A 115,343-nucleotide genomic window follows, 5' to 3' on the forward strand; every position below is an offset into this window, starting at 1 on the left:
ACGGGATGGTCCGCGTTGTTGAGATGGCCGAAGCGGATCACCCGCTCCTGCTGGGCCCAGGTCGGGGCGACAAGACCGATGCACAGGCCGGCGGCGGCAAGCGTTCGAAGAAGTTTCACGGGGGTCTCCAGAGGAATGCAGAAAAGTCTGACCGGCCCGATTCTGATTTTTTCGGAAAATCTTTCCATAATGGAAATCCCTTCCCGTGATCTGATAGAGTGATGACGTCGCAACGTCACGCAACCGGAGACATGAAATGAGCGAAATGCTGGGACGCAGCTTCAAGGTCTTGGAATACCTGGCGGAGCATCCGCACGGCGTTGCACTGTCCACCGTGGCCAGCCAATTGCAGATCCCCCTGAGCGCATCGCACCGATTGCTGACAGAGCTGATTCGCTGCGGCTACGTACGCCAGGACCTGGCCGACGGCCACTATGTGCTGACCATCAAGCTCGTCTCCGTCGGCTTGTCGTTCCTGAGCAATTCGGGGATCGTGGACGTGGCGCAGCCATTGCTCGACCAGCTTGCAGCAACCTCCGGCGAACTGGTGCGCCTGGCGGTGGTCGATGGCGAAGACCTGACCTTCGTGGCCAAGGCGCAAGGGGCAACGCACGGACTTCGCTACGACCCGGACATGGGGCTGTCGGTCACCTTGTCTTGCAGCGCAGCCGGACACGCATGGCTCTCGACCATGAGCGAGGACGATGCCGTGGCGCTGGTGGCCAAGAAGGGCCTGGGCAAGCCCGAAGACTACGGCCCGAAGGCGCCCACCACGCTCAAGGCGGTGATGACCTATGTGAAGGCGGCCCGCCAGCGTGGCTTCAGCATGATCAACGAGGTCTTCGCACCGGGAATGACCGCCATGGCCGCGCCGGTCTTCGCTTCCGGCGGTTCAGTGATCGGTGTCATCACCATCGCGGGCCCCGCTGTCAGGCTGACGCAGCAACGCATGGAGGCACTGGGCCCCGCGCTGCTCGGCACGGTCGAGGAAGTCGCACGCGCCAGCGGTGCTTCGGCACTGTTCAAGAAAAGAGCATGAACGACATAACGAGGAGACAAACGCCATGAAGAAGATTTCGATTCACAGGCTGCTGGCAGCCGCTGTTGCGGCCACGGCTGTTCTTGCCGCATCAGGTGTGGCCGCACAGGTCAAGGAGCGCACGCTCAAGTTCGCGTTCCAGAACCAGGCCGGCCATCCGCAGGCGCTGGGCGCGCAGAAGTTCGCCGATCTCGTGGCCGCCAAGTCCGGCGGCAAGATCGCAGTGAAGCTGTTTGCCGGCGGCGTGCTGGGCGGCGACCTGCAAACCGTGTCGGCGCTGCAAGGCGGAACCATCGAACTCACGGTGCTGAACGCGGGCATCCTCTCGGCGCAGGTGAAGGAATTCGCGGCCTACGACTTGCCGTTCCTCTTCAACAGCGCCAAGGAAGCCGATGCGGTCACCGACGGTCCCTTCGGCCAGAAGCTCATGGCCAAGCTGGAAGACAAGGGCCTGTACGGCCTGGGCTACTGGGACCTGGGTTTTCGCAATCTCACCAACAGCAAGCGGCCGATCACGAAGGCGGACGACATTGCGGGCCTGAAGATCCGCGTGATCCAGTCGCCGATCTACATCGACCTGTTCAGCGCACTGGGCGCGAACGCCACGCCGCTGCCGTTTCCCGAGCTCTATCCTGCGCTCGACCAGAAGGCCGTCGATGGCCAGGAGAACCCGAACACGACCATCCTGTCGTCGAAGTTTTCCGAGGTGCAGAAGTACATCACCCAGACCCGGCACATCTACAACCCGCAGGCGCTGCTGATCAGCAAGAAGACCTGGGACGGCATGAGCGCGGAAGAGAAAAAGATCATTGCGCAGGCGTCGGCCGAATCGACGCAGTTCCAGCGTGCAGCCTCTCGAGGCGCCGCCGATGGCGCGCTCGATGCCTTGAAGAAGGCGGGCATGGTCGTTTCCGAAATTCCGCCGGAAGAGACTGCGAAACTGCGCGCCAAGGTCCAGCCGGTGATCGACAAATACTCCGCATCCGTGGGCGAAGCCACCGTCAGGGAGTTGATGGCTGAAGTCGAGAAGGCCCGAAAGTAGCGAGCTCGTCGGCAGGATGGCACCGCATCGGCCTTCGCAGGCCGTGCGGGCATCGCATCAGGAGGTCATTTCGCCTCGATGGCGACTCTCTTGCGTGCCTGGAGAACGAACGAGACGACCTGCCACACGACGAAAACCGCGATCAGGCTCAGCAGCGTGCCGCTGATGGGGCGGCTCACGAAGGAGCCGAAGCTGCCGCGGCTCAGCAGCATCGCGCGGCGGAAGTTCTCCTCCAGCATCGGTCCGAGGATGAAGCCGAGCATGAGCGGCGCGGCGTCGAGCTCGAGCCGCATGAACATGTAGCCCATGAGACCGAAGGCGGCAGTGATGAACACGTCTTCCAGGTTGTTGTTGACGCTGTAGGTGCCGATGCAGCAGAAGAACAGGATCGACGGAAACAGCACGGCGTACGGGATCTTGAACACCGACAGCCAGTAGCGCACCAGCGGCACGTTCAGCACGAGCAGGAAGACATTGCCGATCCACATGCTGGCGACCAGGCCCCAGAACAGGTCGGGATGGCTGCCGATCATGTTCGGTCCCGGCTGGATGCCCTTGATGATGAAGGCGGCCAGCATCAGCGCCATCACGGCGTTCTCCGGAATGCCGATGCTCATCAGCGGAATGAAGCTCGTGCGCGCTGCCGCTTCGTCGGCGGCAGCCTGTCCGGCCACGCCTTCGATGCAGCCGGAGCCGATCTCGTGCTTGTACTTGCTGACCTTCTTGTCGATCGCGTAGGCCGCGAACTGCGCGATGGTGGGGCCGCCGCCGGGCAGGATGCCCAGGAAGGAGCCGATCACGCTGCCCCGCAGGGCGCTGGGGATGATCCGCATGAACTCTGCCCGGGTCGGGATGAGATTGATCTTGCCGTTGAAAGGCGAACGCTCTTCACGTGAATCGAGGTTCTTCGTGATCTCGGCGATGCCGAAGCAGCCCAGCGCAATACTCACGATCCCGACGCCGTCCACCAGGAATGGCAGGTCCAGGGTGAAGCGCTGCATGCCGCTGTTGACGTCGGTGCCGATCGTTCCCAGCAGCACGCCGATCATGCACATGGCCAGGCCGTTGAGCAGGCTGCCCGTGGTGACGAAGCTCACGCACACGAAGCCCACCAGCATCATCGCGACGTAGTCGGCGGGGCCGAACAGGAAGGCGACCTCGCCGAGCACCGGTGCCAGGAAAGTCAGCACCAGGATGGCCACCGTGCCGCCGATGAAACTGGAGAAACCGGCCGTGAACAGCGCCAGCCCCGTCTGCCCCTTGAGCGTCATCGCGTACCCGTCGATACAGGCCACGATGCTGCTGGCATGCGGGATCTTCATCGTGATGGCGCTCACGCTGTCGCCGTACTGCGCGCCGTAGTAGATGCCGGCCAGCATGATGAGCGCGCCGGTCGTGGGAATCGAGTAGGTCAGCGGCAGCAGCAGGCTGATGGTTGCCAGAGGGCCCAGGCCGGGTAGCAGGCCGACCAGCGTACCCACGGTGCAGCCGATGGCGCAGAACATCAGGTTCTGCCACGTCAGGGCGTGCGAAAAGCCGAATGCGAGATTGTTCAGTACTTCCATGATCGTTGCCTCAGAAGAGTGGCAGGTTCAGGCCGAGGAGCTTCTGCAGCGCCAGTGCCATCACGATCAGGCCGGCCGAGACCTTGACGTTGCGCACCCACGAGTACGAGCTGCCGGCGAACGCCGAGCAGAACACCATGAAGACGATGCCCGCGATCATGTTCAGGAAGGTGGAGATCAGCGCGAACCCGCAGAGGCTTCCGAGGATGAGCGAGATGTTCTTGAAGTTGAAGTCGAGCTTCACCGGCGCGACGAAGAACGACCGGATCACGGTCGACACGCCGATCACCAGCAGCATCGCGCTGACCATGGCCGGGAACAATCCCGGCCCTGCGCGACTCAGGTCTCCAATGGGGTAGCGAAGCGCCGTGAGGCCGAAGGCCAGCGCGATTGCCATGAGGAAGAGTCCTCTGACAAGGTTCCTGTTTTTCATAGTTCCCGATTTACTGGGTTGTCCAAAGTCACCGGCGCGGATGAATCCGCCCCGGCCCCGTCTCCATCCGGGCGAAACCCGGACGGACGGATGCTCTCGGGCGTACCTGAGCGTTGTCTGACGCTGCCGTAAGGGGAACTACGTATCTTTCAGGGAGCAGAAAACCAGGGCAAGTTTGCGGCCGGCCGTGCCGGTGCGTGGCGGCCGGGCCTGTGCCTGTGTGCCTGCAGGTTGTCCAGGTCCACCTGCATGCCCATGCTCTCCTGCTGTTCATGCAACCACCGCACCAGACGCTCGGCGCGCCTGACACCGATGCCTCGCACCGGATACCACCACGTCGTTCCGGTGTCGTTGATCCTTTGCACCAATTGCCCGAGCGTGCCGAAGCCGGCCTGTTCAAGTCGTTCGGACAACAGCGGGTCGAACCATGCGGCCACGCTGTCGTGTGCCTGAGGTACGTTGCCGAGCGATTGAAGCGTGTCCATGCGATGTCCCTGCGCGATGTGTGACAGCCCCCGGGCGCGAGTGCGGTGGTGACTTGCACGCCCAGGGGATTGCATGCTTCTTTGCATGGGCCGTGCCAAATGCCGGGACGTTGATCCACAAGGACATTCCTGGCGGGCTGGTCGACGGGTGTCGTCCATTCAGACAAACTGCGTGATCAATATCCGGACACATGCATGACAGGCGAACAGGGTTTACCAGGGTACCCGGGCATAGTGGCGCTCGACCTGGAGGGCCGTCGTGTCAAATACCTGGACATCGTGCAATTCGCCAACATCAAGGAATGAGCTTGTCAGCGTCCACCTTCGAACTTCTCCCGCCCGACATTTCCGCCTGGCGCGCCGGCAACACCGGCACCGAAGGCGTCTGGCATTTCGACTCCGGCCAGGCTGGGTACCGCGTGATGATCAGCGCGCTGGTGCACGGCAACGAGGTGTGCGGCGCCTGGGCGCTCAAGGGTCTGCTGGACGCGGCCGTGCGCCCGCTGCGCGGCAGCCTGACGCTGGCCTTCTGCAACCTGGAGGCCTTCGACAGTTTCGATACGGCCGATACCGACGCCTCGCGCTTCGTGGACGAGGACCTCAACCGCCAGTGGTCCATTGACCGCCTGGAGGCGGGCGGCACGCGCGAACGCCGCCGCGCCGCGGCTTTGCAGCCGCACGTTGCGCAGGCCGACTGGTTGCTGGACCTTCATTCGATGCACGAGCCGTCCGCGCCGCTCACGCTCACCGGCATGCAGCCGAGAAACCTCGCGCTGGCGCGGCAGCTGCGCAGCCCCGAGCACATCGTGATCGACGCGGGCCACAAGGACGGCGTGCGCATGCGCGATTTCGGCCGCTTCGGCGCGCCCGACGCCGACCCGCAAAGCGATGCACTGGCGCTGCTGGTCGAGTGCGGGTTCCATGGAGACTCGGCCAGCCGCACCGTGGCGCAGGACCAATGCGCCCGCTTCCTGCGCGCCGCAGGCACGCTCGACGATGCAGCCATTGCACGGGCCCTGCCCGGCTGGCTGCAGGCCGATGCGCCGCGCCAGTGGGCCCTGGACGTCACCGGCCCGGTGGTCGCGCGGGGCGAGGACTTCCGCTTCGCCCGCCCCTTCACCGGGCTGGAGGTGATAGCGCAGGCGGGCACCGTGATTGGCTGGAGCGAAGGCGAGCCCGTGACCACGCCTTATGACGACTGCGTGCTCGTCATGCCGTCGACCCGCCAGGCCAGGCCCGGCGTGACGGTGGTCCGGTACGCGCGCCGCCGGCCGCTCTGAGGCCAGTTGAGATCGGGCGCAATGCCCCGATCTCTTCAGCCAGGACCTGCCGCATTTGCGCTTGCCAGGCGCCTGCCGTAGCCTTTTGTCCCGTGCCCCTGCATTCATTCCATCCCGCCGTCTCCCGGTGGTTCCTGCGAACCTTTGCCGGGCCCACGTCCGCCCAGGCCGAGGCGTGGCCGGCGATCCGGGCCGGGCGCGACACGCTGGTGGCTGCGCCCACCGGCTCCGGCAAGACGCTGACCGCATTTCTCGCAGCGCTGGACGATCTCGTGCGCCGGGGCCTCGAACCCGGCGGCCTGCCCGACGAGACAGCGGTCGTCTACGTGTCGCCGCTGAAGGCGCTGTCGAACGACATCCGCCTGAACCTGGAAGCGCCGCTCGCGGGCATCCGCGCCGAACTGGCGGCGCTCGGACTGGCCGATGTCGACATCCGCACCGCCGTGCGCACCGGCGACACGCCGCAGCGCGAGCGCCAGCAGAGCCTGCGCCGGCCGCCTCACGTGCTGGTGACCACGCCGGAATCGCTCTACGTGCTGCTGGGTTCGGCTTCCGGACGGCAGATGCTCAGCACCGTGCGCAGCGTGATCGTCGACGAGATCCATGCCGTCGCCGCGAGCAAGCGTGGCAGCCACCTGGCGCTGTCGCTGGAGCGGCTGCAGGCGCTGTGCGCGGCGCATTCGGGCACACGACCGGTGCGCATCGGCCTGTCGGCCACGCAAAAGCCGATCGACGAGGTGGCGCGCTTCCTGGTGGGTGCGGGCGCGCTGCGCGCGGATGGCACGGCCGACTGCGCGGTCGTCGACATCGGCTATGCCAAGCAGCGAGATCTGGCGCTCGAGCTGCCGCCCACGCCGCTGGAGGCCGTCATGTCCGGCGACCAGTGGACGCAGGTGTATGCCCGCGTGGCCGAGCTGGTCTGGCTGCACAAGACCACGCTGGTGTTCGTCAACACGCGCCGCATGGCCGAGCGCGCGGCGCGGCACCTGGGCGACATTCTCGGCAAGGAAGCGGTGGCCGCGCATCACGGCAGCCTGTCGAAGGAAACGCGGCTCGACGCCGAGCAACGCCTCAAGCGCGGCGCGCTGAAGGTGCTGGTGGCCACGGCCTCGCTGGAACTGGGCCTGGACATCGGCGACGTCGACCTGGTCTGCCAGATCGGCTCGCCGCGCGCCATTGCCACCTTCCTGCAGCGCGCGGGGCGTTCGGGCCATGCGGTGGGCGGGGTGCCGAAGGCGCGGCTCTTCCCGCAGTCGCGCGACGAACTGGTCGAATGCGCCGCGCTGCTCGACTGCATACGCCGCGGCGAGCTCGACGCCTTGCGCATACTGCCTGCGCCGCTGGACGTGCTGGCCCAGCAGATCGTGGCAGAGACGGCCTGCCGCGAATGGGACGAGGACGAACTCTTCGCGCTGGTGCGCCGCGCCTGGCCGTACGCGCGGCTCACGCAGGAAAGCTACATGGACGTGGTGCGCATGGTGTCCGAAGGCTTCACCACGCACCAGGGCCAGCGTGCCGGCCATGTGCACCGCGACGCGGTGAACCACCTGCTTCGCGAACGAAAGGGCGCCCGCATGACGGCGCTCACTTCCGGCGGCACGATCCCAGAGACCGGCGACTACACGGTGGTACTGGAGCCGCAGGCCGACAAGATCGGCACGGTCAACGAGGACTTCGCGATCGAGAGCCTGGCGGGCGACGTGTTCCAGCTCGGCAACACCAGCTACCGCATCCTGAAGATCGAGCCGGGGCGCGTGCGGGTGGAAGACGCGCATGGAGTTGCGCCCAACATTCCGTTCTGGCTCGGCGAGGCGCCGGGGCGCAGCGACGAACTCTCGTCCGGCGTGTCGCGCCTGCGCGGGGAAGTGGCGCAGGCACTGGAAGCCGGTGGTCGCGACGATGCCATGCGACTGCTGACGAAAACGCTCGATCTCGACGAAGAGGCCGCACGCCAGATCGTCGAACACCTGGCGCATGCACACGCGGTGCTCGGCGCGCTGCCTACGCAAAGCACGCTGGTCATGGAGCGCTTCTTCGACGCCTCGGGCGGCATGCAGCTGGTGATTCATTCGCCTTTCGGCAGCCGGCTCAACCGTGCGTGGGGGCTGGCGTTGCGCAAGCGCTTTTGCCGCACCTTCAACTTCGAGCTGCAGGCAGCGGCCACGGAGGACGCCATCGTGCTGTCGCTGTCCGCCAGCCACAGCTTTCCGCTCGACGAGGTCGCGCGCTATCTGCATTCGGCCTCGGCGCTGCACGTGCTGATACAGGCATTGCTCGATGCGCCGCTGTTCAACGTGCGCTGGCGCTGGAACGCGACCACGGCGCTGGCGCTGCCGCGCTTCAGCGGCGGGCGCAAGGTGGCGCCGCAGTTGCAGCGCATGCGCTCCGAAGACCTCCTGGCGGCCGTGTTCCCGGACCAGGTTGCATGCGCGGAGAACATCGTCGGCGAGCGCGAAGTGCCCGCGCATCCGCTGGTCGCGCAGACGCTCGACGACTGCCTGCACGACGCGATGGATGCCGACGGCTGGCTTGCGTTGCTGCGCCGAATGGAATCGGGCGAGGTGAAGGTGATCGCGCGCGACCTGCCGGCGCCCTCGCCGCTCGCGATGGAAGCGCTGAATGCGCGCCCGTACGCCTTCCTCGACGACGCGCCGCTGGAAGAGCGCCGCACGCAGGCCGTGCAGAACCGCCGCTACAGCGACCCCGAAAGCGCCGACGATGTCGGCCAGCTCGACGCCGATGCCATCGCCAGCGTGCGCGAGGAAGCATGGCCGCAACCGCGCAACGCCGACGAGATGCACGAAGCGCTGGGCATGCTCGGCGCGCTGGGCGACGACGAAGTGGCCCGGCAGGCGGACTGGAAGCCCTGGCTCGCGACGCTCGCCAAGGCAGGCCGCGCCACGCGCCTGCTGTGCGAAGGCAAGGGGCGTGCCGCGCGCGGCCTGTGGGTGACGGCCGAACGGCTGCGGCTGCTGCAGTCCGTGACGCCCGACGCACCGCTGCAACCCGCCATCACCCCACCCGCCGATGCCGAACAACCGCCGGACCGCGATGCCGCCCTGCGCGAGCTGCTGCGTTCGCGCCTCGGCGGCCTGGGTCCGGTGACCGTGGAGCAGCTGGCCGAACCGTTGTTCCTGCAGCCTGCCGATGTCGAAGGCGCGCTGCTTGCGCTGCAAGCCGAGGGAAGCGTGTTGCAGGGCCGCTTCACGCCCGGCACGGCGGCCCTCGAATGGTGCGAGCGGCATCTGCTGGCGCGCATCCACCGCTACACGCTCAAGCGCCTGCGCCGCGAAATCGAGCCGGTGGAGCCGCGCGACTTCGTGCGCTTTCTCTTCGAGTGGCAGCACATCGGTGCGGCCGCGCGGGTGCGCGGTCCGGAGGCGCTCTCGGGCATCCTGTCGCAGCTCGAAGGCTACGAGGCACCTGCGCCGCTGTGGGAGGCCGAGTTGCTGCCGGCGCGCGTGGCCGACTACGCCGGCGCATGGCTCGACGACCTGTGCACCGCCGGGCGTGTGCTGTGGACGCGGCTGCGTCCCAACGCCACGGAGAGCCGCAAGGGCGCGGGCAGTCTGTCGCTGCGCGCCACGCCGGTTGTGCTGCTGCCGCGTCGCAGTGCCGCGCTGTGGACCGCGCTGGCACCCGCCCCGGTCGACGACGAACACCTGGGCTCGCGTGCCGCGCGCGTGGCCGCCCACCTCGCGCAGCACGGTGCCTGCTTCTTCGACGAGATCGCTGCCGGCACGCGGCTGCTGCCGGTCGAGATCGAGGAGGCGCTGGCCGAACTGGTCGCCAAGGGCCGCGTGCGTTGCGACAGCTACGCCGGCCTGCGCGCCTTGCTGGTGCCGGCGTCGAAGCGCGCCTCGGCCGACACGCGGCGCCGCCGCCGCGCGCCGCTCTTCGGCATCGAGGATGCGGGCCGATGGACGCTGGTGCGGCCGCCCGCCGCCGAAGCCTTGGCAACCGCTTCCGCAGAGGCTATCGAGCAGGTCGTGCGCGTGCTGCTGCGCCGCTACGGCGTGATCTGCTGGCGCCTGCTGGAGCGCGAGGCCGCATGGCTTCCGCCGTGGCGCGACCTGGTGCGCGTGTGCCGTCGACTGGAAGCGCGCGGCGAGATTCGCGGTGGGCGCTTCATCGCCGGCGTATCGGGAGAGCAGTTCGCGTTGCCTGAAGCCATCGCGTCGATGCGTCTGCTGCGCCGGCAGCCGGGTGACGGCGCGCTGATCGCACTCGCGGCCAGCGACCCGGCCAACCTGCTGGGCACGCTGGTGCCGGGGCCGAAGGTGCCCCGCGTGGCGGGATCGCGCGTGGTGTACCGCGACGGCGTGCCGATCGCGACCAGCGTGGCCGGAGAGGCCACGATGCTGGTCGCGCTCGATGCGGCACAGACGCAGTCCGCCCTGCGTGCGCTGGCGCTGGATGCGCCGCTGCGTTTCTCGGAACTGGCTACGCTGCAGCTTGAGTGAGTCTTGGGCTGTCTGCGCCGGGCGTGCTTGGGACGAGAATTAGTAACCTGCTTCGCGCTGGTGCCGCACAGACAAGATGGTCACTGTGTCGAGTTCGTCGTCGTATCTATACAGTGCGACATAGCCGCCGCTTCCGAAGTTGATTACCCACTCGCGGTAGGGGAGCGCCATCTCTTCAACCGGCCGACCTACCCCAGGCTGCAAAGTCAGTACCTTGACTCCCGCACGTATGGCCTTGATGGCACGCCGAGCGGCATCCGGATTCCTGGGTGCCAGGAAGCGGTACAACCGCTGCACATCGCTCAGCGCGCTGGGCGCCCAGATCAGTATCCCCATTCACGGGAGCTCAGGAGTGGGCGGACGGAGGATCGACCTCTTCGCCAGCCTCCAGTTTGGCCAGCCAAGCATCGGCCTCATCGCCTGTCACGTGCAAACCCGTGGCTTCGTACTCTTCCCAGGCTTTGATTGCATCTTCACGCATGCTTTGGCGCTTTTCCTCGCGGTCCACGTACTGAGCAATAGCCTCGCGCATGAGCCAATGCGGCGCACGATTGCGCACCTCGGCCAGACGCTTGAGGCGCACCTTCAATTGAGGGTCGAGCTTGACCGGTGTCGGGCTACCGGATGGAGAGGTAGAGCGAGCAGAAGCGCCAGTAGTCATAGGTAATACTCTAGCTGCTTTTAGTGGTGTCGGGCAGTCGGACGGTCTTGATTCCGCAGGCCGATACCAGGCGGCAGCTCCAGCGAGCCGGCGGATGCAAGGCACTATATTCCCCAGGTGCCCACCACCACTGCTCCCACCCTGTTCGACTACGCCCGCTTCGTCGAGGATCTGAAACACCGCATCGATGGAGCGCGGCTGTCGGCCGCGCGGGCGGTCAACCGTGAACTGGTGGCGCTGTACTGGGACATCGGGCAGGCCATCCACGAACAGCAGGCGCGCCGCGGATGGGGCGATGCGGTGGTCGACCGGCTGGCGCGCGACCTCAAGACTTTCTTTCCCGGGACGGCCGGTTTTTCGGCGGCGAGCCTCTGGCGCATGCGCCAGTTCCACGAGATCTACACCGCGCCGGAATTTCTCGCACAGCTTGTGCGAGAAAACGAGCGCGATGCCAAGCGCCCCCGGGCGTCGAAGGCGCTCGCGGTCACCGGCGATCGACAACTCGCACAGGCTGTGCGAGACATGGTGGAGGCCGTGCCCTGGGGCCATCATGTCAACCTGCTGTCCAAGATCGACGACCCCGGCCAGCGGCTTTTCTATCTGAAGGCCACCGCGCGCTTCGGCTGGAGCCGCAACGTGCTGCTCAACCAGATCAAGGCGCAGGCCTACGAACGGTCGCTGGCCGAGGGCAAGGCGCACAACTTCGCACTGGCGCTGCCCGAGCACCTCGCCGAGCAGGCCGAGGAAGCCCTCAAGAGCAGCTACAACCTGGAGTTCCTCGGCATCCGGCGAGAGATCAGGGAACGCGAGCTGGAAGACCACCTGATCGACAGGCTGCGCGACTTCATCCTCGAGCTGGGCTACGGCTTCTGCTTCGTCGGGCGCCAGTACCGGCTCACGCTCGGGCGCAAGGAGTACTTCATCGACCTGCTCTTCTACCATCGCTTTCTCAAGGCGCTGGTGGCCATCGAACTGAAGATCGGGGCCTTCGAGCCGGAGTTCGCCGGCAAGATGGACTTTTATCTCAACCTCCTCAACGAGAAGGAGCGCGCGCCGGACGATGCACCGTCCATCGGGATCATCCTGTGCGCCGAGAAGGACAACCTCGAGGTGGAGTTCGCGCTCAAGAGCAAGTCGAACCCGATCGGCGTGGCTGAATATCACCTCCAGGGCCGGCTGCCGGCGGAGATGAAGGGCAAGCTGCCCTCCCCGCGCCAGTTGCAGGAGGTGGTGCGGGCCAGCTATCCCGGGCTGGCCTCGCGGGATCGGAGTTCCAGATAGTTCGGCCGACGCAGGCACGCGGGCGCAGCAGGCGGGTGTACGCCCCGAGCATTTCCGGCACGTGAGCGGCCGCGGAGGCTGATCAGCGCACTTGGTCGGCCACTGGCCGCACCGCGTGGGTGGATTCGGCGTCCTCGTTGAGGCCGATCCATGCGTTGCCGAAGTTCACAGCGTAGAAGTGCTGCTCGGCTTCGCTGCCGGAGCCCGACCAGAACTTGATGGGTGGCGTGTCGGGAAAGCGCGCCGTGTCGATGGTGGGGATGGTGGTCTCGCCCGCGCACCATCGGGGCAAGGTCACGGGGGGCTGCTCGGGGCTCAGTGCAAGCGTGAAGCTCTCTTCCACCAGTCCATGGTCGCATCGCCGCAGGGCTGCCAATTCCGTGATGGTCGGCAGCCGCCACTGGTTGATGCCTTCGTAGCCTTGGGCATTGAGCGCCTGAACGCGCGCCTGGGCATCCATCAGGCCCAGTGCCTCGGCGTTGCCCACACAGCGTTCATCCTTCCAGGTCTGGCCCACGGCGCATCGCAGCCATCGCAACCCCGTGGTGGCATCGGTCACGACAGCCGCTGTCGTCGGGCCGGGTGAAGATGAAACGGGTTCATCGTTGCAGCCGACGAGCAGCAACAGCGCCGTCAAGGCAATCACGGCTCCCCTCAGCGACCAGGGCTTCGCATTGCGCATTCAAATTCCTCCCTCCGTGAAAGTAGTCATCCATTTGTCATGGATACGAAACGTTAAAAACATAACATAAGTACACATATATCCAGCAGGCGCCGTTTCCATGCCCGAAACCTCCGAGTACTTGAGCGATTTCCGGCCGCGTTTTCGCCAGCCCAGTGCGGCGGATCTCTGCACAGAAGTGCCATGCATGACGACCGAGGAAACGAACGAGAAGGTGATGGAGGTTTTCAATCGGCACCGCGACCTCGTCAGCCTGCCGGTGGTGGAGGGAAACCAGCCTATCGGCCTGATCAACCGGAACATCTTCCTCTCGCAGATGAGCAAGCCGTTTCGCGTGGAACTGTACGGCCGCAAGAGCTGCATCGCCTTCATGGACAAGGACCCGCTGATCGTCGATGCGGCGCTGGACCTGGAAGCGCTGACCCTCAAGACCGTGGCGCACGGCGAGAAGGCCCTGTCCGACGGCTTCATCATCACGCGCGAAGGCGAATTCGCCGGCGTCGGCAATGGCCTGCAGCTGATGCGTCTGGTGGCGGACCTGCAGGTGTCGCGCAACCGCCAGATCATGCACAGCATCGAATACGCCAGCGTGATCCAGCGCTCCACCTTGCGCAGCTCGCTCGATGCATTGGCCCGCGCCTGCCCGGAGGCGCACCTGGTGTGGGAGCCGCGCGACGTGGTCGGCGGCGATTTCTACCAGTTCAGCACCGCGCCGGACGGCTGGTTCGCCACCGTGGCCGACTGCACGGGGCACGGCGTTCCCGGCGCCTTCATGACGCTGATCGCCTCCACCAACCTGAGCCGGGCCATCGAACAGCACGGCCCGCGTGACCCCGCGCGGCTGCTGGGCAACGTGAATCGCAGTATCAAACATATGCTGGGCCAGATGGATGGGCAGGACGCAACGCCCGGCTCGGACGACGGCATGGACGCCGCATGCTTCTGGTTCGAGCCCGCAAATGGCCGCCTGGTGTTTGCCGGCGCGCGGCTGTCCCTGTTCCTGCTGCGCCCCGACGCCGATGCCCTGGAGCTGGTCGAGGGACAGCGCAAGGGCGTGGGCTACATGGACACCGAGTTCGACTTCAGCTGGGTCAACCAGGAACTGCTCCTGCCCGCGGGCAGCCTCGTCTTCGTCAGCACGGACGGGCTGATCGACCAGGTCGGCGGCCCCCGTGCCATCGCCCTGGGCAAGCGGCGTGTGCGCGAACTGCTGCTCGAGCAACGCGGGCGCACCGCTGCGCAAGTCAACCAGGCCGTGCTGGACGCCCTGCAGGCCTGGCAGGGCGAGCACCATCGCCGCGACGACCTGACATTTTTCTGCTTCCGCACCTGACACGGGAATCACCCATGCCCTTCCCTCAGATCGCCGACAAGTACGGTTCCTTCTTCAACGTGGCACGCCAACACCAGGTCATCTTCTATTACGTCGGCTACTTTTCCCAGCACATCGTGGCCGCCATGTCCGACGCCGTGAAGCTGCAGCTCGAGGTGGCCGGCGTGGCCGGCCCGACCCGGCGAAGGCTGTTCTCCTCGTTCGTGGAGATGGCGCAGAACATCATTCACTACTCGGCCGATACGCTGACCGCCGCGAGCACGGACAGCGGCGAGCTGCGCCACGGCTCGGTCTGCATCCGCCGCGAGAGCGATGGCGGCTTCCTCCTGCTTTGCGCCAATCCCGTGGAGCCCGAGATCGCCGATGCGCTGCGCGCGAAACTGGAGACGCTGCGCAGCATGACGCTGGAAGAGATCAAGCAGGCCTACCGCCAGACGCTGCGCGAAGAAACGCCCGAAGGCAGCAAAGGCGCTGGCATGGGACTTCTCACGGTCGCTCGCGACGCCCGCGAGCCGCTGGAGTTCGATTTCGACGCTGCGGACAGCGACGGTGGTGCCCCGGTGTTCTACCTGAAGGCGGCGATCTGACACGCCCAAGCCCGGCAACGAATCGAGATTACAGATGGAAAACCTCTACATCGCACCGACGCCCAGTTCCCCCCAGGTGGACTTCAAGTTCGACGCTCGGACACTCAGCCTGCGGGGCGAGTCCTACCCCGAGAACGCAGCCGCCTTCTACGGCGAGGTGATCTCGCGGCTCAAGGACTACCTGGCCCAGCAGAACGGCACCCGGATCGAGGTCAATATCGCATTGGCCTACTTCAACAGTTCCAGCACCAAGATGCTGTTCAACCTGATCGCGGCGCTCAACGACGCCGTGGAGGCCGGCAACCGCGTGACCCTGAACTGGTACCACGACGAGGACGACGACACCATCCTCGAATTCGGCCAGGAGCTCAGCGAAGACTTCCCCGCGATCGATTTCGCGAGCCATCCCGTGAAGTCGAGCTGAATGGACACCGCCGCACCGCCGGATCTGTTCGACGCCGAGAGCCGGGCGCTGCAAGCCGCGCGCGCCGCCTATGACGTTTGCGCCACGACGCAGCCCGCACCCTGCCACCAGGCGCTGGGCGACCTGCTCACCGCCTACGAGCGGCTCCTGCGCGAAACGCGCCGGCTGGTGCGACGCAGCGATCGGGCCGAACTCGAGATGAACCAGCTGAACCTGCGCCTGCAGGAACTGGCCGCCGAACTCGAATACCGCGCCACGCACGACCCCCTGACCGGCGTGCTCAACCGGGCCGCCGTCATCGAGATCGTGAACAGCCATTTCGCGGACGGCGACATCGCGTTGATCGTGCTGGACATCGACCACTTCAAGCGCATCAACGACAGCTTCGGGCACCCTACGGGGGACCGGGTCATCCAGGCCGTGGTGACCTGTCTCAAGGCAGAGGTGCCGGCGACTGCGCACATCGGCCGTGTCGGCGGCGAGGAGTTCACCGTGGTGCTGCCGGGGCAGCGCGGCGATACCTGCGGGCAGGTCGCGCAGACGCTGCGAAGCGCCATCGAGGCGTACGCATTCGATTTGCCCGACGGCAGCAGTGTCACCGCCAGCTTCGGCGTGTGCTGGCTTCCGCGCGGCAGCAACTTCGACATCGCCTATGGCCTGGCCGACGAAGCCTTGTACGTCGCCAAGCGCGGCGGACGCAACCAGGTCGCGCTCGCATCCGGTCATGTGCACGTGCAGCCCGCATGAGGCGCGAGGCTGAGCCGGGAGGGCCGGCCCGCGCGAAGGGCCCGTTGCCCGACTGGCGTGTTCTGGTGGTGGACCAGGACGCCGACGTGCATGCGGCAGCGCGCGACGCGCTGCAAGGGCTCACGCTGTTCGAGCGGCCATTGGTGTTCGTGCATGCGTACTCGGGCGAGGAGGCACGCGCGCTCGTGCTGCGCGAGCACGACCTGGCCGTGGTCATCCTGGACGTGGTGACGGAAAGCACGAAAGCCGGGCTGGACCTGGTCGACTTCATCCGCCACACGGCCGGCCTGCGCAACACACGCATCGTGCTGCGCACAGGCGGCCCCGACCATGTGCCGGCGCTGGACACGCTGCTGCGCTACGACATCAACGACTACCGGACCAAGGCCGAACTCACCCAGGACCGCCTGCTGGCCATGGTCGTCACGGCCGTGCGTTCCTACAAGCAGCTGTGCGCCATCGAGGCCAACAGCCGAAGCCTCGAACTCATCGTGCGCTCCAGCGCCTCTCTGCTGGAAGAGACCGACCTGCGCGCCTTCGCCCGCAGCATCATCACGCAGCTCACCGCGCTGCTGGATGCGGCCGGCGACGGCCTGGTCTGCGCACCCGGCGTGCAGCAGGGCAGTCCTTACCGCGTGGTGGCGGCGGCCGGCCGGTTCTCCGGCCTCGTCGACCTGCCGCTGGACGCAGTGCCGGAGCTGCCCGAGTTGTCCGGCCTGCACCTGCTGCGCCGGGCGCTGGCGCTCGGCTGCAATGTCTACGGCGAGGAAGGCGGGCTGGCCCTGCACATCGGTCGCAAGGACGAGCAGGACATGGCCGTCTTCATCGACACCACCGGACTGCGCGGCACCGTCGACCGGCAACTGCTGGACGTCTTCTGCGTCAACCTCAGCACGCTGCTGCACAGCCGGGGCCTGCTGGAGCGGCTGCATGAATATGCCTACTACGATCCGCTGGTGCGCCTGCCCAACCGCACCCACTTCGTCGAGGAGGTCGACGCTTGTGCACGGCAAGGCAGGCGGGACCACATCCTGGCGCTGGTCGACATCGACGATTTCAGCGCCACCAACGATGTCATGGGCCACCGCTTCGGCGACCGCCTGCTGGAGACCGTGGCCCGGCGGCTGGCCGACGCATTGCCGGCCGAGGTCATGCTGGCCCGCCTGGGCGCCGACACGTTCGGCGTGCTCGGCCCCGTGGGCCAGGTGTCGCCGCCGCAATTGCTGGAATGCGTGCGCCAGCCGCTGGCGGTCGACGGCGTGCCGCACAAGGTCTCGCTGACCTGCGGCTACGTATTGCTTCCGGAAGATGCGCAGGCCGGTGTCGACCTGGTCAAGGACGCCACGATTGCCCTGAAGCGCGCCAAGCGCGACCACCGCGGCCAGCACCTGCAGTACTCCGGCCACATGGGCGCCGAGGCCCGCGCCCGCGCCTTGCTGCTGTCGAACCTGCGCGCCGCCATCGACAACGTGCAGCTGTTCCTGGTCTATCAGCCGCAAATCGACCTGAACACCTGTGCGCTGGTCGGGCTGGAAGCCCTGCTGCGCTGGCGCGCCGAGGACGGCAATCTGGTGCCGCCGGACAGGTTCATTCCAGTGGCCGAGCATTCGGGGCTGATCGTCGCGTTGGGGCAATGGGTGTTGTCCACGGCCTGCATGACCATGCGCGAGCTGCTGGACGCGGGACGCGCGCCGCTGCGCATGGCCGTCAACGTCTCGACCGTGCAGTTGCAGGACCCCGGCTTCTTCGAGAGCGTGTGCGCGGCGCTGTCGCACAGCCGGCTCCAGGGCCATCACCTGGAGCTGGAGATCACCGAATCCGTGGCCGCGCTGCCCACACAACTGCTCGAATCCACGCTGACCGCCCTGCGCGCCAAAGGCATCTCCATTGCCATCGACGACTTCGGCACCGGCTATTCGTCGCTGAGCTACCTGGAGCGGCTGCCGCTGGATCGCATCAAGATCGACGGCACTTTCGTGCGCCAGCTCAGCGAGACCCAGGGTGCGCGCATCGCCGAGATGGTCGTGCAACTGGGCCGCAAGCTCGGCCTGCACGTGCTGGCCGAAGGCATCGAGGACGCCGCGGCCTGGCAGGCTCTGTTGGCCATGGACTGCAACGAAGGCCAGGGCTATTACATCGCTGCGCCCATGGACAAGGATGCCTTGCTCCGCTGGCTACAGGAACGGGCAGAGAACACTCCTTGCCGAGCAGGTTGTTGATGTCGGCGAGGAGCGTTCTTGCTCAAAGGTCTTCGCTCCCCAGGAGCATCTGGTTGATGCCCTTGCCGACCTCCACAACGGGGAAAACGTTTTCCGTCGGATCGATGCGGAAGTCCAGAAGCACGGTACGGTCGCGCAAGGCCCGGGCTTCTTGCAGCGCAGCTTCGATATCGGCGGGGCGTTCGACCAGCATGCCGATGTGGCCGTAGGCTTGCGCAAGTTTCACGAAGTCGGGCAAGGCGTCGAGATAGCTGTGGCTGTATCGACCCTCGTGGCTGATCTGCTGCTGTTGCCGGACCATCCCGAGATAGCGGTTGTTCAGAAGAACGATCTTGATCGGCGTGTCGTACTGCAGGCAGGTCGACAGTTCCTTGGTGCTCATCTGCACGGAGCCGTCGCCAACGATGCAATAGACCTCGCTGTCGGGTCTGCCCATCTTCACGCCCATCGCGTAGGGGATGCCCACGCCCATGGTGCCAAGCCCACCTGAATTGATCCAGCGCCGCGGTTCCTCGAAGCGGAAGTACTGCGCGGCCCACATCTGGTGCTGTCCGACATCCGACGCGATGTAGACATCTTCATTGCGGGTGATGTTGCACAGCGTCTCGATGACACGCTGCGGCTTGATGACGCATGTATTGTCGCGATCGTAGTCAAGGCAGCGCCGGGCGCGCCAGATCGCGATCGCCGACCACCACTGCGCCATGTCCTGCGGCGCGGGCCGCGCCTCGGAAGCATCGAGCAAGGACAGCATTTCCAAGAGCACGGTCTTGACGTCCCCGACGATGGGAATGTCCACCTTCACGCGCTTGGCAATGCTCGAGGGGTCGATATCGATGTGGATGATCTTGCGCTTGCCTTGCGCGAAATGCTCCACATTGCCGATGACCCGGTCATCGAAGCGAGCCCCGATGGCCAGCAGCACGTCGCAGTCCTGCATGGCGTTGTTGGCCTCCCAGGTGCCGTGCATCCCCAGCATCCCGAGGAACTTGGGATCCGACGCCGGGTATGCGCCCAAGCCCATGAGCGTGCTGGTGACCGGGAAACCCAGCCGATCGACCAGCGTGCGCAGTTCATCGCAAGCGCCGCTCAGGAGCACGCCCCCGCCGGTGTAGATGTAGGGACGCCTGGCGGTCAGAAGCAGCTGCAGCGCCTTTCGGATCTGTCCGCCGTGTCCTTGCAACGTGGGTTTGTACGACCGCATTTCCAGCGTTTGCGGGTAGCCCGCATGGATGATCCTGCTGGCCGACACGTCCTTCGGAAAATCCACCACCACGGGGCCCGGACGTCCGCTGCATGCGATGTGGAACGCCTTCTTCAGGGTCTGCACGATGTCGCGCGGATCCTTGATCAGGAAGTTGTGCTTCACGATCGGACGCGTGATGCCGACCGTGTCGCACTCCTGGAACGCGTCCTGCCCGATGTCGCGGGTCGGCACCTGGCCGCTGATGACGACCATCGGGATCGAGTCCATGTAGGCCGTCGCAATGCCGGTCACGGCATTGGTCAGGCCCGGTCCGGATGTGACGAGCGCCACGCCGACATGGCCTGTGGCACGCGCATAGCCGTCGGCCGCATGCACGGCCGATTGCTCGTGCCGGACCAGTACATGCTGGATCTGCCGCTGTTTGTGCAGGGCGTCGTACACATGAAGTACGGCGCCGCCTGGGTAGCCCCACAGGCAGGTGACACCCTCTGCCTGAAGGCATCGGATGAGGATTTCAGAGCCTGTGAGCTCTTCGCTGGATGCTTCGGGTGAAACCGGCGCGGCGGAGGTTTCGCGCGGCAATGCCGCGGCTGCCGGGATGTGCCCGGCGGGGGAGTTTTTCATGGTCTACCTTTGTGAATTTCTCTGACGAAATACCTCGGGTGCCCCTTCTCCCGACCCTTGTGAGGTGGTGTTGGGACCTTGGACCCAGCGGCCATGGACGCAATGCTTGCTGCGCCGGACCGGGATCTGTTTGCCGTTGAAGTGCAGCGGGGATTATCTCCGCATCGTGGCCGCAGCGATGGAGCTCGCGCCAGGCCTGCGTCGGAAGACTCCGGGAATACTGACTTGAAGCCGCGACCGTGGATGGCTCCTCTCAGTGCCGCCCGTTGCGCTGGATGCGATGGCGCAGCTGGCTTGAAAGCGTGTCCGCGATGATCACCATGAGGGTGATGACGATGATGCAGGTGGCCGTCTCGGGGTAACGGAAGAGCTTGAGGCTGCTCACCAGTTCGAACCCGAGTCCGCCGGCGCCCACCATGCCCAGCACCGTCGCCGAGCGCAGGTTCACCTCGAAGCGATAGAGCACGACCGCGATCCAGGCGGTGACGACCTGCGGGAGCACGCCGAAGACGATGACCTGCAACGGCCGCGCACCGGTCGCCCGCAGGGCTTCGAGCGGCCCCTGGTCGATCTCCTCGATGGCATCGGCGAAGAACTTGCCCAGCATGCCCGCACCGTGAAGCGCCAGCGCCAGCACGCCGGGGAACGGCCCGAGGCCGACGGCAGAGACGAACACCAGCGCCAGGATCAGTTCGTTGATGCTGCGCACCACGTTCAATGCCTGTCGGGTGCTCTGGTACACCCATCGGTTGCTCTGGAGGTTTCTCGCGGCCAGGAACGAAAGAGGAATGGCGGGCAGCACGGCCAGCAAGGTTCCCCAGACGGCGATCTGCACGGTTTCGAGCGCGGGCGCGAGCAACCGGCTCAGGATGTGCGTGTCGGGCGGCAGCGTCCGGCCCAGGAAATCGATGATCTGCGGCAGGCCCGCCGCGAGTTCCGACCAGCTGAGCTGGGCGCCGCTGGCGCTCCATTGCAGCGCCCAACCGACGACGCAAAGACCGACGAGCAGGTTGAACCAGCTTCGACGCCCCTCGGGGCGCGGCCCGGTCCAGGCGTATTGGGTAGACGGGTTCTTCATGTTCCTGCTCCGGTGCTTGCCATCAGCGGCATCGACAGCGCGAGGGGGCTGGCCGCATCCTTCCTGTCGGGCGCGGGTTGCGGCATGTAGATGCGATCGATGTCGTCCTGCCCCATGGCCTGGGGGGTGCCGTCGAACACGACGCGGCCTTGCGCGAGCCCGACGATGCGGTCGGCGAACTCGCGCGCGTAGTCGACCTGGTGCAGGTTGCACAGCACGGTGATGCCCAGGTCGCGCGAGGCGTCGTGCAGGTACTGCAGCACCTTGCGCGAGGTCTGCGGGTCGAGGCTTGCGACGGGCTCGTCCGCAAGGATCAGCCGGGGGCGCTGCGCGAGCGCGCGGGCAATGCCCACGCGCTGCATCTGCCCGCCCGACAACGAGTCGGTCCGCTCGTGCGCCTTGTGCGCCATGCCCACACGGCCCAGGCATTCGTGCGCCAGATCGATGTCCGCGCGGCTGAAGAAGTGCATGACCGAAGCAAGGGTCGACACGGCGCCCAGGCGGCCGGTCAGCACGTTCTTCAATGCGCTCAGCCGAGGCACCACGTTGTGGTGCTGGAAGATCATCGCGACGCGCTGGCGCAGCGCGCGCGTGTCCGCGCACTGCACCGCATCCATGCCGTCGACTTTCAGTTCGCCGCCGTCTGCCACGGCCAGCCGGTTCACGCATCGCAGCAGGGTCGACTTGCCGGCACCCGATTCGCCGAGAACCACCACGAATTCGCCCGCGGCGGCGTCCAGATCCACACCGCGCAGCACGGCGTTGTCGCCATACCGCTTGGTGAGTTGCCGGATGCGGATCACTTCATGCTCCGCAGGTCGAGCTTGAGCACCTTGGCGGTGTCGCGAACCACGTTGTAGGCCGCGTCGTTGGTCGGCTGGAAGCCGTTGAGCACGCCCTGGTCGCCCCACGGCAGGTCCTTGACGTTGGCCAGGGCCTTGGCGATCTTCGCCTTCAGCGCCGGGTCGAGATCCTTGCGCCACACCATCGGCGATTCGGGAATCGGATTCGACGACCAGACGATCTCGAGCTCGTCCTGCTTCACCTGGCCCTTGGCGATGGCGCTGGCGAGGATGCGGTCCGCCACGGATGCGGCATCGACCTTCTTGTTGGCCACGGCCAGGATGCTCGCGTCGTGCGAGCCCGAGAAGATGACGCGGCTGAAGAAGGTCTCGGGGTCGTAGCCGGCCTGCAGCAGGCCCGACTTGGGGAACAGGTGGCCGGACGCGGAGGTCGGATCGACGAAGGCGAAGGTGCGGCCCTTCAGGTCGGCGGTCTTGGCGATGCCGCTGTCCTTGCGCGTGATGATCACGCTCTTGTAGGAGCTCTGGCCGGTCTTCTTGGTGACTGCAACCGCGAAGGCTTCCACGTTCGCGACCTGGTTGGCCAGCACATACGAGAACGGGCCGAGGTAGGCCACGTCGAGCTTCTTCGACCGCAGCGCTTCGATGACGCCGTTGTAGTCGGTCGCCACGAAGGGCTTGACCGGCATGCCCAACTGCTGCTGGAGGCTGTCGAGAACCTGCCGGCTGCTCTCGATCATGGCCTGCGAGTCTTCGGCGGGGATCAGGCCGATGGTGAGCGGCTGCACGGCCAGGGCGGGCATGGCGGCGCCCGCGGAAAGGACCAGGGCAATCAGGCTGCGGCGCAGGCGAAAGAGGGTTTTCATGATGGGTGGGCTCGTGTAAGGGAATGGGAGGTTGCTCGGGAATACCTCAAGGCTAAGAACGCCGTATGACAACCGAATATCAAACCAATCACATATTTGTCATGGTTCTATTGACACAATCTATGGATGTCAGCAGCCAAACTCCGCGCCTTTCTCGCCGTGGCCCAGCATGGAAGCTTCAGCGCGGCAGCGCGCGCCGTGGGCCTGAGCCAACCGACGCTGACCACCCAGGTACAGGCCCTGGAGCGCCAGCACAACGTGGTGCTCTTTCATCGGCAGGGCCACCGCATCGAGCTGACGGATGTCGGCGAGCGCCTTCTTCCCATTGCGCGCCAGATCGCGTCGCTGGAACTGGATTCCTACAACCTGCTGCACGACAGCGGCGACCTGCAGTCCGGCGAACTCAAGCTCGGAGCGGTCGGCCCCTTCCATGTGATCGAGATGGTCGATGCCTACCGCAAGCGCTATCCGCGCCTCGATGTTTCGATCCGCATGGGCAATTCGGCCTCCGTGTTCAAGGACCTCGAGGAATACGCCGTCGACATCGGCGTGCTTGCCCGGTTTCACGAGGCTCCGGGCTTCAGTGCGACGCCTTATGCGCGGCATGCGCTGATCCTGTTCGTTCATCACGAGCACCCGTTCGCCAACCGCGGCCAGATCCGGCTGGAAGAGCTGCATGGGCAACCGCTGCTGCAGCGCGAGAGCGGCTCGAGCACCCGGCGCGTGCTCGACGAGGTGCTTCAGCGCGCGGGCATCCGCCCGAAGCTCGCCATGGAAATCGGAAGCCGCGAGGCGATCCGGGAGGCGGCCGCGCGCGGCATCGGCATCGGTGCAGTCTCCGAAGCGGAGTTCATCCCCGACGCTCGCCTGCGCACCGTCCGCATCGAGGGCGATCCTGCCGTGACGCAAACCTATCTCTACTGCCTCCAGATCCGGCGCGAAAGCCGTGTGCTGGCGTCCTTCTTCGACGTGGCCCTCAAGCTTCGCAAGGGCGTGTTCGATACGGCGCCCTGACCCGGCAAGGCAGCATCAGCCGCGCAGCGGGCGGGCCTCGATGGCCTCGAAGAACGACGAGATGAGACGGCTGTCCCGTCGCTCGCGCAGGCAGCACACGTGGATGTGCGTGGAGACGACGTCGCCCTCTATGCGCACGGGCCTCAGGCGCGGATCGGGCACGTATTCGGACTGCGAAACCGTGCCGACGCCCAGGCCCCTGGCGACCGCTTCGCGTAGCGCTTCGCGGCTTCCGATCTCCATCGCGATCTGAACGGTCACGCGCTGCCTGGCGAGCGCCTCTTCGAGCGCCTTGCGGGTGGTCGAGCCCGGCTCGCGCATCAGCATCGGCTGCCCCGAAAGCTCTTTCAGCGCGATGGATTCGCGCTTCGCGAACGGATGGTCGACATGCACGAACACGATCACCGGGTAGCGCGCATAAAGCTGTATGTGGTAGCGCTCGTCAGGAAGCCAGCTCGCCACCACCGCCACGTCGCTCACGTATTTGTCGAGGGCGCTCAGCACGACCTCGGAATTCCCGAGCGTGACGGAGAGCTTGATGCGGGGATAAAGCGCGTGATAGGCCTCGATCATCTCGGTGACATGAAAGGGGCCCACCGCTCCCACTTTCAACGACCCGCGGTGCAGCTTGCCACTTTCGTCCATCAGCGAGCTCATGTCGCCTTCGAGCGCGATCATCCGCCTGGCCAGGGGCAGCATCTCCAGCCCCAGCGCGGACAACTCCACGCGCCGGCCGCGGCGATAGAACAGTTCGGCGCCGTATTCGCGCTCCAGCATCTGGATCTGCGAATTGAGCGTGCTGTGGCTCATGCCCAGCGTGCGCGCGGCGGCGGTGAAGCCGCCGTCGTGCGCGACCGCGATGAATGCGCGTATCTGGTTGAGCGTCACTGCAAGGTCTCCCGGGGCTTCTGGTCGCCTGAAGTCAAAGCACGCGATGATGCCCACCGATCATGATGTCCATGTGTAAGCCCCCTGCCCGCGCCGCGCGCTATACGGCGGCGACGCCCATGGCCGGATCGCTCACGCCGTCCTTGCCGGTCTCCAGGCGTCCCGCGAAACGCCGCTCGAAGCTGTCGCCCATGGTCAGCGTGAAGTCGTACCAGCTGTTGGTGCCCGCGAGCTTCCACGATGGCTCCATCTGCATGCCGGGTGCCACGGTGTAGGTCCACGGCCCGTCGGTGCGGTAGGCGTTGGAGCTCACTGTCACGGTCGCCGGCGCGTTGCCCATGTTCATGATCGTCAGGCGGATCTCGTTGCCGTCGTGGTCGTAGCACACACGCACCTCCGGATTCGGTCCGCTCGACAGGGTGCTCAGGTCGCCCTTGAAATGCCGGTGGTAGCCGTTCGGCCCGAGCACCCAGAGGCTGTACTTGCCTGCGTTGTCCGCGACCGCCGCCCATGCATCGGAGATCATCTTTCCCGCTTCCACCGTGTAGCGCCGGGGATAGCGCGAGAGGTTCAGCTCGTCGTACACATGGAACACCGCACCCTGCGTGCCTGTGTTGCTGAACGTGAGCCATGCCTGCCCGTTGGCCAAGTCGACATTGGCGCTCGTATGCAGGTGGTAGGGCAATGCGCGCGAGGGCCGCGCGGCGCGTGCCTGCGAAGGCAGCGGCACCGAGCCCGCGGCGGGAACGGGCACGCCGGGCGATGCCACCTGCTGCGTGTACGTGGCGTCCGCCTGCTCCTTGGTCGGCGCCGTCACCAGCGCGGGCTTGGCCGCGTTCGGATTGCGGAAGTCGAAGCACGACATCAGGTCGCCGAACACGGTGCGGCGCCACGGGCTGATGTTGGTCTCGCGCACGCCGAATCGCTGCTCCAGGAAGCGCAGCGTCGAGGTGTGGTCGAACACCTGGGAGTTGACCCAGCCGCCCACGCTCCACGGCGAGATCACGAGCATCGGCAGCCGCACGCCGGCGCCGAAGGGCTTGCCGTCGGGCGTGCGCTGGCTCGAATCGCCGGGCGGCGCCGGCATCGTGTAGTACTCCTTGCCGATGTCCACCGTCGACTTGCCCTGGTAGGTGCCGTCCGCATTGCGCCAGGGCGGCGCCGGCGGCGGCATGTGGTCGAAGAAGCAGTCGTTCTCGTCGAAGTTGATGATGAGCACGGTCTTGCTCCAGACATCCGGATTCGCGGTGAGCATGTCCAGCAGCGTCTGGATGTACCAGGCGCCCTGCTGCGGGACCGACATGCTCGGATGCTCGCTGTAGGCACCCGGCGCGACGATCCAGCTGACCTGCGGCAGCGTGCCCGCGGCGATGTCGTCGGCCACCGCCTGCAGGTAGCCGCCGTCCGGCATGGTGTTGCCGAAGCCCTTGTACAGCGGCGACTGCGCCTCGATCGCTGGCGAGTACGCCACGTTCGGCGAACCTTGCGCGCGCAGCTGCTCGTCGACGGCGCGGTAGGAGGCGAATGCGACCAGCTGGTTGTTGTTGCTGTTGTTGCCTGGCCTGTTGTAGACCTTCCAGCTCACGCCGGCTGCCTGCAGGCGCTCCGGGTACGTCGTCCACGTCAGGCCGTCTGTCGAGGGCCCCAGGCCGCCCCAGTTGGCGTTGGTGACGCAGGCCTGGCCCGCGACGTTCGCGCCGTTGGTTCCGCTCCACAGGAACATGCGGTTGGTAAAGGTGCCCGTGTGGATCGAGGTGTGGTACGCATCGCAGATCGTGAATGCGTTGGCGAGCGCCCAATGGAACGGCAGGTCGGACTGCTGGAGATAGCCCATCGAGATCTTGGTGCTCTTGGCCTTCGGCCACGCCGCCATGCGCCCGCCGTCCCATGCGGATTGCTGGTCGCCCCAGTCGTGCGCGCCGCCGACGCGCAGCGCGTTGCCCTTGGTGGCGTCTAGATAGAACGGCTGCACCGCGTCGGCCGTGCCCTGCTGGATCCACACCGGCTTGCCCGAGGCCATCGGGATGGTGAAGCGGTCGCTGAAACCGCGAACGCCGGGCATGGTGCCGTAGTAGTGGTCGAAGGAGCGGTTCTCCTGCATCAGGATGATGACGTGCTCCACGTCGTTGATGGTGCCCGTCACATTGTTGGCCGGAATGGCCAGCGCGCGCTGGATGGCGGGCGGGAACGGACCGAGCGCGGCGCTGGCGGCGGCGGCGCGCAGGAAGGTGCGGCGATTGAATGGCGTCATGGTTCTTGTGATCGGCGGTGTGGGGCTGTCCGGCTGCGTTCGTGTGGTCACGGTGCGCAGTCGAGCTTCGAGTTCGGGCGCGGCGCGTCGGCGCCTGCTTGCGCGCAGTCGCCGGGCGTGGGCGCCGCGACGATCGGCTCCTGCTTGGTCGCGGCGCCATCGCCGGCCGCGGCAGGTGCGCCGGGCAACATCGCGGCCAGGGCCGGGCTGCCACCGCCGCCACCGCCACCACCGCCACATCCGGCGATGAGAAGGCATGCGGCGCAGGCCGCGCCTGCCGCCCTCACGGCGCCAGGCCATCCGTTGAAGAAGAAGCTGGATGTCATCGTGTGTCCCTTCTCAGTTGACCGGCAGCGTGGACAGCGGCTTGTTCGACAGGAAGATCGATTGCAGCTCGGCATCGGTCAGCACGCGGTTCCACATCGCCAGGTCGCCGAAGTGGTGCTGGTACGTCGGCGCGGTTGCGCACTTGCCGGCGAAATACGGCGGCGTGACCGTGCCGTTGCACTTGTTCATCAGGAAGGTGCCGGTGCCGTCGTCGCCGATGCCCCACTGCGGATACGGGGAGAGCTTCGAGAGGTCCACGGTGCCCGTCGACTTGCCCACGGCCACGCGGTTGGTCGTGCTCGTCACCGGATCGAACACGTACATGTTCATGGTCTTGGCCACGCCGTCGACCGAGAAGGCGATGTACACCCAGCGGTTGACGGTGATCTGCGTGTACGGGCTGGTCGGTCCGTCCGCACGCACGCCCCCGCCGGAACCGATGTTGAATGCCACGCCGCACTGGTTGCCCGAGCTGGCGAACAGGCCGATCGCGACGCCGGCGTTGCCGCCGCTGACGTAGCTCTTGTTCGAGATGATCGTCACGTTGTTCGTGGCCACGCACGAAGGCGTCTTGAACCAGAGCCCGATCGTGAACTGCGGAGCGGTGCCCGTGGAGATGTCGAAACCGCTGGCCGGCGTGAGCCGGTAGCCCTCGAGGCCGTTGGTGTTGACGAAGTTCGTGTCCACCAGCAGGCCGTTGCTGCCCGCGAACGGCCCCGGCACGACGAGGCCGGCTGCGGCCGGAAGATCGCTGGCGGCCGGTCCCATCGTGCTGTGCGCCATCGCGTCGACCGGCGGCAGCGTGGCGCTGAACGGGTAATAGGAGACCAGTCCGTTCTTCAGCGTCGATGCCAGCGGCACCGGCGGAACATACGACACGGGCGGCGAAAGCGTGGCCTTGGACACGGCAGCCGCGCCGTCGCCGGCTTGCACCGTGTAGCTCAGCTGGTACGTGCCCTTGGCGCTCAGGACCTGCGAAAGCTGGTTGTCGGTGTACGACGTGGTGCCGGCCGGCAGCTTCGACGCGATGACCTGCCCGTCGCGCAGCACGGTGATCGTGCCGGTCGAAGGCGCCACCCAGTTCAGCACCACGTTCGCGTCGGCGGAGTTGTTGTTGCCGACGGACGCGGTCAACTGCGATACGGGCTGCGCACCGACGAGCGGGCCGCCCTCGATCAAGGAGGTCTTCGCGTCCGGCAGCGCGCCCAGGTAGCCGAGCACGGTCGGCGTCACGTCGGCGATGCTGGCGTAGGCATACAGGTCGGCCAGCTTCGCGGGTACCGGGGCGCCCACGCCTTGGGCTGCGATGTTGGCGGCCTGGTTCAGGCCGATGAAGGTGCTCGACTCGGGCACCAGCGGCAGCCCGTCGTCCTGGCTGTTAGCGCTGAGGCCGTGGTTGCCGGTCACCACGATCAGCCAGCGGCTGTTCTCGCGCTTGGCGGTGGCGGCGAGGAGGGTGCCGACTGCCTTGTCCAGCCTGGCCAGCGTGCCGGCGTACTGGGTGGAGCCGAGCCCGAAGTCGAGCGCGGCGTCCTTCGTCGAGCGGTACTGCGCCAGCACCGTGGCGTAGTCGCCGCCGATCAGCTGCACGGCCTGCGTGGTCACGCAATCGGTGGTGGCTGCATCCTTCGAACAGTCGGTGAGGGAGTCGAGGTAGCCGCTCTCGTGGTCCGATGACAGCAGCTGGGCCAGGCCGGCGGAAGCGACGGCGGCGCCGTTCGACCCGGTGTTCTTCTGGCGGGCCATCTGGAACACCGAGGGCATGCGCAGTGCCTGCTTGGGCGCTTCGGACATCACCTGGTGGCGGTTGGCCCAGGTGCCGGTCAGCAGCGTGGCCCAGCCGGGCGTGTCCAGCGTGGGCTGCTGGCTCGGCGCGCCGGCAACGCCGCCGCTGTAGGCCAGCCGCACTTCGAGCTTGGCGAGGTTAGGCAGCGTGCCGGCGGCGATGCCGCTCTGCACGGCGCCGTAGGTAGCGCCGTCGAGGTCGATGACCAGCGTGCGGTTGGCTGCCGGGGCCGACGGTGCGCCGGGCGCGGCAGCTGCACCGTCAGGCGACGACGGGACCGGCAAGGCCAGGGCCGCGCCGCCTCCGCCGCTGCCGCTGCCGCCACCGCAGCCGCTCAGCGCCGCGACCAGCGCTGCAGTGAGCGCAAAGGCGCGCGTCCATGCGGCGGTGCGTTGCCGCGGACCTCGGGGGTCTGAAGCATTGCAGATGGTTAGAGCTTCCTGCCGATGAAGCGCCCGCACGGCGGCGCCTGAAAAGCGATGGGAAGAGAGTTGCTCGACTGACATTTTTTTCGACGGCCTCTGGTGTGGGAGTGGTCGAATTACAGAAGAGGGAGGTGACGTCCGAGCGACGAAAGCCCATGGATATTTCGACAGTTCTGTCGGTTTTTTCGTCAGATCGGACGCCCCTCCCCCCGGGGCCTCGCTCTTACCAGGGCAGCGAATAGGTCTTGCAGTTGGTGAAGCTCTTCATGGCCTCGAGCACGCCTTCCTTGTAGCCCAGGCCCGAGTCCTTGATGCCGCCGAAGGGCGTGAGCTCCAGCCGGTAGCCCGGCACCTCGCGCACATTGACACTGCCCACGTTCAGCTCGCGGATGAAGCGCGTGATGTAGTCCATGCGGTTGGTGCACACCGCCGACGACAGGCCATAGGCCGTGCCGTTGGAGATGCGGATCGCTTCTTCGATGCTCTTGAAGCGGATCACCGGCGACACCGGCCCGAAGGTCTCGTGCCTGGCAACGGTCATCTGCGGGTCCACATGGTCGAGCACCGTCGGCGAATACAGCGCTCCGCGGCGCTCGTTGCCGTACAGCAGCCTCGCCCCCGCCTTGATGGCCTCGTTGACCACCGACTCGAACTGGATTGCCGCCGCCTCGTCGATCACCGTGCCCATGTCCGTGGCCGGGTCCATCGGGTCGCCGTACTTCAAGGCCTTCGTCTTGGCCACCAGCAGTTCGACAAACCGGTCCGCCACCGACTCGTGCACCAGCATGCGCTTGATCGCCGTGCAGCGCTGGCCGGAGTTCTTGTACGAGCCGCTGGCCGCCAGCGTCGCCGCCTCCTCGACATCGGCATCCTCCATCACGATGATCGGATCGTTGCCGCCCAGCTCCAGGATCTGCCGCTTGTAGACCGCCTTGCCCGCGATGTACTTGCCGATGGGCACGCCCCCCGTGAAGGTGACCAGATCGACATCGGCATTGGTCAGCAGCTCGTCGGCAATCTCGGCCGGATCGCCGGTAATGACCGACAGCATCTGCGGCGGCAGGCCCGCCTCGTACAGGATGTCGGCCAGCAGGAAGGCGGTGAGCGGCGTCTTCTCGCTGGGCTTGAGCACAATGCGGTTGTTGGTGGCAATGGCCGGTGCCACCTTGTGGATCACCTGGTTCAGCGGATGGTTGAACGGGGTGATGGCGGTGATGGCGCCCTGCAGCGGCTCGCGCAGCGTGTAGACCTTGCGGCTCTTGCCGTGGTGCGTGAGGTCGCACGAGAACACCTGGCCGTCGTCCACCAGGGCCTGGTTGGCGGCGAACAGCAGCACGTCGGAGGCGCGGCCCACTTCGTACAGCGAGTCCTTGCGGCACAGGCCCGACTCCATGGTGATGACGCGCGAGATCTCGTCCAGGCGCGAGGCGATGATCTCGCCCGCGCGCATCAGGATCTTGTAGCGCTCATAGCGCGTGAGGGTGGGCTTGTAGTCGCGCGCGACACGCAGGGCATGGCGCACGTCGTCCAGCGTGGCCTTGGGCACGGTGGCGATGACTTCGCCGGTGTAGGGGTAGGTGACCTCGATGGTGCGGTCGCGGTGCACGCGCTCGCCGGCAATGCGCAGGGCCTCGCGGTGGACGGTGCCTGGCTTCAGGATGGCTTGGCTCATGGGGAAGTGCTCCGGAAGTCGTTGTCGTTACTGGGCGTGGTTCAGCGCGATGTCCAGCGCGTCGAAGTTGCGCAGCCGGCGCCCGGCGGCAATGCCCGTGACCGGGCGGTTGCAGATCAGCGGCACGCGCTGCTCCGAAACGCCACCGTGCGAGCGCAGCGGCACTTCGAGCGCCGACAGGTCATGCCGGCTGGCCGAGGTGCCGATGACGGTGTTCTGCTCGCTGACGACCACGATGTCGCCGATGCGATCAGGCGGCAGCTCGAAGCGCGCGGCGGCGTCCTTGCGCGAGAGCACCGACTCCATGCCGGGCACCTGCCGGATGCGTTCGATCCAGCCGGGCACGCTGGCTTCGTCGGGTGCATACACGGTGGCGAAGGAACCGAGGGCGCCGTGGTGGACCACGTAGGGGTCGGTGATCGGCAGGATGACCCGTGCCTCGTCCTGGCCGTACCAGCCGTCGAGCACGTCCTGCAGGTAGATGACGTTGGGCGATCCGTCGGCGCCGTGCTTGTCGTTCATGCCGTGGTCGGCGGTGACGACGATGGTGGCGCCCAGGGCGTCGAGCTGCGCGAGGTAGCCGTCCATCATGGCGTAGAAGGCGTTGGCGGCGGGGCTGCCGGGGGCGGCCTTGTGCTGCACGTAGTCGGTGGTCGACAGGTACATGAGGTCGGGGCGGCGCGACTCCATCAGCTTGACGCCGGCGGCGAAGACGAACTCCGACAGTTCGGCGCTGTAGACCGAGGGCACGGGCATGCCGACCATGTCGAGCACGTTGTCGATGCCGTTCTCCTCCATCGTGACCTGGTCGGACTTCTCGGAGGAAAAGCAGATGCCCTTCATGCGGTGGCCCAAGAGCTTGCGCAGCTTGTCCTTGGCGGTGACGACAGCGACCTTGGCGCCTGCATCGGCAAAGGCGGCCAGCACGGTGCCCGCGCGCAGGTACTTGGGGTCGTTCATCATGACTTCCTGGCCGAGTTCGCGGTCGAAGAAGTAGTTGCCGCAGATGCCGTGCACCGCCGGGGGTGCGCCGGTCACGATGGACAGGTTGTTGGGGTTGGTGAACGAGGGCACCACGCAGTCGGCCAGCAGGTCGGCGCCGGACTTCCTCATGCGGTCGAAGTACGGGGCCACGCCCGCGGCGATGGCTGCGTCCAGGTACGCCGGCTCGCAGCCGTCGACACACACGACCACGACGGGGCGCGACATCCAGCGGTAGCTGCGGGCATTGACTTCGAGTGATTCAGGCTTCATTGGGAAAGGGCTCCTTGAGGGAAAAAATGAGTAAAGAACGGACGCAAGGGCTCTTCAGCGACGAATGAACAGCGCGATGAAAGCGCTGATGAGGCAACTCGTGGCCACGATCGGGAAGACCATCGAGGTGTTGCCCGAGTGATCCAGCAACCTTCCGATCAGCGGTTCGCCCAGGCCCGCCAGCAGGTACGAGAAGAAGTTCATGACGCCGGTGGCAGTTCCCGACCGCTTGGCCCCGACGAGGTCAGGACACAGGGCCCAGAACGAAGAGGCGGGGCCGTAGACGAAGAAGCCGGCCAGGAAAAGCAGCGCCAGGCCGCCGACGCTGGTGGGCAGCACATACATGCCGACGGAGGCGGCGGCGCCGAGCAGCATGTAGAGCACGATGGCCTTGTAGCGCTTGGAGCCGAAGACACGATCCGAGATCCATCCGTTGGTGAGCGCACCGAAGGCCATGCCCACTGGCAGCGCGACGGAGATCCACACGGGATCGATCATCCCGCCGGACATCTTGCTCCAGTCCTTGCCGAGAAAATGCACCGGCACCCAGACGATCAGCCCGTACCGCGCGGCATTCTGGAAACCGATGGAAAGCGCCGCAATGAGCAGCTTCGGGTTGCTGATGACAGCCTTGTAGCGCGACCAGGAGCTTTCCTCGGACGTGCCCTGCAGGCCCGCCGCCTCCGCGTCCTGTGCATTGGCGATACCCGTGTCGGGCGACTTGAAGCCGAGGTCCTCGGGGCGCTCCCGTGCGATCAGGTAGAACGCGATGCCGCCCACGAGCATCAGCAGCACGGGCAGCCTGAAGATCCATCTCCAATCCAGTTGCAGCACGTTCACCACCACGATGGACGTGACAAAGGACAGGACCGATGCACAGCCGGCGGCGAAGGTGTAGCAGCCGAACACCTTGCCCCGCTCTTCGGCACCCCACCAGTTCGACAGCAGGCGGCTGCCCGGCGCCCAGCCGAGCGCCTGGAAGTAGCCGTTGACGCCCCAGGGGATCGCCAGGCTCTTGAAGCCGACGGCGAAGCTCACCACCCAGTTCGCCGCGCACGACAGGATGGCGCCGGCCGTCATCACGCGGCGTCCGCCGAACTTGTCGGCCAGGTTGCCGTTGATGGCCTGGCCGATGGCATAGCACCAGAGAAGACTGGCCGACGCCCAGCCCAGCACCTCCTTCGACAGTCCGAACTCCTTCTGCAGCCCCGGAATGGCGAAGCCGAATGTCTGTCGGCCCGTATAGAAGAAGAAATAGCAGAACATGGCGGCCAGCAGCATTCGCCACTGCGCGCGCCGGAATGAATGTTCCAGAGGCTGCGCATACGCGCCGGCCTGCAAGCCTTGATTTGCCAATTCCATTTTTGTCTCCTGTTCTTGACGGACGTGGGTCCGTGGGACCGGCTTCGATGCCGGCATTTTTTCTCGACGCTCTACTCGCTCTACTGCCTCGACCGGCTAGGCGGAAACCGCCCCGATGAAGTTCTTTCCGCGCGCCCCGTCCATGGCACGCGCGATCATGGCAGCGGCTTCGCTGTCCGCCACGCCGTAGTCCGCGAACTCGGTCTTCACGCCGAGCCCCTGCAGGAAGTCGCGCAGGCGCCGGGCGGCGATGCGCAGGTCCGGCCCGAAGAGGCGCCGCAGCGTGCGGTCCCGATCGGGGGAGCGCGCCCATGCCTTCTCGAGAACCAGCGGCAGCGTGAAGGAACACGCGATGCCGTGCGCCAATCCGTGCCGCAGCGTCATTTCGTACGAGATGGAGTGGGCCAGGGCCGTCTTCGTGTTGGAGAACGCAAGCCCGGCCTTGAGCGCGGCCAGCGCCATGCGTTCGCGCAGTTCGATGTTGCCCAGGTCGGCAGCCAGTGCCGGCAGGCACTCGAAGATGTCTTCGACGGCGGAGATGGCCAGGGCGTCGGAGATCGGATTCGCGTTCACGTTCCACACCGACTCCAGCGCGTGGGACAGCGCATCGAGCCCCGTCGACACGGTGGTTCCCGCCGGCACCGAGAGCATCAGGTCGGGGTCGACGATGGCCGCCTCCGGCCAGGTGGCGTCCAGGTGCAGCGAATACTTCTTCTGGTTCGCGGCATCCCAGATCGTGGCCCAGGGCGTCACTTCGCTGCCGGTGCCCGCCGTCGTCGGCACGGCTATCAGCGGCTTGACGCTGGCCGGCACGAAGGGCTTGCCGGCGGCAAGGAGACCCACCAGTTCGTCGAAACGGCCGCTGGCCGTGCCGACCATCAACGCCTTGGCGGTGTCGATCGCGCTGCCGCCGCCCACGGCGACGATGGCGTCGCACGCCTCGGCCGACTCCCAGAATCGGTTGTAGAGGGCCGACAGGTGCGCCACATCGGGGTTCGGGCGCACGTCGTCGATGACTCCGAGCAACGAGTCTTTCAGGAGCTCGCGCAGCTGTGCGACCAGCCCAAGCTCGCGCGCTTCCGGAAACGTGACGACCACCACCCGCCGACCGGCGAGGATGCCGGGAAGCTGCCCGAGGCTGCCTCGGCCGCAGTGAATGGAAACGGGGTTGTGAAATGCGTGGGGCATCGGGGCTTTCTCCTGGAATGGCCGTTTTCTGCATCGCGCCATGTCGCGCGTTCTGCTTGGGTGGGCAGTGTCGAAGCCGGCCACCATCGCGTCCAATCGCATTTCCGATGGCCGCATCGTCGAAAATCGATGGATCCAGCCACCAGGCCCCAGCCTCCCGCGAGGATCGCTCCCATGTTTCACCAGTACTACAAATCGATTCGTTGCTTCCATGCCGTGGCAAAGACAGGCGGCTTCACCTCGGCGGCGCACTATCTGCACATCGGCCAGCCCACGGTGACGGACCAGGTCAAGGCGCTGGAAACGCGCTTCGGGGTAGAACTCTTCCTTCGCACCGGCCGCAGCGTCCGGCTCACCGCCGTGGGAGAACGGCTCTATGCGATCACCCAGGGGCTGTTCGGGCAGGAAGAGGAAGCGATCCAGTTCCTGCAGAGCGCGCACAAGCTCAAGGCCGGCGTGGTGCGCGTGGGGGCGGTGTCTCCGCCGATCGCGCTGGAACTCGCGCACAACTTCCGGCAGGCGCATCCCTCACTGGAACTGACCGTCTCTATCGGCTCCGAAGACGCCACACTGCGGGGACTGCAGGACTTCGACATCGACGTCGGCATCATGGTGGAACCGACTGCGATCGAGGGGCTGCATATTGCCCCTTATCGCGACGAGCGGATCGTCGCCGTGGTGCCCGAGAACCATCCATGGATGGCGCGCCCATCGATCGGCACCGGCGACATCGCGGGAGAGGCGGTCATCCTGCGCGAGCCCGGATCGAAGACCCGCCATCGCGTCGAACGGGCGTGCCAGAAGAAGAACGTGCGCCTGAACTGCGTCATGGAAATCAACAGCCGCGAGGCCATCCTTCACGCGGTCGCCAACGGCATGGGCATTGGTTTCGTCACCCAGGTGGAGTTCATTCCCCTGCCCGGCCTTGCGGCAGTCCAGATCGACGACAGCGAGCTGTCGATCAGCTACTCGCTGTGCTGCCTGGCGGTGCGCAAGGACCGGCCTTTGATCCGTTCACTGTTCGAAGTGGCGCTTCAATGAGCACCGCGTTGCGCCGCGAACGAGGCCGGCCCCGCGTCGCAACGCACGCAGTCCGCCCGCACGCAGGCGAGCTGCACCGTGACGGGCCCGCCGAGCGGCATGCCATGCGCCTGTGCCGCGCGCACGAGACCCTCGTGCAACGCCTCGTCGACCACCTCGACGCTCGCGTTGCAGCCCCCGCAGCGCAGGCGCACGGTGCTGTCCGCCGCCTGCGTGCGCCGCAGCCGGTGCACCGCGCGCGCGCCGCCCAAGCCGCGCTCCCATTCGCGCTGCACGAGCCTGGCTTTTTCCAACTCCTTGATCACGCGGTAGACACTCGCCAGGCCGGTGGCCGTGCCGCGCTTTAGCATGCGGCGAAACACCTCTTCGCCGCCGAGCCATTGCGAATCGCTTTCCGCCAGTGTCTGCAGCACGCACAGCCGGATGACGGTGGGCCGGATGCCCAGGCTGCGCAGTTGCTCCGAGAAACTCCCGTTCGCCGGCACCTGCGCCCGGTGCGTCCCTGAAACTGCCGTCGACTTGTGCACTTGCCGCTGCCGCTCGTGGTGCCGTGCGTTCAGGCCGCAAGGCCTGGCGCTGGCGCCTTGGTGTCCTGCTCGATGCGCCCGGCCTTCATGTGGACGATGCGGTCGGCCACATGGAAGTAGCGGTCGTCGTGCGAGATGACCACCAGCGAATGCCCCTTGGCGCGCAGCTCGGGCAACAGCTCGGTGTAGAAAAGGTGGCGGAAGGTCGGGTCCTGGTCGGCGGCCCATTCGTCGAACACCAGCACCGGGCGGCCTTCCAGGTAGGCGTGTACCAGCGCGAGCCGCTTGCGCTGGCCTGTGGACAGATCGGTGGTGCTGAACGCGCCGTCCTTCACCGACACCTTGTGCGCGATCTCCAGCCGCTGCAGGTAGGGCAGCGCGGTCTCGGGCAGCGCTTGGTGGCCGCCTTCCTCGCCGGCCACGAGGTCCTCGAACAGATAGAAGTCGGAGAACACCGTGGTGAAAAGCTGCCGGTAGTCGTCTCGCGTCTCGGGCGTGATGGGCTTGCCGTCGAGCACAACTTCGCCCTGCTGCGGCACGTAGAGCCCGAGCAGCAGCTTGATGAGCGTGGTCTTGCCCGAGCCGTTGTCGCCCACGACGAACACAATCTCGCTGCGCCCGATCTGCAGGTCGACCGGCCCCAGCGCAAAGGCCTCGCTGCCCTCGGGCGTGTCGAAGGCGTAGCGCACGCCGCGCAGCTCGATGGCGTTGCGCAGCGGCGGTGAAGTGGGCGGCGAGCCGAGGTGCAGGTGCGGCTCCGGCGTGGCGAAGCGGGCCGACAGGTCGGCGATGCGTTCGAAAGCCACCCGGGCGCGGCCCAGATGCGGCAGGGCACCGACGATCTGGTCGATCGGCCCCTTGATGAACAGCAGCACGAGCACGAAGCCGCTGAGCACCACCGGGTCGGTCGTGCGCCAGGCGGCCCAGCCGAGGATCAGGGCGATCAGCAGGAAGAACAGTGCCGAGCCGAAGGACGTGGCCAGCACGAAGATGTTGATCGCGCGGCGGTTGATGTCGCGGATGTTGTCGACGGTGCGGGCGATCTGCCCTTCGTACACCCTGGCGCGGCGGGCACGGTGCATGCGCAGTTCCTTGGCGCCCTCGCTGATGCCGCGGTAGGCCTTGTGCAGCAGCTCTTCCTGTTCACGCGACTGGAAGAAGCCCGCGATGCCGCGCCCGTGGGCCCAGGTCTGGACGGCCACCCCGATCAGCATCGCCACCACCAGCAGGCCGAACAGCGGCAGCGACAGCCACGCGAGATAGCCCAGGCAGCCCAGCGCGATGGACAGGGAGATCATGGTGGCTGCCAGCATGAACGCCACGTCGCTGATCATGTCCACGTCCTGCGTGAGCACGGGCATCAGCCGGTGCATGCGGTAGCGCTCCAGCGCGTCGATGGGCGCCGCGAGAATTTTCTGCGCCAGGTCCTTGCGCACCTGCGCGACCAGCCTCTGGCCCACGACGTTGTTCGAGATGTCGGACACCGCCCGGCCGACGAGCGCCAAGGCGCAGAGCGCGACGAATGTCAGCAGCAGGCCGCCGGCCATGCCGCCGGTCCGGCTGAGCACCTCGTTGATGGTCGCCAGCAGCGCCACAGTGGCCACGCCCGCTGCGATGCCGGTCACGGACGAGAGCGCGATCCAGGGAGTGAAGGGTTTCAGCAGCCGAAGCAGGTCGGACGCCTTGGCGCTGGCGGGTTGGGTTTGCATGACGGGTATGACGGCCCGGCGGCTGGAATGTTTAGCGCGCGCCATTGCAGCTGTTGCCGCTATTGCAGCGTCGGCTCCTGCCGGGACTCGTCGCCGGGCGCTGATCCGACCATCGCCGCACCGGCCAGCGCCCAGAGCGTCAGCGCCTCGTCGAACGCACGCACATGCTTCGCATCGCGCCCCAGCCACAGGACCAGCTTTTCCGCGCGTTGGAGCGACGGCGCGTCGTGCAGCTCGCGAAAGAGCCGCCAGGCCTCGCTGAAAGCCGGATCGGAAGGAGCCTGGTGTCGGGAGTTCATCGCATTCGGAGGGGCGGCCTGCTGTGGATGCGTGGATAGACGCGACCCGCCGCCATATGTTTAGCGCACGTCATCGGCGCGTCGCAATTTCCTGAACTATTGCGCAGCACTAAACCGTCGGGCGCGTCATCCGTCTTCTTCAGCGATGAGCATGATTTGCGTGGCCCTGCCCTTCCGATGATTCCCCTGCTGTCGCCGATCTTCCAGGGCGAATGGGCGGCCTATGGCGAGGCGCTGGCGTGCGCGCCGCAGCCGCCGGCCGGCGCGTTGCGGGTGGCTGACCTCGTCGCCGACCCGGCGCTGCTTGCCGGCCTGCTGCAGACGCATGCGCGGCACCTGCGGGTGCGCAAGCCCGACCTTCGCCCGGTGGCCTCGGCCTGGAGCATGGATTACCTCAGTGCCCTGCTGCCACCGGTGGCGGCGGCGGCCACTCTGTTGCAGCACGTGTTCCCGATGGCGCCCGCGCAGGTCTGGCTCACATTGGCCGATGGTGCGGTGCCACGGCGCTTTCACATCCCGCATGAGGGCGAGCCCCTGCCGGGAGCCGACACCGCGGCGCGCTACGCCGCACTGCTCCGTGAGCATCTGGCCCCGCTCTTCGAGCAACTGACCAGGCTGACGCGCATCGCGCCGAAGATTCTCTGGGGCAACGCGGCGCGCTATCTGGAGCCCGTGCTCGAACAGGGGCTGGCATTGAGCGGTCATGCGCCATCCGTCGCGAAAGACCTCCAGTACCTGCTGCATCAGCCGCACTGGGGCGGCCAGGACAACCCGATGTTCGCCATGCGACGCCAGGTCGTGCGCATGCACTCGGGCATGCCCGAGCCGCTCGCGCTGCACCGGCAGTGCTGTCTCTACTACCTGCTGCCCGAAGAAGGCTATTGCGGCGCATGTCCGCTGGCGCCGGAATTCCGCAAGGCGACCGGCTAAACAAACGCACTGGCCGCGCGTCATTTGCGGTTAAGCATCCATTCATCGGTGCCACAGCGATTCCCCATGCCACTGCATCCCGATCTCGAAGCCTTCCTCGAACTGGCCGCCCTCGCCGAAGAAGACGGCCGTCCGCCGATGTGCGAGATGTCGCCCGCGCAGGCCCGCGCGAGCTACGACCAGTCGACCGTGGCGCTGGACGGCACCGGCCCCGACCTGCCGGTCGAGGACATCGCCTTCCAAGCCCGCGACGGTGCCACGCTGCGTGCCAGGCTGTACCGTGGCGGCGCCACGGCGGCGCCGCTGCCGACCCTGCTGTATTTTCACGGCGGCGGCTACGTCGTCGGCGGCCTCGACTCCCACGATGCGCTGTGCCGCGCGATCGCACTGCGCACGCCCTGCGCCGTGCTGGCGGTCGACTATCGGCTCGCGCCGGAGCACAAGTTTCCCACTGCGTTCCACGACGCCGAGGACGCCGCGGCGTGGCTCGCGGTGCACGGCGGCTCGCACGGCCTCGACACCACGCGCGTGGCCTTCGGCGGCGACAGCGTCGGCGGCACGCTGGCCACGGCGCTGACCCTGGCCGCGCGTGAAGCCCGACGCCCGCAGCCGCTGCTGCAGCTGTTGCTCTATCCGTGCACCAGCATCCGCCAGGACAGCGCCTCGCACCAGCTCTATGCGCGCGGGCACCTGCTCGAGCAGCGTACGCTGCAGTGGATGTTCAACCACTACCTGCGCAGCGACGAGGATCGGCAGGACTGGCGTTTCGCGCCGCTCGCCGCGCAAGACCTGTCGGGCCTGGCGCCCGCGCTCATCGTGCTGGCGGAGTACGACCCGCTGGTGGACGAGGGCAAGGCCTATGCGCAGCGACTGCAGGCCGCCGGCGTGCGCACGCTGCTCGACGTGCACGAGGGCATGGTCCACGACTTCGCGCGCCTGAGCCAGGTGGTGGAGGAAGCCGACACGCTGCGCACCGCGATTGCACGGACGCTGGCCGATGCGTTCCAGCGCCCCGCCGTCTCGGCGGCGCCGGCGGCGTCGGCTTCGATCGGGGCCTGGGTGTTCCATGCGCATCCCGATGGCCATCCGCTCGAAGTGCGGCTCGATGCAACGAAGCTGACCATCGGTCCGCAAGGGAGCAGGGAGCGCACGAGCCAATGGGCGTTGCGCGAGCAAGCCGATTCGCTGAGTCTGGAATGGCCGGGCGATCACGGCACGCAGCCTGAGGAACCTCATCTGCTCGCAGCCATCGAGGCGGCCTTCGTGCGCCACCCCGGGCATCGCATGCTCTCGCTGCAGGCGCCCGCATCGCGCATCGCACGGCTGGTGGACGCGGGCGCGGCAAGCGAGGCTTCCAGCTCGCAGCCGTGCGTTGTCGCGCGCGAAGCCTTCTGGCAGTTGCCTCGCGTGTGGCAGCGTAATCCGCGCGAGCCCTACGCGCAGCGCTACACCATGAGCCAGGGCAGGCGCCATCCGCTGCGCCCGGCCAAACCGGCCGGCACCGTCTACCAGCGCCACATTCCATGGCTGTCGCAGACGCTGACACTGGACACCGTCGACATCGAGCGCGACCTCCCGGCTTTCAACCGCTGGATGAACGACCCGGTGGTGGCCCACTTCTGGGAGGAGCAGGGCGACCTCGCCAGGCACCGCGCCTACCTCGAGGCCATTGCCGCCGACCCGCGCGTCACCGGGCTCATTGGCCGGCTCGACGGTGAGGCATTCGGCTACTTCGAGGTGTACTGGGCCAAGGAAGACCGCATCGCACCCTTCTACGACGCCGGCGACCACGACCGCGGCTGGCATGCGCTGATCGGCGAGGCGCGCTTTCGCGGCAAGCCGTTTCTCACGGCGTGGATGCCTTCCGTGTCGCACTACCTGTTCCTGGACGACTGCCGCACGCAGCGCATCGTGATCGAGCCGCGCGCGGACAACCACAAGATGATCAAGAGCCTGGGCCGCTGCGGCTATGCCCACGTCAAGGAGTTCGACTTTCCGCACAAGCGGGCCATGCTGGGCATGCTGCTGCGCGAACGCTTCTTCGGCGAGGCCCTCTGGATTCCCCAAGGGGAGCCAACCATTTCGCCAACTTCGGCCAAGGGCGCCGAACTTCCCATCGAGGACACCCCATGCAAATCCATGACCTGATCGGCGTCGGCTTCGGCCCGTCCAACATCGCCCTGGCGATCGCCCTCGACGAGAAGCGCCACCACGGCCAGTTCGTGGACGCGCTGTTCATCGAGAAGCAGCCGGGCTTCGTCTGGCACAAGAACATGCTGCTGGACAACGCGCACATGCAGATCTCCTTCATCAAGGACCTGGCGACGCTGCGCAACCCCGCGAGCCGCTTCACGTTCCTGAACTACCTGCACGAGAAGCAGCGCCTGCAGGACTTCGTCAACCTCAAGACCTTCTTCCCGAGCCGGCACGAGTTCAACGACTACCTGGGCTGGGCCGCTGCGCAGTTCGAGGACCGCTGCGCCTACGGCGAGGCCGTATTCGAGGTGATTCCGGAGATGCGCGGCACGGAAGTGCAGTTGCTGCGGGTGCGCTCGCGTGAGGCCGATGGCACCGTGCGCGAACGGCTGGCGCGCAATTTGGTGGTGAGCGTGGGCGGCGTGCCGAACGTTCCCGCGCGCTTCCTGCCCTTCAGGGAAGACGCCCGCGTGTTCCATTCGAGCAACTACCTCGAGGCGATTGCGCGGCACCCGAATGCAAGGCGCATCGCCATCGTCGGCGCGGGCCAGAGCGCTGCCGAGCTCTTCATGGACCTGCAGAGCCACCCGAACAAGCCCGCAGTCGACCTGATCATGCGGGCCCGCTCGATCAAGCCGTCGGATGACAGTCCCTTCGTCAACGAGATCTTCAATGCCGACTTCACCGACTTCGTGTTCAACCGCTCCGAGCCCGAGCGTGCGGAACTGCTGGAGGAGTTCTGGCACACGAACTATGCGGCGCCCGACCTGGAACTGATCCAGCAGATCTTTAACGTGTTCTACCGCCAGCGCGTGGCCGGCGTGGCACGCCACAGCTTCCTGCGCCGCCACGAGGTGTCGGCGGTGCGCGCGGCGGCCGACGGCATCCACCTGTCGCTGCACGACATGAACACCGATCAGCGCGGCAGCCAGGCCTACGACGTGGTGATACTCGCGACGGGCTACAAACGCGACGGCCACAGGGCGCTGCTCGATCCGATCGCACAGTACCTGGGCGACTTCACGGTCGACCGTCACTACCGGCTGCAGGCCGCGCCGGAGCTGAAGCCGGGCATCTTCCTGCAGGGCGCCTGCGAGATGAGCCATGGCCTGAGCGACACCCTGCTCTCGGTCACGGCGATCCGCTCGGACGAGATCGGACAGGCGTTGCTGAATGCGAATCCTCGGCCGGCGGTTCAAGCGGCAGAACGCGTGCCTCGCGCGGCAGCCGTTCTTTGACATTTGCAACGCCCGGGACACGGCACGGTGATACACTCAATAAGAATAGTTCTTATTAACACCCATCCCCGGGTTCACCGAAGCGCAGTGTCGGCACCGCCAGCATGATCGACGCCCGGTTTCCGGGGTTTATCGTCGATGCTTGCGAGAAGGCGGCCGGATGCGCGACCTCGTCCAGGAACTTGTTGCTCACTATGCGGACTTGCGCCGTCAGTTGACTCGCGACCTGAGGGATCCCCACTACGCGGCCGACATCGCGCAGTCGAGCTTCGAGCGGGTGTACGCACAGGCCACGAAGTCGCGCGGTGCCGCGTCCGGCGATGCTGGCGGCGGTATCGAATCGCCACGCGCCCTGCTCTTTCGGGTGGCCCGCAACCTGTGCATCGACGAGGCGCGCCGCCGCAAGGTGGCACAGGAATGGGTCGGCACGCACGCCACCATCGGCACGCACCATGCCGCGCCATCGAGCGAATTCATCCTTGCGCAGCAGCGCGTGCTGGCGCGCGTGGTCGAGACCATGGAAAAGCTCCCGCCGCGCCGACGCGAAGTGTTTCTGCTGTTCCGCGCCTACGGCCACACGCGCGCCGAGATCGCGCAGCGCCTGAACATCACCGAGATGGCGGTGGCCAAGCACCTGTTGCGCGCCACCATCGATTGCTCGCGGGTGTTCGCCGAGTTGCGCGCCGAGCTTATCGAGCCGCCGCACGTGCAGAATCATGCGGGTTTCGACACCGCGCTGGCCGAAGACTTCTCGTGAGCGGCGGCATGGCGATGAGCGCTCCGCGCGAACGGTTGATCGAGCGCGCGCTCGCGCTGATCGTCGAAGGCGAGATCGCGCCGGGCGAAGGAGCGCAGCGCGCCCGCGCGGCGCTGCACCAGTGGCGCGTCAAATCGCCGGAGCATGCGGCAGCCTTGCTGGAGGCGCGCCAGCGCTGGGACGCCCTCGGTGGCATGGCCGATGGCCTGCGCGCGCACTTCGACGAACCCGAAGCCACCATGCCGGCCCATGCCGCTGCTTCATCCCGGCACGGGCCGCAACGCCGCAAGCTGCTGCTGTCCATCGCCGGGCTGCTGGGGGGCGGCCTCGTTGCCGCCCGCGGCGCACAGTGGTACTGGCAGCAGCCCGTCTTTCAGGCGGCATACGCAACGCGCACGTCGCAGATGCTGAAGGTGACGCTGCCGGATGGCTCCAGCGAGAACAGCGGTGAAGGCGCCTTGGGCAGCCTTCTCGATCTCGCGCCGCAAAGCGAGATCGGCGTCACGCTTTATCGCCAGCGCCGCATCGCGCGGCTTGCACGCGGCGAGGTGCGCTTCGAGGTGGCGCGCGACGGCCGCAGGCCCTTTCGGGTCTATACGCGCGAGGCCGTCATCGAAGTGGTCGGCACTGTCTTCACGGTGCGCGACAGGGGTGGCCCCGTGACCGTAGGCGTCGAGCGCGGGCACGTGCGCGTGCAGTTGCGCCAGCCTCATGCCGAGGGCCAGGCCGATGCCCTCTCAGAGCCCATCGACCTGCGGCGCGGCGAACTGCTGGAAATCCGCGATGGCCAAGCCGATGCGGTGCGGCAGGCCGACACCGCTGCGCTCTCCGCCTGGCGCGACGGCTGGCTGGTATTCGAGAACACGCCACTCGCGGATGCACTGGCCGCGGTCAACAGCTACCGGGCCCAGCCCATCGTCACGACGGGCCAGCGCACCGGCGCCATGCGGCTGTCGGGACGCTTTCGCACCAACGACTCCACGGGACTGCTTGCCGCGCTGCCGTCGATCCTGCCCCTGTCTGCGATCCACCGGGCGGACGGCAGCGTGGAGCTTCAGTCACGCTGAAGGCCGGCGAGCGCCGCGATCGCTCGGCAGAACGCCAAAGTTCCTGTCTCTATTTTTCGCATTCAAACGTCTTACTTGTATCGACGCCACGGCCACGCAAACCGGCCGGTGTCCGCGTTCGAAAGTCAATACGTCGCCTTTTTCAGACTTGGAGCCTCGACCCATGCGTTTCTCGCCTCGCCACCGCCTCCTGAGCGCCGCGCTCTCCACCGCCTTCGGCACGGTCTTTGTCAGCTGGAGCGGGGTTGCCCAAGCGCAGCCCGCCGCGCAGGCCTCGGCGGTGTTCGACATCGACGTGCCGGCGCAATCGCTGGCCTCCGCGCTCAATGAGCTTTCGCGGCAGACCGGCATGCAGGTCTTCGCAGCGGGCGATGTGGTGGCCGGCGTGCGCGCTCCGGCACTGTCCGGGCGCTTCACGCTGCAGCAGGCGCTCGACCGGCTGCTGGCCGGCAGCGGCCTGGTCGCTGCGCGCAGCGGCGCCTCGCAAGTGACGGTGCAGCGCCAGCCGGCTGTCTCGTCAGACCGCGCCACGCTGCCGCAGGTGAACGTGACGGCCCAGGGCTCGGCCGACGGCACGACCGAGGGCAGCGGCTCCTACACCACGCGGGTCACCGGCGCGGGCACCCGCATGGACCTGTCGCTGCGCGAGACGCCGCAGTCGGTCAGCGTGATCACGCGCCAGCAGATCGAGGACCAGAACCTGGTCTCCCTCAACGACGTGCTGCGCCAGACGCCAGGCATCGTCGCGGACAGGCAGGACGAGCGCGTGAACTACTCGTCGCGCGGCTTCGATTTGAGCCCCATGATCGACGGCATTCCGACGCTGGCGTTCAACAGCGTGGCTGGCGAGTCGAGCATGATCAGCACCGCCATCTACGACCGTGTGGAGGTCATTCGCGGCGCGGCCGGCCTGCTCAACGGCGTGGGCTCGCCGGGCGGCTCGATCAACCTCGTGCGCAAGCGACCGACGCCCGAGTTCTCCGGATACGTGTCGGGCGGCTTCGGCTCCTGGAACCGCTACAACGCCGAGGTCGACCTCGGCGGCAAGCTGAACACCTCGGGTACCGTGCGCGGCCGCGTGGTGGCCTCGCATTCGGACGGAAACACCTTCACCGACTACAAGAAGCGCCGAGAGGACCTTTTCTACGGCATCGTCGAGATCGACGTCGCGCCCAGCACCACTGTGGCACTGGGCTATGAGCACCAGAAAAACGCCATCAAGGGTGCCAACTTCGGGCAGACGCCGCTGTTCTATTCCGACGGCTCGCGCACCCACCTGCCGGTGTCCTTCAACTCCAGCGCGCCGTGGGCCACCTGGGACATGACCACCGACCGCTTCTTCCTGAACTTCGAGCACCGTCTGGACAACGGCTGGCGCGTGAAGGCCGAGGGCGCATTCGCCAAGAACAGGCGCGAGCGCGCGGGCGGCGACCTGTGGCTCTACCCTTCCAGCTTCGACCCGGTCACGCAGGAAGGCGAGCTGGATCGCGGCTACAACCCGGCCGAAGGCCGCAACAAGTCCTTCGACCTCTATGCCACCGGCCCGTTCGAGCTGTTCGGCCGCAGGCACCAGGCGAGCTTCGGGGTGAACGTCAACCGCTACACCTACTCGGTGTTCAGCGCCAACTCCTCGCCCGACCCGGCCGACCGGGTGCCGGTCAGCCTCTACGGCATCGGCGCGTCGCCGCAGCCCGACTTCATCTATCCGTCCCTCCGCTTCGGCGAACAGACCGAGCAGCGCGCCATCTACGGCTCGACCCGCCTGCGTCCGACCGACGACCTGTCGGTCATCATCGGCGGTCGCGTCACCTGGTACCGCAACAAGGGCTACTCGACCAACTGGGCGCAGGGTTACGCGGACACCACCTACTCGCCGCAAGCCAGGCAGAACGGCGTATTCACCCCCTACTTCGGCGTGGTGTACGACGTGAGCAAGGAGTTCTCGGTGTATGCGAGCTATACCGACATCTTCCAGCCCAACACTGCCAAGGACGTGAACAACAATGTGCTCGATCCCAAGCGCGGCCACAACGTCGAGGTCGGCGTCAAGGGCGAGCACATGGACGGCAAGCTCAACACCAGCTTCGCCGTGTTCCGTACGCAGGAAGACAACCTGGCAGTGAACATCGACGGCGCCGAGCCGCTGCCCGACGGCACCATCCCGTCGCGCGCGGTGAAGGGCGCGCGCAGCAAGGGCTTCGAGGCCACCGTGTCGGGTGAACTCGCGCGCGGCTGGCAGATCATGGGCGGCTATACCTATCACGCCAAGCGCGACGCGAACGACGTGCTGCTGAACACGCCGCTGCCACGCCGCCTGCTGCGCATCTCGACGAGCTATCGCCTTCCCGGCGAATGGAGCAAGCTCACCGTCGGCGGCAGCGTGAGCTACCAGAGCGGCATCTACTACAACGAGGCCTATGGCCTGGGCACCGCCACGCAGGGCGGCATCACCTTGCTGGGGCTGATGGCACGCTACGACTTCACCAAGCAGCTGAGCGCGTCGCTCAACATCGAAAACCTCAGCAACAAGCGCTACTACAGCGGCCTGGGCGGCTACAACGGCTACACCCAGGGCACGCCGCGCAATGCCTGGGCAAAAGTGACCTACAAGTTCTAGCCGCTGCGAGGGCCGGCTCCTCGCCGGCCCTTTGTCTCGCCCAGCGCGGAGCCGATCGCCTCGGCCCGCAGCTCCTTACGCTGCTGCAGCAGCAGTACTGCCGGCCTCGCCGACTGCGACGCAGTGCCGCACCACTTCCTCGAGTTGCGCACGGTAGCTCTGCGCCAGCCCCTCGATGGTCGATGCCCGGAACATCTCCTGGCTGTAGACCCAACTGACGGAGAGCGTGCCGTCGAACACCTGGCCGATGATCTCGATCCAGTTCGGCAATGGGCCGCTCGGGTCCCGTTCCGCCCCCGCGGATTCGCCACTGGCCGGCGAGAACGCCGATTCGCCACCGAAGGTCTGGTCGAACTGCCCCAGGTAGTTGAAGGTGATGCGCGGCTCGACCGCCGCCAGCGATGCGCGCACGCCCTCGTCGGCATGCAGGTAGCGCAGCGCGCCGAAGCCCACGCCCTTGTTGGGCACCGCGCGCAACGCGACACTTACCTGGCGGATCGAATGCGCCACGCCCAGTTCGCCCGTCGGGTCACCACCCGCCAGTCGAACCGGATAGGCGCTGGTGAACCAGCCCACGGTACGGCTCAGGTCGAGGTCGGCGACGTCGCCCTCGCGCCCGTGGCCTTCCAGCGTGATGAGCGTCCCGGAGCGCCGCGTCCAGCCCGCGATCGTTCGCGACAGCGCGGCCAGCAGCAGGTCGTCGATACCGGTGCCGTAGGCCGCGGGCGCGACGCGCAGCAGGTCTTGCGTGGTCTGCCGGTCGAACCGCAGGTGCGCCACCGCACGGTCGCTGAAGCGTGCCGGCACTCGCGGTTCGTCGCGCGGAATGTCCTCGCCGCCCGCCAGTTGTCGCTGCCAGTAGGGCAGCTCCGCCGCCAGCGCCTGCGAGAGCGCCCAATGCTGCATGTGCAGCGCCCAGGCCTTGTACGCCGCCGTCTTCGCGGGAAGCACGGGCTCGCCGGGCTGCGCCAGCTGGTCATAGAGCGACTGCAGGTCTTCCAGCAGAACGCGCCACGATACGCCGTCGATGTTCAGGTGATGCACCACGATCAGCAGCCGCGCGCTTCCGTCGGCGTGGCGCATGCAGGCCACGCGCCAGACCGGCCCGGCGGCAAGGTCGAGGCTGCGCTGTGCCAGTTCGGCTTCGCGCTCGATGTCCCCGGGGCTGGCAACATCGCGCAGCCAAAGGACTTCGTCCGCGCCTTGCCTCGGTTGCGCGGTGTCGTCCGCCGCGTCGTAGGCCTGCACCCATGTGCCGTCTGCACGGCGGGTATATCGCATGCGCAGCGCGTCGTGATGCCGTTGCAGCAGGTCGACGGCGCGGCGCAGGTGCACCTCGTCCAGCCAGGTCTCGCTGCGCAGCAACACCGATTGGTTGAAGTGGTGGCGCGAAGGAATCTCCTGCGCGAAGAACCACCGCTGGATGGGCAGCAGCGGCAGCGTGCCCTCCGCTTCCACCTGAATTTTCGGCTGCGCTCGCGCCGTGTTCAGCGGCGCCTGGTCTTGTTGTGACATGAGCGCCTCGATGGTCTGGTGTCGGATCAGGTCACGCAGCCGCAGCTCCAGGCCCAGCTTCGCGTTGCGCACACGCGAAATCACCTGCAGGCTGAGGATGGAGTCGCCCCCCAGCTCGAAGAAGTTGTCGCAGATTCCTACGCGCTCGACGCCCAGCACCTGCTGCCAGATGGCGGCCAATTGCCGCTCGACGTCGTTGCGCGGCGCCCGGAAGGCGCCCTCGGCCTCGAAGGCCGGCTCCGGCAGTGCGGCGCGGTCGAGCTTGCCGCTGATGAGCCTCGGGAGTTTTTGCAGCACCATCACGCGCGCCGGCACCATGTACTCTGGCAGGCGCTCGGCCAGTTGCGCACGGATGCGCTGCGCGAGCGCCTCTGGCGCCGCACCATCCGCGTCGACGACATAAGCGACCAGCTGTCGACCCGACGCGCTCTCGCGCGGCACCACGGCGGCGTCGCCCACGCCTGCCACCTCGCGCACGCGTGCCTCGACCTCGCCCAGCTCGATGCGAAAGCCCCGGATCTTCACTTGGTGGTCTGCCCGGCCGATGTACTCGATGTTGCCGTCTTCCAACCAGCGCACCAGGTCGCCGGTGCGGTACAGGCGACCGCCCGCGCCGTCGAACGGGTCGGCGACGAATCGCTCCGCTGTGAGGGCCTGGCGCCACAGGTAGCCGCGTGCCAGGCCGTAGCCGCCGATGTACAGCTCGCCAGTCACGCCGTGTGGCACCGGTTGCATGTCGGCGTCCAGCACGTGGGCGGTACGTTCGCCCACGGGCCGCCCGATGGGCGCATAGGCGCAGTCGAAGGTCCGGGAGGCGTCGGCTTTCCAGATCAGCGGTGTCACCACGGTCTCGGTCGGGCCGTATCCGTTGATGAGGATGCGTGGCTTGAGCGTGCGGCATACCTTGTCGTACGACGCCTTCGGCATCGCCTCGCCGCCGAACACGTAAAGCTCCACCGGCGGTGCGTCATCGCGCAGGCTCGCCCAGTCGGCGATCTGCCCGAGGTAGGCCGGCGGAAAGGCCGCGTTGGTCACGCCGTAGCGGTGCAGCGCCTGGTAGGTCTGCTCCGCGGTCCACAGCTCGTTGTCGCGCAGTGCCAGGCCGGCGCCGACGCACAGCGGCGTGAGCCAGCGCTCGTGCGCACCGTCGAAAGAGAACGACATGAAGTGCAGTTCGCACGATTGCGGCTTCATGCCGTAGATCCGGGCGGTGGCCAGGCAATGCATCGACAGTGGCCCGTGAGTCACGGCTACGCCCTTGGGCATGCCGGTCGAGCCCGAGGTGTAGATCACGTATGCCAGGCTGTCGGCATGCACCGGCATGCGCGGGTCATGCGTGGCCGAGGCGCTTAGCTTCAGGTCTTCCAACACGGCGAGCGGAAGCTCGGGCAGGCCCCGGAGTCTCGGCAGCACCGCGCGATGCGTGAGCAGCAGCGCCATGCCGCTGTCGCGCACCATGAAGGCCAGCCGATCTGCCGGATAGCCCGGGTCGAGCGGCACGTAGGCGCCGCCCGCCTTGAGCACCGCCAGCAAGCTGACGATGCTGTCGAGCGAACGCTCGAGGGCCACGCCCACCAGCGTGTCGGGCCCCACGCCGCGGGCGATCAGATGATGCGCCAGGCGGTTGGCTCGTGCGTTCAGCGCGGCATAACTCAGTTCGTCGTCGCCGCACAGCAAGGCAATCGCCTCGCCGTGCTGCGCTGCCTGCTGCTCGATGAGCCTGTGCACCGCGACGTGAGGCGCGGCGCCCTGCACGGCCTCGTTGCGGCCGAGCGCCAGGAGGGCCGCATGCGCCTGTTCGTCGAGCCATGGCAGCTCACCGACCGGCCGGCGCGCATCGGCGGCCAGCTGCGCCAGCAGATGTTCCATCTGCCGGCGCAGGCCGGCAGCGAAGGCGTCGTCGAAATCGCGGCGACCATAGCAATACTCGATCTCCAGCGTGTCGTCGAGCACCACCTGCAAGTCCATTGCGTAACCGGTGAGCCCGCCCACGGTCGTGTCTCCGAACTGCGGTCCGTAGCGGCCCAGATCGCGCATGGCGCGGTCGATGGGCGCATTCTCGAACACGATGATGCTGTCGAACAGTGGCCGGCCGGCCGAGCCGGTCCAGCGCTGGATGTCCGCAAGCGCGGCGTGTTCGTACTCGCGCAGCCGCAGGTTGGTGCCTTGCACATCGCGCAGATACTCACCCACCGTGTGCCCCGCCTGTTTCGAAAGTGGCACGGGAATCGTGTTGATGAACAGGCCCATCATGTCCTGCGCGCCTTGCAGCGCGGTCGGCCGCCCGGCCACAGTGGCGCCGAACACCACGTGGTCGCGGCCGGTCTGGCGCTGCAGCAACAGCCCCCAGGCGGCCTGCACCAGCGTATTCACCGTCACGCGCTCGCGCTGCGCGAAGGCCAGCAGCGCCGCGGTGCGCGCGCTGTCCAGCCGGGTGTAGATCTTTTCGAAGCCGTCGCGAGCCGGATCGCTCCGGCACGCCTCGGCCAGCAACGTGGGGCCGTCCTGTGCGGCCAGGGCCTGCGTCCAGAAGGTCTCGGCGGCCTTCGCGTCCTGCTGCTGCAGCCAGCGCACGTAGTCGCCGTACACCGGTGGCGTCGCATCCAGGGCCTCCCCGGCATAGGTGCGCAGCCATTCGCCCATGAGGCGCGAGTCGGTCCACCCGTCGGACAGGATGTGATGGCGCGTCCAGACCAGCTGGTAGCGGTCGTCCTCCAACTGGATCAACGCCACGCGCGACAGCGGCGGGCGCAGCCAGTCGATGGGCGCGGCCAGCGCCTGTTCCTCGTAGGCGGCCAGCCGTTGCGCCGCGTCTGCGGCACCCGCGCTGCGCCAATCGAACTGCTCCACCTCCGACGCCACCTGCCGGAACACCAACTGCAGCGGCCGCGCCATGCCGTCTCGCCAGAGGAAGCCGGTGCGCAGCATGGCATGGCGCTCGACCATCGCCCTCCATGCCTGCGCGAAGCGCTGCGGCTTGATCTGCCGCACTTCCACACTCAGCTGGTTGACGTAGAGGCCCGAGCCGGCGGAGGCCATCGAATGCAGGAGCATGCCCTCCTGCGTGGGGGCGAGCGGATAAACGTCCTCGATCTGCGCCGCATCCAGGTTCAGTGAGTCGATGATGCCTGCGTCCAGGAAGTCCTGGAGCCGGCCGCGCGGCATCGTCATGTGCGGCGCGCCGTGCGGCGGCACATTGGCCATGGGCTCGGCCAACGCGGCGAGGCGCTCGACGGTCTGTTGCTCGAACATCTGGCGCGGCGTGATCGTCCAGCCGGCCGCGCGCATGCGCGCGACGATCTGCAGGCTCAGGATGGAATCGCCGCCGAGTTCGAAGAAGTTGTCAGCGCGGCCCACGCGTTCGACGCCGAGCACCTCGGCCCAGATGGCCGCGAGCTGCGTTTCGGCTTCGCCTTGCGGGGCTTCGTAGGCGCCGGTCGCACCCAGCTCCGGCTTCGGCAGCGCCTTGCGGTCGATCTTGCCGTTGGCGTTCAGCGGCAATGCATCGAGCACCACCAGTGCCGAAGGGATCATGTAGTCGGGCAGCGCCGTGCCCAGGCGGGCCTTCAGTTCCGCCGGCTCCAGATGCCGGCCAACCCGCGGCGCGACGTACCCCACCAGCCGCGCACCGCCCGGCCCCTCGTCCGCGATGACCACCGCCTCGCGCACCTCGGGCTGCGCCAGCAACTGCGCCTCGATCTCCCCCAGCTCGATGCGGAAGCCCCGGATCTTCACCTGGTGGTCGATGCGCCCCAGGTACTCCAACTGGCCGTCTTCGCGCCAGCGCACCAGGTCGCCCGTGCGGTACAGCCGCTCGCCCGTGCCGCTGAACGGATCGGCTACGAAGCGCTCCGACGTGAGCCCGCTCTTGTCCAGATAGCCACGCGCCAGGCCGATGCCGCCCAGGTACAGCTCCCCACCCACGCCCTGCGGCACGAGGTTCAGGCCCGCATCCAGCACATAGGTCTTCGTGTCCGAGATCGGACGACCGATCGCCACATGGTTGCGCCCGTCCGCCTGGCAGGTCCAGTGCGTGACGTCGATGGCCGCTTCGGTCGGGCCATAGAGGTTGTACAAGCCCGCGCCCGGCAGGCGCTCGAACACCCTGGCCTGTGCTTCGGCGGGCAATGCCTCGCCGCTGCACACGATGCGCTTCAAGCTCGTGCAGGCCTCGATGCCCTCGTGGGCCACGAACGCCTGCAGCATCGAGGGCACGAAGTGGATGGTGGTGACATGGTGCCGGCGAATCAGTTCGACCAGCTTCGCGGGCTCACGGTGATCGCCCGGCTGTGCGACGACAAGCCTTGCACCCTGCATCAGCGGCCAGAAGAACTCCCACACCGAGACGTCGAAGCTGAAGGGTGTCTTCTGCAGCACCGTATCTGCCTCACCCAGCGAATACGCGTCCTGCATCCAGGCCAGGCGGTTGTACAGAGAGCGGTGGCGATTCGCCGCCCCCTTGGGCCGGCCGGTGGAGCCGGAGGTGTAGATCACATAGGCCAGGTTGTCGCCGTCCAAGGCCACCGAAGGGTTGTCGCGGCGCCCGGGAACATCCAGCGTATCGAGCGTGAGCAGCCGCACGTGCGCCGTGGCCGGCAAGGCGTCCATCAGATGCACCTGCGTCAGCAGCAGCTTCACGCCGCTGTCCTCCAGCATGTAGGCGATGCGCTCGTGCGGGTACTCGGGGTCGATGGGCACATAGGCGCCACCGGCCTTCATGATCGCCAGCAGACCCACCACCATCTCCACGCTGCGTTCCACCGCAATGCCCACGGGCATGTCGGGCTTCACGCCCAGGCCGATCAAGTGGTGCGCCAGTGCGTTCGCCTTGGCGTTGAGTTCGCCATAGGCCAGCGACCGGTGGCCGAACACCAGCGCCACCGCGTCGGGCGCGCGCGCCGCCTGCGCTTCGATCAGCCGGTGCACGGGTGCTTCATATGCCGCCTGCCGCGCATTCACGCCCCACTGCGACAACGCGGCACGCTCGGGTTCGACCAGCATGTCGATGTCGCATGCCGCCACGGGCCGGCCGTCCAGCGCTTGCACGATGCCGCGCACCGCTGCGTGCATGAAGCCGGCCATGCGCCCGGCATCGACCGATGGCGCCACCTGCACCGCCAGCTCGAAGCCTTCGGCCTGGTCGTTCACGTTCAGCGTGAACGGGTAGTTGGTGCGTTCCGCCGCCTCCAATGCGTCCATGCCCAGCCAGGTGCTGGCGTGCGCGTCGCCTTCGCGGCGCGCGCTGTGGCGGTAGTTCAGGATGGCCGAGAACAGCGGCGTCGCGCCCGGCAGCCCGCTGCAGCGCTGCGCCAGCGACAGCGGCGCGTGCTCGTGATGCAGCAGGCCGGTGAGCGCGGCATGCGTCTGCCGCAGGCAGCTTCCGATGTCGCGCGTGCCGAGCCGCACACGGATCGGCAGCGTGTTGATGAACATGCCGAGCGCGCGGTGCGCTTCTTCGCCGCCCTGCATGCGGCCGAACAGCACCGTGCCGAACACCACGTCGTCGCGGCCCGTGGTCTGCCCGAGCACCAGCGCCCATGCGAGGTGGAAGAGCGTGGCCGCGCTCACTCCGCCGCGCTGCGCGCAGGCGCGCACCTGCTGCGACAGCGTGGCGTCGAGCAGCAAGCGCGACTCGGTCGCGCGCTCCCTGGACAACCGAACCTCGCTCAGGCCGAACGGCGCGGTCGGTTCGTCGACATTGCCCAGCATCTGGCGGAAGAAGGCTTCGTGTTCGCCCGGCGGCGTGCCCAGCCGCGCCTGCGCCACGTAGCGGCGAAACGGCACCGGCTGGGGCAGCTCCGCCTGGCGACCCTGCAGCACGAGCGCGATCTCCTCGATCAGCAACTCTTCGGAGGTGTGGTCCAGCGCCAGGTGGTGGCTGGGCAGCTGCAGCAGCCAGCGGCCGTTTGCCGCGTCGTGCGCGGCCACGGCGCGGATCATCGGCGCGCGGCGCACGTCGATCCGGTAGCGGCTGCTGTCGACATGCGCGTTGAGTTGCGCGGCGACGTCTCCGGCTTCGGTGCCTTCGGCCAGCGCCAGCCATTCGAGCTGCAGCGGCGCCTTGCGGCACACCACCTGCACCGGGTTCAGCAAGCCCTCCCACATCACCGCGGTACGCAGGATGTCGTGGCGCGCGATGACCTGATCGAGGCTGCGGGTGAACTGGTGCAGCCGCGCCTCGCTGTCGAAGCTCAGCAGCAGGGTCGTGACGTACGAGTCGCCCTCGGTCTGCATCAGGTGATGGAACAGGATGCCCTCTTGCAGGGGCGCGAGCGGATAGATGTCCTGGATGTTGCGCGCGCCGCCCGGCACGGCCGCCTCGATGGCGCGGATCTGCGCTTCGCTCAGGTCGACCAGCGTCAGCATCGCGGGATCGATGGCGTCGCAGCCTTGCGCCGGAATGCCGTTGGCTGGCACCACGACCTGGTGCCTTGTCTGCGCGGCTCCCTTGTCCATCGCGGCCACGAACTCGCCCAGCCTCGGGTGCTGGAACAGCGTGCGCACTTCCACCGCCCAGCCCTGGCGGCGCATGCGCTCCAGCAGCTGGATTGCCAGCAGCGAGTGGCCACCGAGCTCGAAGAAGCTGTCGGCGCGGCCCACGCGTTCGACGCCGAGCACCTCGGCCCAGATGGCCGCGAGCTGCGTTTCGGCTTCGCCTTGCGGGGCTTCGTAGGCGCCGGTCGCACCCAGCTCCGGCTTCGGCAGCGCCTTGCGGTCGATCTTGCCGTTGGCGTTCAGTGGCAATGCCTCGAGCATCACCAATGTCGAAGGAATCATGTAGTCGGGCAGCGCCGTGCCGAGACGCGTCTTCAGTTCCGCCGGCTCCAGATGCCGGCCGACCCGCGGCGCGACATAGCCCACCAGCCGCGCGCCACCCGGCCCCTCGTCCGCGATGACCACCGCCTCGCGCACCTCGGGCTGCGCCAGCAACTGCGCCTCGATCTCCCCCAGCTCGATGCGGAAGCCCCGGATCTTCACCTGGTAGTCGATGCGCCCCAGGTACTCCAACTGCCCGTCTTCGCGCCAGCGCACCAGGTCGCCCGTGCGGTAAAGCCGTTCGCCCGTGCCGCTGAACGGATCGGCCACGAAGCGCTCCGAACTCAGCGCCGCGCGGTTCAGGTAGCCGCGCGCCAACCCCGCGCCGGCCACGTACAGCTCGCCTGGCACACCTGCCGGAAGCAGCTGGAGTTCCCCGTCGAGCACTCGCATTCCCAGGTCGGGAATGGCCACGCCCACCGGACTGCGCTGGCCTTCGTCGAGGTCCGCGCGCGTGATCGGCCGGTACGTGACGTGCACCGTGGTCTCGGTGATGCCGTACATGTTGACCAGCCGCGGCTGGTCGTCGCCGAAGCGTTCGATCCAAGGGCGCAGGCTCTCGGGCTCCAGCGCCTCTCCCCCGAAGATCACGCAGCGCAGCGGCAGGCGACCGGTGGCTGCGAGTGCCGGCGTGTGGATCAGCTGCCGGAAAGCCGAAGGCGTCTGGTTGAGCACGGTGACGCGTTCATGCGCCAGCAGCGCGACGAAATCGTCCGGCGAGCGGCTCACCCAGTACGGCACCACCACCAGCCGGCCGCCCGTGCAGAGCGCACCGAAGATCTCCCATACCGAGAAGTCGAACGCATACGAATGGAACAGCGTCCAGGTGTCGTCCGCGCTGAAGCGGAACCACGGCTGCGTCGCATCCAGCAGCCGCGTGACGTTGCGGTGGCACAGTTGCGCGCCCTTGGGCCGCCCGGTCGAGCCCGAGGTGTAGATCACGTAGGCCAGGTGGTCGGCATGCGCCAGCACCCGCGGGTCGTGCGCCGGCATCGCGGCAGTCTCCCCGGCGTCGATCTCGATGACCTGCACGCCGTCCCCGGTCACGATTTTCTGCCGCACGTGCGCCTGCGTCAGCAGCCAGCCGATGCCGCTGTCTTCCACCATGTAGGCAAGCCGGTCCTGCGGATAGTCGGGGTCCAGCGGCACATAGGCGCCGCCCGCCTTCAGGATGGCCAGCAGCCCCACCACCATGTCGATGGAACGCTCGGCGGCGATGCCCACGCGCGCCTCGGGCACCACGCCGGCCGCGATCAGCCGGTGCGCCAGCCGGTTGGCGCGGGTGTTCAGTTCGCCATAGCTCAGGCGCTCGCCGCCCGATACCAGCGCCACCGCATCCGCCCGTTCGTGCGCATGCCGCTCGATGCGCCCGTGGATGGTCGCGGCCTCGACGGTCGCGTCGATCCGTGCGGCCTGGCCCCAGGCCAGCAGTTGCGCGCGTTCGGCCTCGCCCAGCAGCGCGAAGCGGCCGACCGCCTGTTCCGGTTGCTCGGCCAAGGCGCGCAAGGCCGCCACGTACTGCGCGGCAAAGCGCGCCATCGTCGCCGGCTCGAACAGTTCGGCGGCATAGGTCAGCACCACACCCACCTGCCCTTGCGCGTCTTCGGTGGTGTCGAGCGTGAGCTCGAACTGCGCCGCCTGCGCCCCCAGCTCATGGCTGTGCAAGGACAAGCCGGGGAGCGAATCCAGCGCCTGCGCACCCTTGTGCTGGTGGTTGTGCACCACCTGGAACAGCGGGCTCTGGCCCAGGTTGCGTTCGGGTTGCAGCGCTTCGACCAACTGCTCGAAGGGCAAGTCCTGATGTGCCTGGGCGCCTTGCACCGCCGACCTCGCCGCCTCGAGCAGGCTGGCCATCGGCATGCGCGCGTCCATCACGCTGCGCAGAACCTGCGTGTTGACGAAGAAGCCGACCAGCCCTTCGGTCTCGGGCCGGTGCCGGTTGGCGATGGGCACGCCCACGCGAATGTCGGACTGTCCCGTCTGGCGGAACAGCACAGCCTGGAAGCCGGCCAGAAGCGCCATGAAGAGCGTGGCGCCCTGCCCCTGCGCGCGCTTGCGCAGGCCCTGCGCCACGTCCACCGGAAGTTCGAGCCTGAAGGTGGCGGCCAGGTAGCGGCCGTCGGCGCGGCGCGCATGGTCGGCCGGCAACTGCAGCACCGGGTGCCGCGCGCCGAGCTGCGCCTTCCAGTAGGCCAGCTGGCGCTCCTTCTCGCCGGCTTCCATCCAGTTGCGCTGCCAGGCGGCATAGTCGGGGTACTGGATCGGCAGTGGCGGCAGTTCCACCAGTGTGGCGCCAAGGTGCGCGGCGTACAGCTGCGCGAACTCGCTCACCAGCACCTGCATGGACCAGCCGTCAGACACGATGTGGTGCATCACGAGCACCAGCACGTGCCGGTGCGCGTCGAGGCGGATCACCGCCACGCGCAGCAGCGGTCCGGCCGTGAGGTCGAAGGGGCGTTGCGTCACATGCAGCGCGGCCTCGCCGGCCAGGCTCTCGAGATCGCCGGATGCCGCGTCCAGCTCGATCAGCGGAATGTCCAGCGGCATGCGCGGCAATACCACCTGGCGCGCCAGGCCGTCGGGGCCGGCCTTGAACACGGTGCGCAGCGCGGCATGGCGCGCCACGAGCGCGCCGAAGGCCTCGCGCAGCGCGCCGATGTCCAGTGCACCTTCCAGCCGCAGCGCACCGGTGATGTGATACGCCGTGCTGGCAGGGTCGAACCTCCAGAGGAACCATTGCCGGTCCTGCGCGTAGGACGCGGCGGCACCTTCTTGCCCGTTTCCCCCTTCGGCTTGTTCCGCCGCGGGGAGCGGCACGATCGGGAACATGGAGAAGTCCAGCCCCTGCGCCTTCAGCACCTTGAGAAAGCCCTGCTGCTTGTCGGCCGGCAGGCGCGCGAAGCGCTCCGCGATGTCACGTTTGTTCTGTTTCATTCAGTTTTCCCAGGCTTCAAGCAATGCGCTCATGCGCGCCATGTCCTGCGCGTCGTCGGTGGTGCTCGCTTCGCGCTGCGCACCGATGGCCGCGGCGAGCTCGAGCAGCGTCGGGTTCTCGAAGAAGATGCGCAGGGCGAGTTGCAGGGCGAATTCGTCCTGCACCTTGCGCTGCACCTGCAGCAGGGCCAGCGAGTGGCCCCCCAGCTCGAAGAAGTTGTCGTGGCGGCCTACGCGCGCTGCGCCAAGCACCTCGGCCCAGAGCCCGGCGACGAACCCCTCCACCTCGCCCTGCGGCGCCTCGTGGGGCCGCCCGCCCGCTTCGCCCGGCTCGGGCAGCGCGTGGCGGTCGACCTTGCCGTTGGCGTTCAACGGCAGGCTGTCGAGGAACACCACGGCACCGGGCACCGCGTGCTCGGGCAGCGCCTGCCGCAGGCGCTGGCGCAGGGCGGCCGCATCGATGTCGGCGCCGGGCTGCAGCGATACATAAGCCGCGAGCCACGCGCCCGCCGGGCCGTCCTTCGCCACTACCAGCGCCTCGCGCGTCTCGGGCTGCGCCAGCAGTTGTGCCTCCACCTCGCCAAGCTCGATGCGAAAGCCGCGCACCTTCACCTGGTGGTCGAGCCGGCCGAGGTACTCGAGCTGGCCATCGGCGCCCCATCGCACGAGGTCGCCGGTGCGGTATAGCCTCGCGCCGTATCCCGTGCCGAACGGGTCGGCAACGAAGCGCTCGGACGTCAGGCCAGCGCGCCGCAGGTAGCCGCGCGCCAGGCCTTCGCCGCCCAGGTACAGCTCGCCGGCCGCGCCCACCGGCACGCGGTTCAGGTCGTCGTCCAGCACGTAGGCGGTGCGCTCGCCGACCAGCCGGCCGATGGGCATGTAGGCCGCGTCGAAGCGCGTGCCCGCGAAGGCCTTGGCGATCGTCGGCGTGATGACGGTTTCCGTCGGGCCGTAGCCGTTGATGATGCGCGGCGGCTTGAAGACGGCCTGCACGCGATCGAAGGTGGCGCGCGGCATCGCCTCGCCGCCGACCGTGTACGAGCGGATGGGCAGTCGGCAGCCCGCCTCGCCGAGCACGTCGACCATCTGCGCGAGGTAGGTCGGCGTGAAGCAGGCCATGGTGATGCCGTGCCGCGCAATTTCTGCGGCGGTGCGCTCCACCGGCCAGATGTCGTTGTCCCGCGGCATCAATGCCGCACCGAAGGCCAGCGGCACCCAGGTGCGTTCGTGCGCGCCGTCGAAGGCGATGGAGGCGAACTGCAGCTCGCGGTCGGCCGGCGTCATCTCGTAGGCTTCGCCGATGGTCTGCACATGCATCGAAAGCGGGCCGTGCGCCACCGCCACGCCCTTGGGCCGGCCGGTGGAGCCCGAGGTGTAGATCACATAGGCAAGGTTGCCGGCATGCAGCGGCACGCAAGGATCGTGGGCCGCCCCGGCGGACAGGTCGCACGCGTCCAGCGCGAGCACCGGCAGCCCCGCGGGCAGGGGCATGTGCGCCGCGACGTGGCTCTGCGACAGCAGCAAAGCGATGCCGCTGTCTTCCATCAGGTAGGCCAGCCGGTCGGTGGGATAGTTCGGGTCCAGCGGCACATACGCGCCGCCGGACTTGAGGATGCCCAGCAGGCCGACCACCATGTCCAGCGAACGATCCAGCGCAATGCCGATGCGGGTTTCGGGCCGCGCGCCCAGCGCGATCAGCCGGTGCGCGAGGCGGTTGGCTCGCTGGTCGAGTTCGGTGAAGCTCATCCTGCGTTCGCCCGAGATCAGTGCCGTGGCGTCGGGCCGCTCGCGGGCCTGGCGCTCGACGAGCTGGTGCACCAGCAAGGGCGAAGTTGCCCGCGCATCGCTGCCGCCCCAGGCGTGGAGCAACCGCGCGTCGCTCTCGCCCAGCACGTCGAGCGCGCGCAGCGGCTGCGCGCAGCCCGCGGCCAGCGCCTGCGCGAGCGCGCGCACCGCCGCGTTCATCAGTTCGCAGACCCGCGCGGCGCCGATCGCCTCGTCCACCTGGGCGACCAGCTCGAAGCCCGAGCCCATGTCGTTGACCGACAGGCCGAACGGGAAGTTCGAGCTCTCGCGGGAGTCGAGCATCTGCATGCCTTCCAGCGCGTCGGCGCCGTGTGCGGCCTGCGCATCCTTCTGCGTGCCTGCGTTCGTACCGTGCCGATAGTTGAGCAGCGCGGTGAACAGCGGCGCGCCATTGGGCAGCGCGCTGCAGCGCTGCGCCAGCGACAGGCTGGCGTGCTCGTGGTGCAGCAACTCGGTCAACGCCTGGTGCGTTTCGCGCAGGCACTGTGCGGCGCTGCGCGCACCGGGCCGCACCCGCAGCGGCAAGGTGTTGATGAACATGCCTACGCCGCGGCTGGCGTCCTCGCCGGCCTGCATGCGGCCGAACAGCACGGTGCCGAACACCACGTCGTCGCGCCCGGTGATGCGCGCCAGCACCAGCCCCCAGGCCAGATGGAACAGCGCGGCGGCACTCACGCCCTGGCGCTGCACCTGGCTGCGGACCTGACGCGCGAGGCCGGCATCGAGCAGCAGTTTCGACTCCGCCATGCGGTGGCCGTCGCCTTGCACGTCCAGCAGGCCGAAGGGCGCGGTGGGCTCGCTCACATCGCCCAGCACGCGCCGGAAGTAGGCCTCGTGCTCGGCGGGCGTCACGCCGCGCAAGGCCTGCGCGACGAACCGGCGGAAAGGCACGGGCGCTGCCAGCCGGTGCGCCCGGCCTTGCAAAACGGCACCGATCTCTTCGATCAGCACTTCCTTGGACGTATGGTCGAGCGCCAGATGGTGGCTGGGCAGCTGCAACAGCCAGCGACCAGTGGGCGTGTCGTGAGCGGCCAGCGCGCGCAGCAACGGTGCGCGGCGCACGTCGATGCGGTAGTGCCCGGCCTCGAGGCCGGACGCGTCGTCCTGCCACTCGACAGCCAGCGCTGCGTGCCGGTGCACCACCTGCACGGGCTCCGGCAGTGCCTCCCACAGCACCGCGGTGCGCAGGATGTCGTGGCGCGCGATGACCTGGTTCAGTCCGTCGATGAAGCGCATGAGCCGCTCGCGCGTATCGAAGGCCAGCAGCAGGGAGGTGACGTACACATCGCCCTCGGCCTGCATCAGGTGGTGGAACAGGATGCCCTCTTGCAGCGGCGCGAGCGGATAGATGTCCTGGATGTTGCGCGCGCCGCCCGGCACGGCCGCCTCGATGGCGCGGATCTGCGCTTCGCTCAGGTCGACCAGCGTCAGCATCGCGGGATCGATGGCGTCGCAGCCTTGCGCCGGAATGCCGTTGGCTGGCACCACAACCTGGTGCCTTATCTGCGCGGCGCCCTTGTCCATCGCGGCCACGAACTCGCCCAGCCTCGGGTGCTGGAACAGCGTGCGCACTTCCACCGCCCAGCCCTGGCGGCGCATGCGCTCCAGCAGCTGGATGGCCAGCAGCGAGTGGCCGCCGAGCTCGAAGAAGCTGTCGGTGCGGCCCACGCGTTGCGCACCGAGCACCTCGGCCCAGATGGCCGCGAGCTGCGTTTCGGCTTCGCCTTGCGGGGCTTCGTAGGCGCCGGTCGCACCCAGCTCCGGCTTCGGCAGCGCCTTGCGGTCGATCTTGCCGTTGGCGTTCAGCGGCAATGCATCGAGCATCACCAATGCCGAAGGAATCATGTAGTCGGGCAGCGCCGTGCCGAGACGCGTCTTCAGTTCCGCCGGCTCCAGATGCCGGCCAACCTGCGGCGCGACATAGCCCACCAGCCGCGCACCGCCCGGCCCCTCGTCCGCGATGACCACCGCCTCGCGCACCTCGGGCTGCGCCAGCAACTGCGCCTCGATCTCCCCCAGCTCGATGCGGAAGCCCCGGATCTTCACCTGGTGGTCGATGCGTCCGAGGTATTCCAGCTGCCCGTCTTCGCGCCAGCGCACCAGGTCGCCCGTGCGGTACAGCCGTTCGCCCGTGCCGCTGAACGGATCGGCGACGAAGCGCTCCGACGTCAACGCGGCCTTGGCAAGGTACCCCCGGGCCAGGCCGGTGCCGCCCAGGTACAGCTCGCCTGGCAACCCCGGCGCCGCGAGGTTCAGCCCGTCGTCCAGCACATAGGTCTTGGTGCCCGCGATCGGACGACCGATCGCCACATGGTTGCGCCCGTCCGCCTGGCAGGTCCAGTGCGTGACGTCGATGGCCGCTTCGGTCGGGCCATAGAGGTTGTACAGGCCCGCGCCCGGCAGGCGCTCGAACACCCTGGCCTGTGCTTCGGCGGGCAATGCTTCTCCGCTGCACACGATGCGCTTCAAGCTCGTGCAGGCCTCGATGCCTTCGTGGGCCACGAAGGCCTGCAGCATCGAGGGCACGAAGTGGATGGTCGTCACCTCATGCCGGCGGATGAGCTCGACCAGCTTGCCCGGTTCGCGGTGGTCGCCCGGCTGTGCGACGACAAGCCTTGCACCCTGAATCAGCGGCCAGAAGAACTCCCACACCGACACGTCGAAGCTGAACGGTGTCTTCTGCAGGACGGTGTCGGCTTCACCGAGCGAATACGCATCCTGCATCCAGGCCAGGCGGTTGAACAGCGACCGGTGGCGGTTGGCCGCCCCCTTGGGCCGGCCGGTGGAGCCGGAGGTGTAGATCACATAGGCCAGGTTGTCGCCGTCCAAGGCCACCGAAGGGTTGTCGCGGCGCCCGGGAACATCCAGCGTATCGAGCGTGAGCAGCCGCACGTGCGCCGTGGCCGGCAAGGCGTCCATCAGATGCGCCTGCGTCAGCAGCAGCTTCACGCCGCTGTCCTCCAGCATGTAGGCGATGCGCTCGTGCGGGTACTCGGGGTCGATGGGCACATAGGCGCCACCGGCCTTCATGATCGCCAGCAGACCCACCACCATCTCCACGCTGCGTTCCACCGCGATGCCCACGGGCATGTCGGGCTTCACGCCCAGGCCGATCAAGTGGTGCGCCAGTGCGTTCGCCTTGGCGTTGAGTTCGCCATAGGCCAGCGACCGGTGGCCGAACACCAGCGCCACCGCGTCGGGCGCGCGCGCTGCCTGCGCTTCGATCAGCCGGTGCACGGGTGCTTCATATGCCGCCTGCCGCGCATTCACGCCCCACTGCGACAACGCGGCACGCTCGGGTTCGCCCAGCACGTCGATGTCGCATGCCGCCCCCCCGGGGTCTTCTGCCAGCGCCCGCAGCACCGCCACGTAGTGCGCACCCATGCGGGCCATCGTGGCCGGCTCGAACAACTCGGCCGCGTAGGTGAACACCACCTGCACGCCGCCTTGCGCGTCTTCCGAGGTGTCGAGCATCAGCTCGAACTGCGCGGCCTGCGCCTCGACCTCGTAGGCCCGCATCTGGAGACCCGGCAAAGCGGCCGGCTCCTGCGTGCCATCGCGCTGGTGGTTGTGCGCCACCTGGAACAACGGGCTCTGCCCGACATTGCGCTCCGGTTGCAGCGCCTCCACCAGCTGCTCGAACGGCAAGTCCTGATGAGCCTGCGCGCCCAGCACGGCATCGCGCGCGGCGGCCAGCACCTGTGCCAGCGGCGTGCGGCCAGTCATCACGCTGCGCAGCACCTGCGTGTTGACGAAGAAGCCCACGACCCCCTCGGTCTCGACGCGGTGGCGGTTGGCGATCGGCACGCCCACGCGAATGTCGGCCTGCGCCGTGTGCCGGTGCAGCAGCACCTGGAAGCCCGCCAGCAACGCCATGAACAATGTCGAACCTTCCGACGCGGCACGCCGCCCCAGCGCCAGACCCAGGCCCGGCGGCAGCACGAAGCGGTGCCGTGCGATACGGTAGCGCCCGTCGGCGCGGCGCGGGTGGTCGGTGGGCAACTGCAGCACCGGTTGCTCGCGGCCCAACCGCTCCGTCCAGTAGCCGAGCTGGTGTTCGGCTTCGCCGGCTTCGAGCCATTGCCGTTGCCATACCGCGTAGTCGGCGTACTGCACGGGCAGTTCCGGCAGTTCGGGGGCCTGCCCCTGGCTGAACGCGCGGTAGTGCGACCAGAACTCGTCCACGCAAAGCTGCATCGACCAGCCGTCCGACACGATGTGGTGCATCACAACCACCAGCACATGCGCGTCGCCTGCCAGGTGGATGAGCGACACGCGCAGCAGCGGCCCCGTGGCAAGGTCGAAGGGTGTGCCGCAGGCACGCCGGGTTTCCTCGCGCGTCGCGGCTTCGGCGTCGCCCGCCGACAGGCCGCTCAGGTCCGCCGTGTGTACCTCGAACGTACTGCCGTCCCCTATGCATTGCTCGCCCTGCCCCTCCTCGCTGGTGCGAAACACCGTGCGCAGCGACTCGTGCCGCCGCACCAGCGCCGCAAAGCTGGCGCGCAGCGCCTGTTCGTCGAGCCGGCCCTCCAGCCGCAGCGCGCCGACGACGTGGTAGGCGGTGTCGTCGGGTGCCAGCTTCCACAGGAACCACTGGCGCGACTGCGCGTAGGAGAGCGGATAACGCCCCGCCGGCGCGGCCTCGCGGCGCAGGATCGGGAACTGGCCCATGGCCATTCCTTCGGCGCGGATCTTCCGGTACGCCGCGCGCCGCTGCTCCGGTGCAAGCCGGGAAAAGCGCTCGGCAATACGCCGCACATTCGAATCGGTCGTCACATCGTCTCCAGACTGTCGATGAAGGAATCAATCTCGGACAGCGCGTGCCCGGCGCTCGCCTGCTGGCCGCGTCCGTCGAGCAGAGCCGCCAGCCCGGCGAGCACCGGCGCCTGGAATGCGTCGACCACGCTCAGTTGGCGTTGCATGGCGGCCTGCACGCGCGCCACCATCTGCATGGCCAGCAGCGAGTGGCCGCCGAGTTCGAAGAAGTTGTCGTTCCGTCCCACGCGTTGCGCGCCGAGCACTTCGGCCCAGATCGCGGCGAGCTGCGTTTCCAGCGCACCTTTTGGTGCCTCGAAGGCTTCGCCGCTGTGCCACTGCGGCACCGGCAGCGCCTTGCGGTCGATCTTGCCGTTCGCATTCAGCGGCAGTGCATCGAGCACCACCAGTGCAGAGGGCACCATGTAGTCGGGCAGCGCGGACGCGAGACGCACGCGCAAGGCATCCGCATCGAGGCTGGCGGGCGACACATACGCGACCAGGCGCGCGCCGCCAGGGCTGTCGTGCGCCACGACAATGGCCTCCCTCACGCCAGGCTGAGCCAGCAGCAGCGCCTCGATCTCGCCCAGTTCGATGCGGAAGCCCCGGATCTTCAGCTGATGGTCGATGCGTCCCAGGTACTCCAGCTGGCCGTCCTCGCGCCAGCGCACCAGGTCTCCCGTGCGGTAAAGGCGCTCGCCCTTGTCGCCGAAGGGGTCCGCGACGAAGCGCTCCGAAGTGAGGCCCGCGCGGTTCAGGTAGCCGCGCGCGAGCATCGAACCGCCGATGCACAGTTCACCGGCTACGCCATCCGGAACAAGCTGCATGCTGGCGTCGACTACGTGCAAGGCACGGCCCGGCAACGGGCCGCCGATGGGCATCTGCCTCGGCAATGGCAGTTCTCCGGCGACATAGGGGGCGCAATCGAGCACCGAGGCCGTCACCGTCGCTTCGGTCGGGCCATAGGTGTTCAGCAGCTTGACATGCCCCAGGCCCGCGTCGCGCCAGGCATTGATGCCCTCCGGTGGCATGGCCTCGCCACCGGCATGCACCTGCCGCAGCGCACCCCAGTCGCGCGGGTGCTGCCGGGAATGATCCTGCGCCATCAGCAGCCAGTAGGCCGTGGTGAGGTCAGCCACTGTGATTCGCTGGCCGACGATCTCGCGGTGCAGCCGCGCGCTGTCCCACAGATCGGGGCCTCGCAGCACCACCGAGGCGCCCGCCGCCAGTGGGGGAAAGGTCTGCTCGACAAATCCGTCGAAGTTCAGCGTGGAAAACTGCAGCATGCGCTCCGACGGCGCCAGCCCGAAGAAGCCGATGGACGCCCGCACGTGCGCCGACAGCGCATGGTGCGCGATACCCACGCCCTTGGGCCTGCCGGTGGAGCCCGAGGTGTAGATCACATAGGCAAGGTTTTCGCCGTGCAACGCCACATCGGGGTTGTGCTGCGGCTCGCGGCTGGTGTCGAGGGCGTCGATCTCCAGCAGTGCCATTGAACCGGGGAGCGCGAACCTGGACTTCAGCGTGCTTTGCGTGAGCAGCAGCGCCATTCCGCTGTCCTGCACCATGTGGTCGAGCCGTTCGGCCGGATAGTCCGGATCGAGCGGCACGTAGGTGCCGCCGGCCTTCAGCACGGCAAGCAGCGCCACGACCATGCCGATGCCGCGTTCCAGTGCAATGCCGACCCTCACGTCCGGTTCCACGCCCGAAGCAATGAGCCGGTGCGCGAGCCGGTTGGCCTGCAGGTTCAGCGCCGCGTAGCTCAGCACGTGCTCGCCGCACAGCAGCGCGGGCGCTTCCGGCTGCGCCTCGGCCCGGCGCTCGATCAGGCGGTGCACCGGTGCCGGGGCCGGCCATTTCGGATCGTTGGCGGCGCGCAGGGCCAGGCGCTGTTTCTGCTCCGCGCCGAGGAGGTCCAGTTCGCCCAGCGGCCGCAGGGGGTGCGACAGGCTCTCGGCCAGTGCCTCGACGACGTGCTCCATGCAGGAGACCAGCATGTCGATGCACGCGGCGTCGAAGCGGTCGCGCGCATAGGCAAAGCCCAGCATGAGCTTTTCCGCCTGCTGCTGTACGGTCAGCGTCAGCGGGTAGTGCGTTTCTTCGCGCTGGGTCACGCGCTCGAAGTGCAAGCCACCCGGTGCGGCCTGCTTCAGCGCCTCGTCGATCGGGTAGTTCTCGAACACCAGGATGCTGTCGAAGAGCGCCTGGCCGCCTTGCCCGGCCCAGCGCTGTATGTCGTACAGCGGTGTGTACTCGTGCTCGCGGGCGTCCAGATTGCGTGCCTGCAGCGCGCGCATCCATTCGCTCGCCGAGCACCCGGGCAACGGCGTCGCGATGACCGGCAGGGTGTTGATGAACAGGCCGAGCATCTGTTCGGCGCCCGGCAGTTCCAAGGGACGGCCCGCCACCGTGGCGCCGAAGACCACCGTGCGCTGCCCCGTCACGCGGGACAGCACCAACGCCCAGGCGGACTGCATGAGGGTGTTGAGCGTCACATGCCCGCGACGTGCCGCGTCCTGCAGGTGGCGCACGCGTTGCGTACCGAACGAGAGGCTGCGGTGGCCCTGCCCCTGCTCTTGATCCGGCTTCCGTTCCTGACCACGGTCCGCCGCGCGTGGCAGCACGTCGGCCAGCAGCGTGGGCGCGTCCAGCGGCGCGAGTTGCTCGCGCCAGAAGGCTTCGCTCAGGCGGTCATCGCGCACCGACAACCATGCGATGTAGTCGCGGTAGCGGGCCGGTGCAGCCCGTGCCGAGTCCGGCTGGCCAGCGTAGCGCCTGAGCACTTCGCCCATCAGCCGGGAACTGCTCCAGCCGTCCAGCAGCAGGTGATGCGCGGTCCAGAGGAAGTGATGGGTGTCTTCGTGCGTGCGCACGAGCACCAGGCGCATGAGCGGTGGTGTGGCCAGGTCGAACCCGGCTGCCCACTCGGCATCGGCCATCGCGTCGAGAGCCTGCGGCAGATCGGCGAGGCCGCGCCAGTCGTGCTGCGCGAGCGGCAGCGCGGGACGGCGTGCCACCCACTGCATTGGCGCATCGCCCTGGAAGAAGCCGGAGCGCAACACCTCGTGGCAGTCGAGCGCAGCTTGCCAGGCAAGCAGGAAACGGCGTGCGTCCAGTCCCCGGATGTCGACCCGCAACTGATTCACGTAGCTGCCCCCGGCCGGATCGAGCAGGCTGTGGAATAGCATGCCCTGCTGCATCGGCGAGAGCGGGTACAGGTCGTCGAGTTCTGCCGCCTCCAGCGGCAGCGCATCGAGTTGCTGCTGCGTGAGCGCGGCGAGCGGAAAGTCCGAAGGCGTCACGCCACGCGCGCCGCCGGTGCAATGGGCAATGAGGCTTTCCAGCTCCTGCTGGAACCGCTTGGCCCAGCGCTGCACCGTTTCACGCTCATGACGCGCCCGGCTGTAACCAACGCTCAGGCGGAGCTCTCCGTCCTGGACTTGGCCATTGACCGAGAAGGCATGCGAGAGTGGTGCAGCCTCGTCCGTAGACGCACCGGGCGACTCCCCCGCCAGCTGCCAGAGCCCCTGCGCATCCAGGCTACCGTCGAGTTGGCCGAGGTAGTTGAAAATCACCTGCGCCCTGGGCAGCGCCGCAAGCGCGCGGCGCTGGCCGTCATTGCCCATGTGCTTGAGCACGCCGTGGCCGATGCCGCGGCCAGGGACGCGCCGCAGTTCTTCTTTCACACGGCGCAGCGCGTCGCCTGGGGTGCCGAGCGGGTCGAGCAGCACCGGGAACAGGCTGGAGAACCAGCCAACGGTGCGCGAAAGGTCGAGCTGCACGAAGAGGTCTTCGCGTCCATGGCCCTCCACATCGACCAGCACGCGCTCGTGCCCGCTCCAGTCGCACAGTGCGCGGCCGAGCGCCGTCAGCAGCACATCGTTGACCCGGGTACGGTAGGCGGCAGGTACGTCCTTGAGCAGCGCCTGGGTGTGCTCGCGGTCCAGCCGCAGCTCGACGAACTCTCGCGTCGCCCCCGTGTTGGCGCCGTGCGGGTGGTCGCATGGCAAGGTGACCGGGGCGTCGGCCAGCGCCTGCCAATAGGGAAGTTCGGCGTCGAGCGACGCGGCGCGCGCCTGCAATGCCAGTGCCCAGTCCTGGAAGCTGCTGCTCTTGGCGGGAAACGACGGCAGCCGGCCTTCAAGACACTGCGCATAGGCGAGCTGCAAGTCCTGGAGCAGCACACGCCATGACACTGCGTCGACCACCAGATGATGGATGGCCAGCAGCAGGCGCGCGCCACCGCCCGCCACCTCGATGGCAAGTGCACGCAGCAAGGGGCCGCGGGCCAGGTCGAGGCTGCGTTGTGCCTCTTCGCACAGCGTCTCGATGGCGCCGGCGTCGCGAGCCTGACGCACCCACAGCAGGCGGCCGGCCGACGACGTCTCGGCGGGCGCACAAGCCTGCCGCCACTGGCCATCGGCGTCCTGCATGAAACGCAGTCGCAAGGCATCGTGGTGCCGCACAAGAGCCTGCAACGCGGCCTCGAGCGCCACGGGGTCGAGTCGCTCCCGGCTTTGAAACAGCAGCGCCTGGTTCCAATGATGGCGGCAGGGAATGTCGGTGGCGAAGAACTCGGCCTGGAGGGGCAGCAACGGCACCGCTCCCGATGCCTCGGTCGTCTTCGATGCGATGGATGAGACAGGCGCGACCGACATTTCGTCGGCATCGACTGTTTCGGCGAAGGCGACGATCGAGGCGATGGTCTGCCGCTCGAACATCTGGCGCGGCGTGATCTTCCAACCGGCCACGCGCAGCCGGGACACGATCTGCAGGCTGAGAATGGAATCGCCGCCGAGTTCGAAGAAGTTGTCGTGCCGCCCGACCGATGCCACGCCGAGCACCTCGGCCCAGATGCCGGCTAGAACCTGCTCGATGCCCTCGGCGGGCACCTGGTGCGAGCCGCTGAGCCGGCGCTCGGGTCTAGGCAGCGCCTTGCGATCGATCTTTCCGTTGGCGTTCAGTGGCAATGCATCGAGCATCACCAGTGCCGAAGGGATCATGTAGTCGGGCAGCGCCGTGCCCAGGCGGGCCTTCAGTTCCGCCGGCTCCAGTGGCTGGCTTGCCTGCAACGACACGTACCCCACCAGCCGTGCACCGCCCGGACCCTCGTCCGCGATGACCACCGCCTCGCGCACCTCGGGCTGCGCCAGCAACTGCGCCTCGATCTCCCCCAGCTCGATGCGGAAGCCCCGGATCTTCACCTGGTGGTCGATCCGCCCCAGGTATTCCAACTGGCCGTCTTCGCGCCAGCGCACCAGGTCGCCCGTGCGGTAAAGCCGCTCGCCCGTGCCGCTGAACGGATCGGCGACGAATCGCTCCGACGTCAACGCGGCCTTGGCAAGGTACCCCCGGGCCAGGCCGATGCCGCCCAGGTACAGCTCCCCACCCACGCCCTGCGGCACGAGGTTCAGGCCCGCATCCAGCACATAGGTCTTCGTGTCCGAGATCGGACGACCGATCGCCACGTGGTTGCGCCCGTCTGCCTGGCAGGTCCAGTGCGTGACGTCGATGGCCGCTTCGGTCGGGCCATAGAGGTTGTACAGGCCCGCGCCCGGCAGGCGCTCGAACACCCTGGCCTGTGCTTCGGCGGGCAGTGCCTCGCCGCTGCACACGATGCGCTTCAAGCTCGTGCATGCCTCGATGCCCTCGTGGGCCACGAACGCCTGCAGCATCGAGGGCACGAAGTGGATGGTGGTGACATGGTGCCGGCGAATCAGCTCGACCAGCTTGCCCGGTTCGCGGTGGTCGCCCGGCTGTGCGACGACAAGCCTTGCACCCTGCATCAGCGGCCAGAAGAACTCCCACACCGAGACGTCGAAGCTGAACGGTGTCTTCTGCAGGACGGTGTCGGCTTCACCGAGCGAATAAGCATCCTGCATCCAGGCCAGGCGGTTGAACAGAGAGCGGTGGCGATTCGCCGCCCCCTTGGGCCGGCCGGTGGAGCCGGAGGTGTAGATCACATAGGCCAGGTGCTCGCCGTGCAGAGGCACGTCGGGATCGACGCTGGGGCCGTTCTCCAGATCCAGCCGATCGAGTTCGATCGTCTGCACGCCCTCGCCCCGGGGGATGTTCGGCACGATGTGGCTCTGAGTCAGCAGCAGCTTCACGCCGCTGTCCTCCAGCATGTAGGCGATGCGCTCGTGCGGATACTCGGGGTCGATGGGCACGTAGGCGCCGCCGGCCTTGAGGATGGCCAGCAGGCCCACGACCATCTCCACGCTGCGTTCCACTGCGATGCCTACCGGCATGTCGGGCACCACGCCCAGCGCGATCAGCCGGTGGGCCAGGCGGTTCGCGCGTGCTTCGAGCTGCGCATAGCTCAGCGATTCATCGCCGAACACCAGCGCCACCACATCCGGCGTGCGCCTGGCTTGTTGGCCGATCAGGCGGTGCACAGGCTCGGCATAAGCGTGGTGCGGCCGGTTCTCGCTCCAGCGCATCAGTTGCGCACGCTCGTCCTCGCCGGTCAGCACCAGGTTGGCGAGCACGCTGTCGGGCTCGGCCGCGAGGGTTTCCAGCACGCGCAGATAGCGCGCTATCAGCCGTTGCGCGGTGGTTGCCTCGAACAGGTCGGTGTTGTATTCGAGGCGGCCGCGAACGCCCTGCGGGCCGATGTAGAAGTCGAGCGACAGGTCGAACTTGGCGCCCGCGTCGTCGAACTCCTCGAGTTCGGCGCGCACGCCCTCGAAATCGAGCGCCACCGCCTCGCCAGCCATCTGCACGCCGAACATCACCTGGAACAGCGGACTACGCGCCGGATCGCGCCGGTCCTTGCGGCTCGCGAGCAGAACCTCGAAGGGCAGCTCGGCATTGTCGAGCGCGGCCAGCGCGTCGGCGCGCACCTGGCGGCAGATCTCGCGCAGGCTCTGGCGCGGCGACAGCCGCACCCGGAACACCTGGGTGGTCACGAAGAAGCCGAGCAGCTCGCTCACTTCCTCGTGGTGGCGCCCGGCGTTGGGCACACCGATGGCGAAATCGTTCTGGCCGCTGCAGCGTGCAAGCAGCACCTGCCATGCCGCCAACAGGGCGACGAAGGGCGTGCATTTTTCGGCGCGGCAGAATTTCTGAACGGCGACCGCGAGCGCCGGTGGTACGTCGAAGCCGAGCGCGGTCCCGGCGAAGGTCTTGCGGGAGGGCCGCGCGTGGTCGGTCGGCAAATCGAGCGCCGGAACCTCCGGTCCCAGATGCCGGTTCCAGTGCTCGAGCTGGCGTTCCAGCGCCCCGCCCTGCACGCTCGCGCGCTGCCACACCGCGTAGTCGGCGTACTGAACGGAAAGCGGTGGCAACTGGACCGGTCCGCCGCCGCGCAAGGCGAGCCTATAAGCCTCGGCCAGATCGCGCGCGAGGATCGGGTTCGACCATGCGTCGGACACGATGTGATGCAAGCACACGGCAAGCACATGCCGGTCTTCGCCCAATTTCACGAGCCGCGCGACCAGCGCGGGCGCCGCGCCCAGGTCGAACACATGCCCCGCGGTGCGGCGCAGGGCCTCACCAAGCGGCCCCTTCTGCGCCTCGGCGCTCAGGCCCGACAGGTCGATACCCTCCAGCGCGAACGGCACGGTGGCCTGCACGCGCTGCATCGGCACGCCGTCCTGCTCGAAGAAACTGGTGCGCAAGATGGCATGGCGCGCGATCAGCGCCCGGAACGCGTGCTCCATCGCGTCCGCATCGAGCCGGCCGGCCAGGCGGAAGACGCGCGGCAGGTTATAGGCCGTGAGTCCCGGTTCGAGCCTCTGCAGGAAGCACAGCTGCTCCTGCGCATAGGACAGGGCCACGGCATCGCCGTCGGACACGGTGCGGGCGATGGTGGGCTGCATCAGGGGATGGTTCATGCGGTTTCGCTCAAGTCTTCTTCCGGCTGCCGGTGCGCCTGCGCACGCTGTTCCAGTTGTGCGGCGTCGCCGCTGCCTTCGCGCAGCGCGGCTGCCAGCGACGCCGGCGTCGGGTGGTCGAACACCACGCCCGCCGCCACTTCGACCTGCAGCAGCTTGCGGATGCGAGCGACGAGCTTGATGACCTGCAGCGAGTGGCCGCCGAGTTCGAAGAAATCGTCCTCCACGCCGATGGGGCCGCTGCCCAGCAACGAGGCCATGCCGTCGGCGAGCACGGCTTCGAGCGCGTCGCGCGGCTCGATGCGGGCTTTGTGTCCGGCGGCGGGCACGATTGCCGTCAGCGCCAGCCGGTCGATCTTTCCGTTGGGCAGGCGGGCGAAGGCATCCGTGGCCGTGAAGCTCGCCGGCACCATGTGCGCGGGCAGCAGCGCGGCCAGCCGTTCGCGCAGCGCGCGGCCATCAGCCAGCGCCGCATCGGCAACGAAAAACGCGGACAACGTGGTCGCGCCCGCGGCATCCGGCACCGCAAGCACCACCGCCTGCCGCACGTCCGGCTGTGCCAGTAGCACCGCCTCGACCTCGGCGGGCTCCACACGGAAGCCGTGGATCTTCACCTGATGGTCCGCGCGCCCCGCAAGGCGGATGCCGCCTTCGGCCAGCACGTACGCCAGGTCGCCCGTGCGATACAGGCGCTGGCCCGGGTTGAAGGGGTCGGCCACGAAGGCATCACCCGCCTCGCGATTCAGGTAGCCGCGGCAAAGTTGCGCGCCACCGACGTAGACCTCGCCCAGGCCTCCGGCCGGCACGAGGCCCAGCGCCTTGTCGAGCACATGCACGCGGTTGTTCGCAAGCACCCTTGTAAGCGGCAGCTGCTCGGGCACTTGCGCGCCGGCGGGCAGCGCATGGACCATCACACCGACCGTCGTCTCGGTCGGCCCGTAGTGGTTGTAGACGGCGCACTGCGGCGCGAGCCGCGCAATGCGCTCGACCAGCGCGCGCGGCGCGGCCTCTCCGCCCAGCACCAGCGTGCGCGGCAAGTTTGGCGATTCGCACTCGAGCAGCGCCTCCAGGTGCGAGGGCACGATCTTGATCGCGTCGATCTCGCGTGCGGCCATGAAACGCGCGAAAGCGTCGGCGTCCTTCACTTCGTCTTCGGCCGCCACCACCAGGCAGGCGCCGTTGAAGAAGGCGGCGAACAGCGCGGTATTGCCCAGGTCGGCGACGACCGAGCTGGTGAGCGCCCAGCGGCGACAGGTGTCGAGCTTCATCGCCGACGAGGCGGCCGCCACATAGTTCAGCAGATGCCCCTGTTCGATGGCGACGCCCTTGGGCTTGCCGGTGGAGCCTGAGGTGTAGAGCACGTACGCCAGGTCCTGCAGCGCGATGCGATGTGCAGGCGCTGCATCCGTTGTCCCTTCGAGCGCAGGCAGCATGGCGGCATCGAGCACGAATGCCGGCCGTGCGTCCGCGAGCACGGCCGCACGGCGCGCCTCGGGCCATTCGGGCTCCAGCGGCAGGTAGGCGGCGCCCGCCCGCCAGGCGGCGAAGATCGCCACCGGCAGTTCTATCGAGCGCGGCAGGTTGAGCGCGACAATGGAGCCGGGTGTCACGCCCTGTGCAGTGAGCCAGTGCGCTAGCCCGTTGATGCGGGCGTCGAGCTCGCGGTAGCTCAGGCGCTGCCCGCCCGCTTCGAGCGCAGCGGCATCCGGCGTGGCCTGTGCCCAATGCGCGATGCGGTCGGCCACGGTCTGCGTGCCCGCATCGATGCGTTCACTGCCGCTCTGCGCGAGCAGCAATTCGCGCTCCTTCGGCCCGACCAGCGACAGCGTTTCAAGCGGCGCATCGGGCTGCGCGACGACGGCCTCGAGCAGCGTGAGGAACTGCAGCAGCAGGCGTTCCAACGCCGCCTGGCTGTAGCGTTCCGCATCGGCGTGCAGCGACAGCGCCGCGCCTTCCGTTTGCCATGCGACCTGCAGCGCGAGTTCGAAGCAAGGCATCGGACCGGGCAGCCCGATCAGGCGCCACTGCGGATCGGTGCCGTGAGACGGCGGCGCCTCGTGCGAAGCAAAGCCGACAACGGTATGCGTAGCGAAGGGCGGCGCATCGACGGACCAGTATTCCTGCGCATCGACGTGTTCCGCCAGGGCAGCGTCGAACCTGCCGATCCATCCCGCGAAGGATTCGCCGGGAGCCACATCGACCACCACCGGCAGCACCTTGTCGAACACGCCGACCGCGCCTTGCATGGGCTCGTAGTCACGCCGGCAATCGTGCTGCCAGCCGCCGATGAAGCGACCCGTCCCGCCCAGCCGGGCAATCAACAGCCACCAGGCCGCGTGCAGCAGGGTCTCGGGCTGCGCGCCGAGTGCATCGGCACGCGCGGCCACGCGGGCTGCGAGCGCCGCGTCGATGGTGCTGGAGACATGACGGCGCGCGGCTTGCACCTGTGCAACATCGCACCGCCCTTGAAGGTGCGGCGGTGCTAGGGTCGAGGCATCGGCCGCAGACCGCTGCCAGTAGGCGCGCCCCTGCGCCGCATCGTCGCCTTCGAGCAGGTCCTGTCGCCATTCGACGAAGCGCGCGTACTGGAAGACCTCCTCCGGGTTGAGGCTGCCTTCGCCCGAGTAGGCCGTGGCGATCTGGTCGAAAAGGTTCTGCAGGCTTTCCCTGTCCGCCGCCAGCGGGTTCACCGACAGGGCCAACACATGGCGAGCCTCGCCCGTGCGCACAAGGGCAGCGCTGACGAGTTCGCCACGTTCCATCGCGAGCGGCCCGGCACTGAAGGCGTCGAGCCAGGCGTTCAATGCGTCATCGACCGTCTGACTCAGATCGGCCAGCTGCCATTTCAGTGGCGGCATTTCGTCGAGAGACTGTTGCCGCAGGCCCCGGTAGCCCGCCACCTGTCGGATGGCCACGCACAGCGCGCCGTGCGCGCGCAACACGCGCTCCACGGCAAGGCGCAGGCGCGCTGCGTCCAGCGCGCCTTCGATGCCGGCTCGCAGGAGCAGGCGCTGCGCGCCGGCGGGCACCGTGCGCTGTTCGGGACTCAGCGGGGATGTGGTTTCGAGACTGTCGGTCATCGTGCTCATGGCGTTCAGGCCTCCTGCTCGTCGGCCAGGCGCGCATCGGCGGCCACCTGCGGTGCGCCTTCGAGTGCGGCACGATCGAACATCGCGCCCATCGCCACCACGATCTTGCGTGGCCCCTCGTACGGATCGCGCGCATGAGCCGCGAGCATGTTGTCGAGCATGACGATGTCGCCCTGCTGCCAGTCGAAACGCACCGCGCATTCCTCGTACACGCGGCCGACCACCGCCATGGTTTCGTCGGCAATGGGCGAGCCGTCGCCGTACATCACGTGGCGCGGCAGGCGGTCGATGCCGCCCATGGCGAGCAGGTCCTCGCGCACCTGCGCTTCCAGGCAGGCCACGTGGTGCAGCTGGATCTGGTTGAAGAACACCTTTTCGCCAGTCAGCGGGTGGCGGATCACCGCCGGGCAGCGCGAGCGCGTCTGCAGCGTATCGCTGTCGAGCCAGCGCCAGGCGATGCCGGCGGCGGCCAGGCGGGCCTCCACGTCTTCGCGGCGCTCGGTCTTGTAAAAGTCGCGCCAGCTCACGTCGAGGCCCGGCGTGAAGGTGCGTACGTACAGCAGCTCCTTGCGCTCGAACTCGGCCACCAGGTCGGCGGGCAGGCGGCGCAGCATCTCGCGGCAATCGACGATGGGCGTGGCGCCGCCCACCGGCGAAGGCAGTTCGCAGAAGAACCACTGCTTGCGCGGCCAGCGGTCGAGGTGCGAGCTTTCGTTGTGGAACAGGATCATCTGCCGCTCCGGATACGGCGTGGAGCGGTAGGTCTTCTTGCCGCCCTCCTTCTTCGGCAGGTCGCCGTAGCTGCCGTACAGCTCGGGCTCGATGGCCTCGGCAAAGGCCTCGAAATCCTGTGGCGTCTTCAGGCCGAAGTTGCGGAACAGGATGCCGCCGTGCCTTGCAACCAGCATCTCGATGTAGTCGGCCTGGCTCCTGGCCCAGGCCACGGTGTCGAGGTCGTCGGTGGTGGCCTGCAGCACGATGGGGAATTCGGCGCCGGGCTTGAAGAAAGAGGTCTGCACGACGGGGCGAGCCGCGGCGCGCGGCGCTTCGCGTCCCGGCCCTGTCTTGCCCAGTTTGTCCAACTTGCCGAGCTTGTCCATCTTGCCGGCGGCGCCAGTGGATTTCGCGGTGTTCATGTTGATTCGCTCCTGCGTTTGCGAGGGGGCTAGTGCGTCGATAGCCTGGCCCGGTGTTGCGACGATCCGCTCCAGCAGCGCATGCCACGAAGCGGTGAACTTTTCGACGGTCTCCCGCCGGTACAGATCCGTGGCGTACACCCACTCGACGGTGAGCGCGCCGGCCTGCTCCCTGGCGAACACCGCCAGGTCGAACTTGGATTCGTTCATCTGCTGGGGCAGCACCTCGACCTCGGCGCCTTCGATGGCGAACCGGATCTCGGGTGTGTTCTGCAGGACGAAGAGCACCTGCACCAGCGGGTTGCGGTCGCGCGCGCGCTGCGCGCCCGACAGCTCGACGATCTGGTCGAAGGGCACGTCCTGGTGGTCCATGGCCGCGAGCGTCTGCTGCTTCGTCTGCGCGAGCCATTGCCGGAAGTCCATCCGCCGATCGTCCATGCGCGAGCGCACCGGCACCACGTTGACGAAGAAGCCCAGCAGCTGCTCGAGGTCCGGGTGGCCGCGGCCGGCCACGTCGGTGCCGATGACGATGTCGTCGGCTCCCGAGGCCTGGTGGAAGAACAGGAAGAAGGAGGACAGCAGCAGCGTGAACAGCGAGGTGTCGGCTTCGCGCGCCAGCGCGCCCAGCGCCCGCGACAGTGCCGGCGACAGCTCGAGAACAACCGAGCTGCCGGCGTGCGAGGCCGTGGCCGGGCGCTGGTGGTCGGGCTTCAGGCTCGACATCCGCGGCGCATTGCGCAGGTAGCTTCGCCAGAACTCGGCCTTGGGCGCGAACGCGTCGGAAGCCAGCGCGCGCTCGTACCACGCGGCGTAGTCCACATACTGCACCGGCAGCGGCGCAAGCACCAGCGGCTGGCCGCGCAGCGCCCGTTGGTAGAACTCGCCGAGTTCGCGCGCGAACACCGCGATCGACCAGCCATCGAACACGATGTGGTGCACCACGAGCACCAGCACATGCTCGCGTTCGCCCAGGCGCACGATGGTCGCCTTGATGAGCGGGCCTTCGGCCAGTGCAAAGGGCACGCGCACGAGTTCGTCGAACAGCACGCTGTAGCTGCGTATGCGCGCGGCCTTGTCGGCCTCGTCGATCTCGATGAGTGGAATATCAAGCTGCACGCCGGAACGGATCACCGCAACGGGTTCGCCCTCGTCGTCTTCGGCGAACACGGTACGCAACACTTCGTGTCGCGCGACGATGGCGTCGATGGCCGCGCGCAGCACATCGACATTCAGTGCGCCGTGCAGGGCCAGTCCGGCCGACATGTTGTAGGCCGCGCGGCCCGTGACATTGCCGGCGTCGGTGAGCCGGTCCACGAGCCAGATGCGACGCTGCATGGGCGACAGCGGCAGCGCGCCGGTGCGGGGAACGGGTGCGATCTCCATCGCGGCGGCCCGCCTCGGCCCGGTCGCTGGCATGCGCGCAATCAGGCCGGCAATGGTCGGCGCCTTGAAGAACTCGCTGGGATGCAGCTCGACCGCGTAGGCCTTGCGGATGTGCGACAGCAGCTGGATGGCGACCAGCGAATCTCCGCCGAGCTCGAACAGGTTGTCGTCCATGCCGATGGGCGCGATGCCCAGGCGCTCGGTCCACAGCGCGGCCAGGGCATTGGGAAGTTCGCCTTCGGGCGCGACGAAGGGCGTCTGCAGCGTGGGGCGCGGATGGCTGCCGCCGCTTGTCGTGGGCTGCGCGTCTTCGGCCGCGAGCATGTCGAGCATGCCGTTGTCCAGGGGGCCCAGGCGCTGCGCGAGGTCGGTGGTCGAGATCACGGTCTGCGGCCGCAGCGGGCCGTTGACGATGCGCTCGAAAGTGCGCGCCCCTTCGGGCCCGTCCATGCCGATGCCGTCGGGCACCTCCATGTGCTCTGCCATGCCGAGGCCGCGCCAGGCGTCCCAGTTGACCGAGAAGACCGGGAACTTGCCGGCACGCGCATGGGCGATGGCCAAGGCGTCGAGGTACGCATTGGCCGCGGCGTAGTCGCTCATGCCCAGGCCGCCGGCCACGCTGGAGATGGAAGAGCACAACTGCACGAAGTCGAGCGGCCGGCCGCGCACCGCGTCCAGCAGCGCGCGGGTGCCACGCACCTTGGTCGCGAAGATGGTGTCGACCTGCGCGCGCGTGCGCTGGGCCATCATGCCGCCGCCCGCGTCGCCGGCAGCGTGGACGATGCCGTGCAACCCGCCGAAGCGCGCGTCAGCCCGTTCGAGTGCGGCGTGCAGTTGGGCGGTGTCGGACACGTCGGCCGCGACGGTCAGCACTTCGGCGCCCAGTGCTTCGAGTTCGAGCAGCTGGCGCAGCCTGTTCTTCAGCGCGGCGGGCTGCGAGTCGTCCTCGGCCAGCGAGGCCCACGACGCGCGCTCCGGCATCGCGGTGCGGCCGAGCAGCACCAGCCTGGCCTGCCAGTGCCGTGCCAGGTGTTTCGCGATGGCAAGGCCGACGCCGCCGAGGCCGCCGGTGATCAGGTACACGCCCTGCTTGCGCATGCGCTGCGCGGCGGCTGGAAGCGGCGCGGGCTCGTAAGCCTTCGCCCAGCGGTGCGCACCGCGATAGGCCAGCAGCGGCTCGCCGGGGTCGGCCCGCAGCGCGGCGGATTCTCCGGCGATCTGATCGACCAGCAAGGCTTCGGAATCGCTCTCTGGCGCGGGCAGCATGACGTCGATCACGCGGCAATGGATGCGCGGGCATTCCTGCCCGATTATCTTGCCGATGCCCAGCAGCGTGGCCTTCTCGGGACACAGCGGCTCGCCGCCGGTGACATCCTCGATCTGGTTGGCGACGACGGTGATCGGCAGTTTGCCGGCGGAAGCCGCCGTGGTGCGAGTGTCGAGCGCCTGCACGAGCGCCAGCATGCTGAAGAAGCTGCGCTCCAGCAGCTCGGGCTGCGGCTGCGAGGCCGGCACTTCGTCGAGGCACCACAGGTGATGGATGGCGGTGACGGCGCCGAAGTCGGCCTCGGCCTCGCGCAGCAGCTGCGCGTGGTCGTCACGTTCCCCGGGGCGCAGGGTCCAAGCCTCGCGGCCGGTGCGCGCGAACGCTTGGCCGCGCTGGGCAACGACCACCGCATGGCCCAGTGAACGCAGATGACGAGCGAGATGGCCGGTGAGGCTGCGGCCATCGCCGAACACGAGCACGCAGCCTGCGTCGGCCATGTTTCCGGGCACGGCAGGCATCAGCGGTTCAATCCGCTTCCACGAGGGGACGTAGAACGCGTCGGAAGGCGCCTTTCGCGCGGACTTCGCCGATGCGGCATCGGGCGCGTCGACCCAGTATCGGCGGCGCTGGAATGGATAGGCCGGCAGCGGCACGCGGCGCCGCGCCTGCCCCGCATGGCAAGCCGCCCAGTCGATGTCCACGCCCGCGAGCCACAGGCTGGCGAGTGCGTGTGCGATCTGCTGCGCATTGCGCGCGCGCTGCCGCGGGTGTGCTTGGCTGGCATGCACGGCGGCGGCCGAGCCGGCCATTGGGTGCTGGCGCGCCAGGCCGGCAAGGGTTTCGCCAGGGCCGACTTCGAGCACCACCCGCCCCGGCACCTCGAAGAGCGTGCGCAGGCCGGCGGTGAACTGCACCGTGCCGCGCAGGTGCTGCGCCCAGTAGCTCGGGCTGACAGCCTGCTCGGCCGTGATGAGCCGGCCGGTGACGTTGGAGATGAACGGAATCTTCGGCGCCTCACGCGGCACCGAGGCAATGAGCTGCTCCAGCTGCGCGAGCAGCGGCTGCGTCATCGAAGAATGCGAGGCGATCGACACATGCAGCCGGCGCGGCAGGTGGCCCTGTGCGCGCAGCTTCTCTTCGGTGACCTCGATGGCGTCGAGCGGACCGGAGATCACGCACAGCTGCTCGCCGTTGTCCGCTCCCAGGTCGCAGCCGCCGGTCAGGAAAGGCGCGAGTTCTGCCTGCGACAGCGGCACCGCCGTCATTGCGCCGGGCGGCATCGATTGCAGCAGGCGCCCGCGCAAGGCGGCGACGCGCAGCGCGTCTTCCAGCCGGAACACGCCCGCCAGGCAGGCCGCGACGTATTCGCCGAGGCTGTGGCCCAGCATCACGGCAGGGCGCACGCCGCGCCGCATCCACCAATGCGCCATTGCATATTCGACGACGAACAAAGCAGGCTGCGCGAAGGCGATGTGGAACAGGCGCGCGTCGGCCTCTGCCTCCGCGCCCGGCGCGGGGAACAGCAGTTCGCGCAGGTCGAGACCGAGCTCGGGGCGCAGCAGTTCGCAGCAGCGGTCGATGTCCTCGCGGAACGGCGCATCGTCGCGGTAGAGCGCGAGGCCCATGTTCGCGTGCTGCGTGCCGCCGCCCGGGAACAGGAAGGCGACTTCAGGCGGCTGTTCGGGCACCGGGGCGGCGGCTGCGAGGACACCTTCGCCCGAAGCGAGCATGCGCGCGGCGGCCGGCGGCTCGTCGGCCACCACGGCGCTGCGGTGGGCGAAGGGGCGGCGGCCGGTCTGCAGCGTGTACGCGGCGTCGGCCAATGCGGTGTGGGGGTGTTCCTCGAGGTGCGCGCCGAGCCGCTGCGCGGACTGCCGCAAGGCGGTGGCGCTCATGGCCGACAGCGGCAGCACCTGCCAGCAGCCCTGCCCTTGCGGCAACACGGTGACGGCCGGCGCTTCGGGAGCCTCTTCGAGCACGACGTGCACATTGGTGCCGCCGATGCCGAAGGAGCTGACGCCCGCGCGGCGCGGTGCCTCGCCCTTCGGCCATGGCCGAGCCTCGGTGTTCACGTAGAACGGGCTGTTCGCAAAGTCGATCTGCGGATTGGGCTGCTCGAAATGCAGGCTGGGCGGCAGCGTCCGGTGCCGCAGCGCCATTGCGGCCTTGATGAGGCCGGCCACGCCGGCGGCCGCATCGAGGTGGCCGATGTTGGTCTTGACCGAGCCGATGGCGCACCGGCCTTTGGCCGTCGCCCCGCCGCTCGCAAAGGCCTGCATCAGCGCGGCCATCTCGATCGGGTCGCCGAGCGTGGTGCCGGTGCCGTGCGCTTCCACATAGTCGATGGTGTGCGCGGGCACGTCGGCCATCATCTGCGCCGCGCGGATCACGCCGGCCTGCCCCTGCACGCTGGGCGCGGTGAAACCGATCTTGTCCGCGCCGTCGTTGTTGGCGGCGCTGCCCTTGATGATTGCGTGGATGGTGTCGCGGTCGCGCAGCGCCTCTTGCAGCCGCTTGAGCACGACGATGCCCGCGCCGCTGCCGATGACGGTGCCCGCCGCCTTGGCGTCGAAGGCGCGGCAGTGGCCGTCGGGCGAGAGGATGGCGCCGTTCTGGTAGCGATAGCCGCCCTCCTGCAGCAGGTTGAGCCACACGCCGCCGGCCAGCGCCATGTCGCAGTCGTGGCTCAGCAGGGCCTGGCAGGCCATGTGCACCGCCACCAGCGAGGTCGAGCATTCGGTCTGCACGCTGACGGCAGGGCCGCGCAGGTCGAGCTTGTAGGCCACGCGCGTGCACAGCGAGCCGGCGGAGTTGCCGCTCATCAGGCCCAGCATGTCGGCAATGCCCGTGCCGGCGTCGACACCGAAGGCGGGCAGCAGGTGCCGCATCAGGTAGAGGTTGGGGCCATCGCCCGCGTAGACGCCGACCGACGCGGGGTTCTTCCTCGCCTGCCAGCCCGCGTGCTCCAGCGCCTCCCAGGCGCATTCGAGAAAGATGCGCTGCTGCGGATCGAGGTGCTCGGCCTCGCGTGGGGAATAGCCGAAGAAGCCGGCGTCGAACTGGTCGAAGCCTTCGAACAGCACGCCGGCCTTCACGTAGTCGGGGTCGGCCAGCGTGCGCTCGGGCACGCCGCGCGCGCGCAGTTGCTCGTCGCTGAAGACGGTGACCGACTCGACACCGTCGCGGATGTTGCGCCAGAAGGTGTCGACATCGGGTGCGCCCGGAAAACGGCCGGCCATGCCGACGATGGCGATCTCGATGCCCGTGAGTCCGGACGGCGATGTGTCTTGGTCTTGCATCAGAAGCTTCTTTCGGTGGGACGGCTGCGCTGCAGCAGGGCCGCGCGCTGGCGCTGGGCGCGCGCCTGTTCGCTGTCGCCGTCCTCGTTGCCGGCGGGCTGTGCCGCGCCGCGTCCCTGCTCGATGCGGCGCGCCAGCGCGCCGACGGTCGGGAACTTGAAGAGATCGACCACCGACAGGCCCGGGTTCAGCCGGTCTTCCATCAGCCGGTGCATGCGGATCACCAGCAGCGAGTTGCCGCCGAGATCGAAGAAGTTGTCGTGCATGCCCACCTTCTCGACCTTGAGCAGCCCGGCCCAGATCGAGGCCAGCGTCTGGGCGATGTCGCCCTGCGGTGCCTCGTAGTCCTGGCGGCCAGGCACGGCGGGTGCGGGCAGCGCGCGGCGGTCGACCTTGCCGCCGGCTGTGAGCGGGAAGCTGTCGAGCGCCACGATGGCCGAGGGCACCATGTAGTCGGGAAGGACACGCCCGAGTTGCTCCCTGAGCGCCGCGGTGTCGATCTGCTCGGTGGGTGCGGGCGACACATAGGCCACCAGGGAGGCGCCAGCGGCGCTGTCGTGCACGAGCACCAATGCCTCGCGAACCGCCGCGTGCTCGCGCAGGCGCGCTTCGATTTCGCCGAGTTCGATGCGAAAGCCCCGGATCTTCACCTGGTGGTCGAGACGGCCCAAGTATTCGAGCTGGCCGTCGCCGCGCCAGCGCACGAGGTCGCCGGTGCGGTAGAGCCTGCCGCCCGCGCTGTCGAAGGGGTCGGCGACGAAGCGCTCGGCCGTGAGGGCCGCGCGGCCGAGGTAGCCACGCGCGAGCCCTTCGCCGCCGAGGTACAGCTCGCCGGGAACGCCCTGGGGAACCGGCTGCAGGCTCGCGTCGAGCACGTGCGCGTTGCGACGGCCCACGGGGCGGCCGATGGGCACGTAGCCCTGCGGCGCCTGCTCCGCGTCATCCGCCGCGCCGTGCCAGGCGGTGGGCGTGATGACGGCTTCGGTCGGGCCGTAGGCATTGACGATCTGCCCCGGGCGCAGCACGCGCCGGATCAGCGCCAGGTCTTCGCCGGTCCAGGCCTCTCCGCCGAAAAGCGCAAGGCGCACGGCATGCGCGAAGGGTGCCTGGCCCTGCATCAGCTGGCGGGCATAGGCCGGCGGCAGGTCGACCACGCTCACGCGGTGGCGCTGCAGCAGGGCGTCGAGTTCGCCGGCAAGAGAGCACCATTGCGGTTGCACCACGAGCGCCGCGCCCGCAACCAGAGGCAGCAGGCATTGTTCGATGGCCGCATCGACGTGCGGCAGCGCGAACTGCAGCGACCGGTCCTCGGCGCGCATGCCGCAGGCCTGCGCCATCGACAGGAGGTGCATCGACAGCGCGCCGTGCGCCACGGCCACGCCCTTGGGCCGGCCCGTGGTGCCGGAGGTGTAGATGACGTAGGCGAGGTGGGCGTCGTGCAGCTCGATGTCTGGGTTGGCGGCCGGCTCGGCGCCTTGAGCCAGCGCCTCACCGAGCACCACCCTGGCGATGCCGCCCGCATCGAGCGCATCGGCGTTGGCGCTGTCGGTGAGCAGCACGCGCGCGCCGCTGTCTTCCAGCAGCTGCGCAAGCCTTTGCGGGGGATGCGAAGGGTCCAGCGGCAGGTAGGTGCCGCCAGCCTTCAGCACGCCGAGGAGGCCAGTCACGCGATCGGCCGCGGCCTCGATGGCCACCGCGACAGTGCAGTCGGGGACCACGCCCTGGCGAATCAACTGGTGGGCGAGGCGGTTGGCGCGCTCGTTAAGAACCGCGTAGCTGAGCTGCTTGTCGCCGTCGATCAGGGCGATGGCATCCGGGTTGGCCCGCGTCCGTGCTTCGAAAAGGCGGTGCACGGGCTGAGGGTGCGGCGTTTGCGGGTCGCCCGCCGACCATTCGCGCAGTTGGCGCTGCTCGACGGCGTCGAGCCACTGCACGTCGCCCAGCGCCTGCGCGGGATCCGTCGACAGCGCCTCCAGCAGCGCGCGGTAGTGCACGGCCATGCGTGCGATGGTGGCTGGCTCGAACAGCTCTGCCGCATAGGTGAACACCGCACCGGCACTCCCGTCGGCATGCTCGCGGATGTCGAGCACGAGTTCGAATTGCGCAGCGCTGTCGGCGATGCGGTGCTCGCGCGCCTCCAGGCCCGGCAGCATGTGGTGCACCCCCGCGTCTTCCCGCAGGAGGTTGAACATCACCTGGAACAGCGGGCTGTGGCTCAGGCTGCGCTGCAGTTGCAGGGCTTCGACGATCTGCTCGAAAGGCAGGTCCTGGTGCGCCTGCGCGCCGAGCGCGGCCTCCCGCGTCCGGGCCAGCAGTTGTGCAAGGCTCATGCGGCCCTGCACCGCGGTGCGCAGCACCTGGGTGTTGACGAAGAAGCCGATCAGGCCAACCGTCTCCGGGCGATGCCGGTTGGCGACGGGAACGCCGACGCGCACGTCCTGCTGCCCGGTGTAGCGGTGCAGCAGCGCCTGGAAGCCGGCGAGCAGCGCCATGAAGAAGGTCGCGCCATGCGCCTGCGCAGTGGCGCGCAGACGCTGAGCGAGCGCGGCGTCGAATTCGAAGGCATGGCTGGCCGCGCGGTAGGCCGCGACCGCATGCCGGGGATGGTCCGTAGGCAGAGCCAGCACCGGATGCTCGTCGCCCAGCTGGTCGCGCCAGTACACAAGCTGGCGCTCGGCCTCGCCGGCGGCGAGCCAGTCGCGCTGCCAGAGGGCGTAGTCGGCGTACTGGATCGGCAGCGGCTTGAACTGCGGTGCCGCGCCTTTCGCACGGGCGGCGTAGGCGGCGCCGAGTTCTTCGATCAGCAACTGCATCGAAGCACCGTCCGACGCGATGTGATGCATGACGACGACGAGCAGGTGCCGGGTTTCGTCGATGCGGATCAGCGCCGCGCGCAGCAGCGGACCTTCGCCGAGGTCGAAGGGCTCGGCGTGGCACGGGCTTGCGTGCTCAGCGGCAGCGGTCTCGCGTGCTTCGGCTGGCAATGCGCCCAGGTCGATCCGCCGCAGCGCGGGCCGGAATGCCGGTTGGATGCACTGGCCGACGGTGCCGTCCGCCGCTGCACGGAACACTGTGCGCAGGCTCTCGTGGCGCTCGACCAGGTCGTCGAGCGCCGTGTGCAACCCATCGGCGTCCAGGGCACCGGACAGATGCAGCGCCACGCTGACGTGGTACGCGGTGCTCTTCGGATCGAGCTGCCACAGGAACCACTGGCGCTCCTGCGCATGCGACAACGCGAGCGGCTGTGTGCGGCGCTCGGCGGGCAGGACAGGGATCACGCTGCGCGGCTTGCGCTGGCCGGTGGCGAGCACGCGCCGTACTTCCGCGGCCAGAGCGCCCAGGCGCGGCTGCTCGAACAGCGCGCGCACGGGAAACTCGATTTCCCATCGGTCGGCGATCTGGGCCGCCACCTGCGTGGCGGCGAGCGAGTTGCCGCCGTGGATGAAGAAGTGCGCGTCGCGTGGCAGCGCAGGCTGGGCGTCGCGGCGAAGCACTTTGCTCCAGATCGCGGCGACGGCCTGCTCCAGGTCATCGAGCGGTGGCTCGGTGGCGGGCGCATTCGCCGCGGAGGAACCGCCGAGGACGAATTCGCCGTGCGCGTACATGGCATACGCATCGGCTGTGCGGTCGATCCAGCCCTGCCGGCAGGCGCCGCGCTGCAGCTTGCCGCTGGTGGTCTTGGGCATACCACCGGGGTTCAGCAGCATTACGACGGACAGCGGTTCGCCGAACTGCTCGCTCACGGCAGCGCTGAGCGTCTCGACCAGCGCTTCAGGCTTCACCAGCTTCTGCGTGCTGCGCGACACCTCGGCGGCCAGGCCGATGCCCTCTCCACCGGGGCCGTCGACGGCAAACGCGGCCACGCGGCCCTTGCGCACGATGTCGACCTCGAGTTCGATCATGCGTTCGATGTCCTGCGGGTACAGGTTGTGGCCGCGCACGATGATCATGTCCTTGATGCGCCCGGCCACGTAGAGCTGGCCGTCGTACAAGAAGCCGAGGTCGCCGGTGCGCAGCCAGGTGGCGCCGTCGTGCGCGACGAAGGTCTCCCGCGACACCTGCGGCTTGTTCCAGTAGCCGTTGCCGATGCTGGGACCGGTGGCCCAGATCTCGCCGACGTGGCCGGCCTCGCGCACCGCCAGCGTGGCGGGATCGACGATGCGCACCTCGTGGCCCGAAACGGTGTGGCCGCAGCCGACGAGCGTGGCGCTTTCTTCGGTGGCGGTCTCGACAAAGCCGCGGGCCAAGCCCTGGCTGGAGAAGTCGCGCGCCACCATGCCGGCGCCGCGCGCTCCACCCGTCACGAACAGCGTCGATTCGGCCAGGCCGTAGCAGGGATACACCGCACCGGCGGCAAAGCCCGCAGGTGCGAACTGCCTTTTGAATTCGCGCAGCGTGTCCGCGCGCACAGGCTCGGCGCCGGAGAACGCCAGGCCCCAGCTCGACAGGTCGAGCTTCTGCAACTGCGCTTCGGACACGCGGTCGAGGCACAGGCGATAGGCGAAGTCGGGGCCGCCGCTGATGGTCGCGCGATGACGCGAGATGGCTTCGAGCCAGCGCACAGGCCGCTCCAGGAAATAGCGCGGCGACATCAGCGCGGCGGGGATGCCGCGATGCAGCGGCTGCAGCAGGCCGCCGATCAGGCCCATGTCGTGGTTCAGCGGCAGCCAGGTCGCGAAGATGTCGTCGGGGCCGACGGAGAGCCCCTCTTCGATCGCACGCATGTTCGCCATGAGGTTGGCGTGCGTGACCATGACGCCCTTGGGCGCCGAGGTGGAGCCGGAGGTGTATTGCAGGAAGGCGATGTCGGTGGCCAAAGGCGTTTGCGGCGTCCAGCGGTCGGCGTCTTCGGCACCGATCTCGTCCACGGGGATCAGCGACACGTCGGCAAAAGCCCCGGCCACGCCGGCGATGGATGCCTTGATGGCGGCGTGGGTCAGCACGCAACAGGCGCCGGCGTCCGCCGCGATGCCCTCGAGCTTGCCGAGATGCCGCTTGCGCGTGGACTCGGGCGGAAACACGGGCACGGCGATCAGACCTGCATACAGGCAGGCGAAGAAGCTCACGACGTAGTCGCCGCCGTTGTCCAGCATGATCAGCGCGCGTTCGCCGCGGCCGAAGGACTGCTGCAGCCGCGCTGCGAGGCCGCGCACGCGCGTGTCGAGCCGGCGATAGGAGATAGGCGTGTCGAGGGCGGTGCCGTCGCGGTCGGTCACGGCGATGAGCGCGATGTCGTCGGGCCGCCGTGCGGCCAGGTCGCGCAGGTGGCTCACGAAGTCCACGGGGTGCATCGGATTCACATCGGTTCCTTGATTGGCCGGGCCGGCAAGGCGGCGAGACCCGGCGACGGCAGCTCAGGCAAAGGCACGGGGCGCATGGACTCCTCCCGCCGCGGACTGGGCCAGGCGCCGCGCCAGTACGGCGAGCACCGGGGTCTCGTCCTGCCGGATGAAGAAATGGCCGCCCTCGAACCAGTCCAGCGTGAAGCCGGGATGGGCGGTCTCGCCGGACCAGGCCTCCATGCGCCAGGGCTCGACGTCGTCCTGCCGGCCGGCGAAGGCATGCAGCGGAACGGGCAGCGGCGCGTTGCCGGGATGTTCGAAGCTCCGGCACACGCGGTAGTCGGCGGCGAGCGTGTCGAGCGTCATGCGCAGCAGTTCTGGGCTGGCGAAGAGCTCCTCGGGCGTGCCACCCTGCTTGCGCAGGTCGCCGATGAGGGCTTCGTCATCGTCCATGTCGACGAAACGGTCCGGATCGCGCTGCGAAGGCGCTGCGCTGCCCGATACGAGCAAGGCCCGCGGCAGGGCCCGGCCGCCGACGCGAAGGCGCTGCGCAATGCCCCAGGCCAGCAAGGCGCCCATGCTGTGGCCGAAGAGCGCGAAATTGCCGCGCAGCGCGGCGTCCTGCTCGGCGCACAGCTGCGCGACGAGGGTATCGAAGTCTTCGACGAAATCCTCGCCCAGACGCTGGCCACGACCGGGCAGCTCGACCGGCACGACCTCGATCCAGCGCGGCAGCAGGCGGCGCCAGCGCAGGTACATGGTTGCGCTGGCGCCCGCGCAAGGCAGGCACAGCAGGGAAAGGGGCGCCTGCATTCGCTCAGGCGGCGGTTGATTCGCTCTTGCTGCTGTCTTGCTGCGCCATCCAGTCGCGCAGCGACTTGGGACGCATGTCGGTCCAGCTTTTCTCGACGTACTCGAGCACGGTCTTCTTGTCGCCCTGGATGCCGTCGACGGCCTTCCATCCGCCGGGCACGGCCTTCCATTGCGGCCAGATCGAATATTGCTCTTCGTGGTTGACCAGAACGATGAAGGTTTCGTCCTCGCGGTCGAAGCAGCTGGTAGACATGTGCGGTCCTCTTGGGGTTGTTGAGACGACAGGCAAGAGGCTTCGCACACCCCTTCCCTTTGCGATACATGACGGGGCGGGAGGCCGGGTGTTTAGGGCTGTCAACCATTTCCGCTGCGGTATGCGCGGGCACGGCTGCGCCGCGGCATGGCCGCGGAAATCGGTCGCGAATGGGGACGCGGAGGTCGGCGGCCGCGGTTAGCGGCTGGCGATGTCGTCCGGTGGATCTTCCGGCGGAGGAACGTCGTTGGCGGGCGGCACGAGGCCCACGAGCAGCCAGAGGCGGGCCGCTTCGTCATGGGTCTTGCGGTGAAGGGGATCCGCGGCGAGCCACTGAATGAACTCGTCGCGCGTTGCCTCGTCGAGGCTGCCGCGCTGCTCGTGCTGGCGACGCACCCAGGTCCATGCGGCCTGCCAGACCGGGTCGTGATCCTTGTCCTTTGTCATCGGCCCATCGTATCGCCGATGGGATGCGGGGTCAGCCGCCCTGCACCAGGTGACGGCAGCTTTCGAGGGCTGCGTCGGCGTCCTTGATCATGAAGTTCACCAGCGTGGCGGAGCAGCCGAGCCGCACGCCGATCTCGCGTTGCGTCATGCCGCTCAAGCGGTTGAGCTCGAAGGCCAGGCGGGTGCGCGCGGGCAGCGCCTCGAGCACGCGGTCGATCGCGGCCAGCGCCTGGCGCCCGTCCAGCAGGCGCTCAGGCGCATCGTTGCTCGGGGGGCTGACAAGCTCCACGTCCTCACAATAGGTGCGGTAGCTGGCCTCGACGGAATGATGGCGGTGATAGTCGAAGGCCACGTTGCGCACCACCTGGCAGCAGTAGCCGAGCGGCTTGCGCACCTCGCGAAGGGAGGCGCCGTCGGCCAGCTTGAGGTACGCGTCCTGCAGCACTTCGTCGGCCAGGTCCGCCGTTCGGACGATTTTTTGCGCGACGCGCTGGAGCTGGGCACGGTTTGCGATGAAGACCTCCGCCAACGTGGGTTCGGATGGCTGCAGCGACATTTCCATGGGTACTCCTGAAGTATTCACTGTAGACAATACAAATGAGAACTATTACTATTTTGTGACGGAAGAAGGCCCGGATTCCCGAGCTGTTCCCTGTCTCTTAACCTAAAGACGTTTGAACAGCCCAAAGCGAGACAGGCGGGCGATTGCGCTGGCGCCGCCTCAGGGACGCACCGTCACGCGCCTGAGCTGCGGATCGCGCGCGATGTCTTCCTCGCGGAACGGAAAGCGCAGCCAGTCCTTGCGCGCATAGCGCGCCACCGGGCCCAGTCCGCTGCCGTCGGTCACAGCGGTTTCGCGTTCGCCGTGCGCCAGCAGCGTGCGTGCCTGCACACCGTGCCGGTCGAAGTACACGACCTGGAGGTAGCTGTTGCCGTGCGAGCGATCGTCCATGGCGTAGTCGCCTTCGTTGGCGCAAGCGACCGTGAAATAGCCTTCGGCGTCGCAGCCGCCGAAAAGGGGTACCTTCCGCCCCTCGCTGCGGGCGAAGCGCTGCTGGCCCAGCGGCGCATCCAGCGCCCAGCCGTTGCGCGCCATGTCCTCGACCGCGCCGGCCAGCGCGGAGGCCACGCGCGGGTCCGTTGCACGGATCGCGGATGGCGTCTGCAACGGTGCCGACGCCGAGAACGGCTGGGCATAGAGGTCCTCGGCCGGAATCTTCTGCACCCGGGTCCAGAAAGCATCCCAGAGCAGCGCGCCCCGGTCGTTCGCATCGGCGCGGTTGGACCAGCGCCGCAGCACGTCGCAGGCCCGCCGGATATCGACCTGGTCTTTCGCACAGGCGCCGCCGAGCAGCGCTGCCTTGAACCGATCCGCAGTCGATGCGCGGGCTTCCAACGTCTTCTGCATGACGCGGTCCGCCAATGCCTTGGCCGAGTTCGCGCCGGCGCTGGCGAGTTCACTCGCGATGCGATGCCCTTCCCACCCCCGCATCGACAGCGGCTGGCCCTCCCCTCCGAGGATCGCCGCGAATCCCGTCAATGGCCGCGCCGGGTTCGTGAGCCAGTAGCTGTCGTTCATGTTGGCGACGTAGTCCTCGCGCAGCAGGCTGGGCATGCGGTCGGCAGCCATGGTACCGGGCTGCACCGAATTCTTCGCGGACTGCCATTCGCAGGCAGACCGGCTGCCATCGAGCACCGGCATGGCGGGGTCGAGCGCGGCAAGCGCCTTCGACAGCGGCGTCGCGCAGGCCGAGCGCAGGTCGTCGGGCACGCCGGGTACCGCGCCGATGTCGGCGTACCAGGCCCGGCCGTCGCCGCGCCCGATGGCCGCCGTGTTGACCCACGGCATGGCCGCCTCTTCCCGCTGGATGGCCATGAACTCGTCGAGCGAACGCGCCTGGTCCCAGCGGAAGAAGTTGCGGAAGATGCGCGGGTTGTCGGCATTGATGTCGCGCATCGCCAGCGCCTTTCGCGCGCTCCATGCCAGCGCGGGATTGCGCGCCCCCAGGTCGACCACCGGGCCGAAGCGCGTGCGATAGAGCGTGCGGCGCACCAGGTCCACCGAGCCGTCAGGCCTGCGCACCGCCACGGCGAGCGGCTGGGCCTGCATGGGTTCGGAGTGGCCGTCGACCAGGTAGCGCGTGGGGTCGGCCGGGTCCAGCGTCAGGTCGAACAGTCCGAAGCGTCGCGCGGCGGAGACCGTGTGGCTCCACGCCACGTCGTTGTTGAAGCCGATCATGATGACCGGAATGCCGAGGAAGGACACGCCTGCCACGTCGAGCTTGCCCGGCAGCGTGAGGTGCGCCTGGTAGAAGCGGTCGGGCCCGCCCCAGTACCAGTGCGGATTGCCGAACAGCACGCCGCCGCGCTCACCGGTCGCCGCCTGGCCGAATGCGAGCACGTTGCTGCCGATGCCGCGCGCGTCGCCCACCGGGATGTCGAGCCGCGAAGACAGTGAGAGCTTGTCCGCCGGCACGGGCGGCGCGGCGGCCGCGGGCTTGGCATTCACGATCTCCGAAACGAAGCGCGTGTATCCACCGGCCAGTCCGGCGGCGATCATGCGGCGGTAGACATCCTCGGGCCCGATGTCTCGCACCCACTGTGCGCCGGCACACGCATGCGACGACGCGCCGCGCCCGGGTTTGCGTGCCTGCAGCGTCCGCAGATGGCGGTTGTAGCCCTCCGCGTAGCCGGCAATGAGTTCGTTGAGGTCGGCCGGCTGTTCGCGCTTGAGCGCCTCGACCGCCTCGGGGCCTGCGAAGGCCCTGAAGAAGAAATCCAGGTCGAGATTGGCAGGCTCGCCGAACGTCGAGCGCGTTCGAGGCCTTGCCTCGGCGCCAAAGTGCAGCGAACGCTGACCGCTGTAAGTGACGAAGGCATCGGCGAGCGTGCACAACGCGTCCTCGGCCTGCGCCTGGCCGTAGCCGATGCCCAGCCCGCGCCAACTGCCGGCGCGTACGTGCGGAATGCCGTCGGTGGTGCGCCGGATCTCGATGGAGGCCGCCGGTGCCTCGCCGCGAGCCGACGCCGGGGCGGCACCGAAGACGGCGCAGGAGATTGCCAGGGCGGCCACGCACAGGCCCCGTACGGGCACACGGAAGGGAGAGAGTATGTTCACGTCGTCGTTCGCTGGTGGCATGAATGGATGCCGCGACGCCAGCACAACGCCGCTTCCTGCACAGACGGTTCGGCGAGCCCGATGTTTATGCCGCGCGGTGAGCCATGAGCGGCCGAGTCCTTAGCCTGGGATGTCCGGCTCCACCAGCTGCGCTAGGGCGACGAGCGATTCCTGCCAGCCCAGGTAGCACATCTCCACGGGAATCACCTCAGGGATACCTTCCTGCACGACCGATATTTCCGTGCCGCAGGACACCGGGGTCAGCGTCACCGTCGTCTTCATGGTGCCCGGAAGATTGGCATCGTCGAAGGTCGCGTCGTACGCAATGCGCTTGTGCGGGACAAGTTCCAGATACTTTCCGCCGAACGAGTGGCCGTGCCCGGTGCCGAAGTTGGTGAAGGACATGCGCCAGGCGCCCCCGACCACGGGCTCCATGGCGTGGACCTTTCCGGTGAATCCGAACGGTGGCAGCCAGCGCTCGAATGCACTGGGCTCCAGGAACGCCCGGTAGAGACGCTCCGGCGGGGTGCGCATGACGCGATGAAGACGGACGGTGTTGGTAGCCATGGTTGCTGCTCCTGAAGAAAAAGAGGAAGACCCTCAATGGATACGTCGACCGAGCCTCCTCAGGATCGACATGCCGAAAGACTGGGGCAAACCCTGATCGCGGAAGGTCGCAAGGCGAGAAGCGCCGGACTTGCGCCGGGCTTCGGGGCGGCCCGGCAACTTCATAATCCACGCCTTTCCAACAAAGCCGAACGAATCGAAACACCCGTGAGTGCTGCAGATTTTCTCCTGTCCCCCGCCGTGCAAAAGCTCATGCAGGTCCTGTATGCGGCCCCCGATCAACCGTTCTCGGCGGACGAGTTGGCCCGGCAAACCAAGCAGGAGCCGGGCGAGGTGGGCCAGACGCTGGAACACCTCGTCAAGAGCGGCATCCTCGCCAGGCAGAAGGCGGCGGCAGAGCAACCCGAGACCGTCAAGCTGGACCGTTCGTTCGTCTTCTACGGCGAACTGCGCAGCATCGCGCTGAAGTCGTTCGCCGCGGCCGAGCCGATCCGCGCCATGCTGCGCTCCAAGTTCAAGGACTCGGTCGTGCGTGCCTTCGTCCTGGGAGAGGACGCCGACAACGTCATAGAACTGCTGATCGTGCATGGTGCCGTGACGCCTGACGAGACCGCCATGACGGCGGCCTGCAAGAAGCTGTCGAAGGCCCTTCATCGGCATCTGCAGGTGCATGTGATCTCCGCCGCCAGATTCAATGGCCTCGCCGATCACGACACGCTCGCGGCCAAACTGGCGGGCGCTTCGGCGTTCGAGATCATCGCGCCGGGCGACACCAAGGCGCAGTTGCCGGCCGAGCGGCTCGGGCTGCTGCAAAGTGCAAAAAAGAAACTGGCCGCGCTGTCCCTGGCCCAGCACCGGCGGGGGTCGCGGTAAAGCGCCCTACCTCTTCGCGCCCTACCTCGTCGCGCTCGGCGTCACCCCACCGGCACTCCTGTGCCTCGGAATCCAGTACGCCAGCGTCCCAGCCGCGGCAAATGCGATCAGCCCGGTCACGGCGATCCCCGCAGCCAGCGACAGCCCGCCTGCCAGCAGGGACAGCAGCGCCGGACCGCACGAGGAGCCGATGTCGGACATCAAGCGCCATATGCCGAGGAAGTGGGCGCGCCCGTGGCGTGGGGACTGGTCGGCGCCGAGGGTCATGATCATCCCGGACCCGATACCGTTTCCGAAGCCGATGGCCAATGACGCGAGCAACAGCGTCAGGGCGCCGGACGTCAAGGGCATCAGCAGCATGGCCAAGCCCATGATCAGCATCGACGGCACCGCGACCCAGCGCCTGCCTTTCCTGTCCATTACCTTGCCGGCCGGATAGAACACCAGCATGTCGATACCGCCTGCAAGACCGTAGATCAGCGAAGCCACCGAGGGAGCCAGCAGCAGATGGTCGGCCCACAGAGGAATCACGGCCTGGCGCGAAGCGCGCACCGCGCTGACCAGGACCACACCGATGCCGAGCGTGAGGAATACGTGGCGGTGATCCCGCAGCGTCGAGATGACCGAGGTCGAGGCGGGTGCCGCCTGCCCGGGCGGGACCGTTGGCACCTCGAGGTCGGGGATGCGGGCGCCTATCGCGGCGGCCCCCATCACAGCCACGATGCCGACCACATAAGCTGCCTGCAGCCCGAATGCATGCACCGCGGCCGCCGCGAGGAAAGGCCCGGCAAACATGCCGATGCGCATGACGCCGCCCAGCGTCGACAGTGCCCGCGCCCGGTATTCGACAGGCACGGCTTCGGTCATGTAGCTCTGGCGCGCCAGGTTGTAGACCGCCTGCGACATCCCCACCATGAAGCATCCCGTGGCAAACAGGCCCAGATGCGACGTCAGCACGCACAGGAGCATGCCGAGACCGCTCCACACGCCCGCTGCGACGATGGCCCAGCGCTCGCCCCAGCGCATCGTGATCATGGAGGCGGGGATGTTGTTGAGCAGCGAGCCGATGCCGATCATCGCGATCACCAGTGCGGCCATGGGCACGGAAGCCCCCAGGCCGCGCGCCGTCAGCGGCACGATCGGCAGGATGGCGCCCTCGCCCAATCCGAACAACAGCGAGGGCGCAAAAGCCGGTACGGCGATGCGCCACAGGGAGAATGAAGACGCGGGGGAAGAGGTCGAAGCGGCGGGCGGGGATGACATGCGCAGAGGGGTTCGGGTAGTGGCCGTCGCCCGCCTGGCGGACAAGACAGGGCGATTGTCTCGCTGCTGGCGAATTTCTGCAGAGCCTCGGCAACCGGCCGATCACCCGCAGGCGCCCATCCGTTGCAGGGCAAGTGGCGTGTAACAGGACACTTGGTATCGTTTCACGGAACCCTTGCACAAACTTCACCCTGACTTCACCTGCGCCGAGCACACTGCCTTTCGACAGTGGTTCGGCGCTGGTAGAGGCCAGGGAGAAAAAAACCGCTCAGGGAACCGCCTCGATGCCGACCACTGTCACTCCCTCGACGGCCGATACTGCGCCACGCTCCCGGTAGCAGCCAATCAGAAAGTGGCCCAGTCCCTGTCGCTCTCGCGCTGGCCGCCCTTCCTGGGGCCGAGCACGGGCAGGGCCGATGCGCCGTTGGAAATGCGCTGCCCCCGAGCGGATGCCGTGGCGCCCTTTTCGTCGGCACGCCACCCGGCGCCGTGCGTCGCGCTGGAGGAGAGCTCCGTCTCGGCGCGCTCTGCTCGCCAGCCCGTCCCCAATTTGAAGAATTCGACAAGCGAAGAGAGCCGTTCCGCCTGGCTCTTGAGGCTCTCCGCGGCAGCAGCCGATTCTTCGACGAGCGCTGAGTTCTCCTGGGTCATCTGGTCCAGCTGCGTCACCACCGAGTTGATCTGGTCGATCCCGGCCGCTTGCTCGACCGCTCCTGCACTGATCTCGCTGACGGTGTGGGAGACGCGCTGAATGCTCTCGACGATCTTGCCCATCGTCGCGCCTGCATCGTTGACCAATTGGGTGCCCGACCCCACCTTGTCGACCGACGCCTCGATCAGCGTCTTGATTTCCTTTGCTGCGACCGCGCTGCGCTGCGCGAGATTGCGGACCTCGCTTGCCACCACGGCGAAGCCCCTTCCCTGCTCGCCCGCCCTGGCGGCTTCCACGGCCGCGTTCAGTGCCAGGATGTTGGTCTGGAAAGCGATGCCGTCGATCGTGCCGATGATGGCGGCAATCTTCTGCGAACTCCCGTGGATGTCGCGCATGGTCTCCACCACTTCCGAGATGACTTCCCCGCCGTGCACCGCGACCTGCGAGGCGGCCTGTGCCAATTGGTTCGCCTGCAATGCGGCTTCGGACGCTGTCTTGACGGTGGTGGTGAGCTCCTCCATCGATGCCGCGGTCTGCTGAAGGCTGCCGGCCGTCTGCTCCGTGCGGCTGGAAAGATCGACGTTGCCCGAGGCGATCTGGGCGCTCGCCGTGGCCACGGAATCGCTGCTCTCGCGCATGCCGGTAAGGGTCTTGATCAGGTTGTCTCGCATCGCCGCGAGTGCCCTGAGCAAGTCGCCCACTTCGTCCTTGCTGTCGGAGCTCAGGCTTTGGGTGAGGTCACCGCGCGCGACGGCCTCTGCCAGGCCAACGGCTTCCTTCAGCGGCATCACGATGCCCCGCGCGACGCTCCACGACAACAGCACGGCCAGCAAGATGGCAACGCCGGTGCCCGAGGCGATCAGGAAGAAGCCGGTGGAAAACGTCTGGTTGCTCTCTTCGGCCTCGGCCTTGGCACGGTCCTCGTTGTGCTTGACCAGTTGAGCCAGTGACTCCCTCAATGCCAGGAAGGTCTCCCGAGCCTCGCCATTGAGCAGGTCGACGGCATCGGCTCGCCGTTCTTCCTGGATCAGCTGCTCGACTCTGGCGTGCGATGCAGTCCATGCCGGATGCCGGGCCTTCACCTGGTCGTAGATGGATTGCTCGGTCGCATCGCCGATCGAGGCCGGATAGGCCTTGTCGATGTCGTCGTAGGCCTTGTTGGTCTCGGCGATGGACTGCCGGACCGCCGCGGCCTCGGCCGCCGGCATCGTTGCCAGGCGGAATTCGAGCAGGCGCACCCGGTTTGCGATCTCGCTCATCTGGCCCGCATCGCGAACGCTCGCCATTCGCGACGTCACCATGAAATTGGTCTGATCATTCAAGCGGTCGAGCCGGTGGATCGAAAACACGGCCATCACGATCATCAGCAGCACGATGCTGAGAAAGGCAATTGCCAGCTTGGCGGAGATTCGGAGGTTTCTGAGGGGCGTCATGGCAGTTGGGTCCAGGTTGCGGGGCGGGGCGGGGCCGGCACGGTACGTGGCGGCGCGCCCATGTCTATTGCCTCCTATCTATCGGCAGTGGTGACCCACAACGCATCTGACATATGTCATGCCCGGCGTCCTGGGAGGGAGTCACCGATCCCTCGGGCGGCCCTGCTAGAGTGCTGAGGATTCGCGTCGTTCGTCGCGAGAGACGTGCCCTGCGTGATCAGGCTGGCGGTGAATTCGGTGACTCAGGGGCGACGGCGATGGCGTCGAGGATGATGGAAAACGGGAACTTCGACGCAGGAACAACGGCCGACGTGCTGATCGTCGAAGACCAGGCGCTCGTGAGCGCCGGCATGCGCTCCCTTTTGCAGAAGGCCGCACCGCACTACCGGGTGCACGAGGAATCCTCGTATCAAGGGGCGATTGCACGTCTGGCAGCCACCTCGTTCCAGTTCGTTTTCATCGACATCCACCTCGGCTCGGAGGCCTCCGGCCTGGACGTCCTGCGTTTCGTGCGAGAACGCGAAATGCCCTGCCACGCCATCATGCTGTCGGGCGACGACGACCGTGCGATGGTTCTGTCCTGCATCGCGCAGGGCGCATCGGGCTACATCACGAAGGCCACCGGAGATGGCGGCGTCTTCTCTGCCGCCATCGAGACGGTTCTCAACAACGGGATCTATCTTCCAGATTCGATCCTCGAGCGCGCTCCCAGGAACGAGACCGCCGCGGGCGCCTATGGCTGCACCGCCGCATCCCTGGGGCTGGCGCCGAGGCAGCGCGAGGTTCTCTATTACCTGTGCCAGGGCCTGCCCAACAAGGCCATTGCCAATCGCATGGGCATCAGCGAAGGGACGGTCCGAAAGTGCTATGTCTCGGACCTGCTGCGATTCTTCGGCGTGGCCCGGCGCACGGAACTGCTGATCGAGGTGTCGCGCCGGCGCATACGGATTGCCGTGCCGGGCTCGGAGGGTTCATGAAGGCCGCGAAGGCCGCGATTGCCGCGATTGCGGGCCTTCTTCGAATGCTCTTCTGCTGCGCGCTGGTGCTTGCCTGCAATGCCGCCTCGGCCGATGGCGGTCACAGGATGCCGCAGGTGGACTACCTGGTCGAAGACGGCACGCCGCTTTCGTTGTCCGAGGTCACGGCGCTTCCCGAAAATGCCTGGAAACGCAGGCCCTGGTCATCGGCCAGCTATGGCTTCGCAACGGCGCCCTACTGGTTCAGGAGCGATCCGCTCACCGCGGGCTCCGAAGACTCGGGCACCCTGATGGTCGAGGTGGGCTACCCCTTGCTCGATCACCTCGACCTGTACGTCAAGGTCGGCGCTTCTGCGTCCTGGACCCGGTGGAGCCTGGGGGACAGGCAAGCCTTCGAGCAGCGCCCCCACAACGCTCGAAGCTTCGTCGTGCCCGTGTCCGTGCAGCCCGGCGACAGGATCGAGATTCTCGCGAGGGTGCAGACCGAGGGCGCGACGCGCTTTCCCCTGAGCGTGTGGCAACCGCGGCAATTCGAGAAGACCGAACACCTGGCGCTGCTGGTCAATGGCATCTACGTCGGGCTGATGGGCGGGCTCTTCTTCTGCCACCTCATCATCTTCCTGATCGTGCGCGAGCGCATCTACTTTTACTACGTCGGATGGATCCTGATGACCGCGGGATTCGTCCTCAGCTACAACGGCATAGCGTTCCAGTATCTCTGGCCCGAGGCCACGGTATGGAACGACTGGTCCCGGATCGTGTTTCTCTTTCTCGCCGCCGGGCTCTTCACGTCTTTCACGATGCAGTTCGTCAGCAATGCCGCAAACACGCCGCGGCGGTGGCACTGGGCGCCGGTGCTGCTGGCGGTCGCCTTGGCCATGGGAGCGAGCGGGCTGCCCTTTCCACAAGCCGTTCGCATGGCGTTCCTGGTGCAGTTCGTGTCCATCCTGGTCTGCTTCGGTCTTGCGCTCGGCCAGGCCCGGGCCGGCCATGCCCACGCCCGCGTCTTCCTGGTGACGTTCTCGGGTGTCCTGATCGGCGCCGCCCTGCACACGCTGGACATGCTGGGAGTCACCGCGCATTTCGAGACCTCCATCAATTTCGAAGTGGCGCCGCAGGTGGGCTCGGCACTTGCGGTTCTTCTGTTCTCGGCGGCGTTGGCCCACAGGCTGCTCGAAGAGCGCCGCCAGCGCTCCATCGCGACGGAGCTTGCGCAGACCAACGCAACGCTGGCGGACTCCATGCGCGTGCAGCAGGAGCGCTCCGAGCTGCTGCTGAAAATCAAGGACCGTTTGCGCACCGATGCCGAGCGCAGGGACCAGCGGAAATCCCGCTTCCTGGCCGATGCCATTCACGATTTGCGCCAGCCGCTGCAAGTGATCGGGAACGCACTCGAACCCATCGGTGAAGCCATTCAGTCGGGTCACACGGCCGATGCCCTTGGCCTGGCCCGGATGGCGACCCGCGCAGCCGGCAACATGCGCTCCCAACTGGCCGCCATCCTGGATCTCTCGCGGCTGGAGTCGGGCTTCGTGAAGGCGGAACTGTCCGACTTCGACCTGGTGCCGCTGGTCAGGGAAACGGTCGAGCAAACCAGGGCCATCGCCCACGAAAGCGACACCTGGGTCGAATTCGATCCGCCCCCGGGGAAGCCGGTGTTCGTGAGGAGCGACCGCCACTTCCTTCAGCGCATTCTTTTGAATCTCATCAGCAACGGCATCAAGTACCGATCCGCGGAAGGGGGACGCCGCAGCCACGTGCGCCTCCTGCTGACGCTGCATGGACAGCACACGCGCCTGGCCATTCAGGACAACGGCCTCGGAATATCCGAAGAGGCACTGCGCAGCGACATCATCTTCCGACCCTTCGTCCAGTTGAACAATCAACATGCGGAAGCGGCGGACAAGGGCGTGGGCCTGGGGCTGTCGATCGTCTCGGCCATGCTGGACCTGCTCGACGGCCACCAGCTCTCCATCCAGTCCGAGGTAGGTGTGGGAAGTACCTTTACGCTGGAGATTCCGGCATCCGTGATCGCACCGGCCTTCGACGCCATTCCACTCGACGACTTCATGGCCGGCGGCGTCGAAGCGAGCCGCGGAAAGTATGTCGTGCTGCTCGAGGATGATGAACTGGTCAGGGAGTCGCTCGCCGCGGTATTCAGCGCGCACGGCGTGTTGTACGAAGCCTGGGGGTCGATCGATGAGATGCGGCAGCAACTGCCCCTGACCGAGCGGGCGCCCGATGTCCTGCTCAGCGACTATCGCTTGCCGGACGGGAAAACCGCGCTCGATGCGATCGAACTGATGCAAGCGCACTGGGGCGATGTGCCCACCCTCATCCTCACCGGCGAGTCGCTGAATTCGTATGCGCTCACGTCCTTGCGAGGGATCCCGATCTGCTACAAGCCCATCGCGCCTCTGGACCTGCTTCGGCGGATTGCCGCCAGTGCGAGGCGCGTGGCCGGGCCGTCGGGTCCTGCCGGCGACGCCAATCATTCGCCGTAGCTTTTTCCGACCCGCATCAGCTCCGGCGTACCGATCACCTCGTTGAGCGCGTCGAAATCCAGCATCTGCGAGCGCCAGGGCTGCGTGGTGCGGTGCCGGTGCAGGCTCGCGTAGTAGCCCTGCAGGGTATGCACCACCGCGCGGGCCGTACCGCCCGGGAAGATGGCGATGCGAAAACCGTGCTTCTGCAGCGCGTCCGCATCCTGGATCGGCGTCTTGCCGCCTTCGACCATGTTGGCCAGCAGCGGCACCCGGTGCGCGAAGCGACTGCAGGCTGCATCCATCTGCTCGGGCGAGCGCAGCGCCTCGATGAAGAGCGCGTCCACACCGCATGCGAGGTAGGCCTCGGCCCGGTCCAGCGCGGCGTCCAGCCCTTCCACCGCCACTGCGTCGGTGCGGGCCAGGATCAGCGTGTCGCTCGACGCGCGCGCGTCTAGCGCGGCCTTGAGCTTGCCGACCATCTCGCGCTCGGGCACCACAGCCTTGCCGTCGAGGTGTCCGCAGCGCTTGGGAAAGGTCTGGTCCTCGATCTGGATCATGGCCGCGCCCGCGCGTTCGAAACCGCGCACGGTGCGCTGCGTGTTCAGTGCATTGCCGAAGCCGGTGTCGGCGTCGACGATCACCGGCAGGCGCACGCGCTCGGTGATGTGCGCAAGCGTGTCGGCCACCTCGGTGAAAGTCGTCAGGCCGATGTCGGAACGGCCGAGCCGCGTGTAGGCGATGGACGCGCCTGAAAGGTACAGCGCCTCGAAGCCGGCCTGTTCGGCCACCAGCGCGCTCAACGCGTCGTATACGCCGGGGGCCAGCACCACGTCGGGCTTTGCCAGGCGGCTCTTGAGGTTGTGATTCGTCATGCGGACGTCTCCTTGGATCGAATGAGCGCGGCTGCCGTGCGCGCCGCGATGAAGCCGCCAGCCACGGCGCTCAGCAGTCCGTTGCCGGAGAGATAGCCCCACACCGCGTCGCCGGAAACGCCACCGGCCGCGCCGCCCGCGGCCAGCAGGTTGGGCAAGGGGGTGCCGTCCTCGCGCAGCACGCGCGTGTCGGCCGCAATGTCGAGGCCGCCCTGGGTGTGGAAGAGCGCGCCCGTCACCTTGACGGCGAAATACGGCGCATCGAGCGCGCGTGCGAACACGCGGCCGTCAGGTGTCGGCGTGCTGTCTCGCAGTGCGTCGAGCGTCCCTTGCAACACGGCTTCGTCGCAGCCGATGCAGGCGGCCAGTTCGTGCGCCGACTCGCAGCGGCGCAAGGCACCGGCCGCTTCGGCATCGCAAAAATCCGGGAAGCTGCGTGCCAGCGCGAGCAGTGGTGTGTCGAACACGTTCCATGCCACGCCGCCGGGCTGTGCCAGCACATGGACCGCAGCCTCCGAGTAGCCCTGTGTCTCGTCGTGGAAACGGCGCCCCTCGCGGTTGATCTGCACGCCGCCTTCCATCATCACGGCCCACGACATGAGCGCGCCCTGCGGCGTGACCCAGGAGCCGTGCCCCTGGTAGCCGCCCAGGTCGCGCAGCCGCGCGCCCAGCGCCTGTCCCCAGAGGACGGCGCTACCGTCGTTGCCAACGTGCCCGCCGAAGGCGGCCTCAGCCATCTCTGGCAGCAGCGAGCGCACCATCTGCGCATTGCCCCCGAAGCCGTTGCAGGCCAGCAGCAGCGCATCGCAGCCTAGCGTCTCGCGCCGGCCGTCGGGGCGCAGGTAGTCAATACCGATCACGCGGTCGTCGGCGTCGAGCACCAGCGTCTCGACCACGGCTTGCGTCAGCACCGGAATGCCCGCGGCTTCGGCCGCCGCCTGGAGCCTTGCCATCAGCGCGGCACCGGTCTTCTGGGGCAGCGTGTGCATGCGGCGCACGCTGTGGCCGGGGTAGAGAAAGCCGTCGAGCAGCGTCCAGTCGAAGCCGTGGAGCGCCTGCAGCGCATCGAGGGCCGGGCCGATCGCGGCCACATACGCATCGACGAGCACGGGCGCGGCGCTGCCGTGCGCCTTGGCCTGGATGTCGGCGGCGAATCGCGCGGCGCTGTCGTCGACACCGTGTTCGCGTTGCACGCGCGTGCCCGGCGCGGGAATGAAGCCCGAGGACAGTGCCGTCGATCCGCCCGGCTGCGCACCGCGTTCGAGCACCACGCAATCGACGCCTGCGTCGGCCAGCATCAGCGCGGCCGTGAGTCCGCAGGCCCCGCCTCCGACGATGGCCACGGACACATGCGCGTCGGCCTGAAGCAACGCCGCGCGGCGAATGGTTCGCACAGGCGCCATCGTCATGCCAGCGAATCAGCGAAGGGTTGGCAAGCCGTGACCTCGGCCACGTTGCGCATGTCGGCCAGCGAGGTCTGATGGCGCTCCTCGCCGAAGGCCGCGCAGCCGTCCGCAAGCACCAGCGTGCGGTAGTCGCGCATGTGGGCGTCGCGAACGGTGCTCGCCACACCGCCGTTGGTCACGATGCCGCACACGGCCACCGTGTCGATGCCTGCGCGGCGCAGCACCCAGTCGAGCTGGGTGTTGAAGAAAGCCGAGTACGCGACCTTGCTGACCGTCACGTCGACAAGGCCCGCGAGCGCATCCACGTTCGCCTGACCCCAACTGCCGGGCGCGAAGTCGCCCTTGGTCAGGTAGGGGCGCAGCGCCTTGAGATGCGGCGACACCATCGGTTCGCCGGCCGCATCGGGCCACAGCGTGAATTGGCTCGCGACGACCAGCCCGCCGGCCGCCTTGAGCGCGCGTGCGACGACTGCCACTCGGGCAGGCAACAGCAGCGCGGGCGGATTGGAATCGCCACCGCGCGCGTAGGCGCCTTTCGGGTCCAGAAAGTCATTCTGCAGATCGATGATGATCAGCGCCGTCTTGGCCGCGACGATGGGTTTGCCTTCGCTCATGACGGCCTCACCAGCAGATTCCCGTGCGCATCGACCTCGGCATGGAAGCCCGGTTCGAGCCACACGGTGGTGTCGGCCTGCTCGAGGACGGCAGGACCGTCGATGCGCGCACCCACCGGCAGCCCGAGGCGGGCGTAGCGCACGGCGTCGTGCCACTGGCCTTGGTGGAACACGCGCTGCGTGCCCAGCGGCGCAGTGCTGCCCTCGCCTTCTGGCGCCAGCACGGCCAGGTCGAACTTGGGGCGCACGCCGATGCGCGCATAGCGCAGGTTCATCACGCGAATCGCGATGCCGTCGAGCACGCGGCCGAAGGCGGCGGTGTAAGCGGCTTCGAAGGCGGCGCGGATCGATGCGGCGGTCAGCGGCGTCTTGCCCGCGTCGGCCATCGTCACCGGCAGCGTGTGCGTCTGGCCCGCATAGAGCATGTCGAGCGCCACCACCTCGCGCACTTCGTCGAAGCGCACGCCCGAAGAATCCAGCCGCTGCTGGCAGCTGGAGGCCAGCTCGTCGATGCGGCGCCGCAGGTCGGCCACATCGAGATCCGCCAGCGGCGTGTTGAGGGTCTGCACCGCGTCATGGCGCATGTCGGCGATCACGCAGCCCAGCGCCGAGGTGACGCCGGGGTAGCGCGGCACGATGCCGGTGGCCACGCCCACTTCGCGCATCATCGCGCACACATGCAGCGCACCGCCGCCGCCAAAGGGCATGTAGGCGAAGCGCCGCGGGTCGTGCCCGCGCTCGATGGACACCAGGCGGATCGCGCCGGCCATGCGTGCGTTGGCCACGGTCAGGATCGCTTCCGCCGCCGCATGCACGTCGAGCCCCAGCGGGCGCGCCACGTGTGTCTCGATGGCCTCGCGCGACTTCTGCGCATCCAGCGCCGCGAGCAAGCCGCCACCCAGCGGCCGGTCGGCGGCGATGCGCCCGAGCAGCACGTTGGCATCGGTCACCGTCGGGCGCATGTTGCCTCGTCCATAGCAGGCCGGCCCAGGCACGCTGCCCGCCGACTCCGGACCGACCTGGAGCATGCCGCTGGCGTCGACGGACGCGATCGAGCCACCGCCTGCGCCGATGGTCTCGATCTGGATCATCGGCGAGCGGATCACCATCCCGAACTCGATGGCGGTCTGCGCCGCCAGCGCGGCCTCGCCGTTCGCCACCAGCGACACATCGAACGAGGTGCCGCCCATGTCGCCGGTGATCGCGTTCGGAAAGCCCGTCGCGCGCGCGATCGCCGCGCAGGCGATCACGCCCGCCGCCGGGCCCGAGAGCGCGGTGCGCACCGGCAGGTCGCTCGCGGTCTGGCGCGACATCACGCCGCCGTTGCTTTGCACCACCAGCAATTCGCCCGCGAAGCCCTGCGCGCGCAGGTCGCTCTCGAGGCGGCCCAGGTAGCTGCCCACCACCGGCTGCAGCGCCGCGTTGAGGGTTGCGGTCGAGCAGCGTTCGAACTCGCGGATCTCGGGCAACACCTCGCTGGCCGAGGTGACGTGCGGGTTCGGCCAGATCTCGCGCACCGCCGCCGCCGCGAGGCGCTCGTTCTCGGGGTTGGCGTAGGTGTTGATGAAGAACACGCACACCGCCTCGCAGCCGGCTTCGAGCAGCGAACGTGCTTCGGCGCGCACCTGCTCCAGGTCGACTGCCGTGTGCAGCGTGCCGTCGGCCAGCACGCGCTCGTCGACCTCGCGGCGCAGGTCGCGCGGCACCACCGGCAGGAAGCTGCCGCGCAGGCCCCAGGTCTGCGGCCGGTCGCGGCGGCGCATCTCGAGCACGTCGCGAAAGCCGCGCGTGGTGATGATGCCGGTGCGCGCCACCTTGCGCTCCAGCAGTGCGTTGGTGCCGACCGTGGTGCCGTGCACGATGGTGGCGATGGCCGCGGCCGAATCGGCCACGCGCGCCACGCCGTTCATGAAGCCGCGCGCTTCTTCGCCGCGCGTGGAAGGCACCTTGACGATGCGCGCGGTGCCGTTGGCTTCGTCGAGCACGAAGAGGTCGGTGAAAGTGCCGCCGACATCGACGCCGACGACCAGGGATTTGCCAGGGGAAGTCATTGGGATGCTTTCTTGTCGTTGCCGCCGCTCACGTAACCCATGGCGACATCGGCCGCGCGCTGCTGCGCGGGCCGCTCGGCGGCGTGGCCCCAGCCGCCGCCGCCGGGGGTTTCAAGGCGCACGCGTTCGCCACGCGCCAGCGTGATGCCGCGCATCTTCGACACCATGGGCGGCGTGTGCCATTCGCCGGCGTTCTCGTAGCGGAACACGTTGACGGCACCGCTGCCGCCTCCCGCGATGCCCTTGGGCGGCGAAGTGCCGCGCTCGCCGAAGACGAACACCTCGGCATCCTTCTCGAGCAGCTCGATTTCATAGACGGCCCCGAGGCCGCCACGGTGCTGGCCGTCGCCGCCGGAGTCGGCGCGCAGCGACCATTCGGTGAATCGCACGGGATACGCGGCTTCGAGAATCTCGAGCGGCGGAATCGTTGCCGTGGAGATGGGCGCGTTGCCGTGCGCCAGGCCGTCTCCGCTCGAATGGCCCCCGTGGCCGCCGCCGAAGAAGCTGAACATCACCCAGCGCTGGCCCTCGCGGCCCTTGTCGCTGCGGTGCCCGGCAATCGACAGCGCGTTGATGGTGCCGTAGGCCTGTGCCACCGCGCGCGTGGGATCGGCCTGCGCGGCGGCGCTGAAGATCACGTCGATCATGCGCAGGATGGTCTCCGTGTAGCCGCCGACCGGGCGCGGGCGCTCGCAGCTGATCACGAGCTTGTCGGGAATCACGAAGTCCACCGCGTCGAGCACGCCCGCGTTCGCGGGTACGTCGGGAAACAGGTGCTTGAGCGCCACGTAGCAGGCAGCCACCGCGGTTGCGCGCGAGATGTTCACCGGGCCAGCGCATTGCGGCGAAGTGCGCGAGAAGTCGAGCGTGAGCCGGTCGCCCGCCACGGTCATGTCGAGCGCGATGGTCAGCGGCTCGTTGACGATGCCGTCGTTGTCCAGCACGTCCTCGAAGCTGTAGCGGCCGTCGGGCAGCGAGGCGATGTGCGAGCGCATAAGGCGCAGCGCGCGGCCGCGCAGTTCGCCCAGCGCGTTCAGCACCAGATCGTCGCCGTACTCGTCGAGCAGGCCGTTCAGCCGCCTGGCGCCAAGCTCCAGCGCGGCGAGCTGGCCGTTCAGGTCGCCCCAGAGGCTGTCGGGCAGGCGCGTGTTGGCCTGCAGGATGGCGAGCACGTCGGCGTCGAGTTCGCCGTTGCGCACGATACGCACCGGCGGGATCTGCACCGCCTCCTGCCAGCACTCGGTGGCGGCGGGGTTGTAGTTGCCGGGTACCGCGCCGCCGACGTCGTGCCAGTGGGCGGCCGAGGCCATGTGGCAATACAGCTTGCCGTTGCGGAAGAAGGGCTTGACCAGCTTGAAGTCGTTGGCGTGCGTGCCGCCGTCGTAGGCGTCATTGCTGATCCAGACGTCGCCGTCTTTCATCCCGCCGCGGGCGTCGGCGGCCTTGGCCGTGGCCCGCACCGCGAAGGCCATGGCGCCCACGAACACCGGCAGGCCCGACTTGCCCTGCACCAGCGTGTCTCCGGTGACGGCGTCGTAGAGGCCGTGGCAGGCATCGTGCGCCTCGGCAATGATGGGATTGAACGCGCTGCGATAGAGCGTGGCGTCCATTTCGTCGGCCACCTGCTCGAGGCGGCCGCGCAGCACGGCGAGCGTGACGGGGTCGAGGGTCGGGGCGGAAGAAGGATCAGGCATCGGGGGCTTTCGTGAAGGCGGGGCGGCCAGTGCGCTGGCGAAGCTGGTTCAACAATCCGCCGGCGCGGACCATGTCCATGAGAAATCCGGGCACCGGCTCGCAGGCCAGGCGCCGGGCGCCGGGCGCGACGATTTCGGGCGAGCCCGTGTCGAGGGCGATCTGCTCGCCCTCGCTCAGCGTCTCTGCCTCGGCGCAGGTCAGCAGCAGCAGGCCCACGTTGAAGGCGTTGCGAAAGTAAAGGCCGCTGTACGAGGGCGCGATGACCGCCGTCACGCCCAGCTGCACCAGCACGGCGGCGGCCTGCTCGCGCGAGGAGCCGATGCCGAAGTTGGGCCCGGCCACCAGCACGTCGCCGGGCTCCACGCCCGCGGCGAAGTCGGGCCGTATGGCCTCCAGGCAGTGCTTCGCGATCACGTCGATGCCGTGCTTCATGGCATGGCCCGGCGCGAGCAGGTCGGTGTCGATGTCGGCGCCCAGGCGCCAGACGCGATGGGTGGCCCGGGTGACGCTCATGCCAGCACCTCGCGCGGATCGGTCACGCAGCCGCGCAGTGCCGCGGCCGCTACCGTGTAGGGCGAACCCAGGTACACCTGCGCGGTCGGCGAGCCCATGCGGCCCTTGAAGTTGCGCGCCGTGGTCGAGATGACGGTGATGTCGTCGCCCATCGGGTCGCCATAGCCCGAGCAGGCACCGCACGCGGTCGGAAACAGCTCGGCGCCCGCGTCCATCAGCGCCTGCAGCACGCCCTCGGCGCGCGCCTGCTCCTGGTCCTGGATGCTGGCGGGCGCGACGATCAGCCGAATGCCGGCCGCCACCTTGTGCCCGCGCAGCACCTGCGCCGCGGCGCGCAGGTCGTCGAGCTTGGCGCCGGTGCACGCGCCGATGTAGGCCACGTCCACGTGCATGCCCGCATAGCGGCTCACGCCGTGCGAATTGGCCGGGCTGTGTGGCGCGGCGATGTGCGGCTCCAGCGTGGCGGCGTCGAAGTGGTGGCGCGTGAAGTCCGCGTCTTCGTCCGTGAACCAGCGCGCCGTGTCGGCGCGCGGTGCGCCCGCGCCTTCGAGGAAGGCGGCCGTGGTCTCGTCGGGCGCGATAAGCCCGGCCTGCGCGCCCAGCTCGGCGCTCATGTTCGACAGCGTCATGCGCTCCTGCATCGACAGCGCGGCCACCGCCGGTCCCGCGAACTCCACCGCCTGGTAGCGTCCGCCATTCATGCCGAAGCGGCCGATCATGTGCAGCATCATGTCCTTGGCGGTCACGCCCGCGGGCAGCGCGCCGTCCCACCACATGCGGATGGTCTCGGGCACGCGCAGCCAGATCTCGCCGGTGACGACCACGCCCAGCATCTCGGTGCTGCCCACGCCGAACATGTAGGCGCCGAATGCCCCGCCCGTGGGCGAGTGCGAGTCGCCACCCACGCACAGCATGCCGGGGCGGATGTGGCCGTGCTGCGGCACCACCACGTGGCAGATGCCCTGGCTGTCGTAGACGTGCGGCAACTGCTGCTCGCGCGCCCAGTCGCGCGCGATGCGCACGATGCGACGCGAGTCGTCGTCGCGCTCGGGCACGTAGTGGTCCATCACCAGCACGATGCGCGAGCGGTCCCAGATCTGCGCGCCCAGTTCCTCGAGCATGGGCTTCAGGCGGCGCGGGCCCGAGGAGTCGTGGAACATGGCGAGGTCGACGCCGCAGGTCACGATCTCGCCCACGGCCACCTGCTCGCGACCGCTCGCGCGCGCGATGAGCTTCTGCGCCAGTGTCTGCGGCGCTGTCCGCCTTGGCATTCGGGTTGCTGCGGAAGGGCTCATTCCGGCTTGGCTCCTGAGAATTTGACGACCTTGGCCCAGCGCGGGATCTCGCTCTGCACGAACGCGGCGAACTGCTCGGGCGAGTTGCCGACCGGGACGGCTCCCTCGGTGTCCAGCCGCTTGAGCATGTCGGGCTGCTGCAGCGCATGGCGCGCCGCGTCACTGAGCTTGCGTGCCACCTCGGCAGGCAGGCGCGCCGGGCCGAACAGGCCGAACCACGCGCTCGACTCGTAGCCGGGCAAGGCCTCCGCGATGGCCGGCACGTCGGGGAACGCGGGCAGGCGCCTGGCCGTGGTGACGCCCAGCGCCTTGAGCTTGCCGGCCTGGATGTGGGCCTTGACGTTGCCCACCGCCGCGAACATCAGCTGCACCTGGCCTGCGAGCAGGTCCTGCACGGCGGGCGCGGTGCCTTTGTAGGGGATGTTCACGATGTCCACGCCCGACTGCATCTTGAAGGCCTCGCCCGCCATGTGCAGCGACGAGCCCACCGCGCCGATGGCGAAATTGAGTTGCCCGGGCCTGGCCTTGGCCAGCGCGATGAGCTCGCGCACATCCTTCACCGGCAGGCTGGGGCTGGCCACCAGGATGGACGGCGAGGTCGCCACGCAGGTCAGCGCGGTGAAGTCCTTTACTGGGTCGAAGGGCAGCGTGGGGTACAGCGTGGCGTTGATGGCGTGGCTGGTGAAGCTCAGCAGCAGCGTGTTGCCGTCGGGCGCGGCCTTGGCGACCGCGTCGGCGGCGATGTTGCCGCCTGCGCCGGGCTTGTTCTCGACGATGACGGTGCGGCCCAGCGCGGGGCCCATGCTGACGGCCAGCGAGCGCGCGAGCGTGTCGGTCGAGCCGCCGGCGGGCGCGCCGACGAGGATGCGCACGGGCGCGTTGCCGACCTGCGCACGGGCACCGGCGGCAAAGGCCAGCGCGGCCAGTGCGGGGGGCGCGATGAGGATGTCACGGCGTTTCATCTGGAGGTCTCCTTGTATTTTTGAAAGGCTCGAGGGGTTCACAGGCCCAGGTACGCACGCCGCAGCTCGTCGCTGCCCAGCAGTGCATCGGGCTTGCCGGAGAAGCGCACGCTGCCGTTCTCCAGCACGTAGGCGCGGTCGGCGATCTCCAGCGACTGGCCCACGTTCTGCTCGACCAGCAGCACCGCGAGGCCGCCGTCGCGCAGCTCGCGAATGAGCGTGAACATCTCTTCCACCAGCAGCGGCGAGAGGCCGAGCGAGGGCTCGTCGAGGATCAGCAGCACCGGCTCGGCCATGAGGCCGCGCGCGATGGCCAGCATCTGCTGCTCGCCGCCGCTCATGGTGCCGGCGTGCTGCGCCATGCGTTCGCGCAGGCGCGGGAAGATGTGGAACATCTTCTCGACGTTGGCCGCGCGGCGTTCGCGTGCGCGGGTGAAGGAGCCGAGCTCCAGGTTCTCCAGCACGCTGAGGTTGGGAAACACCTTGCGGCCTTCCGGCACCTGGATGAGGCCGGCCTTGACCACGTCGCGGTAGTGCGCGCCGCTCAGGTCCTTGCCGTCGAAGCGCACGGTGCCGCTCCACGCGGGCACCAGGCCGCAGACCACCTTGTTGAGGGTCGACTTGCCCGCGCCGTTGCTGCCGAGCAGCGCGACCATCTCGCCGGCGTCGACCTGCAGATCGACGCCGCGCAGCACCTCCACGCGGCCGTAGCCGCCGCGCAGGCCCTGGATATCGAGCAATGCGCTCATGCGGATGCTCCCGCAGCGGCCTTGCGCAGCCGCGCCGCCGTGCCGTGCCCGAGGTACGCCTCGACGACCCGGTCGTCGGAAGTCACCTGCGCGGGGTTGCCCTCGGCGATGAGCCGGCCCTGCGCCAGCACCCACACGTGCTCGGCGAGGTTCATCACGGCCTGCATCACGTGTTCGATCATCAGCACGGTCACGCCGCTGTCGGCGATGCCGCGCACCACCGGCATCATCTCGGCGATCTCCTGGGGGTTGAGGCCTGCGAGCACTTCGTCGAGCAGCAGCAGGCGGGGCCGCGTGGCGAGCGCGCGGGCAAGTTCCAGGCGCTTGCGGCCGGCCACGGTGAGGTCCGACGCGGGTTTGTCCAGCTGCGGCGCCAGGCCCACCCGCAGCGCGACCGCCTCGGCGTTGCGCAGTGCCTCGGCGCGGTTGCGCACGTGCAGGTGCGCGCCCACGGCGATGTTCTCGCGCACGGTCTGCGCGGCGAAGGGCTTCACGATCTGGAAGGTGCGCGTCATGCCGAGCACGGCATTGCGGTGCGGCTCGTGGCCGGTGATGTCCTGCCCGGCGAAGCGCACGCTGCCGGTGTCGGGCTTCAGGAAGCCGGACATCAGCGCGAACAGCGTGGTCTTGCCAGCGCCGTTGGGGCCGATCAGCGCCGTGAGGCTGCCCTGCGTCACGGCCAGGCTCACGTCCTGCACGGCCTTCAGGCCGCCGAAGGAGCGCGAGATGCCGTCGAGTTTCAACAAGGGCTCAGTCATTGCGGCCTCCCTTCGCCTTCCACAGCTGCCGCACCGACAGGCCCAGGCCCGCCACGCCGCGCGGCAGGAAGATCACGATCAGCACGAGCACCGTGCCGTAGATGACCATGTTGATGCCCGGCAGCTCGCCGAACAGGTTGCGCGTGAGGTCCGACAGCAGATGCAGCACGGCCGCGCCCAGCACCGGCCCCCACAGCGTGCCCATGCCGCCCACGATGGCCGCGACCAGCGCCTCCACCGAGGTGACGGAGCCGTAGGCGATGCCCGCGTCGATGTACTGGAACACCTGCACATAGAACGCACCGGCCGCGCCCATGAAGGCGGCCGACAGGCCGATGGCCGCGAGCTTGACGCGAAACGGGTTCACGCCCACGGCGCGCGCGGCGTCCTCGTTGTCGCGCACCGCCTGCAGGTAGGCACCGAAGCGGCCGTTGCGCAGCCACCAGGTCACGAGCAGCGCCACGACCACCATCGCCAGCACCACCCACAGGTAGCCCGCGCGCGACGCGAACTGCATGTTCCCCACCGCTTCGCGCAGCGGCACCATGAGGCCGACACCACCGCCGGTGAACGGCACGGAGGTCGCGACGATGCGGAACACCTCGGCGAAGGCCAGCGTGACCAGCGCGAAGTAGGAGCCCTTCAGGCCATAGCGGAAGGTGAGCGCGCCGACGAAAAGGCCCACCACCGCGGCACCGGCCACCGCCAGCGGCAGCGCGACCCACGCGTTGATGCCACCCTGCAGCTGCGCGATGGCCTGGATGTAGGCACCGGTGCCGAAGAACAGCGCGTGCCCGAAGGAGAACTGCCCGCCGAAGCCGCCGAGGATGTTCCAGGCCTGCGCGATGAGCGTGGCGTAGAGCGCCATCATCACGAAGTTCAGCATGACGCCCGACTGGGTGACCAGCGGAACGCAGCCGACGGCCACGGCGAAGAGCGCGATGGCCGCGAGCTGCTTGTATCCGGTGTTGACGCCCTCTTTCATGCCTTGGCTCCGAACATGCCCTGCGGGCGGAACAGCACCACGCCGATGAAGATGGCGAAGATGCCGATCTGCCCGAGCGACTCACCCAGGTACAGGCCGCCGAGCGACTCGACCACGCCCACGAGGAAGCCGCCGATGAGCGCGCCCACGAAACTGCCCATGCCGCCGAGCACGACGATGGTGAAGGCCACCAGCACGAAGCCGCTGCCGACCTGCGGGTTGACGTAATACGCGGGCAGCAGGAAGCAGGCGGCCGCGCCGAGGCAGGCCAGGCCGATGCCGAAGCTCATGGCGTACACGTGGTCGACGTCGATGCCCATGAGCTTGGCGCCCTCTTTCTCCTTGGCGACGGCGCGAATGGCGCGGCCCAGGTCGGTGCGGCCCATGATCCAGAACAGGATGCCCGAGACCACGAGCGCGCCGGCGAAGGCGACGAGCTTGGGCACGGCGATCATGGCGGGGCCGATGGCCACGGTGCTCAGCGAATAGGCGGTCTCGATGCTGCGGGTGTCCGACTTGAAGAACAGCAGCGCGAGGTTCTCCATGACGATGGCGATGCCCAGCGTGGCGAGCAGGATGTTCTCGTCCTTGCCGTGGCCTGCCTTGTTGATGACGATGCGCTGCAGCGCGTAGCCCAGCGCAAACATGCCAACAACGGCAATGGGCAAGGCCATGTAGGGGTCGATGCCCCAGCGTTCCTTCAGGAAGTACACGGCGTACAGGGCCAGCATCAGGCATGCGCCATGGGCGAAGTTGATGATGTGCAGCACGCCGTAGATGAGCGTGAGTCCCACGGCGATCAGGGCGTACACGGCGCCTGTCGTCAGTCCGTTGAGGACCGATGGGAAGAGGATGTTGATGTCTGGCATGTGGCTCGCTGGTGCTTGGCTTCTTGTCTCTTCATGAAGGCCGCCCGCCTTGCGGTGCCGGCCCTGCAGCTCAAGCCTTGAGCGGGAAGACGGGGTCCACTTCCCGGTAGTCGCGCGGGATGATCACCTTGATGTCGTTCTTCACCACCTGCGTCATCAGGGGTTGCGCGCCTTCGTTCTGTCCGTTGACGAACTTCGTGGGGCCGTACGGCATGATGTGATTCGAGAAGGTGCTCTTCTCCAGCGCGTCGATGATGGCGGCGCGCTCCATCGACCTGGCGCGCTCGATGGCATCGGCCAGCAGCCACATCGAGGTGTAGGTCATGAAGACCTCGTAGCTGAAGAACTGGCCCTTGGCCTCCACGCGCTTGCGCAGTTCCTGCGCCCGCTTGTCCTTCGGATTGAACCAGTGGTTGCAGTCGATGATGCCGTTGGCCGCGTCCGGAAACTCCTTGACGAACTTGTAGCTCGACGCGGCGCCGCCCAGCACCGAGAAGATCGCCTTGGGCACCACCTTCTGCTGCTGCATGGTGCGCACCAGCAGCGCGTATTCGTTGTAGTAGTTGGCCGGAATCACGATGTCGGGGTTGACCGACTTCATGCGCAGCACGATGTTGTTGAAGTCGCGCGTGGGGTTGGCATGCTTGACCACCTCCTTCACCTCGAAGCCGTAGCCCGGGAGCTCGCGCGACAGCAACTGCGCGGTGCCCGCGCCGAACAGCGACTCCTCGTGGATGATCATCACGGTCTTGGCGGGGCTGCCCGCGGCCTTGTTGAGCACCAGCAGGTTGGCCATGGCCACCTCGGTCGATTTCTTGTAGCCGGGACCGAAGCGGAAGGTGTTCTTCAGGCCGCGCTCGACGATCTGGTCGGCCACGCCCACATCCACCACATGAGGCAGGTTGTACTTGGCGGCGGCCTGCGTGGTGGCCAGGCAGATGGCCGAGGCGAAGGCGCCCACGATGGCCGATACACCGGCTTCGTTCATCTTCTCGACCTCGGCCGCGCCGGCCTGCGGCTGAGATTGCGCGTCGCCCAGCAGCGCCTCGAGCTTCGCGCCACCGAGCGACTTGATGCCTCCCGCGGCGTTGATGTCCTCGATGGCCATGAGGGCACCCAGGCGGCACTGCTGGCCCGAATAGGCCAGCGCACCGGTGACCGGATGCAGCACACCGACCTTGACGGTCTTGGGCTGCGCGCCGGCC

At 67.9% G+C, this 115,343-nt stretch carries 70 protein-coding genes (2 of these 70 only partly in view); 21 read left to right on the forward strand and 49 right to left on the reverse strand.

The genetic code is table 11. The annotated features are described in order from the left end of the window. Window positions 1–119 carry the 5' end (the start) of a TRAP transporter substrate-binding protein gene (locus tag ACWV14_RS36005; RefSeq protein WP_454908611.1) on the reverse strand. 883 nt of this gene lie to the left of the window's left edge, so only the first 119 of its 1,002 coding nucleotides appear in the window; its start codon is at window positions 117–119; its stop codon lies off the left edge, out of view. A 137-nt stretch (window positions 120–256) separates the two neighbouring features. Between ACWV14_RS36005 and ACWV14_RS36010 the strand changes: the two genes are divergently transcribed. Both ACWV14_RS36010 and ACWV14_RS36015 read left to right on the forward strand, forming a co-directional pair. Continuing rightward, window positions 257–1,039 carry an IclR family transcriptional regulator gene (locus tag ACWV14_RS36010; RefSeq protein ID WP_454908612.1) on the forward strand — a complete coding sequence of 261 codons (783 nt, stop codon included), beginning with the start codon at window positions 257–259 and terminating at the stop codon, window positions 1,037–1,039. Window positions 1,040–1,064: 25 nt separating this feature from the next. Beyond that, the gene (locus ACWV14_RS36015) at window positions 1,065–2,081 is read left to right on the forward strand and encodes a TRAP transporter substrate-binding protein (protein WP_454908613.1); all 1,017 of its coding nucleotides are present in this window, start codon (window positions 1,065–1,067) and stop codon (window positions 2,079–2,081) included. A 65-nt stretch (window positions 2,082–2,146) separates the two neighbouring features. Here the strand turns inward: ACWV14_RS36015 and ACWV14_RS36020 are convergent, their stop codons facing one another. From ACWV14_RS36020 to ACWV14_RS36030, 3 genes are all read right to left on the reverse strand, one after another. Next, entirely contained in the window at window positions 2,147–3,646 is a 1,500-nt protein-coding gene (locus tag ACWV14_RS36020; protein ID WP_454908614.1) for a tripartite tricarboxylate transporter permease, read from the reverse strand. Between the two features lie 10 nt (window positions 3,647–3,656). Next, a complete protein-coding gene (locus tag ACWV14_RS36025) occupies window positions 3,657–4,079 on the reverse strand; it encodes a tripartite tricarboxylate transporter TctB family protein (RefSeq protein WP_345891203.1) in 423 nt (140 codons plus the stop codon). A 149-nt stretch (window positions 4,080–4,228) separates the two neighbouring features. After that, on the reverse strand, window positions 4,229–4,564 hold the full coding sequence (locus ACWV14_RS36030) for a phage integrase family protein (protein WP_454908615.1): 336 nt from the start codon (window positions 4,562–4,564) through the stop codon (window positions 4,229–4,231). Between the two features lie 302 nt (window positions 4,565–4,866). Between ACWV14_RS36030 and ACWV14_RS36035 the strand changes: the two genes are divergently transcribed. After that, window positions 4,867–5,844 (forward strand): succinylglutamate desuccinylase, encoded by a 978-nt coding sequence (locus tag ACWV14_RS36035; RefSeq protein ID WP_454908616.1) that lies wholly within the window; start codon window positions 4,867–4,869, stop codon window positions 5,842–5,844. A gap of 92 nt (window positions 5,845–5,936) precedes the next feature. Next, window positions 5,937–10,307: a DEAD/DEAH box helicase gene (locus ACWV14_RS36040; RefSeq protein ID WP_454908617.1), complete on the forward strand. Its 4,371-nt coding sequence runs from the start codon at window positions 5,937–5,939 to the stop codon at window positions 10,305–10,307. 39 nt (window positions 10,308–10,346) lie between these two features. Here ACWV14_RS36040 and ACWV14_RS36045 read toward each other — a convergent pair whose 3' ends face one another. Continuing rightward, window positions 10,347–10,643 carry a type II toxin-antitoxin system RelE/ParE family toxin gene (locus tag ACWV14_RS36045; RefSeq protein WP_454908618.1) on the reverse strand — a complete coding sequence of 99 codons (297 nt, stop codon included), beginning with the start codon at window positions 10,641–10,643 and terminating at the stop codon, window positions 10,347–10,349. 10 nt (window positions 10,644–10,653) lie between these two features. Further along, window positions 10,654–10,968, reverse strand: a complete 315-nt coding sequence (locus ACWV14_RS36050) for a CopG family ribbon-helix-helix protein (RefSeq protein ID WP_454908619.1) — start codon at window positions 10,966–10,968, stop codon at window positions 10,654–10,656. 117 nt (window positions 10,969–11,085) lie between these two features. Between ACWV14_RS36050 and ACWV14_RS36055 the strand changes: the two genes are divergently transcribed. Next, window positions 11,086–12,249, forward strand: a complete 1,164-nt coding sequence (locus tag ACWV14_RS36055) for a PDDEXK nuclease domain-containing protein (RefSeq protein WP_454908620.1) — start codon at window positions 11,086–11,088, stop codon at window positions 12,247–12,249. Between the two features lie 82 nt (window positions 12,250–12,331). On the opposite strand, the gene ACWV14_RS36060 is transcribed toward ACWV14_RS36055, so the two are convergent. Next, on the reverse strand, window positions 12,332–12,931 hold the full coding sequence (locus ACWV14_RS36060) for an Lcl C-terminal domain-containing protein (protein ID WP_454908621.1): 600 nt from the start codon (window positions 12,929–12,931) through the stop codon (window positions 12,332–12,334). Between the two features lie 100 nt (window positions 12,932–13,031). Here ACWV14_RS36060 and ACWV14_RS36065 point away from each other — a divergent pair, with 100 nt between their 5' ends. From ACWV14_RS36065 to ACWV14_RS36085, 5 genes are read left to right on the forward strand one after another with little or no spacing between them, the layout of a single operon-like run. Then, window positions 13,032–14,264 carry a SpoIIE family protein phosphatase gene (locus ACWV14_RS36065; RefSeq protein WP_454908622.1) on the forward strand — a complete coding sequence of 411 codons (1,233 nt, stop codon included), beginning with the start codon at window positions 13,032–13,034 and terminating at the stop codon, window positions 14,262–14,264. 14 nt (window positions 14,265–14,278) lie between these two features. Continuing rightward, entirely contained in the window at window positions 14,279–14,851 is a 573-nt protein-coding gene (locus ACWV14_RS36070) for a SiaB family protein kinase (protein ID WP_454908623.1), read from the forward strand. Between the two features lie 34 nt (window positions 14,852–14,885). After that, window positions 14,886–15,275, forward strand: coding sequence for a DUF1987 domain-containing protein (locus ACWV14_RS36075; RefSeq protein ID WP_454908624.1), 390 nt, complete (start codon window positions 14,886–14,888; stop codon window positions 15,273–15,275). Then, entirely contained in the window at window positions 15,276–16,022 is a 747-nt protein-coding gene (locus ACWV14_RS36080) for a GGDEF domain-containing protein (protein ID WP_454908625.1), read from the forward strand. Then, window positions 16,019–18,241, forward strand: coding sequence for a putative bifunctional diguanylate cyclase/phosphodiesterase (locus ACWV14_RS36085; RefSeq protein ID WP_454908626.1), 2,223 nt, complete (start codon window positions 16,019–16,021; stop codon window positions 18,239–18,241). The genes ACWV14_RS36080 and ACWV14_RS36085 overlap by 4 nt, the downstream gene beginning before the upstream one ends. Before the next feature lie 22 nt (window positions 18,242–18,263). On the opposite strand, the gene ACWV14_RS36090 is transcribed toward ACWV14_RS36085, so the two are convergent. From ACWV14_RS36090 to phnD, 4 genes are all read right to left on the reverse strand, one after another. Then, on the reverse strand, window positions 18,264–20,072 hold the full coding sequence (locus tag ACWV14_RS36090) for an acetolactate synthase 3 catalytic subunit (protein WP_454908627.1): 1,809 nt from the start codon (window positions 20,070–20,072) through the stop codon (window positions 18,264–18,266). Window positions 20,073–20,325: 253 nt separating this feature from the next. Further along, complete coding sequence (gene phnE, locus ACWV14_RS36095) at window positions 20,326–21,150, reverse strand: phosphonate ABC transporter, permease protein PhnE (protein ID WP_454908628.1); 825 nt, start codon at window positions 21,148–21,150, stop codon at window positions 20,326–20,328. Beyond that, on the reverse strand, window positions 21,147–21,953 hold the full coding sequence (gene phnC / locus ACWV14_RS36100) for a phosphonate ABC transporter ATP-binding protein (RefSeq protein ID WP_454908629.1): 807 nt from the start codon (window positions 21,951–21,953) through the stop codon (window positions 21,147–21,149). The genes phnE and phnC overlap by 4 nt, the downstream gene beginning before the upstream one ends. Beyond that, window positions 21,950–22,819, reverse strand: coding sequence for a phosphonate ABC transporter substrate-binding protein (gene phnD, locus ACWV14_RS36105; RefSeq protein ID WP_454908630.1), 870 nt, complete (start codon window positions 22,817–22,819; stop codon window positions 21,950–21,952). Before phnD ends, phnC begins: the two co-directional genes overlap by 4 nt. Before the next feature lie 126 nt (window positions 22,820–22,945). Here phnD and ACWV14_RS36110 point away from each other — a divergent pair, with 126 nt between their 5' ends. Continuing rightward, window positions 22,946–23,833 (forward strand): LysR substrate-binding domain-containing protein, encoded by an 888-nt coding sequence (locus ACWV14_RS36110; RefSeq protein WP_454908631.1) that lies wholly within the window; start codon window positions 22,946–22,948, stop codon window positions 23,831–23,833. A 15-nt stretch (window positions 23,834–23,848) separates the two neighbouring features. On the opposite strand, the gene ACWV14_RS36115 is transcribed toward ACWV14_RS36110, so the two are convergent. The 8 genes from ACWV14_RS36115 to psrA form a co-directional block, all read right to left on the reverse strand. Further along, window positions 23,849–24,721, reverse strand: coding sequence for a LysR substrate-binding domain-containing protein (locus ACWV14_RS36115; protein WP_454908632.1), 873 nt, complete (start codon window positions 24,719–24,721; stop codon window positions 23,849–23,851). 100 nt (window positions 24,722–24,821) lie between these two features. Beyond that, window positions 24,822–26,972, reverse strand: coding sequence for a phosphocholine-specific phospholipase C (locus tag ACWV14_RS36120; RefSeq protein WP_454908633.1), 2,151 nt, complete (start codon window positions 26,970–26,972; stop codon window positions 24,822–24,824). A 47-nt stretch (window positions 26,973–27,019) separates the two neighbouring features. Further along, window positions 27,020–27,298, reverse strand: a complete 279-nt coding sequence (locus ACWV14_RS36125; protein WP_454908634.1) for a hypothetical protein — start codon at window positions 27,296–27,298, stop codon at window positions 27,020–27,022. A 13-nt stretch (window positions 27,299–27,311) separates the two neighbouring features. Beyond that, window positions 27,312–29,591 carry an alkaline phosphatase family protein gene (locus ACWV14_RS36130; RefSeq protein ID WP_454908635.1) on the reverse strand — a complete coding sequence of 760 codons (2,280 nt, stop codon included), beginning with the start codon at window positions 29,589–29,591 and terminating at the stop codon, window positions 27,312–27,314. 142 nt (window positions 29,592–29,733) lie between these two features. Beyond that, window positions 29,734–31,182 carry a phosphonoacetaldehyde dehydrogenase gene (gene phnY, locus ACWV14_RS36135; RefSeq protein ID WP_454908636.1) on the reverse strand — a complete coding sequence of 483 codons (1,449 nt, stop codon included), beginning with the start codon at window positions 31,180–31,182 and terminating at the stop codon, window positions 29,734–29,736. A gap of 27 nt (window positions 31,183–31,209) precedes the next feature. Beyond that, window positions 31,210–32,436, reverse strand: coding sequence for a phosphonoacetate hydrolase (gene phnA / locus ACWV14_RS36140; RefSeq protein ID WP_454908637.1), 1,227 nt, complete (start codon window positions 32,434–32,436; stop codon window positions 31,210–31,212). 54 nt (window positions 32,437–32,490) lie between these two features. After that, entirely contained in the window at window positions 32,491–33,798 is a 1,308-nt protein-coding gene (locus ACWV14_RS36145) for an MFS transporter (RefSeq protein ID WP_454908638.1), read from the reverse strand. 96 nt (window positions 33,799–33,894) lie between these two features. Further along, complete coding sequence (gene psrA, locus ACWV14_RS36150) at window positions 33,895–34,986, reverse strand: iron-containing alcohol dehydrogenase PsrA (RefSeq protein WP_454908639.1); 1,092 nt, start codon at window positions 34,984–34,986, stop codon at window positions 33,895–33,897. Window positions 34,987–35,160: 174 nt separating this feature from the next. Between psrA and ACWV14_RS36155 the strand changes: the two genes are divergently transcribed. Next, window positions 35,161–36,027, forward strand: coding sequence for a LysR substrate-binding domain-containing protein (locus ACWV14_RS36155; protein ID WP_454908829.1), 867 nt, complete (start codon window positions 35,161–35,163; stop codon window positions 36,025–36,027). Here ACWV14_RS36155 and ACWV14_RS36160 read toward each other — a convergent pair. From ACWV14_RS36160 to ACWV14_RS36170, 3 genes are read right to left on the reverse strand one after another with little or no spacing between them, the layout of a single operon-like run. Continuing rightward, window positions 36,021–36,554 (reverse strand): Fur family transcriptional regulator, encoded by a 534-nt coding sequence (locus tag ACWV14_RS36160; protein WP_454908640.1) that lies wholly within the window; start codon window positions 36,552–36,554, stop codon window positions 36,021–36,023. The two genes, ACWV14_RS36155 and ACWV14_RS36160, sit on opposite strands and share 7 nt — an antisense overlap. A gap of 29 nt (window positions 36,555–36,583) precedes the next feature. Beyond that, a complete protein-coding gene (locus ACWV14_RS36165) occupies window positions 36,584–38,263 on the reverse strand; it encodes a cyclic peptide export ABC transporter (RefSeq protein WP_454908641.1) in 1,680 nt (559 codons plus the stop codon). A 59-nt stretch (window positions 38,264–38,322) separates the two neighbouring features. Beyond that, window positions 38,323–38,562, reverse strand: coding sequence for a hypothetical protein (locus ACWV14_RS36170; RefSeq protein WP_454908642.1), 240 nt, complete (start codon window positions 38,560–38,562; stop codon window positions 38,323–38,325). A 177-nt stretch (window positions 38,563–38,739) separates the two neighbouring features. On the opposite strand from ACWV14_RS36170, the gene fhuF reads away from it, so the two are divergent. The 6 genes from fhuF (at window position 38,740) to ACWV14_RS36200 (ending at window position 47,367) form a co-directional block, all read left to right on the forward strand. Further along, window positions 38,740–39,492, forward strand: coding sequence for a siderophore-iron reductase FhuF (gene fhuF, locus ACWV14_RS36175; RefSeq protein ID WP_454908643.1), 753 nt, complete (start codon window positions 38,740–38,742; stop codon window positions 39,490–39,492). A 66-nt stretch (window positions 39,493–39,558) separates the two neighbouring features. Beyond that, window positions 39,559–41,640, forward strand: a complete 2,082-nt coding sequence (locus tag ACWV14_RS36180; RefSeq protein ID WP_454908644.1) for a GNAT family N-acetyltransferase — start codon at window positions 39,559–39,561, stop codon at window positions 41,638–41,640. Further along, complete coding sequence (locus tag ACWV14_RS36185; protein WP_454908645.1) at window positions 41,622–42,926, forward strand: lysine N(6)-hydroxylase/L-ornithine N(5)-oxygenase family protein; 1,305 nt, start codon at window positions 41,622–41,624, stop codon at window positions 42,924–42,926. Before ACWV14_RS36180 ends, ACWV14_RS36185 begins: the two co-directional genes overlap by 19 nt. 160 nt (window positions 42,927–43,086) lie before the next feature. After that, window positions 43,087–43,683, forward strand: a complete 597-nt coding sequence (locus ACWV14_RS36190) for an RNA polymerase sigma factor (RefSeq protein ID WP_454908646.1) — start codon at window positions 43,087–43,089, stop codon at window positions 43,681–43,683. A 14-nt stretch (window positions 43,684–43,697) separates the two neighbouring features. Next, window positions 43,698–44,750: a FecR family protein gene (locus ACWV14_RS36195; protein WP_454908647.1), complete on the forward strand. Its 1,053-nt coding sequence runs from the start codon at window positions 43,698–43,700 to the stop codon at window positions 44,748–44,750. 163 nt (window positions 44,751–44,913) lie between these two features. Beyond that, complete coding sequence (locus ACWV14_RS36200; protein ID WP_454908648.1) at window positions 44,914–47,367, forward strand: TonB-dependent siderophore receptor; 2,454 nt, start codon at window positions 44,914–44,916, stop codon at window positions 47,365–47,367. A 75-nt stretch (window positions 47,368–47,442) separates the two neighbouring features. Here ACWV14_RS36200 and ACWV14_RS36205 read toward each other — a convergent pair whose 3' ends face one another. From ACWV14_RS36205 to ACWV14_RS36260, 12 genes are all read right to left on the reverse strand, one after another. Beyond that, a complete protein-coding gene (locus tag ACWV14_RS36205) occupies window positions 47,443–58,632 on the reverse strand; it encodes an amino acid adenylation domain-containing protein (protein ID WP_454908649.1) in 11,190 nt (3,729 codons plus the stop codon). Beyond that, on the reverse strand, window positions 58,633–65,214 hold the full coding sequence (locus ACWV14_RS36210; RefSeq protein ID WP_454908650.1) for an amino acid adenylation domain-containing protein: 6,582 nt from the start codon (window positions 65,212–65,214) through the stop codon (window positions 58,633–58,635). Beyond that, window positions 65,211–73,031: an amino acid adenylation domain-containing protein gene (locus tag ACWV14_RS36215; RefSeq protein ID WP_454908651.1), complete on the reverse strand. Its 7,821-nt coding sequence runs from the start codon at window positions 73,029–73,031 to the stop codon at window positions 65,211–65,213. The genes ACWV14_RS36210 and ACWV14_RS36215 overlap by 4 nt, the downstream gene beginning before the upstream one ends. After that, complete coding sequence (locus tag ACWV14_RS36220) at window positions 73,028–76,120, reverse strand: non-ribosomal peptide synthetase (protein ID WP_454908652.1); 3,093 nt, start codon at window positions 76,118–76,120, stop codon at window positions 73,028–73,030. The genes ACWV14_RS36215 and ACWV14_RS36220 overlap by 4 nt, the downstream gene beginning before the upstream one ends. 5 nt (window positions 76,121–76,125) lie before the next feature. Further along, window positions 76,126–83,205 (reverse strand): SDR family NAD(P)-dependent oxidoreductase, encoded by a 7,080-nt coding sequence (locus ACWV14_RS36225; protein ID WP_454908653.1) that lies wholly within the window; start codon window positions 83,203–83,205, stop codon window positions 76,126–76,128. Next, window positions 83,205–88,496 carry an amino acid adenylation domain-containing protein gene (locus tag ACWV14_RS36230; protein ID WP_454908830.1) on the reverse strand — a complete coding sequence of 1,764 codons (5,292 nt, stop codon included), beginning with the start codon at window positions 88,494–88,496 and terminating at the stop codon, window positions 83,205–83,207. Before ACWV14_RS36230 ends, ACWV14_RS36225 begins: the two co-directional genes overlap by 1 nt. A 63-nt stretch (window positions 88,497–88,559) precedes the next feature. Beyond that, window positions 88,560–89,300 (reverse strand): thioesterase II family protein, encoded by a 741-nt coding sequence (locus tag ACWV14_RS36235; RefSeq protein WP_454908654.1) that lies wholly within the window; start codon window positions 89,298–89,300, stop codon window positions 88,560–88,562. Window positions 89,301–89,304: 4 nt separating this feature from the next. Further along, window positions 89,305–89,553, reverse strand: a complete 249-nt coding sequence (locus tag ACWV14_RS36240; protein ID WP_454908655.1) for an MbtH family protein — start codon at window positions 89,551–89,553, stop codon at window positions 89,305–89,307. 198 nt (window positions 89,554–89,751) lie between these two features. Then, window positions 89,752–90,000, reverse strand: coding sequence for a FecR/PupR family sigma factor regulator (locus ACWV14_RS36245; protein ID WP_454908656.1), 249 nt, complete (start codon window positions 89,998–90,000; stop codon window positions 89,752–89,754). A 31-nt stretch (window positions 90,001–90,031) separates the two neighbouring features. After that, entirely contained in the window at window positions 90,032–90,562 is a 531-nt protein-coding gene (locus tag ACWV14_RS36250; protein WP_454908657.1) for a sigma-70 family RNA polymerase sigma factor, read from the reverse strand. Window positions 90,563–90,721: 159 nt separating this feature from the next. Next, complete coding sequence (locus ACWV14_RS36255; RefSeq protein ID WP_454908831.1) at window positions 90,722–93,112, reverse strand: penicillin acylase family protein; 2,391 nt, start codon at window positions 93,110–93,112, stop codon at window positions 90,722–90,724. Between the two features lie 126 nt (window positions 93,113–93,238). Then, window positions 93,239–93,685 carry an SRPBCC family protein gene (locus ACWV14_RS36260; RefSeq protein ID WP_454908658.1) on the reverse strand — a complete coding sequence of 149 codons (447 nt, stop codon included), beginning with the start codon at window positions 93,683–93,685 and terminating at the stop codon, window positions 93,239–93,241. A 36-nt stretch (window positions 93,686–93,721) separates the two neighbouring features. On the opposite strand from ACWV14_RS36260, the gene ACWV14_RS36265 reads away from it, so the two are divergent. Further along, a complete protein-coding gene (locus tag ACWV14_RS36265; RefSeq protein ID WP_454908659.1) occupies window positions 93,722–94,558 on the forward strand; it encodes a hypothetical protein in 837 nt (278 codons plus the stop codon). Between the two features lie 21 nt (window positions 94,559–94,579). Here ACWV14_RS36265 and ACWV14_RS36270 read toward each other — a convergent pair whose 3' ends face one another. Continuing rightward, window positions 94,580–95,821 (reverse strand): MFS transporter, encoded by a 1,242-nt coding sequence (locus ACWV14_RS36270; protein WP_454908660.1) that lies wholly within the window; start codon window positions 95,819–95,821, stop codon window positions 94,580–94,582. Window positions 95,822–96,166: 345 nt separating this feature from the next. Continuing rightward, window positions 96,167–97,906 carry a methyl-accepting chemotaxis protein gene (locus ACWV14_RS36275; RefSeq protein ID WP_454908661.1) on the reverse strand — a complete coding sequence of 580 codons (1,740 nt, stop codon included), beginning with the start codon at window positions 97,904–97,906 and terminating at the stop codon, window positions 96,167–96,169. Window positions 97,907–98,076: 170 nt separating this feature from the next. Between ACWV14_RS36275 and ACWV14_RS36280 the strand changes: the two genes are divergently transcribed. Both ACWV14_RS36280 and ACWV14_RS36285 read left to right on the forward strand, forming a co-directional pair. After that, complete coding sequence (locus ACWV14_RS36280) at window positions 98,077–98,883, forward strand: response regulator (RefSeq protein WP_454908662.1); 807 nt, start codon at window positions 98,077–98,079, stop codon at window positions 98,881–98,883. Beyond that, window positions 98,880–101,387 (forward strand): 7TM diverse intracellular signaling domain-containing protein, encoded by a 2,508-nt coding sequence (locus ACWV14_RS36285; RefSeq protein ID WP_454908663.1) that lies wholly within the window; start codon window positions 98,880–98,882, stop codon window positions 101,385–101,387. Before ACWV14_RS36280 ends, ACWV14_RS36285 begins: the two co-directional genes overlap by 4 nt. On the opposite strand, the gene ACWV14_RS36290 is transcribed toward ACWV14_RS36285, so the two are convergent. The 13 genes from ACWV14_RS36290 to ACWV14_RS36350 all read right to left on the reverse strand — a co-directional run. Then, window positions 101,375–102,241 (reverse strand): isocitrate lyase/PEP mutase family protein, encoded by an 867-nt coding sequence (locus tag ACWV14_RS36290; RefSeq protein WP_454908664.1) that lies wholly within the window; start codon window positions 102,239–102,241, stop codon window positions 101,375–101,377. The two genes, ACWV14_RS36285 and ACWV14_RS36290, sit on opposite strands and share 13 nt — an antisense overlap. After that, window positions 102,238–103,650, reverse strand: a complete 1,413-nt coding sequence (locus ACWV14_RS36295) for an FAD-dependent oxidoreductase (RefSeq protein ID WP_454908665.1) — start codon at window positions 103,648–103,650, stop codon at window positions 102,238–102,240. The genes ACWV14_RS36290 and ACWV14_RS36295 overlap by 4 nt, the downstream gene beginning before the upstream one ends. Continuing rightward, window positions 103,647–104,261 (reverse strand): cysteine hydrolase family protein, encoded by a 615-nt coding sequence (locus tag ACWV14_RS36300; RefSeq protein ID WP_454908666.1) that lies wholly within the window; start codon window positions 104,259–104,261, stop codon window positions 103,647–103,649. The genes ACWV14_RS36295 and ACWV14_RS36300 overlap by 4 nt, the downstream gene beginning before the upstream one ends. Continuing rightward, complete coding sequence (locus tag ACWV14_RS36305; protein ID WP_454908667.1) at window positions 104,258–106,312, reverse strand: hydantoinase/oxoprolinase family protein; 2,055 nt, start codon at window positions 106,310–106,312, stop codon at window positions 104,258–104,260. The genes ACWV14_RS36300 and ACWV14_RS36305 overlap by 4 nt, the downstream gene beginning before the upstream one ends. Next, the gene (locus ACWV14_RS36310) at window positions 106,309–108,006 is read right to left on the reverse strand and encodes a hydantoinase B/oxoprolinase family protein (protein ID WP_454908668.1); all 1,698 of its coding nucleotides are present in this window, start codon (window positions 108,004–108,006) and stop codon (window positions 106,309–106,311) included. Before ACWV14_RS36310 ends, ACWV14_RS36305 begins: the two co-directional genes overlap by 4 nt. Further along, window positions 107,999–108,520, reverse strand: coding sequence for a LeuD/DmdB family oxidoreductase small subunit (locus ACWV14_RS36315; RefSeq protein WP_454908669.1), 522 nt, complete (start codon window positions 108,518–108,520; stop codon window positions 107,999–108,001). The genes ACWV14_RS36310 and ACWV14_RS36315 overlap by 8 nt, the downstream gene beginning before the upstream one ends. Beyond that, complete coding sequence (locus ACWV14_RS36320; RefSeq protein WP_454908670.1) at window positions 108,517–109,791, reverse strand: 3-isopropylmalate dehydratase large subunit; 1,275 nt, start codon at window positions 109,789–109,791, stop codon at window positions 108,517–108,519. Before ACWV14_RS36320 ends, ACWV14_RS36315 begins: the two co-directional genes overlap by 4 nt. 20 nt (window positions 109,792–109,811) lie before the next feature. Beyond that, window positions 109,812–110,777 carry a tripartite tricarboxylate transporter substrate binding protein gene (locus ACWV14_RS36325; RefSeq protein WP_454908671.1) on the reverse strand — a complete coding sequence of 322 codons (966 nt, stop codon included), beginning with the start codon at window positions 110,775–110,777 and terminating at the stop codon, window positions 109,812–109,814. A gap of 38 nt (window positions 110,778–110,815) precedes the next feature. Then, complete coding sequence (locus ACWV14_RS36330; protein WP_116910684.1) at window positions 110,816–111,526, reverse strand: branched-chain amino acid ABC transporter ATP-binding protein; 711 nt, start codon at window positions 111,524–111,526, stop codon at window positions 110,816–110,818. Next, a complete protein-coding gene (locus ACWV14_RS36335; protein WP_454908672.1) occupies window positions 111,523–112,284 on the reverse strand; it encodes an ABC transporter ATP-binding protein in 762 nt (253 codons plus the stop codon). Before ACWV14_RS36335 ends, ACWV14_RS36330 begins: the two co-directional genes overlap by 4 nt. Continuing rightward, window positions 112,277–113,269 carry a branched-chain amino acid ABC transporter permease gene (locus tag ACWV14_RS36340; RefSeq protein ID WP_454908673.1) on the reverse strand — a complete coding sequence of 331 codons (993 nt, stop codon included), beginning with the start codon at window positions 113,267–113,269 and terminating at the stop codon, window positions 112,277–112,279. The genes ACWV14_RS36335 and ACWV14_RS36340 overlap by 8 nt, the downstream gene beginning before the upstream one ends. Beyond that, a complete protein-coding gene (locus ACWV14_RS36345) occupies window positions 113,266–114,138 on the reverse strand; it encodes a branched-chain amino acid ABC transporter permease (RefSeq protein ID WP_454908674.1) in 873 nt (290 codons plus the stop codon). The genes ACWV14_RS36340 and ACWV14_RS36345 overlap by 4 nt, the downstream gene beginning before the upstream one ends. Before the next feature lie 70 nt (window positions 114,139–114,208). After that, window positions 114,209–115,343 carry the 3' portion of an ABC transporter substrate-binding protein gene (locus ACWV14_RS36350; RefSeq protein ID WP_454908675.1) on the reverse strand. 68 nt of this gene lie beyond the right edge of the window, so the window shows 1,135 of its 1,203 coding nt (coding positions 69–1,203); the start codon falls outside the window, past its right edge; its stop codon occupies window positions 114,209–114,211.

The sequence above is a fragment of the Variovorax durovernensis genome (assembly GCF_977011995.1).

Excerpts from the sequence above, each read along its gene's own strand:
- ACWV14_RS36070 (WP_454908623.1), top strand. The coding sequence starts at position 14,279 with ATGCCCTTCCCTCAGATCGCCGACAAGTACGGTTCCTTCTTCAACGTG.
- ACWV14_RS36185 (WP_454908645.1), top strand. The coding sequence starts at position 41,622 with ATGCAAATCCATGACCTGATCGGCGTCGGCTTCGGCCCGTCCAACATC.
- ACWV14_RS36060 (WP_454908621.1), bottom strand. The coding sequence starts at position 12,931 with ATGCGCAATGCGAAGCCCTGGTCGCTGAGGGGAGCCGTGATTGCCTTG.
- ACWV14_RS36130 (WP_454908635.1), bottom strand. The coding sequence starts at position 29,591 with ATGTCAGTCGAGCAACTCTCTTCCCATCGCTTTTCAGGCGCCGCCGTG.
- ACWV14_RS36305 (WP_454908667.1), bottom strand. The coding sequence starts at position 106,312 with ATGACTTCCCCTGGCAAATCCCTGGTCGTCGGCGTCGATGTCGGCGGC.
- ACWV14_RS36245 (WP_454908656.1), bottom strand. The coding sequence starts at position 90,000 with ATGACAAAGGACAAGGATCACGACCCGGTCTGGCAGGCCGCATGGACC.
- ACWV14_RS36270 (WP_454908660.1), bottom strand. The coding sequence starts at position 95,821 with ATGTCATCCCCGCCCGCCGCTTCGACCTCTTCCCCCGCGTCTTCATTC.
- ACWV14_RS36125 (WP_454908634.1), bottom strand. The coding sequence starts at position 27,298 with ATGACATCCAGCTTCTTCTTCAACGGATGGCCTGGCGCCGTGAGGGCG.
- ACWV14_RS36345 (WP_454908674.1), bottom strand. The coding sequence starts at position 114,138 with ATGCCAGACATCAACATCCTCTTCCCATCGGTCCTCAACGGACTGACG.
- ACWV14_RS36190 (WP_454908646.1), top strand. The coding sequence starts at position 43,087 with ATGCGCGACCTCGTCCAGGAACTTGTTGCTCACTATGCGGACTTGCGC.
- ACWV14_RS36170 (WP_454908642.1), bottom strand. The coding sequence starts at position 38,562 with ATGAACTCCCGACACCAGGCTCCTTCCGATCCGGCTTTCAGCGAGGCC.
- ACWV14_RS36230 (WP_454908830.1), bottom strand. The coding sequence starts at position 88,496 with ATGCACCCCGTGGACTTCGTGAGCCACCTGCGCGACCTGGCCGCACGG.
- ACWV14_RS36120 (WP_454908633.1), bottom strand. The coding sequence starts at position 26,972 with ATGACGCCATTCAATCGCCGCACCTTCCTGCGCGCCGCCGCCGCCAGC.
- ACWV14_RS36215 (WP_454908651.1), bottom strand. The coding sequence starts at position 73,031 with ATGAACCATCCCCTGATGCAGCCCACCATCGCCCGCACCGTGTCCGAC.
- ACWV14_RS36075 (WP_454908624.1), top strand. The coding sequence starts at position 14,886 with ATGGAAAACCTCTACATCGCACCGACGCCCAGTTCCCCCCAGGTGGAC.
- ACWV14_RS36080 (WP_454908625.1), top strand. The coding sequence starts at position 15,276 with ATGGACACCGCCGCACCGCCGGATCTGTTCGACGCCGAGAGCCGGGCG.
- ACWV14_RS36195 (WP_454908647.1), top strand. The coding sequence starts at position 43,698 with ATGAGCGCTCCGCGCGAACGGTTGATCGAGCGCGCGCTCGCGCTGATC.
- ACWV14_RS36290 (WP_454908664.1), bottom strand. The coding sequence starts at position 102,241 with ATGACGAATCACAACCTCAAGAGCCGCCTGGCAAAGCCCGACGTGGTG.
- ACWV14_RS36030 (WP_454908615.1), bottom strand. The coding sequence starts at position 4,564 with ATGGACACGCTTCAATCGCTCGGCAACGTACCTCAGGCACACGACAGC.
- ACWV14_RS36165 (WP_454908641.1), bottom strand. The coding sequence starts at position 38,263 with ATGCAAACCCAACCCGCCAGCGCCAAGGCGTCCGACCTGCTTCGGCTG.
- ACWV14_RS36010 (WP_454908612.1), top strand. The coding sequence starts at position 257 with ATGAGCGAAATGCTGGGACGCAGCTTCAAGGTCTTGGAATACCTGGCG.
- ACWV14_RS36180 (WP_454908644.1), top strand. The coding sequence starts at position 39,559 with ATGCCACTGCATCCCGATCTCGAAGCCTTCCTCGAACTGGCCGCCCTC.
- ACWV14_RS36325 (WP_454908671.1), bottom strand. The coding sequence starts at position 110,777 with ATGAAACGCCGTGACATCCTCATCGCGCCCCCCGCACTGGCCGCGCTG.
- ACWV14_RS36320 (WP_454908670.1), bottom strand. The coding sequence starts at position 109,791 with ATGCCAAGGCGGACAGCGCCGCAGACACTGGCGCAGAAGCTCATCGCG.
- ACWV14_RS36310 (WP_454908668.1), bottom strand. The coding sequence starts at position 108,006 with ATGCCTGATCCTTCTTCCGCCCCGACCCTCGACCCCGTCACGCTCGCC.
- ACWV14_RS36275 (WP_454908661.1), bottom strand. The coding sequence starts at position 97,906 with ATGACGCCCCTCAGAAACCTCCGAATCTCCGCCAAGCTGGCAATTGCC.
- ACWV14_RS36285 (WP_454908663.1), top strand. The coding sequence starts at position 98,880 with ATGAAGGCCGCGAAGGCCGCGATTGCCGCGATTGCGGGCCTTCTTCGA.
- ACWV14_RS36020 (WP_454908614.1), bottom strand. The coding sequence starts at position 3,646 with ATGGAAGTACTGAACAATCTCGCATTCGGCTTTTCGCACGCCCTGACG.
- ACWV14_RS36340 (WP_454908673.1), bottom strand. The coding sequence starts at position 113,269 with ATGAAAGAGGGCGTCAACACCGGATACAAGCAGCTCGCGGCCATCGCG.
- ACWV14_RS36110 (WP_454908631.1), top strand. The coding sequence starts at position 22,946 with ATGTCAGCAGCCAAACTCCGCGCCTTTCTCGCCGTGGCCCAGCATGGA.
- phnD (WP_454908630.1), bottom strand. The coding sequence starts at position 22,819 with ATGAAAACCCTCTTTCGCCTGCGCCGCAGCCTGATTGCCCTGGTCCTT.
- ACWV14_RS36065 (WP_454908622.1), top strand. The coding sequence starts at position 13,032 with ATGCCCGAAACCTCCGAGTACTTGAGCGATTTCCGGCCGCGTTTTCGC.
- ACWV14_RS36045 (WP_454908618.1), bottom strand. The coding sequence starts at position 10,643 with ATGGGGATACTGATCTGGGCGCCCAGCGCGCTGAGCGATGTGCAGCGG.
- ACWV14_RS36025 (WP_345891203.1), bottom strand. The coding sequence starts at position 4,079 with ATGAAAAACAGGAACCTTGTCAGAGGACTCTTCCTCATGGCAATCGCG.
- ACWV14_RS36225 (WP_454908653.1), bottom strand. The coding sequence starts at position 83,205 with ATGCAAGACCAAGACACATCGCCGTCCGGACTCACGGGCATCGAGATC.
- ACWV14_RS36200 (WP_454908648.1), top strand. The coding sequence starts at position 44,914 with ATGCGTTTCTCGCCTCGCCACCGCCTCCTGAGCGCCGCGCTCTCCACC.
- ACWV14_RS36155 (WP_454908829.1), top strand. The coding sequence starts at position 35,161 with ATGTTTCACCAGTACTACAAATCGATTCGTTGCTTCCATGCCGTGGCA.
- psrA (WP_454908639.1), bottom strand. The coding sequence starts at position 34,986 with ATGCCCCACGCATTTCACAACCCCGTTTCCATTCACTGCGGCCGAGGC.
- ACWV14_RS36145 (WP_454908638.1), bottom strand. The coding sequence starts at position 33,798 with ATGGAATTGGCAAATCAAGGCTTGCAGGCCGGCGCGTATGCGCAGCCT.
- phnA (WP_454908637.1), bottom strand. The coding sequence starts at position 32,436 with ATGAAGCCTGAATCACTCGAAGTCAATGCCCGCAGCTACCGCTGGATG.
- ACWV14_RS36085 (WP_454908626.1), top strand. The coding sequence starts at position 16,019 with ATGAGGCGCGAGGCTGAGCCGGGAGGGCCGGCCCGCGCGAAGGGCCCG.
- ACWV14_RS36300 (WP_454908666.1), bottom strand. The coding sequence starts at position 104,261 with ATGAGCGAAGGCAAACCCATCGTCGCGGCCAAGACGGCGCTGATCATC.
- ACWV14_RS36235 (WP_454908654.1), bottom strand. The coding sequence starts at position 89,300 with ATGCAGGCGCCCCTTTCCCTGCTGTGCCTGCCTTGCGCGGGCGCCAGC.
- ACWV14_RS36295 (WP_454908665.1), bottom strand. The coding sequence starts at position 103,650 with ATGACGATGGCGCCTGTGCGAACCATTCGCCGCGCGGCGTTGCTTCAG.
- ACWV14_RS36050 (WP_454908619.1), bottom strand. The coding sequence starts at position 10,968 with ATGACTACTGGCGCTTCTGCTCGCTCTACCTCTCCATCCGGTAGCCCG.
- ACWV14_RS36015 (WP_454908613.1), top strand. The coding sequence starts at position 1,065 with ATGAAGAAGATTTCGATTCACAGGCTGCTGGCAGCCGCTGTTGCGGCC.
- ACWV14_RS36335 (WP_454908672.1), bottom strand. The coding sequence starts at position 112,284 with ATGACTGAGCCCTTGTTGAAACTCGACGGCATCTCGCGCTCCTTCGGC.
- fhuF (WP_454908643.1), top strand. The coding sequence starts at position 38,740 with ATGATTCCCCTGCTGTCGCCGATCTTCCAGGGCGAATGGGCGGCCTAT.
- phnY (WP_454908636.1), bottom strand. The coding sequence starts at position 31,182 with ATGAGCCAAGCCATCCTGAAGCCAGGCACCGTCCACCGCGAGGCCCTG.
- ACWV14_RS36205 (WP_454908649.1), bottom strand. The coding sequence starts at position 58,632 with ATGAAACAGAACAAACGTGACATCGCGGAGCGCTTCGCGCGCCTGCCG.
- ACWV14_RS36035 (WP_454908616.1), top strand. The coding sequence starts at position 4,867 with ATGAGCTTGTCAGCGTCCACCTTCGAACTTCTCCCGCCCGACATTTCC.
- ACWV14_RS36240 (WP_454908655.1), bottom strand. The coding sequence starts at position 89,553 with ATGTCTACCAGCTGCTTCGACCGCGAGGACGAAACCTTCATCGTTCTG.
- ACWV14_RS36260 (WP_454908658.1), bottom strand. The coding sequence starts at position 93,685 with ATGGCTACCAACACCGTCCGTCTTCATCGCGTCATGCGCACCCCGCCG.
- ACWV14_RS36220 (WP_454908652.1), bottom strand. The coding sequence starts at position 76,120 with ATGAGCACGATGACCGACAGTCTCGAAACCACATCCCCGCTGAGTCCC.
- ACWV14_RS36090 (WP_454908627.1), bottom strand. The coding sequence starts at position 20,072 with ATGAAAAACTCCCCCGCCGGGCACATCCCGGCAGCCGCGGCATTGCCG.
- ACWV14_RS36330 (WP_116910684.1), bottom strand. The coding sequence starts at position 111,526 with ATGAGCGCATTGCTCGATATCCAGGGCCTGCGCGGCGGCTACGGCCGC.
- ACWV14_RS36315 (WP_454908669.1), bottom strand. The coding sequence starts at position 108,520 with ATGAGCGTCACCCGGGCCACCCATCGCGTCTGGCGCCTGGGCGCCGAC.
- ACWV14_RS36250 (WP_454908657.1), bottom strand. The coding sequence starts at position 90,562 with ATGGAAATGTCGCTGCAGCCATCCGAACCCACGTTGGCGGAGGTCTTC.
- phnE (WP_454908628.1), bottom strand. The coding sequence starts at position 21,150 with ATGAAGAACCCGTCTACCCAATACGCCTGGACCGGGCCGCGCCCCGAG.
- ACWV14_RS36265 (WP_454908659.1), top strand. The coding sequence starts at position 93,722 with ATGGATACGTCGACCGAGCCTCCTCAGGATCGACATGCCGAAAGACTG.